At 67.3% G+C, this 114,528-nt stretch carries 102 protein-coding genes and 1 tRNA gene (1 of these 103 only partly in view); 52 read left to right on the forward strand and 51 right to left on the reverse strand.

Annotated features, from left to right (window positions below):
- Window positions 1-76 precede the first annotated feature (76 nt).
- The 4 genes from ACWDTI_RS18145 to ACWDTI_RS18160 form a co-directional block, all read right to left on the reverse strand.
- Window positions 77-901, reverse strand: coding sequence for a hypothetical protein (locus tag ACWDTI_RS18145; protein ID WP_449739504.1), 825 nt, complete (start codon window positions 899-901; stop codon window positions 77-79).
- Window positions 902-1,832: 931 nt separating this feature from the next.
- Entirely contained in the window at window positions 1,833-2,576 is a 744-nt protein-coding gene (locus ACWDTI_RS18150) for a DUF72 domain-containing protein (protein WP_449739505.1), read from the reverse strand.
- A gap of 28 nt (window positions 2,577-2,604) precedes the next feature.
- Window positions 2,605-4,044: a hypothetical protein gene (locus ACWDTI_RS18155; RefSeq protein ID WP_449739506.1), complete on the reverse strand. Its 1,440-nt coding sequence runs from the start codon at window positions 4,042-4,044 to the stop codon at window positions 2,605-2,607.
- A 253-nt stretch (window positions 4,045-4,297) separates the two neighbouring features.
- Window positions 4,298-6,202, reverse strand: a complete 1,905-nt coding sequence (locus ACWDTI_RS18160; RefSeq protein WP_449739507.1) for a hypothetical protein — start codon at window positions 6,200-6,202, stop codon at window positions 4,298-4,300.
- Between the two features lie 309 nt (window positions 6,203-6,511).
- Here ACWDTI_RS18160 and ACWDTI_RS18165 point away from each other — a divergent pair, with 309 nt between their 5' ends.
- Both ACWDTI_RS18165 and ACWDTI_RS18170 read left to right on the forward strand, forming a co-directional pair.
- Window positions 6,512-7,681, forward strand: coding sequence for an alpha-hydroxy-acid oxidizing protein (locus ACWDTI_RS18165; protein WP_449739630.1), 1,170 nt, complete (start codon window positions 6,512-6,514; stop codon window positions 7,679-7,681).
- A gap of 54 nt (window positions 7,682-7,735) precedes the next feature.
- Window positions 7,736-9,355, forward strand: a complete 1,620-nt coding sequence (locus ACWDTI_RS18170; protein WP_449739508.1) for a cation:proton antiporter domain-containing protein — start codon at window positions 7,736-7,738, stop codon at window positions 9,353-9,355.
- 3 nt (window positions 9,356-9,358) lie between these two features.
- Here ACWDTI_RS18170 and ACWDTI_RS18175 read toward each other — a convergent pair whose 3' ends face one another.
- Window positions 9,359-10,390 carry an alpha/beta hydrolase family protein gene (locus tag ACWDTI_RS18175; RefSeq protein WP_449739509.1) on the reverse strand — a complete coding sequence of 344 codons (1,032 nt, stop codon included), beginning with the start codon at window positions 10,388-10,390 and terminating at the stop codon, window positions 9,359-9,361.
- A 52-nt stretch (window positions 10,391-10,442) separates the two neighbouring features.
- Between ACWDTI_RS18175 and ACWDTI_RS18180 the strand changes: the two genes are divergently transcribed.
- Window positions 10,443-11,423, forward strand: coding sequence for an ABC transporter ATP-binding protein (locus ACWDTI_RS18180; protein ID WP_449739510.1), 981 nt, complete (start codon window positions 10,443-10,445; stop codon window positions 11,421-11,423).
- Window positions 11,423-12,151 (forward strand): ABC transporter permease, encoded by a 729-nt coding sequence (locus ACWDTI_RS18185; protein ID WP_449739631.1) that lies wholly within the window; start codon window positions 11,423-11,425, stop codon window positions 12,149-12,151. Before ACWDTI_RS18180 ends, ACWDTI_RS18185 begins: the two co-directional genes overlap by 1 nt.
- Here ACWDTI_RS18185 and ACWDTI_RS18190 read toward each other — a convergent pair.
- Both ACWDTI_RS18190 and ACWDTI_RS18195 read right to left on the reverse strand, forming a co-directional pair.
- Complete coding sequence (locus tag ACWDTI_RS18190) at window positions 12,082-14,838, reverse strand: cation-translocating P-type ATPase (protein WP_449739511.1); 2,757 nt, start codon at window positions 14,836-14,838, stop codon at window positions 12,082-12,084. The genes ACWDTI_RS18185 and ACWDTI_RS18190 overlap by 70 nt on opposite strands.
- 57 nt (window positions 14,839-14,895) lie before the next feature.
- On the reverse strand, window positions 14,896-16,506 hold the full coding sequence (locus ACWDTI_RS18195; protein WP_449739512.1) for a PTS transporter subunit EIIC: 1,611 nt from the start codon (window positions 16,504-16,506) through the stop codon (window positions 14,896-14,898).
- Between the two features lie 120 nt (window positions 16,507-16,626).
- Here ACWDTI_RS18195 and nagB point away from each other — a divergent pair, with 120 nt between their 5' ends.
- Complete coding sequence (nagB, locus tag ACWDTI_RS18200; RefSeq protein WP_449739513.1) at window positions 16,627-17,412, forward strand: glucosamine-6-phosphate deaminase; 786 nt, start codon at window positions 16,627-16,629, stop codon at window positions 17,410-17,412.
- Window positions 17,413-17,416: 4 nt separating this feature from the next.
- Window positions 17,417-18,553, forward strand: a complete 1,137-nt coding sequence (gene nagA / locus ACWDTI_RS18205; RefSeq protein ID WP_449739514.1) for an N-acetylglucosamine-6-phosphate deacetylase — start codon at window positions 17,417-17,419, stop codon at window positions 18,551-18,553.
- Window positions 18,554-18,567: 14 nt separating this feature from the next.
- On the opposite strand, the gene ACWDTI_RS18210 is transcribed toward nagA, so the two are convergent.
- The 3 genes from ACWDTI_RS18210 to ACWDTI_RS18220 are packed head-to-tail and all read right to left on the reverse strand — an operon-like array spanning window position 18,568 to window position 23,710.
- Window positions 18,568-20,004: a wax ester/triacylglycerol synthase domain-containing protein gene (locus ACWDTI_RS18210; protein WP_449739515.1), complete on the reverse strand. Its 1,437-nt coding sequence runs from the start codon at window positions 20,002-20,004 to the stop codon at window positions 18,568-18,570.
- Window positions 20,001-21,485 (reverse strand): HAD-IB family hydrolase, encoded by a 1,485-nt coding sequence (locus ACWDTI_RS18215; RefSeq protein WP_449739516.1) that lies wholly within the window; start codon window positions 21,483-21,485, stop codon window positions 20,001-20,003. Before ACWDTI_RS18215 ends, ACWDTI_RS18210 begins: the two co-directional genes overlap by 4 nt.
- Complete coding sequence (locus ACWDTI_RS18220) at window positions 21,482-23,710, reverse strand: glycerol-3-phosphate 1-O-acyltransferase (protein ID WP_449739632.1); 2,229 nt, start codon at window positions 23,708-23,710, stop codon at window positions 21,482-21,484. Before ACWDTI_RS18220 ends, ACWDTI_RS18215 begins: the two co-directional genes overlap by 4 nt.
- A gap of 106 nt (window positions 23,711-23,816) precedes the next feature.
- On the opposite strand from ACWDTI_RS18220, the gene ACWDTI_RS18225 reads away from it, so the two are divergent.
- Window positions 23,817-25,094: a M20 metallopeptidase family protein gene (locus ACWDTI_RS18225; RefSeq protein WP_449739517.1), complete on the forward strand. Its 1,278-nt coding sequence runs from the start codon at window positions 23,817-23,819 to the stop codon at window positions 25,092-25,094.
- 5 nt (window positions 25,095-25,099) lie between these two features.
- Here the strand turns inward: ACWDTI_RS18225 and ppk2 are convergent, their stop codons facing one another.
- The 7 genes from ppk2 to ACWDTI_RS18260 form a co-directional block, all read right to left on the reverse strand.
- Window positions 25,100-25,948: a polyphosphate kinase 2 gene (gene ppk2, locus ACWDTI_RS18230; protein WP_449739518.1), complete on the reverse strand. Its 849-nt coding sequence runs from the start codon at window positions 25,946-25,948 to the stop codon at window positions 25,100-25,102.
- Window positions 25,949-25,966: 18 nt separating this feature from the next.
- The gene (locus ACWDTI_RS18235) at window positions 25,967-26,641 is read right to left on the reverse strand and encodes a TetR/AcrR family transcriptional regulator (protein WP_449739519.1); all 675 of its coding nucleotides are present in this window, start codon (window positions 26,639-26,641) and stop codon (window positions 25,967-25,969) included.
- A gap of 23 nt (window positions 26,642-26,664) precedes the next feature.
- The gene (locus tag ACWDTI_RS18240; RefSeq protein WP_449739520.1) at window positions 26,665-27,411 is read right to left on the reverse strand and encodes an ABC transporter ATP-binding protein; all 747 of its coding nucleotides are present in this window, start codon (window positions 27,409-27,411) and stop codon (window positions 26,665-26,667) included.
- Between the two features lie 5 nt (window positions 27,412-27,416).
- Window positions 27,417-28,229: an ABC transporter ATP-binding protein gene (locus ACWDTI_RS18245; RefSeq protein ID WP_449739521.1), complete on the reverse strand. Its 813-nt coding sequence runs from the start codon at window positions 28,227-28,229 to the stop codon at window positions 27,417-27,419.
- Window positions 28,222-30,228, reverse strand: a complete 2,007-nt coding sequence (locus ACWDTI_RS18250; RefSeq protein ID WP_449739522.1) for an ABC transporter permease — start codon at window positions 30,226-30,228, stop codon at window positions 28,222-28,224. The genes ACWDTI_RS18245 and ACWDTI_RS18250 overlap by 8 nt, the downstream gene beginning before the upstream one ends.
- A gap of 5 nt (window positions 30,229-30,233) precedes the next feature.
- Window positions 30,234-31,496, reverse strand: coding sequence for an ABC transporter substrate-binding protein (locus tag ACWDTI_RS18255; RefSeq protein WP_449739523.1), 1,263 nt, complete (start codon window positions 31,494-31,496; stop codon window positions 30,234-30,236).
- Between the two features lie 229 nt (window positions 31,497-31,725).
- Window positions 31,726-33,360, reverse strand: a complete 1,635-nt coding sequence (locus ACWDTI_RS18260; protein ID WP_449739524.1) for an FMN-binding glutamate synthase family protein — start codon at window positions 33,358-33,360, stop codon at window positions 31,726-31,728.
- Between the two features lie 122 nt (window positions 33,361-33,482).
- On the opposite strand from ACWDTI_RS18260, the gene ACWDTI_RS18265 reads away from it, so the two are divergent.
- The 6 genes from ACWDTI_RS18265 (at window position 33,483) to ACWDTI_RS18290 (ending at window position 39,821) form a co-directional block, all read left to right on the forward strand.
- Entirely contained in the window at window positions 33,483-33,917 is a 435-nt protein-coding gene (locus ACWDTI_RS18265) for a MarR family winged helix-turn-helix transcriptional regulator (protein WP_449739525.1), read from the forward strand.
- Between the two features lie 38 nt (window positions 33,918-33,955).
- A complete protein-coding gene (locus ACWDTI_RS18270) occupies window positions 33,956-35,629 on the forward strand; it encodes an MFS transporter (protein ID WP_449739633.1) in 1,674 nt (557 codons plus the stop codon).
- A 5-nt stretch (window positions 35,630-35,634) separates the two neighbouring features.
- Window positions 35,635-36,762, forward strand: coding sequence for a DNA adenine methylase (locus tag ACWDTI_RS18275; protein ID WP_449739526.1), 1,128 nt, complete (start codon window positions 35,635-35,637; stop codon window positions 36,760-36,762).
- 166 nt (window positions 36,763-36,928) lie between these two features.
- The gene (locus ACWDTI_RS18280) at window positions 36,929-37,990 is read left to right on the forward strand and encodes an amidohydrolase family protein (RefSeq protein WP_449739527.1); all 1,062 of its coding nucleotides are present in this window, start codon (window positions 36,929-36,931) and stop codon (window positions 37,988-37,990) included.
- 2 nt (window positions 37,991-37,992) lie between these two features.
- On the forward strand, window positions 37,993-38,790 hold the full coding sequence (locus tag ACWDTI_RS18285) for an iron-sulfur cluster assembly protein (protein ID WP_449739634.1): 798 nt from the start codon (window positions 37,993-37,995) through the stop codon (window positions 38,788-38,790).
- Between the two features lie 5 nt (window positions 38,791-38,795).
- Window positions 38,796-39,821 (forward strand): NAD(P)-dependent alcohol dehydrogenase, encoded by a 1,026-nt coding sequence (locus ACWDTI_RS18290; RefSeq protein WP_449739635.1) that lies wholly within the window; start codon window positions 38,796-38,798, stop codon window positions 39,819-39,821.
- Here ACWDTI_RS18290 and ACWDTI_RS18295 read toward each other — a convergent pair.
- Window positions 39,811-41,052, reverse strand: coding sequence for a multidrug effflux MFS transporter (locus ACWDTI_RS18295; protein ID WP_449739528.1), 1,242 nt, complete (start codon window positions 41,050-41,052; stop codon window positions 39,811-39,813). The two genes, ACWDTI_RS18290 and ACWDTI_RS18295, sit on opposite strands and share 11 nt — an antisense overlap.
- Before the next feature lie 25 nt (window positions 41,053-41,077).
- On the opposite strand from ACWDTI_RS18295, the gene ACWDTI_RS18300 reads away from it, so the two are divergent.
- Window positions 41,078-41,503: a MarR family winged helix-turn-helix transcriptional regulator gene (locus ACWDTI_RS18300; RefSeq protein ID WP_449739529.1), complete on the forward strand. Its 426-nt coding sequence runs from the start codon at window positions 41,078-41,080 to the stop codon at window positions 41,501-41,503.
- Between the two features lie 46 nt (window positions 41,504-41,549).
- A complete protein-coding gene (locus tag ACWDTI_RS18305; protein ID WP_449739530.1) occupies window positions 41,550-42,959 on the forward strand; it encodes an amidohydrolase family protein in 1,410 nt (469 codons plus the stop codon).
- 295 nt (window positions 42,960-43,254) lie between these two features.
- Here ACWDTI_RS18305 and ACWDTI_RS18310 read toward each other — a convergent pair whose 3' ends face one another.
- Window positions 43,255-44,355, reverse strand: a complete 1,101-nt coding sequence (locus tag ACWDTI_RS18310) for a carboxylate--amine ligase (RefSeq protein ID WP_449739636.1) — start codon at window positions 44,353-44,355, stop codon at window positions 43,255-43,257.
- A 189-nt stretch (window positions 44,356-44,544) separates the two neighbouring features.
- Between ACWDTI_RS18310 and ACWDTI_RS18315 the strand changes: the two genes are divergently transcribed.
- From ACWDTI_RS18315 to ACWDTI_RS18330, 4 genes are read left to right on the forward strand one after another with little or no spacing between them, the layout of a single operon-like run.
- Window positions 44,545-45,546: an EamA/RhaT family transporter gene (locus ACWDTI_RS18315; protein ID WP_449739531.1), complete on the forward strand. Its 1,002-nt coding sequence runs from the start codon at window positions 44,545-44,547 to the stop codon at window positions 45,544-45,546.
- A 29-nt stretch (window positions 45,547-45,575) separates the two neighbouring features.
- Window positions 45,576-46,457 carry an SCO6745 family protein gene (locus ACWDTI_RS18320; RefSeq protein WP_449739532.1) on the forward strand — a complete coding sequence of 294 codons (882 nt, stop codon included), beginning with the start codon at window positions 45,576-45,578 and terminating at the stop codon, window positions 46,455-46,457.
- Between the two features lie 33 nt (window positions 46,458-46,490).
- Window positions 46,491-46,940: a nuclear transport factor 2 family protein gene (locus ACWDTI_RS18325; protein WP_449739533.1), complete on the forward strand. Its 450-nt coding sequence runs from the start codon at window positions 46,491-46,493 to the stop codon at window positions 46,938-46,940.
- Window positions 46,941-46,946: 6 nt separating this feature from the next.
- Window positions 46,947-47,606 carry a phosphoribosyltransferase gene (locus ACWDTI_RS18330; protein ID WP_449739534.1) on the forward strand — a complete coding sequence of 220 codons (660 nt, stop codon included), beginning with the start codon at window positions 46,947-46,949 and terminating at the stop codon, window positions 47,604-47,606.
- On the opposite strand, the gene ACWDTI_RS18335 is transcribed toward ACWDTI_RS18330, so the two are convergent.
- Complete coding sequence (locus ACWDTI_RS18335; protein ID WP_449739535.1) at window positions 47,581-50,211, reverse strand: LuxR C-terminal-related transcriptional regulator; 2,631 nt, start codon at window positions 50,209-50,211, stop codon at window positions 47,581-47,583. The two genes, ACWDTI_RS18330 and ACWDTI_RS18335, sit on opposite strands and share 26 nt — an antisense overlap.
- 91 nt (window positions 50,212-50,302) lie before the next feature.
- On the opposite strand from ACWDTI_RS18335, the gene ACWDTI_RS18340 reads away from it, so the two are divergent.
- A complete protein-coding gene (locus tag ACWDTI_RS18340) occupies window positions 50,303-50,611 on the forward strand; it encodes a DUF1330 domain-containing protein (protein WP_449739536.1) in 309 nt (102 codons plus the stop codon).
- Here the strand turns inward: ACWDTI_RS18340 and thiG are convergent.
- Genes thiG through ACWDTI_RS18355 form a run of 3 tightly spaced genes read right to left on the reverse strand, consistent with a single transcriptional unit; the run spans window position 50,608 to window position 52,644 of the window.
- Complete coding sequence (gene thiG, locus ACWDTI_RS18345; RefSeq protein WP_449739537.1) at window positions 50,608-51,387, reverse strand: thiazole synthase; 780 nt, start codon at window positions 51,385-51,387, stop codon at window positions 50,608-50,610. The two genes, ACWDTI_RS18340 and thiG, sit on opposite strands and share 4 nt — an antisense overlap.
- Window positions 51,380-51,577, reverse strand: coding sequence for a sulfur carrier protein ThiS (thiS, locus tag ACWDTI_RS18350; protein ID WP_449739637.1), 198 nt, complete (start codon window positions 51,575-51,577; stop codon window positions 51,380-51,382). The genes thiG and thiS overlap by 8 nt, the downstream gene beginning before the upstream one ends.
- Window positions 51,574-52,644 (reverse strand): FAD-dependent oxidoreductase, encoded by a 1,071-nt coding sequence (locus tag ACWDTI_RS18355; RefSeq protein ID WP_449739538.1) that lies wholly within the window; start codon window positions 52,642-52,644, stop codon window positions 51,574-51,576. The genes thiS and ACWDTI_RS18355 overlap by 4 nt, the downstream gene beginning before the upstream one ends.
- Before the next feature lie 129 nt (window positions 52,645-52,773).
- Here ACWDTI_RS18355 and thiE point away from each other — a divergent pair, with 129 nt between their 5' ends.
- Both thiE and ACWDTI_RS18365 read left to right on the forward strand, forming a co-directional pair.
- On the forward strand, window positions 52,774-53,469 hold the full coding sequence (gene thiE, locus ACWDTI_RS18360; RefSeq protein ID WP_449739539.1) for a thiamine phosphate synthase: 696 nt from the start codon (window positions 52,774-52,776) through the stop codon (window positions 53,467-53,469).
- 220 nt (window positions 53,470-53,689) lie between these two features.
- Entirely contained in the window at window positions 53,690-54,061 is a 372-nt protein-coding gene (locus ACWDTI_RS18365; protein WP_449739540.1) for a hypothetical protein, read from the forward strand.
- Between the two features lie 27 nt (window positions 54,062-54,088).
- Here the strand turns inward: ACWDTI_RS18365 and ACWDTI_RS18370 are convergent, their stop codons facing one another.
- Entirely contained in the window at window positions 54,089-54,571 is a 483-nt protein-coding gene (locus tag ACWDTI_RS18370) for an NUDIX hydrolase (protein WP_449739541.1), read from the reverse strand.
- Between the two features lie 255 nt (window positions 54,572-54,826).
- Here ACWDTI_RS18370 and ACWDTI_RS18375 point away from each other — a divergent pair, with 255 nt between their 5' ends.
- Genes ACWDTI_RS18375 through ACWDTI_RS18385 form a run of 3 tightly spaced genes read left to right on the forward strand, consistent with a single transcriptional unit; the run spans window position 54,827 to window position 59,681 of the window.
- Window positions 54,827-56,269 carry a hypothetical protein gene (locus ACWDTI_RS18375; RefSeq protein WP_449739542.1) on the forward strand — a complete coding sequence of 481 codons (1,443 nt, stop codon included), beginning with the start codon at window positions 54,827-54,829 and terminating at the stop codon, window positions 56,267-56,269.
- Window positions 56,266-57,243 (forward strand): glutamate ABC transporter substrate-binding protein, encoded by a 978-nt coding sequence (locus tag ACWDTI_RS18380; RefSeq protein WP_449739543.1) that lies wholly within the window; start codon window positions 56,266-56,268, stop codon window positions 57,241-57,243. The genes ACWDTI_RS18375 and ACWDTI_RS18380 overlap by 4 nt, the downstream gene beginning before the upstream one ends.
- Before the next feature lie 17 nt (window positions 57,244-57,260).
- On the forward strand, window positions 57,261-59,681 hold the full coding sequence (locus ACWDTI_RS18385) for a tetratricopeptide repeat protein (protein ID WP_449739544.1): 2,421 nt from the start codon (window positions 57,261-57,263) through the stop codon (window positions 59,679-59,681).
- Between the two features lie 16 nt (window positions 59,682-59,697).
- Here ACWDTI_RS18385 and ACWDTI_RS18390 read toward each other — a convergent pair whose 3' ends face one another.
- Window positions 59,698-60,462 (reverse strand): IclR family transcriptional regulator, encoded by a 765-nt coding sequence (locus tag ACWDTI_RS18390; protein ID WP_449739545.1) that lies wholly within the window; start codon window positions 60,460-60,462, stop codon window positions 59,698-59,700.
- 187 nt (window positions 60,463-60,649) lie between these two features.
- Between ACWDTI_RS18390 and ACWDTI_RS18395 the strand changes: the two genes are divergently transcribed.
- Genes ACWDTI_RS18395 through ACWDTI_RS18405 form a run of 3 tightly spaced genes read left to right on the forward strand, consistent with a single transcriptional unit; the run spans window position 60,650 to window position 63,245 of the window.
- A complete protein-coding gene (locus ACWDTI_RS18395; protein ID WP_449739546.1) occupies window positions 60,650-61,399 on the forward strand; it encodes a CoA transferase subunit A in 750 nt (249 codons plus the stop codon).
- The gene (locus ACWDTI_RS18400) at window positions 61,396-62,043 is read left to right on the forward strand and encodes a CoA transferase subunit B (RefSeq protein WP_449739547.1); all 648 of its coding nucleotides are present in this window, start codon (window positions 61,396-61,398) and stop codon (window positions 62,041-62,043) included. The genes ACWDTI_RS18395 and ACWDTI_RS18400 overlap by 4 nt, the downstream gene beginning before the upstream one ends.
- A complete protein-coding gene (locus ACWDTI_RS18405) occupies window positions 62,040-63,245 on the forward strand; it encodes an acetyl-CoA C-acetyltransferase (RefSeq protein WP_449739548.1) in 1,206 nt (401 codons plus the stop codon). The genes ACWDTI_RS18400 and ACWDTI_RS18405 overlap by 4 nt, the downstream gene beginning before the upstream one ends.
- A gap of 69 nt (window positions 63,246-63,314) precedes the next feature.
- Here the strand turns inward: ACWDTI_RS18405 and ACWDTI_RS18410 are convergent, their stop codons facing one another.
- The 6 genes from ACWDTI_RS18410 to fgd form a co-directional block, all read right to left on the reverse strand.
- Window positions 63,315-64,523 carry an acetate kinase gene (locus tag ACWDTI_RS18410; protein WP_449739549.1) on the reverse strand — a complete coding sequence of 403 codons (1,209 nt, stop codon included), beginning with the start codon at window positions 64,521-64,523 and terminating at the stop codon, window positions 63,315-63,317.
- Complete coding sequence (gene pta / locus ACWDTI_RS18415) at window positions 64,520-66,616, reverse strand: phosphate acetyltransferase (protein WP_449739550.1); 2,097 nt, start codon at window positions 66,614-66,616, stop codon at window positions 64,520-64,522. Before pta ends, ACWDTI_RS18410 begins: the two co-directional genes overlap by 4 nt.
- 57 nt (window positions 66,617-66,673) lie before the next feature.
- A complete protein-coding gene (locus tag ACWDTI_RS18420; RefSeq protein WP_449739551.1) occupies window positions 66,674-68,272 on the reverse strand; it encodes an FAD-binding oxidoreductase in 1,599 nt (532 codons plus the stop codon).
- Between the two features lie 58 nt (window positions 68,273-68,330).
- A complete protein-coding gene (locus ACWDTI_RS18425; protein ID WP_449739552.1) occupies window positions 68,331-68,879 on the reverse strand; it encodes a TetR/AcrR family transcriptional regulator in 549 nt (182 codons plus the stop codon).
- A gap of 47 nt (window positions 68,880-68,926) precedes the next feature.
- Entirely contained in the window at window positions 68,927-69,556 is a 630-nt protein-coding gene (locus ACWDTI_RS18430) for a hypothetical protein (RefSeq protein WP_449739553.1), read from the reverse strand.
- 98 nt (window positions 69,557-69,654) lie between these two features.
- Complete coding sequence (gene fgd, locus ACWDTI_RS18435) at window positions 69,655-70,671, reverse strand: glucose-6-phosphate dehydrogenase (coenzyme-F420) (protein ID WP_449739554.1); 1,017 nt, start codon at window positions 70,669-70,671, stop codon at window positions 69,655-69,657.
- Between the two features lie 251 nt (window positions 70,672-70,922).
- Here fgd and ACWDTI_RS18440 point away from each other — a divergent pair, with 251 nt between their 5' ends.
- A complete protein-coding gene (locus ACWDTI_RS18440; RefSeq protein WP_449739555.1) occupies window positions 70,923-72,848 on the forward strand; it encodes an ABC transporter ATP-binding protein in 1,926 nt (641 codons plus the stop codon).
- Here ACWDTI_RS18440 and ACWDTI_RS18445 read toward each other — a convergent pair.
- A complete protein-coding gene (locus ACWDTI_RS18445; protein WP_449739556.1) occupies window positions 72,838-73,722 on the reverse strand; it encodes an LLM class flavin-dependent oxidoreductase in 885 nt (294 codons plus the stop codon). The two genes, ACWDTI_RS18440 and ACWDTI_RS18445, sit on opposite strands and share 11 nt — an antisense overlap.
- A 125-nt stretch (window positions 73,723-73,847) precedes the next feature.
- Here ACWDTI_RS18445 and ACWDTI_RS18450 point away from each other — a divergent pair, with 125 nt between their 5' ends.
- On the forward strand, window positions 73,848-74,414 hold the full coding sequence (locus ACWDTI_RS18450) for a TetR/AcrR family transcriptional regulator (RefSeq protein WP_449739557.1): 567 nt from the start codon (window positions 73,848-73,850) through the stop codon (window positions 74,412-74,414).
- On the forward strand, window positions 74,411-74,812 hold the full coding sequence (locus ACWDTI_RS18455; protein ID WP_449739558.1) for a TIGR03668 family PPOX class F420-dependent oxidoreductase: 402 nt from the start codon (window positions 74,411-74,413) through the stop codon (window positions 74,810-74,812). Before ACWDTI_RS18450 ends, ACWDTI_RS18455 begins: the two co-directional genes overlap by 4 nt.
- A 7-nt stretch (window positions 74,813-74,819) precedes the next feature.
- Here ACWDTI_RS18455 and ACWDTI_RS18460 read toward each other — a convergent pair whose 3' ends face one another.
- Window positions 74,820-75,065: a hypothetical protein gene (locus ACWDTI_RS18460; protein WP_449739559.1), complete on the reverse strand. Its 246-nt coding sequence runs from the start codon at window positions 75,063-75,065 to the stop codon at window positions 74,820-74,822.
- A 7-nt stretch (window positions 75,066-75,072) separates the two neighbouring features.
- Window positions 75,073-76,047 (reverse strand): alpha/beta hydrolase, encoded by a 975-nt coding sequence (locus tag ACWDTI_RS18465; protein ID WP_449739638.1) that lies wholly within the window; start codon window positions 76,045-76,047, stop codon window positions 75,073-75,075.
- Window positions 76,048-76,278: 231 nt separating this feature from the next.
- Here ACWDTI_RS18465 and ACWDTI_RS18470 point away from each other — a divergent pair, with 231 nt between their 5' ends.
- Entirely contained in the window at window positions 76,279-80,142 is a 3,864-nt protein-coding gene (locus ACWDTI_RS18470; protein WP_449739560.1) for a Pls/PosA family non-ribosomal peptide synthetase, read from the forward strand.
- 15 nt (window positions 80,143-80,157) lie between these two features.
- On the opposite strand, the gene ACWDTI_RS18475 is transcribed toward ACWDTI_RS18470, so the two are convergent.
- Entirely contained in the window at window positions 80,158-80,586 is a 429-nt protein-coding gene (locus ACWDTI_RS18475) for a DoxX family protein (protein ID WP_449739561.1), read from the reverse strand.
- Window positions 80,587-80,757: 171 nt separating this feature from the next.
- Here ACWDTI_RS18475 and ACWDTI_RS18480 point away from each other — a divergent pair, with 171 nt between their 5' ends.
- Entirely contained in the window at window positions 80,758-82,113 is a 1,356-nt protein-coding gene (locus ACWDTI_RS18480; RefSeq protein ID WP_449739562.1) for a M1 family metallopeptidase, read from the forward strand.
- A 9-nt stretch (window positions 82,114-82,122) separates the two neighbouring features.
- A complete protein-coding gene (locus ACWDTI_RS18485; RefSeq protein ID WP_449739563.1) occupies window positions 82,123-83,364 on the forward strand; it encodes a lipopolysaccharide biosynthesis protein in 1,242 nt (413 codons plus the stop codon).
- Here ACWDTI_RS18485 and ACWDTI_RS18490 read toward each other — a convergent pair.
- A complete protein-coding gene (locus tag ACWDTI_RS18490; RefSeq protein ID WP_449739564.1) occupies window positions 83,307-84,176 on the reverse strand; it encodes a glycosyltransferase family 2 protein in 870 nt (289 codons plus the stop codon). The genes ACWDTI_RS18485 and ACWDTI_RS18490 overlap by 58 nt on opposite strands.
- Window positions 84,177-84,225: 49 nt before the next feature.
- Here ACWDTI_RS18490 and ACWDTI_RS18495 point away from each other — a divergent pair, with 49 nt between their 5' ends.
- From ACWDTI_RS18495 to ACWDTI_RS18520, 6 genes are all read left to right on the forward strand, one after another.
- Window positions 84,226-84,930 carry a glycosyltransferase family 2 protein gene (locus ACWDTI_RS18495; protein ID WP_449739565.1) on the forward strand — a complete coding sequence of 235 codons (705 nt, stop codon included), beginning with the start codon at window positions 84,226-84,228 and terminating at the stop codon, window positions 84,928-84,930.
- A 5-nt stretch (window positions 84,931-84,935) separates the two neighbouring features.
- A complete protein-coding gene (locus ACWDTI_RS18500; protein WP_449739566.1) occupies window positions 84,936-85,280 on the forward strand; it encodes a DUF2304 family protein in 345 nt (114 codons plus the stop codon).
- An 89-nt stretch (window positions 85,281-85,369) separates the two neighbouring features.
- Window positions 85,370-85,909: an EXLDI protein gene (locus ACWDTI_RS18505; RefSeq protein WP_449739567.1), complete on the forward strand. Its 540-nt coding sequence runs from the start codon at window positions 85,370-85,372 to the stop codon at window positions 85,907-85,909.
- 88 nt (window positions 85,910-85,997) lie between these two features.
- Entirely contained in the window at window positions 85,998-86,939 is a 942-nt protein-coding gene (locus ACWDTI_RS18510) for an ATP-binding cassette domain-containing protein (protein WP_449739568.1), read from the forward strand.
- A 14-nt stretch (window positions 86,940-86,953) separates the two neighbouring features.
- Window positions 86,954-87,727 carry an ABC transporter permease gene (locus ACWDTI_RS18515; RefSeq protein ID WP_449739569.1) on the forward strand — a complete coding sequence of 258 codons (774 nt, stop codon included), beginning with the start codon at window positions 86,954-86,956 and terminating at the stop codon, window positions 87,725-87,727.
- A gap of 693 nt (window positions 87,728-88,420) precedes the next feature.
- Window positions 88,421-90,085 (forward strand): DUF222 domain-containing protein, encoded by a 1,665-nt coding sequence (locus tag ACWDTI_RS18520; RefSeq protein ID WP_449739570.1) that lies wholly within the window; start codon window positions 88,421-88,423, stop codon window positions 90,083-90,085.
- Window positions 90,086-90,234: 149 nt separating this feature from the next.
- Here ACWDTI_RS18520 and ACWDTI_RS18525 read toward each other — a convergent pair whose 3' ends face one another.
- Together ACWDTI_RS18525 and rfbA are read right to left on the reverse strand one after the other, a co-directional pair.
- Window positions 90,235-90,855 (reverse strand): dTDP-4-dehydrorhamnose 3,5-epimerase family protein, encoded by a 621-nt coding sequence (locus ACWDTI_RS18525; protein ID WP_449739571.1) that lies wholly within the window; start codon window positions 90,853-90,855, stop codon window positions 90,235-90,237.
- 11 nt (window positions 90,856-90,866) lie between these two features.
- Window positions 90,867-91,742, reverse strand: a complete 876-nt coding sequence (gene rfbA / locus ACWDTI_RS18530) for a glucose-1-phosphate thymidylyltransferase RfbA (RefSeq protein WP_449739572.1) — start codon at window positions 91,740-91,742, stop codon at window positions 90,867-90,869.
- A 63-nt stretch (window positions 91,743-91,805) separates the two neighbouring features.
- Here rfbA and rfbB point away from each other — a divergent pair, with 63 nt between their 5' ends.
- On the forward strand, window positions 91,806-92,810 hold the full coding sequence (gene rfbB, locus ACWDTI_RS18535) for a dTDP-glucose 4,6-dehydratase (protein WP_449739573.1): 1,005 nt from the start codon (window positions 91,806-91,808) through the stop codon (window positions 92,808-92,810).
- 9 nt (window positions 92,811-92,819) lie between these two features.
- On the opposite strand, the gene ACWDTI_RS18540 is transcribed toward rfbB, so the two are convergent.
- Window positions 92,820-93,716: an alpha/beta hydrolase gene (locus tag ACWDTI_RS18540; RefSeq protein ID WP_449739574.1), complete on the reverse strand. Its 897-nt coding sequence runs from the start codon at window positions 93,714-93,716 to the stop codon at window positions 92,820-92,822.
- Between the two features lie 115 nt (window positions 93,717-93,831).
- Here ACWDTI_RS18540 and galE point away from each other — a divergent pair, with 115 nt between their 5' ends.
- Window positions 93,832-94,851, forward strand: coding sequence for a UDP-glucose 4-epimerase GalE (galE, locus tag ACWDTI_RS18545; protein WP_449739575.1), 1,020 nt, complete (start codon window positions 93,832-93,834; stop codon window positions 94,849-94,851).
- Between the two features lie 90 nt (window positions 94,852-94,941).
- Here the strand turns inward: galE and ACWDTI_RS18550 are convergent, their stop codons facing one another.
- Genes ACWDTI_RS18550 through ACWDTI_RS18560 form a run of 3 tightly spaced genes read right to left on the reverse strand, consistent with a single transcriptional unit; the run spans window position 94,942 to window position 98,932 of the window.
- Window positions 94,942-96,978 carry a DUF6541 family protein gene (locus ACWDTI_RS18550; RefSeq protein ID WP_449739576.1) on the reverse strand — a complete coding sequence of 679 codons (2,037 nt, stop codon included), beginning with the start codon at window positions 96,976-96,978 and terminating at the stop codon, window positions 94,942-94,944.
- A gap of 56 nt (window positions 96,979-97,034) precedes the next feature.
- Window positions 97,035-98,282 (reverse strand): MFS transporter, encoded by a 1,248-nt coding sequence (locus ACWDTI_RS18555; RefSeq protein WP_449739577.1) that lies wholly within the window; start codon window positions 98,280-98,282, stop codon window positions 97,035-97,037.
- Window positions 98,279-98,932, reverse strand: coding sequence for a GntR family transcriptional regulator (locus ACWDTI_RS18560; RefSeq protein WP_449739578.1), 654 nt, complete (start codon window positions 98,930-98,932; stop codon window positions 98,279-98,281). The genes ACWDTI_RS18555 and ACWDTI_RS18560 overlap by 4 nt, the downstream gene beginning before the upstream one ends.
- A 267-nt stretch (window positions 98,933-99,199) precedes the next feature.
- Here ACWDTI_RS18560 and ACWDTI_RS18565 point away from each other — a divergent pair, with 267 nt between their 5' ends.
- Both ACWDTI_RS18565 and ACWDTI_RS18570 read left to right on the forward strand, forming a co-directional pair.
- Entirely contained in the window at window positions 99,200-100,432 is a 1,233-nt protein-coding gene (locus ACWDTI_RS18565) for an NAD(P)-dependent malic enzyme (protein WP_449739639.1), read from the forward strand.
- A gap of 128 nt (window positions 100,433-100,560) precedes the next feature.
- Complete coding sequence (locus tag ACWDTI_RS18570; protein WP_449739579.1) at window positions 100,561-101,382, forward strand: hypothetical protein; 822 nt, start codon at window positions 100,561-100,563, stop codon at window positions 101,380-101,382.
- Window positions 101,383-101,453: 71 nt separating this feature from the next.
- Here ACWDTI_RS18570 and ACWDTI_RS18575 read toward each other — a convergent pair whose 3' ends face one another.
- Entirely contained in the window at window positions 101,454-102,122 is a 669-nt protein-coding gene (locus tag ACWDTI_RS18575) for a VOC family protein (RefSeq protein WP_449739580.1), read from the reverse strand.
- 45 nt (window positions 102,123-102,167) lie between these two features.
- Between ACWDTI_RS18575 and ACWDTI_RS18580 the strand changes: the two genes are divergently transcribed.
- From ACWDTI_RS18580 to ACWDTI_RS18600, 5 genes are all read left to right on the forward strand, one after another.
- Window positions 102,168-102,767: a hypothetical protein gene (locus tag ACWDTI_RS18580; protein WP_449739581.1), complete on the forward strand. Its 600-nt coding sequence runs from the start codon at window positions 102,168-102,170 to the stop codon at window positions 102,765-102,767.
- A 7-nt stretch (window positions 102,768-102,774) separates the two neighbouring features.
- Window positions 102,775-103,230 (forward strand): helix-turn-helix domain-containing protein, encoded by a 456-nt coding sequence (locus ACWDTI_RS18585; protein WP_449739582.1) that lies wholly within the window; start codon window positions 102,775-102,777, stop codon window positions 103,228-103,230.
- A 60-nt stretch (window positions 103,231-103,290) separates the two neighbouring features.
- On the forward strand, window positions 103,291-103,722 hold the full coding sequence (locus ACWDTI_RS18590) for a VOC family protein (RefSeq protein WP_449739583.1): 432 nt from the start codon (window positions 103,291-103,293) through the stop codon (window positions 103,720-103,722).
- A 23-nt stretch (window positions 103,723-103,745) separates the two neighbouring features.
- On the forward strand, window positions 103,746-104,615 hold the full coding sequence (locus ACWDTI_RS18595) for an esterase/lipase family protein (protein WP_449739584.1): 870 nt from the start codon (window positions 103,746-103,748) through the stop codon (window positions 104,613-104,615).
- 158 nt (window positions 104,616-104,773) lie between these two features.
- A tRNA-Thr gene (locus ACWDTI_RS18600) sits at window positions 104,774-104,849 on the forward strand.
- Between the two features lie 19 nt (window positions 104,850-104,868).
- On the opposite strand, the gene ACWDTI_RS18605 is transcribed toward ACWDTI_RS18600, so the two are convergent.
- Window positions 104,869-106,032, reverse strand: coding sequence for an Acg family FMN-binding oxidoreductase (locus ACWDTI_RS18605; RefSeq protein WP_449739585.1), 1,164 nt, complete (start codon window positions 106,030-106,032; stop codon window positions 104,869-104,871).
- Window positions 106,033-106,099: 67 nt separating this feature from the next.
- Window positions 106,100-106,741: a TetR/AcrR family transcriptional regulator gene (locus ACWDTI_RS18610; protein ID WP_449739586.1), complete on the reverse strand. Its 642-nt coding sequence runs from the start codon at window positions 106,739-106,741 to the stop codon at window positions 106,100-106,102.
- Between the two features lie 115 nt (window positions 106,742-106,856).
- Between ACWDTI_RS18610 and ACWDTI_RS18615 the strand changes: the two genes are divergently transcribed.
- The gene (locus ACWDTI_RS18615; RefSeq protein ID WP_449739587.1) at window positions 106,857-107,066 is read left to right on the forward strand and encodes a hypothetical protein; all 210 of its coding nucleotides are present in this window, start codon (window positions 106,857-106,859) and stop codon (window positions 107,064-107,066) included.
- A 9-nt stretch (window positions 107,067-107,075) separates the two neighbouring features.
- Window positions 107,076-107,990 carry a LysR family transcriptional regulator gene (locus ACWDTI_RS18620; protein WP_449739588.1) on the forward strand — a complete coding sequence of 305 codons (915 nt, stop codon included), beginning with the start codon at window positions 107,076-107,078 and terminating at the stop codon, window positions 107,988-107,990.
- On the opposite strand, the gene ACWDTI_RS18625 is transcribed toward ACWDTI_RS18620, so the two are convergent.
- Window positions 107,987-108,805, reverse strand: a complete 819-nt coding sequence (locus tag ACWDTI_RS18625; RefSeq protein ID WP_449739589.1) for a mycofactocin-coupled SDR family oxidoreductase — start codon at window positions 108,803-108,805, stop codon at window positions 107,987-107,989. The two genes, ACWDTI_RS18620 and ACWDTI_RS18625, sit on opposite strands and share 4 nt — an antisense overlap.
- A gap of 228 nt (window positions 108,806-109,033) precedes the next feature.
- Here ACWDTI_RS18625 and ACWDTI_RS18630 point away from each other — a divergent pair, with 228 nt between their 5' ends.
- Complete coding sequence (locus ACWDTI_RS18630) at window positions 109,034-110,671, forward strand: acyl-CoA synthetase (RefSeq protein ID WP_449739590.1); 1,638 nt, start codon at window positions 109,034-109,036, stop codon at window positions 110,669-110,671.
- Window positions 110,672-110,683: 12 nt separating this feature from the next.
- Here ACWDTI_RS18630 and ACWDTI_RS18635 read toward each other — a convergent pair whose 3' ends face one another.
- The 5 genes from ACWDTI_RS18635 to ACWDTI_RS18655 form a co-directional block, all read right to left on the reverse strand.
- Window positions 110,684-111,712, reverse strand: coding sequence for an ABC transporter substrate-binding protein (locus tag ACWDTI_RS18635; RefSeq protein WP_449739640.1), 1,029 nt, complete (start codon window positions 111,710-111,712; stop codon window positions 110,684-110,686).
- Window positions 111,713-111,814: 102 nt separating this feature from the next.
- Complete coding sequence (locus ACWDTI_RS18640; RefSeq protein WP_449739591.1) at window positions 111,815-112,612, reverse strand: ABC transporter permease; 798 nt, start codon at window positions 112,610-112,612, stop codon at window positions 111,815-111,817.
- Window positions 112,609-113,382, reverse strand: coding sequence for an ABC transporter permease (locus tag ACWDTI_RS18645; protein WP_449739592.1), 774 nt, complete (start codon window positions 113,380-113,382; stop codon window positions 112,609-112,611). The genes ACWDTI_RS18640 and ACWDTI_RS18645 overlap by 4 nt, the downstream gene beginning before the upstream one ends.
- Window positions 113,375-114,220: an ABC transporter ATP-binding protein gene (locus ACWDTI_RS18650; RefSeq protein WP_449739593.1), complete on the reverse strand. Its 846-nt coding sequence runs from the start codon at window positions 114,218-114,220 to the stop codon at window positions 113,375-113,377. Before ACWDTI_RS18650 ends, ACWDTI_RS18645 begins: the two co-directional genes overlap by 8 nt.
- An 83-nt stretch (window positions 114,221-114,303) precedes the next feature.
- On the reverse strand, window positions 114,304-114,528 hold the 3' portion of the coding sequence (locus tag ACWDTI_RS18655; RefSeq protein ID WP_449739594.1) for a DNA polymerase III subunit delta'. It continues 1,068 nt past the right edge of the window; 225 of the gene's 1,293 nt are visible here — the last part of the coding sequence; the start codon falls outside the window, past its right edge; its stop codon occupies window positions 114,304-114,306.

The raw sequence follows: 114,528 nt of genomic DNA on the forward strand, positions 1-114,528 counted from the left end.
CGGTCATCACTACGCACCCAAACACCGAAAACTACAGACCACAACACAATTCAGGCCCCAACACAATCAGCCCGAATCAGCGCGAAAAATCTAGGTTAGTCTCCTCACCTCGCCGGAACATGGAGATGACCTCGGCCTCGTTGGGGTGGCAGAGAATCAACAGCCGCGAGTTCGCCGAGATACCAAATCCCTTGGAACGCACTGCGTCGCAGGCGTCCAGGAGGTCGCCGGGATCGAGCGCGGTGTTCCCGCTGACGAGGTAATGACTTGTGGTGCTGGTGAATTGCTGGCCCGCGTAGCTGGGAGGCACCATCCCGTCGGTTCCGTTGTACAGCCCGTAGACCGACTGGCCGAACTCGTTCTGTGCCGCAACCGGATTGAACAGCCGCCGCAGGATCGTGCCCGTGGTGAGGCGGTTGTCCGACTCCATCGCGCGGTTGATGACGCTCCGAACCTGTTCTGCGGTGGCGCTTCGCAGAAATTTCCAGCTGAAACGTGTTGCCAGGTCGTAGTCTTCGAAGTCGTAGCCGAGGATCAGCGCATTGGGTTCGGCCCGAATACCTTCTGGCTCACCGAATTCCGACGCGACGCCGAAATGATCGCCGCCGATCGATTGAGGAATCGCATCCCCAGCCCCGATTGTTGGATAGCTGACCAGCCCGGCCAAGGCGCTGCGTTGCTGGTTCCACATCGACATTGCCGATGCGGCCTCGTCCCAAATCGTGCTCAGGTCAACGCCATCCGCGGTTTCGGAGACCAAAACATCTCCGGCGGTGGAGTATCCGCGTGCGTTGTCGCCGCCGAAGGCGAACAATTCGGGGCGGTTGTGATGCCGCGCAGGATGCGAGAACAATGGGCGCGCGTACCAAGGCCGCGAGTAGTGAGGGCGAGTGCTGGACATGTGATTCTCCATTTCGGTTCTGGGACCCCAGCCGGGGCCTCATGGGATGTGTGGACTTGCGAAGATCGCGGTCTCAATCCGCGGTCATCGGTCCTCTGAACCGAACGGCGATATTCACTTAGCCCGGCGAAACGATCGCCAGGAATCGTATTCACTTAGCGACGCGAAACTATCGCGCCGATTCCTCTACCTACCCTTGCTGAGCGATTCTCCCTGGGAATCTCGGCGGTGGGCGCTGCCCGTAATGCCGTGCCTTTCACGCTATGCCTACGGTCCGACGCCGCGCCAGCGCGCCGGGGCTGGTCGGGGCGTCGCCAGCGAATCGCTGCCACCCCGGCACCACCCCGGCGCGCGGGGGTAATCCGGCGATGGTCGGCGGGTGGCCGCTGCTGCGCTGTAGGTGGCAGTCTGAGGCATCTAGCTGCGGAGATTCATTGAGAGCGCGACCGTTCCCGCAGGTAGACCGCACACCTGTTCGGACGCCGAAACACTTTCCCAAGCTGAATACGCGGGTTCGATTCCCGTCATCGGCTCCATAACTACCGCAGGTAGACGCGTGAAATCTGCTGACAACGCCCGCGTTGCGCCGGGCAAGGCAAGACTTTCCTTCTAGGCGGCATCCGGGCCTGTCTGTTATGTTCGGCGCGGAAGTACCACACGAGATAGGAGTAGCTTTATGGTGACCCTCGGTTCTGTCGACATCGAACTCGGCGCTTGGTTGACTTACCTCATGAGCCTCTTGAAGAACGGCAGCTAAATGCCTTGGCGCGGTGCGGCTTTCTTGGGCGACGGCGCCGTGTTTCAGTGAAAGCATTCTCTGACTGCTGAAATCTGATCGGGTTCGTGGCAATGGTCGTTGGAGCAACCATCGGCATCGGCCATTGCCACGAGTCCCAGCCCACCATTCGGCCGAGTCCGACGGCTCCACCAGTCACGTGCGTGGCACAATCCCCAACGACCTCGCTCGCCTGCACATCTGCTGCGCATTCACGACAGCAGCACCTCCCGCATCGTTGTTGAAGTAGACGTACACGTCCTCGCCGTCGTCGAACTCGGATGCCAACCGACGCAGCCAGGTGTCGATGGCGCTCCTGCCGTAGCCCGTCGGCGGTGACGCGGTTCCCTCGTGAAGCCGGACGTAGCCGAAGTCCGCGGTCCGCCACGTCGGCGTCAAGAGCCGACTGCGCCGATCGGCCCAACACAGCGCGGCACCGTGCCGCGACAGCAATTCCTGCACGTCATCGTGCCACCAGGAATGATGACGAGGTTCCACCACCACTCGTACCGATGCCGGGAACTCGCGCAAGGTCATGTCGAGCGCTTCGACGTTCATCTCGAGATTCGGGGGCAACTGGATCAGGATCGGTCCCAGGTGGTCACCGAGGCCGGCCGCGCGAGCCAGAAAACGGGACACCGGTTCCGCCGGATCGGATAGTCGCCGTACATGGGTCAGGTACCGACTCATCTTGACCGACATGGTGAATCCGGCCGGCACCTCGCTTGCCCACTCGGTGAACGTCGACTCTTTCGGCAGCCGATAGAAGGTGCTGTTGACCTCGACGGTCGAGAACGTGTCGGCGTAACAAGACAGCCACCGACGCTGCGGCAGTTTCACCGGGTAGAGCAGCCCACGCCAATCCGCATATTGCCACCCGGATGTCCCGATGTGGAGCATGGACGAATCGTATCCGCGGGGAGCCCGATCAAACCCGAGCCTGCGCCGGCCGAGGAATGAGAGGGACCACGGCCGTCATCCCCCGGCGCCTCGCGGTCCGAATAAGCCCGGGAAGGCTTATCTCCCGCGAATCCACGGGCGCCAGACCGAACGGCAGGTCGAAGCGCGGGATCTCTGCGCTCGGGAGGAGCCGGCCCAATTCGAGGGCACCCCGCGAGAAAGCCGGCAGAGCGAGGTAGTTGGGTCGCCGCGATCCGTTGACCTGTCCGAGCGGCGCGAAGGTGAGCGTCGAACCCAGCCAGTGCACGGCCACCGAAGCCGAGAATCCGTAGCCACTGGTCAGCGCGCGGGTGCTCGACCCATCGGTACTCAATCGCACGAAATCCCTTGTCACCACGGGTGTCCGGCCGGCGAGGATGTCGCTGACCACGGTCCCCAGAACATCCTGCGGCGTGAAGACCGCTGCGATGGGATCGGTCAGCGCGACGTGTAGCGCGCGGTGCGGATGCACCCTCGCGGACACGTCGAGAAGGCCACCCACGCTGAGTGCGGCGCCGACACCCTGCGCGTACGCAAGGCTGATGCCGCCGAAGGCGTCGACCCGTCTGACTCCGGGCACGACGGTCGGGTCCGGAATCGTCACGCCGAGCAGGTCACCGAAGGGGCCGGCCGGGGATGGGTAGTGCGACGGGGAGTTACCGAAGATCGTGGCGCCGATCGGGTCGGTGTTCCACGCGTGCGCGAGGCCGCCGATGGTGAGGGCGTAGGCCTGCCGGCCGGCGCCCGCTCCGGCAGTCGCCAGGCCGCCGGCACTCGAATGCGTGAACGCGTCACCGCCGGCGCTCGCGAGGGCGACGTGATACCCGTCGCCGCTGATCGTGGCTGTGCCATTCGCTTGCGCCGGTCGGCCCAGGGCCGGCATGGCGTCACCGATCCCCAGGATGTTCAACCCGTTGTAGGCGCCCTCGATGAGCGAGTACGCCTCCCCAGCGAGGTGGTAGATGCTCGACGGCACGAGTTCGATCTTCTCCGGCGCGACGATCGCGATACCGGTTCCCGTCGACCGGGTGCCATCGCTGCCGCCATTCGAGCCGCGAGGACCGGCGATCCGGAAACCGTACTCGTCGGCCAGTGGCGCCCCGCCGCCGTTGATGACGGCCGCGAGGACGGTGTTCAGGTCGACGGAGCCCGTAGCCTTGACGGCTTGCTGGACCTCCGCAAGGCTTCGCCGGAACTCTTGGGGGTCCGTGACACTGTGGGCGAGCGTGTCGACGATCGACAGAAACTGACCGGGCTGCGTGGGCACTATCACGGTGATGACGCCCTTGGCGGCGTCCTGCACGTTCTGGATGGTGTGGGTGACAGTATGAAGAGCCTCGTTGATGCCCTTGCCGAGGACTGACGCGGGGTGCGCAGCCACGCTCATGCCGACCGCCGAGAGGTGCCGGGCGCTGGACGGGATGGACATGACGTTCGCTTCCTTGGAAAGCCTTTGCGCAATCAATTATGTCGCATGAGAGTACGACTCAGATACGCGTTCGATGGGCATGCCCATGTCAACCGCAATGCAGAGTGGCGCCGCAGGCTGATCCGCCATGTGAAACGGCCCCGAACGACCATTTCGGTCGTCCGGGGCCGCGATCTTCGGAGCGGTCACGTACTCGGTGCTCGACCCGCCCGAGTCAGATGCCGCACACCGCTCCGCGAAGATCTTTGGACGGTCAGCTGCTGACGCTGGACCCACTCGAACTGGTCGAAGTCAAGCGGGTCGAAGTCGAGCCGGTCGAAGTCGAATCGGCCGAGGTCGAATCAGTCGAAGTCGAGCCGGTCGAAGTCGAATCAGCCGAGGTCGAATCAGTCGACGAGACAGCCTCATTCGACGTCACGGTGCCGGATGTCGAATCGGTGGTCGTCGCGACCGAGGGCGCCGCAGTGACAGTCGCCGCCGGAGCGGTGGCGGTCTCCGGCGCCGATACGACGGGTACCGACCCGGCAGTTCCCGAGGTGTCCGGCTCGTCGGCGCGCACCGAGTCGGTTGCCCCGAAGGCCTCCGGCAACAGCGCGGCACGTGTGGTCACCGTCGGTGCGGGCGCAGGAGTACTCGTGGACCCGGTCTGCGTGGCGGCACCGGTGCCGATCCCCTGCGGATCGATCGACGGCAGTCCGAACGGCAGATCGAAGCTCGGGATCTCGAACGTGGGGAGGAGATGGAACTCGCCCGACGATGAAACCTGTGGCAGTGCCAGGTAGTTCGGCCGCAACTGCCCGTTGACCTCGACCAGTGGCGCGAAGGTGAACGTGGAACCGAGCCAGTGCACCTTGATGGAGTCAGAGAACCCGTAGCCACTGGTCAGCGCGAGAGTGGTCTTTGCATCGGTGCTGAACCGCACGAAGTCCCTGGTCAATGCGGGTGATTTGCCGGCGAGGATGTCGCTGACCACGGTGCCGAGCACGTCCTGCGGATTGAAGATCGCGGCGGTGGGATCGGTGAGCGCGAGCTGCAGCGAGCGATCCGGATACACCGACACCGACGAGTCGAAGACGCCGCCCAGATTGAACGCTGCGCCGACATCCTGCGCGTAGGCGAAGCTGATTCCGCCGACCGCGTCGACCTGCTTCACTCCGGGAAGGACGGTCGGGTCCGGAATCGTGATCCCGATGCCGCCGAGCGATCCGGTCGGGTAGGACGACGGCGAATTGCCAAGGATCGTGGCGCCGACCGGGTCGGTGTTCCAGGCATGTGCCATGCCGCCGATGGATAGGGCGTAGGCCGTTCGGCCATCGCTGGCTCCGGCCGTTGCGAGGCCGTTAGAACTCGAGTGCGCGAAGGCGTTGCCACCGGTCGTCGCGAAGGCGACATGATATGCGTCGCCGCTGATCGTCGCGGTTCCGTCCGCTTGGGCCGGCTGGCGAAGGTCTGGCAGGGGGTCCCGCCCGAGAGCACTGGCTGAAAGGTTCCACCCCTTCTGCAAGATCGTGTAGAAATCACCGATGGTCTTGTAGGAACTCGCGGGAATGACGTCGATTGTCCCCGGAGACACGATGGCGATGCCGGTTCCGGTGGACTGCGTGCCGTCGGCTCCACCATTGGCCCCGCCGGGACCCGCGATCTCAATCCGGAACTCATCGGCGAGTTGAGCTCCGGCTCCGTTGATGACCTGGGTTATGACGTCATTGAGGTCGAACGTGCCGGCGCCATTCATCGCCTTCTGGATCTCGGAGACGCTGTCCCGGAACGCCTGAGCGTCCTGAGCGTTCTGGGCGAATTGGTCGAGGAGCGATAGCGGCGGCTGGGTGGGTGTCGTCGTGGGCACGACGACGATGCCTCCACCCGTAGCGGCGTCGTGAATGCCTTGGCTGACGTTCTGCAGGTGGTTGTTCGCGTCCGCGATCGCAGTGTTGATGTTGTTGAGGCTGTCGGTGATGCTCTGGCCGATGTTGTCGAAGATGCCCGCCTGGGCCGGTTGCGCGGTCAACCCCATGCTGACCGAGGCTGCTGTCAGGATGACGAACGCACCGGAGAGCGCTCGCTTGGACGGCTTGCGGTACTTCCACTTCCGGCGACCCGTTGGCTCGCCGGACTGTGTCAGCGCGACGTCGTTGTCTTCGCTGGATGTAGTGGACATTGAATTCACTCCTCTGAACTTTCTTTAATCGAACACTCCTTAGATCGCACATAAACACAACATAGATACATGAATTCCGGAGATATTTCGTGACATACACCACTCACCTTGCGCGGCACTTCCACAGCGGAAATTCCCGAAAAAGCCACGTCAGAGGCCATAAACAGTGAGATCTGGCGGACGACGAGTAATGACTCAGTAAAGTCTTGGTAATTCATCAGCAATCCGATGACCCCACAGAACGCGGCCTGCCATCATCGCCGATGCCGTAGATTCTCGGTGACCACGATCACATCGGGAGGCCTGGGGATGACACCGGATTACGGAGCGTTTCAACTCGAGATCTACCTGCGCGGCACGCAGGGCCTACTCCCCCGATACCCGGTGGACGCGGAGACCCTGGAGCACAAGGCACAGGAGATGCTGCCGCCCTGGATCTGGTCGTATGTGGCGGGTGGCTGCGGCAATGAGCGGACTCAGCGCGCGAATGTCGACGCGTTCGGCAAGTGGGGGCTCGTACCGCGTATGGGGGTGGGGGCGACCGAGCGCGACATGTCGGTCGAATTGTTCGGGATGACACTGCCGTCACCGGTCTTCATGGCGCCCATCGGGGTGATCGGAATCTGCTCGCAGGACTCGCACGGGGATCTCGCGGTCGCACGGGCCGCCGAACGCACCGGCATCCCGGCGATGCAGTCGACGCTGTCCCAGGACCCGATGGAGGCGACCGGCGCGATCCATCAGGAGACGCCCGGCTTCTTCCAGCTGTACATGCCCAAAGACCGGGACCTCGCGCTGAGCTTCATCCAGCGCGCCGAGAAGTCGGGCTACAAGGGCATCGCGGTCACCCTCGACACCTGGACACCGGGCTGGCGTCCGCGCGATCTCAACAGTTCAAACTTTCCACAGCTGCGCGGCATGTGCATCTCGAACTACTTCAGCGACACCAATTTCGTCGGCAAGCTCGCCAAACCTCCGGAGGAGGACATGTCGGCGGCCATCCTCACGTGGGCGCTGAACTTCGGCCAGCCCGTCACCTGGGACGACCTGGCCTGGATACGCGAAGTCACCGATCTGCCCGTCATGGCGAAGGGGATCTGCCACCCCGACGACGCGCGCCGCGCGATCGACGTCGGCGTCGATGCCATCTACTGCTCGAATCACGGTGGGCGCCAAGCCAATGGCGGCCTGTCGACGTTGCAGCATCTGCCTGATGTGGTCGCCGCGGCCGGTGACACACCGGTCCTGTTCGATTCGGGAGTGCGCAGCGGCAGCGACGTCGTCCTGGCCCTCGCGCTCGGTGCCACCGCGGTCGGCATCGGCCGGTCGTATGCGTATGCGCTGGCGGTCGGCGGGGAGGACGGGCTGGTGCATCACCTCCGGTCGATTCTGGCCGAGGCCGACCTGTTGATGGCGATCAACGGCTACCCGACGATTGCCGACCTGAGGGCCGAGGGGGCCGTGCAGCGCGCGATGTAGGCGAATTGCCGGGATACTGGGGTCCCGCAACCAGCACATCGGCAAGGGGGACGCGTGAGCGTTGTCGCCATCTATCTCGTGGTCACTTTCGGTCTCGGTGGCCTCGCCATGGCGTTGCGCCTTCCTCCGCTGGTCGGGTTCCTCGCGGCGGGGTTCGTCCTGAACGCCATGAACGTCGAAGAACTGCCACAACTGCACACACTGGCCGACCTGGGCGTCACCCTGCTGCTGTTCGCCATCGGACTCAAACTGAATGTGCGCATTCTGCTGCGCCGCGAGGTGTGGCTGACGACGTCGCTGCACATGCTGATCAGCGTCATCCTCGGCAGCGTCGTCATGTGGCTGGCCGCGGTCGCCGGCGTCGCGATGCTCGCGGGGCAGAGCCTGCAGACGATCGTGCTGCTGGCCTTCGCGTTGTCGTTTTCCAGCACCGTGTTCGTGGTCAAGATCCTCGAGGAACGCGGCGAATCGCATTCGCTGTACGGCCGCGTCGCCATCGGCATCCTGGTGATGCAGGACATCGTCGCGGTGGTCTTCCTGACCGCCACCAGCGGACACGCTCCGAGCCCGTGGGCACTGACGCTGGTCGGCCTGTGGCCGCTCACGGTGGTCCTCCGGAAGATCTGGGGCCGGCTCGGCCACGGCGAGATGCAGTCGCTGTTCGGCATCGTCATGGCGCTAGTGCCCGGGTACGCATGGTTCACCGCCGTCGGACTCAAGGGTGACCTCGGGGCGCTGATCGTCGGGGTGCTGCTCGCCTCGCACCCGGCGTCCTCCGAGCTCGCGCGGTCGCTGTTCCACATCAAGGAACTGCTGCTGGTGGCGTTCTTCGTGTCGATCGGCCTGACCGGGTTGCCCGATCTACCCACGATCGGTGTCGCCCTGCTGATGATGGTGCTGCTGCCGCTCAAGGCCGGGTGGTACGTGGCGCTGCTGTCCTTCATGAAGCTGCGCTATCGCACCGCGATTCTGAGCGGCCTGAGTCTGATGAACTTCTCCGAGTTCGGCCTGATCGTGGTGTCGGTCGGGGTCACGGCCGGGATGCTCGACCAGTCCTGGCTGGTGGAGATGTCGATCGCCGTGGCTCTCAGCTTCGTCGTATCCGCACTGGTCAACGGACGCGGTCACCTGATGGTGGAGAAGATCGCCGCACGATTGCCCGCCCAGGACGAGCGCACCCTGCACCCGGAGGAACGCCCCGGCGATGCCGGCGACGCCGAGGTCGTGGTGATCGGGATGGGCCGGGTCGGCTTTGCCGCCTACCGGCGCCTGACCGATCACTATCGGCTGCGGGTGGTCGGTGTCGACTACGACGGGCCCCGAATCGACCGCCTCAAGAAGGAAGGGCTGCGGGTCATCGAGGGCGACGCGACCGACCTCGACTTCTGGCATCAGCTCCGGCGCTCGGACTCCGTTCGGTTCGCCGTGCTGGCCATGCCGCGTCACGGTGCCAACGTGACCGCCCTGGAATGCCTGCGCGAATCCGGCTTCAGCGGCCAGGTCGCCTCGGTCGCCCGCTACAACGACGAGGTGGACTGGGCCAAGGACCACGGTGTCGACATCGCCTTCAACGTCTACGCCGGTGCCGGATTGGAACTGGCCGATCAGGTGGGCAACGGGATGGGCGCGGTCGGACCGATCGACGACGACTCGCCGGAGCAGGCAGGGAGCTGACCCCTACCCGGTACCTCCGTTGCGGTATTTCGCCAGCAACTCCGCTTGCCGTTCGGTGGCCATCTCGTAGATGTAATCGATGATCCGCGGGTAGAAGGGCCGAGTGCTGTCGACGATCGAGACGTGATTCTCGCCCTCGACCTCGACGAGCTTCGCGCTGCCACCGGCCTTGTTCAGCGCCGCCACATACCGCTCGGAGTTGACCGGGGAGACCACTTTGTCGTCGAGCCCATGGATGGCGATCACCGGGACCTCCGGGTCGAGTCGCTCGATCGGACTGACCCGTTGGTAAAGGCCGGGATCGTCGTACGGGGACACACCACCCATGGCCGCGATGATGTTGCGATCACCGTGCTCGGCGGCATACAGCAGGTCCAGCGGCCCGGCGATGGACACGACGCGCAACGGCACCACCGGTTGCCGGTAGCCCTCGGACACCGCATAGTCCGGGATGTTGTTCCGCTCGGCACCGACCAACATCGCGAGTTCGGCGCCGGCACTGTGGCCGACCGCCACCGCCTGCAGCAGATTCAGCTGGGGGTACTTCTTCTTGAGATCGGGCAGCTCGTAGATGGCCGCCAGAACGTCGTCCCAGGTGATCGGCCAGCCACCACCGGAGTGCAGGCGCCGGTATTCGATGTTGTAGACGGCCAGACCGCGCTCGACGAGATCCCGCGCCATCGGCGCCATCGTCTGCGCCCCCAACTGGGCCTCCCAGGCACCACCGTGCACCAGGAACACCAGCGGGAGCGAACCCGCACGGTGCTGCCCGGCCGGCAGGTACAGATCAGCCCAGTTCTGGTCCGGGTCCGCGTCGTCGGTGTCGTACGCGACGCGGTGCACCTCGAAGGCCGAGGAGGACCCAGCCGTCGAGGAGGCGCTCGTCGAGGCCTCGGTCGTCGAGGACGTCGTACCGCTGCCGGCGGCGTCCGGTGATCCGCACGCGGCAAATACCGACGTGAGCAGCGCAACCGTGACGACGACGAGGACTTTCAGCATCGTGGGTCGATTTCGTCGATCCGGTGTGCGACGCATGCCGCGACTCTACCGATGCGACTCGTGCCCGATATGTCGCTACCATGCGGGCGTGATCAGAGTTGAGCACCTGACCAAGGACTACGGGTCGGTCCGGGCCGTCGACGACCTCAGTTTCGACGTCCTGCCCGGGGTCGTCACCGGCTTTCTCGGACCCAACGGCGCCGGCAAGTCGACGACGATGCGGATGATCCTGGGCCTGGACAACCCCACGTCGGGCCGGGCCACGATCGACGGCAAGCCCTACGCCGAGCTGACGAGCCCGCTGCGGTCGGTGGGGGGGTTGCTGGACGCGAAGTGGGTTCACCCCAACCGGTCCGCACGATCGCACCTGCGGTGGTTGGCGGCGTCGAACGGCATCCCCCGCAAGCGCGTCGACGAGGTGATCGATCTTGTCGGGCTGACGGACGCGGCGGGCAAGAAGGCCGGCGGATTCTCGCTGGGCATGTCGCAACGGCTGGGTCTGGCCGCCGCGATCCTCGGCGACCCCGGAATCCTGCTCTTCGACGAACCGGTCAACGGGCTCGACCCCGAGGGGATCGTCTGGATTCGCAACTTCATGCGGCACCTCGCCTCGGAGGGTCGCACCGTATTGGTGTCGAGTCACCTGCTGACGGAGATGTCACTGACCGCCGACAATCTGGTCGTCATCGGACAGGGACGTCTCATCGCCAGCAGCTCCGTCGCGGACTTCACCAATCGTGCTCGTCGTTCCGTACACGTCCGCAGCCCCTATCTTCCACAACTGCACGCCGCACTCCAGGCGGCCGGACTGCACGCGATTCCCGGCTCCCGCGACGGTGTGCAGTTCCTGACCGTCGCGGACGCCACCACCGAACAGGTGGGTGATGTCGCGGGGCACGCGGGTATCACGCTGCACGAGTTGATGGGCGAACACGCCTCTCTCGAGGACGTGTTCATGTCGGTCACCGCCTCGGCGGTGCAGTACCAGAGCGGCGGACCGGGCGGGCCGGCGCCGCACGGACGTCACGAAGTGCCCGCATCCGACAACCCGATTGGAGGCGCGCGATGATGATCGGCGCGATCGACGCGGAACGCATCAAGCTCCTCAGTACGCGGTCACCGTATTGGTCGGTGGGCATCGTCGTGGTCCTCACGCTGGGTGTCGCGGGATTGACGGCATCGCTGTCCTCCGGACCAGCCGATCCCGCCCTGTTCTTGATGGGACTCAACCAGTTCGGCGTCCTGGTCCTGATGATCATGGCGATCCTCGCCGTGACGAACGAGTATCGGTTCGGCACCATCCGGACGTCGTTCCTCGCGGTACCGCGGCGCAGCGATGTGCTCGGCGCCAAGGCGGTGGTCTACGGCGGGCTCAGTGCCGCGCTCACCCTGATCCTGGTCATCGCCTCGATGCTGCTGGTCGGGGCACTGTCCGACAGCGGGGTGGATTGGGGCAGCTCCGACATGCTGCGCCAGATCTGGGGGTCCCCGCTGTTCGTGATCGGCTGTGTACTGTTCGGCATCGGTCTGGGCGCGCTGGTGCGTCAGACGGCTGCCGGAATCGTCGTCATGCTGCTCTGGATCCTCGTGGCCGAGAGCATCCTCGGGGTCCTGCCCCGTGTCGGCGACAAGATCGCGCCGTTCCTGCCGTTCGCCAACGGAGCCCGTTTCCTCGGCGGCCCCGACGGTTCGGTGGGCTACCACTGGAACATCTACGGGTCGCTGATCTACTTCCTCGTCATCGCGGTCGCGGTGTTCGTCGCCGGGATCGTCGTCACGAAACGCCGCGACGCCTGATCGCGCTGGCGCCTCAGCTGGATCGCCTTGTCGATCCCCACGAACGCCGGGGTGATCAACGACAGGCCCAACACCACCAGCCACTGGGCACCGGTCAGTGAGACGGTGTCGAGCAGGCGCTGCAGCATGCCGAGTTCGACGGCGGCCCAGGTGAGAGCCCAGCCGGCGATGAGCCAGCCGAAGTACGGGAACATCGGTTGCGACCACGGCACCTGGCGCTCGCGTCGCATCACGACACCGAGGTTCACCCCGGTCAGCGCGACGACCGCGAATGCCATCGTCATCGACACCGAACCACCGGACGAAGAGGGCTCGTCGGGTCCCCATTCGAGGAGGGACAACGCCGAGACGGCGACCAGGAAGCCACTGATCACCCACCGGACGACCTGCGGCCCCGCCACGATCCGCGTGCCCGGTTTGCGGGGCGGCATCTGCATGACGCCCGGGTCGGGGACGTCGACGATGAGGCCGACGACGACCGTGACGATGACGAAGAGCTTGCAGAACAGCAACTGCATCGGCAGCATCGCCACGCCGCCGTTGATGTTGAAGATGGTCGCGAACACCATCAGCTGCAGGACCGACGACAGCACCGTCAGCTGGAGTCGGATGTAGGTCGAGATGCGGCGGTAGATGTCGCGGCCGAGTTCCACCGCGCGCACCAGCGTCGCGAAGTTGTCGTCGGTGAGGATCATCTTGGCGGCCTGTTTGGAAACCTCCGAGCCGCTGCCCATCGCCACACCGACGTCGGCCTGCTTGAGCGCGGCGGCGTCGTTGACCGCGTCACCGGTCATGGCGACGACGTCACCCTCTTCCTGCATCAGCCGGGCCAGACGCAGCTTGTCCTCGGGCGCGACGCGCCCGAAGACGTGCAATTGGGGGAGCTGACCCTTCACCTCGTCGTCGCTCAGCCGCTGTAGCTCGGTGCCGGTGATCACGCCTGGCCCCAGGCCGAGCTGATCGGCGATGGCCCGGGCGGTGATGGTGTGGTCACCGGTGATCATCCGGACGTCGATGCCGGCACCCAGGGCCGTGTGTACCGCGTCGGTGGCCTCGGTGCGCAGCGGATCGATGATGCCGACGAGCCCGACGAACACCAGATCGCGGACGGCCGCCATCGGATCGGCGACCGCCGCGGACATCGCGTTGTCATCGAGGCTCTTGGCCGCGAATGCCAGGACGCGCAAACCCTTTTCGGACAGTTTCCGGTTGGCGTCGAGGATCTGCCGGCGCATCTCGTCGACCGGCACGACCGCGCCGTGGCGCAGCGCGCTACCGCACCGGTCGAGGACGACGTCCGGCCCGCCCTTGACGACCGCCAGGTGCGGCTGGTCGATGACCGGGCCGGCCAAGGTCGGCGGGCGATCGTGGAAGGTCGCCATGAACTTGTAGTCGGAGTCGAACGGAACCTCGGTGACGCGGGGGATCGTGCTGCGGGTGGTCTCGGCGTCGACACCCATCTTGGCCGCCAGCACCACCAGGGCCGCCTCGGTGGGATCACCGATCACCGAACCGTCGTCGCCGACGGTGGCGTCCGAGCACAGCGAGAGACCCAGTGCGAGCGGGGTGAAGTCCGGCAGCGGCCCCGCGGCGCCGAGGATCGCGCCCGTCTTCGAGTAGCCCGAACCGTCGACCCGGTACCACTGGTCGCCGACGTAGAGCGAGACCACGGTCATCGCGTTCATGGTCAGGGTGCCGGTCTTGTCGGAGTTGATCACGGTGGTGCCGCCGAGCGTCTCGACGTCGGCCAGCGATTTGACCACCGCCTTCTGCTCGGCGAGATGCTGTGCGCCCGACGACAACATGGTCTGCACGAAGGTCGGCAGGCCAGTCGGGATCGATGCGATTGCCGTCGAGATACACAGCAGCGCAAGGGTTTCACCGTTCTGGCCGCGGATGAAGCCGACGACGCCGATGATCACCACCGCTCCCCAGGCGAGGAATCCGAACACCTTGGTCAGCCCGTCGAGTTCGATCTGCAGCGGAGACTTGGTCCGCTTGGTGGCGGTGACCATGTCGGCGATCCGGCCCATCTGGGTGGCCGCCCCGGTGGAGGTGACCACGAAAATCGCTGAGCCGCGGGTGACCTGGGTGTTCTGGAACACCATGTTGGTGCGATCGCCCAGCGCGACATCGGCGTCGCCGGCGATGACCCCCGGGTCCTTGGCCACCGGCGCGCTCTCGCCGGTCAGCGCCGCCTCCTGCACCTCCAGCGTCGCCGACGTAATGAGCCGACCGTCGGCCGGGACGAGGTCACCCGCCTCGACGAGGACGATGTCGCCGGGCACGAGATCGGCGGCCGGTACCTCGGCCACCTGCCCGCCTCGACGCACCCGCGCGTGCGGAACCTGCAGACTGGACAGGGCGTCGACACTGGCCTGCGCCTTCATCTCCTGCCTGGTGCCCATCACCACGTTGAACATGACGAGGACGCCCACCACGATCCCCGTCGCGATCTGCCCGATCGCCAGCGCGGCGACCGCGACGATGAGCAACATGATGTTCATCGGATTCGCCAACTGGCCGCGGGACACCGCCCAGATGCTCGGCGGCGGCTCCGACGTCAACTCGTTGGGTCCGTAGGTTTTCAGCCGCACAGCGGCATCGACGCTCGCCAGACCGACGTTCGGATCGACGTCGGCGTCGGCGGCCACGTCGACGGCACTGCGGAGAAACGGTTCGCTCACGAGCACATCATTCCTCAAACGCGCACGGCGCGCGTGCGATATCTCCACGCGCCGGCGCTACAGGACATCCTTGATCTCCTCCTTGAGCGCATCGGATTGCATGCCGAACACGGCTTGGACGTTGTTGCCGACCTCGATGACGCCCGCCGCACCCAGTTGTTTGAGACGTGCCTGGTCGACCAGCTTCGGGTCGGCCACCTCCATCCGCAGGCGGGTGATGCAGGCGTCCACGTTGACCAGGTTGTCCCGACCGCCGAATGCCGCGATCAGTTGTTCGGCCCGACTGTCGGCCTGCGTGGCTGTCGACGTCGCGGCAGTGGCGGTGGCGGTGGCGGTCCCGGTGGCGCCGCCCGACGACACCGCGACACGTGCTCCGTCGTCGGACGCGTTCTCGCGTTCCTCTTCCTCGAACTCGTCCTCCGGTTCCCGTCCCGGCGTGCGCAGATTCCACCAGGTGATGACGAACCGGAACAGCAGGTAGTAGATGACCGCGGTCACCAGGCCCATGATGATCAGCAGCGGGATGTTCTTCGCCGCCGGCGCCGTGCCGTAGAGCAGCAAGTCCATCAGGCCGGCGGAGAACGAGAACCCCAGATGGATGTCGAGAATGTAGGCGACGGCCAACGACAGTCCGGTCAGCAACGCATGGATCACGTAGAGCGGGAACGCCACGAACATGAAGGAGAACTCGAGCGGCTCGGTGACACCGGTGAGGAACGCGGTGAGGCCCGCGGCACCGAGGATGCCGATGGCGACCTTCTTCTGTTTCGGTGTCGCACACTGGATCATCGCCAGCGCCGCGGCCGGCAGGCCGAACATCAACACGGGATAGAAACCGGCGGTCAGCCGTCCGGCATCCGGGTCCCCGGCCGCGAATCGGGGCAGTTCGCCGGTGACGATCGTGCCGTCGGGCTTCTGGAAATCGCCGTATATGAACCAGACGTAGGAGTTCAGGATGTGGTGCAGCCCGACCGGAATCAACATGCGGTTGGAGAAGCCGTAGACGAACGCGCCGATGGCACCGGATCCGCCGATGAAGCTGCCGAGATGGTTCAGCCCGGTGTTGAAGATCGGATAGAAATAACTCAGGCCGAACGCGATGAACAACGAGGCCAGCGACACCGCGATCGGGACGAAGCGGCGACCGCCGAAGAATCCGAGATACGACGGCAATTTGATGGTGTGGTACCGATCGAACAGGAACGCCGTGACCAGACCGATGACGATGCCGGCCAGCACGCTGTAGTTGATCTGGACCTGCTCACCGTTGTTGTCGAGTTGTCCCGCGAGCACCACCGGTGACATGGACTTGAATACCGCCGTCGCCACCACGTAACCGACGACGGCCGCCAAAGCGGTTGAGCCGTCGGCCTTCTTGGCGAACCCGATGGCCACGCCGACCGCGAAGAGCAGTGCCAGGTTGTCGAAGACCGCACCACCCGCCGCACTCATCGCGTGGAAGAACGGGCCGATCACCGGTGCGTCGATGCGTCCGAGGAGATCGTCCTGGCCGAGACGCAGCAGGATGCCGGCCGCGGGCAGCACCGCGATCGGCAGCATGAGGCTCTTGCCCAGCCGCTGTAGTTGCGCGAAACCCGGAATTCGGAATCCGCCGCCGCCGGCGGATTCCTTGGTGGCCGGATTCGGTGTTGCCGCATTATCCGTCATGCCCACCGGAGAGTACTCCGCATCGGTGCCGGGTATGACCGAAACCGATACGGCAGAAACGACTGTCGCCGCACAGCCGGTGGTCTAGTTTCGGTCTTGGAGACAACCGAGGAGACGCTGATGGAAGTCGTCATTCTGCCCGGCGAGGCGGAGATCGGACGAGCCGCCGGCGACACGATCGCCGCGTTGCTCTCCGCGAAACCCACTGCGGTCCTTGGCCTTGCGACCGGATCGTCGCCCATCGCGATCTACGACGACCTGATCGCACGCCACCGTGCCGGCGCTCTATCGTTCGCCGAGGCCCGCGCTTTCACGCTCGACGAATATGTCGGCCTGCCAGAAGGACACCCGGAGCGATACCGAACCGTGATCGATTCGGTATTCGCCGGGCAGGTCGACTTCGCCCCCGGTGCCGTCTCCGGGCCCGACGGTCTGGCGGACGACATCCCGGCGGCGTGCGCGGCCTACGAGGACGCCATCCGCGCTGCCGGATACGTCGACCTCCAGATCCTCGGCATCGGCACCGACGGACATATCGCGTTCAACGAGCCCGGTTCGTCGCTGGCGTCGCGTACCCGCATCAAGACGCTGACCGCACAGACCCGCAAGGACAATGCGCGCTTCTTCGGCGACGACATCGAAGCGGTGCCCCACCATTGCCTCACACAGGGATTGGGCACCATCATGCAAGCCCGTCACATCGTGTTGGTGGCGACCGGCCGACAGAAGGCCGAAGCCATCCACCACCTCGTGGAGGGCGCGGTCAGTGCACTGTGGCCCGCGACGATCCTGCAACACCACCCGCACACCACGGTTCTCCTCGACGAGGCCGCCGCGCGCCGTCTGCAGCTCGTCGACTATTACCGCGAGACCTACCTGAGCAAACCGGACTGGCAGGGGCTGTAAAGCCGTGCTGCTGTGTGCAGACACCGTGGTCACGGGGCGAGAAGTGTTGCGGCCCGGGTGGATCGACATCGACGGCGGTCTGGTGACCGCTATCGGATCCGGCCCCGCACCGCGACGACCGGATCGCGACCTGGGCCGCGTCATCGTGGTCCCCGGATTCGTCGACACCCATTGCCATGGCGGCGGAGGCGGCAGTTTCTCGGTCGCCACCAGGGACGACACGACGACGGTCATCGGCACGCATCGCGCGCACGGCACCACCACGATGATCGCCTCGCTCGTCACCGCCGCACCCGAGGAGTTGCTGCGCGAGGTCGCGACATTGCGCGACCAGGTCCACGAAGGCCTGATCGCCGGCATTCACCTCGAAGGACCCTGGCTGGCCGAATCACGGTGCGGAGCACATGATCCCGCGCTTCTGCGAGATCCCGATCCCGACGAACTACGACGATTGCTGGACACCGCCGACGGCACCATCTCCATGGTGACGCTCGCCCCCGAACGCGCCGGCGCCATCCCCGCGATCGAGATGCTGCAAGAGCGGAATGTCGTTGCCGCGGTTGGCCATACCGATGCAACCTATCAGCAGGCACGGGCCGCGATCGCCGCCGGGGCGACGGTCGCCACCCATCTGTTCAATGCGATGCGCCCCATTCACCACCGCGAACCCGGGCCGATCATCGCACTCATGGAGGATTCGCGGGTCACCGTCGAGATGATCACCGACGGTGTCCACGTGGACGCCGCGCTCTACCGCCATGCCTCGCAAAGCGTTGGACCGGAACGTCTCTCGTTGATCACCGACGCCATGTCGGCGACCGGGATGGCCGACGGCTCCTATCGGCTCGGGCCGCTCGAGGTGGCGGTGGTCGGCGGTGTCGCGCACGTCGCGGGTACGGACACGATCGCCGGGAGCACCGCAACGATGGACCATGTGTTCCGGTTCGCCGTCACCCACAGCGATCTGCCGCGGGAAGCGGCCCTGGTGCAGGCGGTGCGGCAGTCGTCGATCAATCCCGCTGCCGCCCTGGGGATCAGCGGGATCGGCCTGATCCCCGGCGGATCGGCCGACGCCGTCGTCCTCGACCAGGATCTCGCGGTCGTCGAGGTGATCAGCACCCGGGCCATCCCCGCCATCTGACTCCGTTCAAGTGGCTACACGAGCCGCGTCAACCTCCCCGGCACCACATCGGGGCCGGCGTCGCGAGCCAACTCCAGCACCTCGTTGAACCCTTCCACGAGGCATTCGGCGAACAGCTCCGGTTCGGTGATGGACGCGCCGTCGTGATTGATGCCGATGCAGGCGATCCCGCTGTGGGTGATCAGGGTGGCCATCACCGCGCACCCGGGCAGCGGGCCGAACGGGAACATCCGCTCGACCTTCGCGCCGGCCACGAAGGTCTCCCACGGAATCCCGGGCACATTGCTCGCCTGCAGGTCGTTCTGGCTTGTGGCGCCACTGAATTGGGCGATCACCTGACCGGGCAGCCACGCGAGGACCGGACCGAGGGTGTTGAAGATGTCGACCGCCGGTTCGATGCGCGCGGCCCGGACCTGTTCCCGCACCGTGAGCACCCGCTCGAACGGGTCGGCGATCCCGATCGGACCGGCCAACCGCCCCACCGCAATTCGGTTGCCGCCCACCGGGTCTTCGGGTTTGCGGACCGAGATCGGAATGCACACCGGCATCGTCTCGATCTCGCAGCCGAGTTTCTCGTGATACAAACGGAACCCGCCGATCAGCCCGCCCAGATAGACGTCGTTGATCGATGCCCGGGCGGCTGTCGCGGCCGCCTTGAGATCGGCGAACGGGACCTCGAAGGCACTGAAACGCCATGAGAGGCTGCGCTCCTTGAGCAACGGCGAGCCGGGCGGGCTCACCAGCCCGGCCACCCGCGGCACCGAGCGGCCGTAGCGCAGGACCTGACTCAACGCGTGGCGGGGGCGGGTGAGCGACCAGGCCGCCCGGGCGGCGACGTCGATCTGATGCGGGGTGCCGCGCACCTGATCGACGACCTGCCGGCGCAACGTGTCAAGTGCCGAGATACTGTCCGGCGCCGGATGCGGCGGCTGCGGCTTGTCCGGCATCGGGTCCCGGGTGCGCGAATGCAGTGCGGCCAGCACCATGATGCCGGCCAGGCCGTCGGTGAGGGCGTGGTGGGATTTGAGGAAGTAGGCGGCCTTCCCGCCCGGCAACCCCTCGATCAGGGTGCCCTCCCATGGGGGCCGTTCGGGGTCGAGGGCCGTCATCGCGAGTTGCTCGCAGGTCGTCAGGAGTTCGCGCATCGAGCCGTCGCCACCGAGCCGGATCCGCCGGACGTGGTAGTGCAGGTCGAAGTCGGGGTCGATGGCCCAACTCGGCGTGCCGGTGCCCAACGGCGAGTCGATGACCCGCTGCTGGAAGCGCGGCGCCATCCGGCTGGCCCACTCGTGCGCGGCCATCAGCCGGTCCCAATCCGGTACGCGGTCATAGATTTCCAGCACACTGATGGTGCTGCGGAGTCGCCGATTGAAGCCGCCCCGCCACATGATGGTGTCGACGGCACTCATGTACGGCTCGTTGGCCATGTCCAGCGGCTGGTCGTTGCTCATATCCAGGCCTCCGTCGATCGCGTCATCCGTCCGTCCTCGAACGACTCCACCGGCCAATCGGCCAGGGCGGTGATGAACATCTGCCGCACCTCCTCGGCATGCCGACCCATGGAGTCGGCCTCCCACCCCGACGTGTCCACCGGTGGCAGCACCTTCACCTCGACGGTGCCGGGCTTGATCAATTGACTTCCCCGCCACATCAATTCACCGGTGTTACGCAACACCACGGGGACGATGGGCACCCCGGCCTGCGCCGCGATATGGAACGGCCCCTTCTTGAACGGCGCGACGCGCGGCGTCGGAGAGCGGGTCCCCTCCGGCGCCACCACCAACGACATCTTGTCGTCGCGGAGTTTCTCCACCGCCGGCGCCAGCTGCTCGATCGCCTTGCCCGCGTTGGCGCGATCGATGAAGACCAGGCCCGCGGCGTCGAGGATCTGGCCGAGCACGGGAACCCGTTTGATCTCCTTCTTGGCCACCCCGGTGGCGTCGCGGTGGACCAGGCGGAGCATCACCGGCATATCGAGTTTCGACTGGTGGTTGAACACGAATACGCACGGACGGTGCGCGGTCAGATTCACCGCGCCGTCGATCACGACGACGTCGACACCGGCCAGCGTCAATCCGAGTTCATTGCCGAACGGAAGGGCCTTGTCTACCAACAGTTTCGAATCTCGAGTCAACAGGCCACCGGCGAACCCGGCTGCGGCGGAACCGATGAAGGACCCGTAGAAGGCGCCGGTACGCAGGGCCATGCCGAGTCGGTTGTGCGAGGGATTGCGGAGGTCGATGATCGGCCAGCCGCGCGCTTCGGCCTCGGCCCGCATGATGCGACCAGGTGATATCGCGGCCGGATGGCCGACCGATTCCAGGTACGGGATGTCCTCGTCGCCGTCGCTGTAGCCGAACGATGCGTCGAGGTCCACCTCGTGTTCGCGTGCGAGCTTCCGCACCGCGGCCGCCTTACCGGGCCCCCACAGCGGGCGGCCGATCACGGTGCCGGTGACGATTCCGTCGATCACCTCGACGTCGGTCGCCAGCGCGTGGTCGGCCTCGATCTCCCGGGCGATCGGCTCGATCTGGAATCTCGTTGCCGACGAGGCGATCACGATACGATGACCCATCTCCCGATGGGCCCGGATGATCTGCCACATCTGCGGCCGCAACTTGGCCGCCGTCTCGTACCGGAAGAGGTGATCACCGAACTCGAGGAGTTCGGCGTACGGTTTGCCGGCGAACACCGGCTTCGTCGCCTCGAGAACCTCCGCATAATCCTGTTCGGACACCACGCCGCGTAGTCCGATGAGCACATCGTCGGCGAGCTCGCCGAGGCTGAACTCCATACTGCGCAAACGAGATCGGACGATGGCGCTGGCCGAGAAGCCATCGATGAGGGTGCCGTCGTAGTCGAAGAACGCGCCGATCTTCTTGCCGGTGGGTGCCGAGCGGATCTCGCGCAGCCTGTCGGTGAAGGCGCTCATGCCGTCTCTCCCGCATGCTCGGCCTCGATTGCGGCTATGCGTGCCAACCGTTCTCGCATCGTGCGGACCTCGTCGAGCCAGGCGCGCCGCCGCTCGGCCCGGACCGTGCTCCCGCCCGGACCGACCAGACCTCGATTCTCGGCGAGCTGATACGCGGCGTCGTAGAGATCTCTGGACACCGAATCCTTCGACCGGACGAAACCCTGCAACACCAACTGCCGACCGAGCCCGAGACAGTCGGTGAGAATCGCATCCTTGTCCCGGAAGTCGTCACCGAGGCTCACCAGACGCTCGGCGACGACGAGTTGCGCATCGAAGAACGACTGCAACGTCCGGCGCGCGAACAACTCGTCGGCGTGACTGCTCATCACATTCTCGAGCCACTCGGGTTCATGGTTGTCGAGATCGCGCCAGTCCGGTGCGAACAGATCCATCTCGGCACCGAGGTCGTGCAGGTATTCGTCCTTGGCGGGAAAGAAGAACTCGAACTTCAGCAGATCCCGAATGCGCAGGGCTTCCTGCTGGGCCGCGGCCAGCAAGCCGTCGTCGCCGCCGGTCACTTCGCCCTCGACGATCGCGATCAGCCCGAGTTCGACGATCGCACGGTCGACGAAGTGGTGCAGCGCGCCGTTGCGGTAGTACGCGGCGATCACATGATTGCCCGGTGCGATCGACCACACCGGGTCGGGCCCGCCGTCGAATTTGGACAGCACGCCGGCCTTGGTGAGCACCCGCAGGGTCCTGCGCAGCCCGGCACCGCGGCACAGGGCCGGGTCCGGTCCGGGGAGGTTGCGCCGTTCGATGTAGGCCAGCAGCGGTGCGAGAATCGCCTCGATCTCGGGTGCCGTGTAGGCGCGGTCGGAGGCGCCGAGCAGGGCGAAACCGGCCAGCGAGGTGGCCGAGATGGGGGTCGCCGCGTTGATCGCGTCCATCACCTTGAACGCGACCTTGTCCAGGCTCGAACGCCCCTCCCCCGCTTCGGCCATGGCCTGCCGCAGCGAGAACGGCTCGCCGAACCGAACCCGCGCCTCACCCATGTAGGTGCGCTGCGCCCGTGCGTATTTCAGCAACCATCCGACGCCCTCGGGTTTCTTGGTGCCGCCGGCGGACTCCGCGGCCATGGCGCCGATCTCGTGGAGCTGGTCGTAGACGATCGCGGTGGGGACCACCATGACGTCGGCCTCGTCGAGTTGTCGGACCGCGTCGACGACGTAGGCGAGCAGCCCCAGCATCGGCTTGCGGAGCTTGCCTGTGCGGCTCCGCCCGCCCTCGATGTACCACTCGAGGTTGAACCGCTTCTCGACGATGAACGAGAGATAGGACCGCATGGCGAACTTGTAGACCGGATCCGAGCCGAACTTGCGGCGGATGAAGATCATGCCCGCCCGTCGGGCGATCGGGCCCACCGGCCAGAACGACAGGTTGTTGCCGCCGAGAACCAGGTTCGGCGGGAAGTCATGGTCGCGAAGAACCTCGGCCAGCACCAGCGGATCGACGTAGGACCGGTGCGACGGCAGGAAGACCAGGCTGCACGACTTGTTCAGCTCCTTGAGTCGGCCCAGGGTGTCGAAATCGACCGACACCGACCACGTGTGTTCGTGGAGGTTGCCGAACACGGTCGAGAAGATGTCGTCCATCAAGCGGCTCTGCGTGGCCACGAACGTCGACAGCTTGTCGGTGGCCTCGGTCACCACGTCTGCCACCGGGCGTCCGAGATCGGCGGCGAGCTTGGCCGCGTTCGTCTGGAACCGCGCCGACGAACTGATCTGTTTGGCGACGAGCCGGGGAACCTTGTAGCGATCGCCGACGACCTGCCGTTCGGCCCGCTCCGACGACAGCGCCGCCTGCACGGCGACGAACGACGCGAACGGCTCGCCCTCGGCGGTCACCTGTTCGTGGCGGACCCGCAGTTCGGCGACCGTCGCCGGGTCGCCCGCCACGACTCGTGCGCGGTCGGGATGCCGCTTGCGCAACGACGGCTGCCGGAACGCCGGTGGCCGGCGCGGATTGGACAGGACCAGCACGTCGGCCACCGAGACGCGGTGCTCACCCTTGCGTTTCGGTGGCAACCACACCACGCGCGCCGGGATCAGCAGCGTGTCCTGATGAAGGTGGTCGGGCACGACGTCGTCGACCGGCACCACCGGCGCGTCCGGGTGAGCCTCGGCCGCCCATTCCGTGACCGCCTGTAACTCAGACGCCGTCCGCACCTCTGCCAGCACCATCGCGTCACCCACGCCGCACCACCTCTCCTGTCCGCAGGCCCATTGTCGCGCGGTGCGGCGACGAAAATGATCGGTTCGGCGATCCGGGCAGAATACGATCGGCTGCATGAGCGCAGGCGTGGAGAACACCCGATCGGCCATCGACGAGGCCGTCGACCGCATCCATCCGGACCAGATCGCCTGGCGCCACCACCTGCACGCCAACCCGGAGCTCTCCAATCGCGAAGTGAACACCGAGGCGTTCATCGTCGAACGACTGGCCGAGGCCGGGGTCGACGAGATCCATCAGGGCATCGCCGGTCACGGTGTGGTCGCCGTATTGCGCGGGGGCCACGACGGCGAACGCATCGCCGGTCTGCGCGCCGACACCGATGCGCTGCCGGTGGCCGAGGACTCCGGGGTGGAGTTCGCCTCGACCGTCGTCGACGAGACCTACCCGGGCGGACCGTTCCCGGTATCCCATGCGTGCGGGCACGACTGCCACACCTCGACCGTGCTCGCCGCGGCCCACGTCCTGGGATCGGTCCGCGACCGTCTGCCCGGGTCGGTGATGTTCATCTTCCAGCCCGCGGAGGAGGGACCGCCGGTGGACGAGAGCGGCGGCGCCCAGGCGATGGTCGACTCCGGGATCTTCGCGTCGGCGAGACCGTCGATGGTGTTCGGGATGCACGTCATTCCGCTTCCCAAGGGCATCGTCGGCGTACACGTCGGCAACGCGTTCGCGGCGTCATGCCTGATCAAGGTCACCGTCGAGGGCAAGCAGGTCCACGGCTCCACCCCCTGGTACGGGGTCGACCCGTATCCGGTTGCAGCACAGATCATTTCCGGAAGCGCCCAGATCTATCGGCAGGTGCCCGCGACGAATGCGATCACCGTGTCGTTCGGTCATCTCGAGGATGTCGGCCGGTTCAACGTCATCGGCTCGACCGTGACGATGTGGGGCACGATCCGCTGCCTGGACACCGGCGACATGTCGGTGGTGCAGGATCACCTGCGCCGGCTCGTCGAGCACTCGGCGGCCTCGTTCGGTGCAACCGCCACGGTCGAGTATCTGCAGGACGTGCCGCCGGTGACCAACACCGTCGAGTGGGTGGAGAAGATCCGGCCGACGATCGAGCGGGTCGTCGGACCCGAGCGGGTCATCGACGCACCGGCCGCCCTCGGCTACGACGACATGTCGGTGTTCGTCCGCGACTTCGGCGGCGCCTACTTCACATACGGCGTCCAGGACACCTTGGTGGCAGGCGACACCATGCTGCCGGCAGAGGGCGGCCGGGGCATGGCGATGAACCACAACCCGGGCTTCTACGCCGACGACGACTCGCTGCGCGATTACCTGCGCATCTTCGCCCATGTCGCCCACGATCATCTGATGGGCGACTGAGTCCCTCAGTACCGCGACGGAATCCGGGTCACCGGTAGCTCGGTGCCCACGTGCTCATCGCTGACCTTCCGCTTCGGCAGTTCGATGTCGGGCGCGGACAGCGGCTCGTACGGCACCTGATCGAGCAGGTGCCTGATGATGTTGAGTCGCCCGCGTTTCTTGTCGTCGGTGTTGGCGACGTACCAGGGGGCCCATCCGGAGTCGGTGTAGCGGAACATGTCGTCGCGGGCCGCCGTGTAGTCGTCCCAGTGGGTGTAGGACTCCACATCCATCGGGGAGAGCTTCCAGTACTTGCGCGGGTCGGTGAGTCGGCTCTCGAGGCGGGCGGTCTGTTGTCCCTCGCTGACCTCGAGCCAGTACTTGATGAGGATGATCCCCGAGCGGACCATGGCGCGCTCCATGTCGGGTGCGTCGCTGAGGAATTGCTTCGTCTGTTCCTCGGTGCAGAATCCCATGACGCGCTCGACGCCGGCACGGTTGTACCAACTGCGGTCGAAGATGACCACCTCGCCGGCCGCCGGGAAGTGCGGGACGAACCGCTGCACGTACATCTGCGACTTCTGACGCTCGGTCGGCGTCGGCAGCGCGATGACGCGGAACACCCGGGGACTCACCCGTTCGGTGATCGCCTTGATCACGCCGCCCTTACCCGCCGTGTCCCGGCCCTCGAACACCACGCAGATCTTCGCGCCGGACGATTTCACCCACTCCTGCAGGGCGACTAGTTCGGCGTGCAAGGTCTTGAGCTCTTTGAGGTACTCCTTGTTCTTCATCAAAGGCTGTGGTGCCGAGTCGGTTTCGACGGCCGCCGGCCGAACGGTCTTGCCGTGTGACTTCTTGGATTTCTTACCCACAGACCGACTCTACGACAGTCACGGCTTCGTGAGGGACGCATCGATGGCCAGGAGTTGCTCGGGCCGCACATCTCGCAACACCGCGAGCGTCGCCGTCATCGCGAGGTCGCAGGCGGCGTCGATGTCGGCCCCGTCCACGATCAGCGCGCGGTAGGCGATGTCCAGACTCATGCCGATCAGCAACGAGGCGAGCGTGTCCGCACTGGCCGCGATCTCCACGCCGCGGGCCGCGTAGTTCTCCCGCAGGCGCGCCGCGACCCGGGGTTCGAGGGTGGCATAGAGTCGTCGACCCGGGTCCTCGGCCTCCTGTCGGTGGGCCAGCAGTACCCGTAACCCTTCCGGATTTCGGCGGGCGTACTCGAACGTCGCTTCCACCGAGTGCCGGGCCCGGGCTCCGAAGGGCATGTCGAGCCCTTCGTCGTAGGCGGCGAACATCCAGGCGGTGAACTCGTCGAGTTCTCGTACCACCACCTTGTCGAACAGTTCGTCCCGAGAGCCGAAGTGCGCGTACAGCGTGACGCGGGTGGTGCCGGCGGCCTCGGCGATCATGTCCATCGTGACGCGTTCGGCACCCTGCTCGGCGATGACCGCCCGTGCGGCGTCGAGGAGTTCGGCATCGGTCGGCCGGTTGCGTGTGCTCAGTTTGCGCTTGCGCCGGTCTCGACGATCGCCTTCTCCGGTGTGGGCCACCACGCTGTCTCCTCCGGTGTCGCGTCTCAGCCGGCGCCGTGGGCTGCGCTCAACCGGCCGAAGTATGCGTCCTCGACGGTATCCCGCCGATCCCGCAGTTCGCGCGCCGAACCGGTCAGCGCCACCCGACCGTGGTGCAACACGATGGCCGAGTCGGCGATACCGAGCGCGAGGTCGATGTGCTGCTCCACCAGGACCACCGCCATCTGCTGGTCGTCGGCGATGGATCGCAGCCGCGGCAACAGGTCCTGGACCGCGATCGGCGAGAGCCCCAGACTGAGTTCGTCGATCAGGAGCACCGACGGCCGGGTGAGCAGTGCCTTGGCCAGCGCCAGCATCTGCTGTTCGCCACCCGACAGGTTGCCGCAGCGCCGTCCGCGGAGGTCGGCCAGCCGGGGAAAGTGCTCGTAGACGGTGTCGATGCTGCCGCCGCCCTTGCGCTTGGCCAGGCGCAGGTTGTCGGCGACCGACAGTCGGTGGAACACGCCGCGGTTGTCGGGTACCAGGGTGATGCCGCGACGCGCGTTGCGTTCGACGTGACCGTCGATCGGCTGGCCGAGCGCGGTGATCGTCCCCGACATGAGCGGTATCGCGCCGACCGCGGCCAGCAGGGTCGTGGTCTTGCCCGCGCCGTTCGGGCCGAGGAGCGCGAGGATCTCGCCCGCACCGACGGCCGCCGAGAAGTTGCGGACGGCGGGCACCCCGCCGTACCCGACGGTGATCTCGTCGATCGACAACACGGGATCGGCGGTGTTGGTGGTGGTCTCACCCATGGGGGTCACTCTCCGCCCGGTTCGGTGGTGGTCGCCGGGGTACCGGTCGTCAGATCGGCCTGCACCTCGGCACTGCCGAGGTAGGCGGCGACCACTGCGGGATCGTTTTGGATCTCCTCCGGCGACCCGGCGGCGATCACCCGGCCGAAGTCCAGCACGTAGAGGCGGTCGCAGACATCGAGCACCAGAGACATGTCGTGGTCGATCAGCAGGATGCCGATCCCGTCGGCGGCGATGCGACGCAGTTCCCCGCCGAACTCCTTGCTCTCGTGCGTGTCGAGTCCGGCCGCGGGCTCGTCGAGTAGCACCATCCGTGTGCCGCCGACCAGCGCTCGGGCGACGCCGGCGAGTTTCTGCTGCCCGAGGCTCAGTTCGCCGGGACGCCGATCGGCGACCGCGGTCAGCCCGACCTTCTCCAGGGCGTCCTCCACCACGCCGGCCGGCGGCGGCGACCCGGTGAACACGTCGAAGAACAGCGCGCGCAATCCGACGCGCTGCACGGCCACCGCGAGGTTCTGTGCAATCGTCAAGTCGGCGAACAGCTCTCCGGCCTGCCAGGTCCGGGCCATGCCGGCGTTGCGACGACGGTGCGGACTCTTGCGCTCGATCCGATCACCGTCGAGCAGCACGTGACCCGACGACTTGGTGAAGCCGGTGACGGCATCCACGAAGGTCGTCTTGCCGGCGCCGTTGGGCCCGATGAGCCCGACGATCTCGCCCGGCTCGACGGTGATGTCGATATCCGCGTTGGCGGTGACACCGCCGTACCGTACCGAGAGCCCGTGGGTCTCGAGGAGCGGCGTGGGATTCTCAGGCATGCGCACCGGCCTCCGAGTTCGATTGCACAGCAACCTGTTCCGATTCCTCTGCGGTGCCGTCGGGCCGTCGGGATCGCACCTTGTCGACGAGGTCGGACACCGCGCCGGTCAGCCCCACCGGGTTCAGCACGGCCATCAGCAGCAGCCCGCCGGCCGCGATCAGGTCGTAGTATTCGCCGAGATTCAGGGTCTGGTTGAGGAACACATACCCGACGCCGAGCGGCCCGATGACGCCCGCGACGAAAGCGCCGGCGACCGAGGTGATCCCGCCGACATAGGTCATCGCCAGCAGAGTGAGACCGATCATCACCGTGAACGAACCGGCAGAGAGCTGGCCGCGGCTGTAGCCGATCAGGCAGCCGCCGACCCCGGCGAGGAACGCCGACAACGCGAATCCGAGCAGCTTCGTCGACGCCACGTTGATGCCGACCGAGGCGGCGGCACGCTCGTTGGAGCGGACCGCGAGAAACGACCGGCCGGTGGAGCCCGACATGAAGCGCATCACCGCGAGCGTGGCGACCGCGACCACCACCAGCACCATGAGCGCGAACCGGATGGTCACCAGGTTGGTGCCGTCGCGCACACCGAGATCCAGCCCGAACAATGTCGGGTCCACGATCATGTTGCCCTCGAATGCGGTGATCTCCGGGTTGTTGAAGACGAAACTCTGGATCGCCACCGCGGCCGCCAGGGTGACCACCGCAAGCTGCGCGCCCCGAATCCGCAACGCCGGCACCCCGACCAGGATGCCGAGGAAGGTCGCGATCAGCGACGCGATGAAGATGCTGAACGGGAACGGCACATGCCAGTTGACCGTCAGCTTGGACAGGGCGAACCCCGCGGTACCGGCAAATGCCATGGCCGCCAACGAGATCTGCCCGAGATAGCCGGTCAGCAACACCAGGGACAGCGCGATCAGCGAGAGGATGACGGAGGTCACGACGCCGAATCGCCATGTGCCCGAGGTGAACAGGATCACGGCCGTCACCGCGGCGATCACCAGCGCGATCGGTATCACCCGCATCCGTGGGATGTGGACCGCAGGCATCTTCACCTCGCCGAGCGAGCCCCGCGACGGTATGCGGCCACCGAATGCGAACAGGGCGATCACCACGATGAGGAACGGCAGCGCGTCACCCAGGCCGGCCTGCGCCCACTCCGGCCACCAGTCCTTGGTGGTGAGCCAGGTGATCACCGCCTGGAACGACCCGAGCACCAGACCTGCGGCACAGGCGATGCCGAAGGAGGACAGGCGCCCGACGAGCGCCACCGCGAGCGCCGGGATCACATAGAAGGTGTAGCTGGTGACGTTGAGCCCGATGGTGAACGCCGCCAGGATGACGATCAGACCGGTGGCCGCTCCGGTCATCGCCCAGATGATCGCGGCGAGGCGGTCGGGCGAATAGCCGGTGAGTCGGGCGGCGAGTTCATCTTCCGAACCGGCGCGGGTCGCCACGCCCAGGGTCGTCAGCCGGAAGTAGGCCCAGAACATGACCGCGATGAGGATGGCGGTGGCCGCGAGGATCAGGTCGGAAATGTTGATGACCGCGCCGGCCAACCCGATCGTGCCGTCCGGGAGGATCGGCAGGGCGAGGAGATTCTCTGTGTCGAAGCGCAATTGGACGAGCGCCTGGACGAAGAGCATCAACCCCACCGACGCGACCACCTGTGCGAGCACCGGTGCCCGGCGCAGTGGCCGGAAGACGAGCAGGTGCGCCGCGAGTGACCAGATCACCGCGTACACCACACCGATGCCGATGGCCGCGACCATCGGCGTCGGGTGGTCCTGGCTGCCGAGCGGGATCGAACCGACCGGCAGCACCAGGCTGCCGTCGGTGCGAAGGGCGGCAACGACATACACCGCCCACAGACCGATCGCACCCTGCGCGAAGTTGATGATCCCGGTCGCCGCGTGTACCGCGACAAGCGACGACGCCAGGACCGCATACACCGCACCGGTCGACAGACCCAGGAAGACGAACTGCAGAAACTGACCCATTGCGGTTATGCAGCACCCGGAATGGCCTTGAGCACTTCAGGACTCGGCGTGATGAACCCACCGCCCACCGGCTTGGTGGTCTTGTCGGAGGTCACCTCGAACAACAGCATCTCGGTGGTGCAGTTCGGGGTGGTGGGCTTGCCGCACGTGAGCTTCGGACCGAGGAAGCTCTGGAATCCGTTGAGCCCCTTGAGAGCGGTGAGCACGTTGGGACCGGTGAAGTCGGTGACCTTGGCCTGGTTGAGCCCGTTCACCATGTCGGTGAGGATGGAGAATGCGCCGTAGGCGTAGAACCCACCGGTGCCACCCTGCTGGTCGATGTACTTCTGCGCGATCGCCAGGTTGCTCTTGGCCGGCTCCGGAGCCGAATCCTTCGCGGGCGGTTGCCATCCCGGCGAATAGGTTTCCGCGCCGACGGCCTGGGCGCCCAGTGTGTCGATGAACTCGGTGCAGGCCGCCATGAACATCGTGCCCTTGTAGCCCACCGACCGCAGGGACTGCGCCAGCTTGGTGCAGGTGTTGTCGTTGGGGGAGGTCATCAGACCGGCCGCATCCGGGTTGCCCTCGGCGAGCGTCGTCGCCAGCGCGGTGAAGTTCGGTCCCGTCGGCGGATAGTAGACGCTCTTGACGGTGATCCCCAGTTGCTTGCCGAGCGGGGCAAGCAGGCCGTCGAACACCTGATGTGCTTGTGGCAGATCGGCATTGGCGAGTGTCAGGGACGTCTTGCCCTGCTGCTTGAGCGTCTGCATGAATCCGACGAGGAAGGCCGCGGGCGGCGGGCCGAAGTAGACCCGGTTGTCGGCGGAGGCGCCGGTCGCCGTGTTGAACGGGATCTGCCCGATGAGCGGGATCTTCGCCGACGTCAGGATCGGCACTGCGGCCAGCGATTCCGAGTCGTAACCGTCGACCGCGGCGACGACTCCGGCCTGCACGAACTGGTTCGCGCAGGCGATGGTGGATTCCGGCGCGGTCTGGTCGATGCCGCAGTCGACGACCTCGATCGGCCGCCCGTTGAGACCGCCGAGCTGGTTGTTGATGTAGTCGACGGCAGCCTTCTGCCCGGTGGCGACACCGGCCTGCGTGGCGGGTCCCTTGGACGGGTCGAAGAGTCCGATCTTGACCGGGTCGCCGGTCGCCTTGACGCCGCTCTCGTCTGCGGCGCTCGATCCACCGCTGGAGCTGCTGTTGTCGCTGCTACACGCGGCAACGGTAAACGCACAGGTCGCGGCAATGGCCACCGCAACGATCCGGCCGGTTCTTCTTCGCATTCGCACTTTTCGCCTTCCTGGCGTCCGGTGGGCACGACAGATCAGCCCACCAGGGCATGTGGTCACGTCACGGGGGTACTGCCACGAACGCCGGGTGGCGAACGTCGAGCGCAAATCCGACATGTGACCTGCGCCACCCGAAAACTAGCCGAAGCCTTACAGGCGTGTCAAGCTGTTGTTAGACGGCCAAATCAATTGCGCGCGAACGACGCACGAGACCTGAGGTGGGTCAGATGTCCAATTCCGGCTGCACCAGTCGGCGGTACCGCGCTCCGCCGTCACCGGCCGGCGCGAACGAGTCCGGATCGGCGAGCGCCCAGTCTGCCCGCCACGATTCCGGCGGGACGGCCAGCAACTCTCCCGGTGTCAGCCACTCGAAGAGTTCGGCGTACGAACTCTGCTCGGTGGGCGAGACGCGCTTGCGCAACTGATGCGGCGACAGTTGCGCCGGGTCCGATATCCCCATCGATCCCATCAGACGCATCGCCTGCGCGACGGTGGCGTGCTGATATCGGTAGACGCGTTCGGCCTTGTCCACCACGTCGATGGCGCGGGCACGCCGCGGATCCTGTGTCGCCACGCCGACCGGACACTTGTTGGTGTGACAGCGCTGCGACTGGATGCAACCGACCGCCATCATCATGGCGCGGGCCGCATTCGTGTAGTCCGCACCCTGGATCAGGCGTTTGACGATGTCGTTGCCGGAGGCCACTTTTCCGCTCGCCCCGATCCGAATCCGATCGCGCAGACCAACGCCGACCAGGGCGTTGTGCATGGTCATCAGCCCGTCGGTGAGCGGAAGTCCGACGTGATCCTCGTATTCGAGTGGGGCCGCAGCGGTTCCGCCCTCCGCGCCGTCGACGATGATGAAATCCGGAGTGCTCTGCTCCTCGACCATGGCCTTGCACATCGCGAGCACATCCACACGCGAGCCGACGCACAGTTTGAAGCCAACCGGCTTGCCCTGGGACAGTTCTCGCAGTCGGGCGACGAACCCGATCAGCTCGCGGGGCGTGGAGAACGCCGAGTGGGCCGGCGGGCTGACACACTTCCGGCCGACGGGGATGCCCCGGTACCGGGCGATCTCCTCACTGACCTTGGCGGCCGGCAGAACGCCACCGATACCGGGTTTCGCACCTTGACTGAGCTTCACCAGGATGCCTTTGACGCGCTCGTCGGCCGCTTTCTCGGTGAACTGATCGGGATCGAAATGTCCGTCGTCGGTACGGGTTCCGAAGTAGGCCGATCCGATCTCCCAGATCACGTCCGCGCCGCGCTGGTGGTAGGGCGTCAGACCGCCTTCGCCGGTTTCATGGGCGAATCCACCCTTGCGGGCGCCGTCGTTCAAGGCCTTGACGGCGTTTGCCGACAGCGCCCCGAAGCTCATCGAGGACACGTTCAACAACGCCATGTCGTACGGCTGGGTGCAGTCCGGGCCGCCGACCCGAACCCGGAAGGGCTCGTCGGGTGGATCGAGCGGCGCGGCGGAGTGCACCAGGTACTCGTAGCCGGGCCGGTCGATGTCGCGCTCGGTGCCGAACGCGAGTTCCGCGGCGGTACCGGTCGCCCGCTCGTAGATCAGGGATCGCACGTCGCGGTCGTACGGACGCCCGTCGAAGTTGCGCTCGATGAAGTACTGCTGGATCTCGGGCCGGATGCCCTCGAACAGGAAGCGCATGTGGCCGAGCACCGGGTAGTTGCGCAGGATCGAATGGCGGCGCTGGACGAGGTCGTACACCCCGACCCCGGCCAGCAGCGTCACGATCACCGCAGCGACGATCCATCCCCATGGACCGATCACCGCGAGCACGATCGCGATCACCGCAAGGGCGACAAGAGCAACTACACCGGTGAATCGAAACACGTGTACCTCCCTGCGCGCCCGGGTCCCCTCCGTGCGACGGCTACCGAGAGCGTGCCACATTCGGTGGCCCCCGGTGACAAAAGCACTTTATCAACTAAGACTTATCAGTGTAGATTGATGACATGGCTGATCCGGATGTCCTCGACGTCGCGTCCCACCTGCGTGTCACCATCGGATCGTTGGTGCGCCGACTCCGCCAGCACCGGGGGCAAGACGATCCCAGCGTTCCGGAAACCTCGGTGCTCGCCCGCCTCGACCGCTGCGGCCCGACGACGTCCGCGGAATTGGCCCGGCGGGAACAGGTCACCCCGCAGTCGATGGGCGTCACCATCGCCGGACTGCTCGAACGCGGCTACCTCGATCGTGCCCCCGATCCCAGCGACGGCCGGCGGGTGCTGGTCAGTCTGAGCGAGGCCGGCTCCGCGGCACTGTCCGATCGGCGCAACCATCGGACGCGGGCCATCGCCGACGCGATGTCGGAGACGTTGACCGACGACGAGATCGCCGCGGTCGCCACGGCGCTGCCCCTGCTCGACCGATTGGCGAACGCGCTGTGACCGCAGCGCAGACCGACGCCGTCGACGCCGCTCCCCGCATCCCGACCCGGCCCGACCGCTACCGCTGGGTCGCCCTGTCCAACACCACCGCGGCCGTCTTCATGTCGGCGCTCGACGGCTCGATCGTGATCATCTCGCTGCCGGCGATCTTCCGCGGCATCGGCCTCGATCCCCTCGCACCGGAGAACATCGGCTACCTCTTGTGGATGATCATGGGCTACCGCCTCGTCCAGGCGGTCGCGGTCACCACGCTCGGCCGACTCGGCGACATGTTCGGTCGCGTCCGCATCTACAACGCCGGGTTCGTGGTGTTCACCGTCGCGTCGATCCTGTTGTCCTTCGATCCTTTCCACGCCTCGGCGGCGGCGGTCTGGCTGATCGGGTGGCGGGTACTGCAGGCACTCGGCGGCTCGATGCTCACGGGCAACTCCGCGGCCATCCTCACCGACGCGTTCCCGGCCGACCGTCGCGGATTCGCGTTGGGGCTCAACCAGGTTGCCGCGCTCGCGGGCCAGCTCACCGGCCTGGTGCTGGGCGGCTTGCTCGCCGCCTGGGACTGGCGTGCGGTGTTCTGGGTGAACGTGCCGATCGGCCTGTTCTTCACCGTCTGGGCCTATCGCAAGCTGCGCGACAACGGAGAACGCCACCCCGGCCGCATCGACTGGTGGGGCAACGGCAGTTTCGCGATCGGCCTCTCGGCGATCCTCATCGCCATCACCATCGGCCTGCAGCCCTACGGCGGGCACACCATGGGGTGGACCAACCCGAAGGTGATCGTGCTGCTCGCGGCCGGCGTCGGCCTGCTGATCGCATTCGTGTTCATCGAGCGCCATGTCGCCGAGCCGATGATCGAGTTGGGGCTCTTCCGGATTCGCGCCTTCACCGCGGGCAACATCGCCGCCCTCTGCGCGTCGCTGGCGCAGGGCGGACTTCAGTTCATCCTGATCATCTGGCTGCAGGGCATCTGGCTGCCGTTGCACGGCTACGACTACGCCGACACCCCGCTCTGGGCGGGCATCTTCCTGCTGCCGCTGACCCTCGGGTTCTTCGTCTCCGGGCCGCTGACCGGAGCGATGTCGGACCGGTTCGGCGCCCGCGGTTTCGCGACGATGGGCATGGTGTTGTTCGGCTCGAGCTTCGTCGGACTGCTGTTCCTGCCGATCACCTTCCCGTACTGGGCGTTTGCTCTGCTGATCGCACTGAACGGGGTCGGCACGGGCATGTTCGCCGCACCGAACACCTCGTCGATCATGAGCAGCGTCCCAGCCCGCTACCGCGGCGTGGCGTCCGGCATGCGTGCGACCTTCCAGAATTCGGGCACCGCACTGTCGATCGGGGTGTTCTTCTCGCTGATGATCGTCGGACTCTCGACGCATCTGCCGTCGGCCATGTCGGCAGGCCTTCAGGGACAGGGTGTTCCGGCGTCGGTCGCGGCCGACGTCGCCAACCTGCCGCCGGTCGCGTCACTGTTCTCCGCCATCCTCGGCGTCAATCCGATCGAGCATCTGCTCGCCGGCACCGGCGTGCTCCCGACGCTCACCGGTACCCAGCAGGCGGCGCTCACCGGGCACAGTTTCTTCCCCCAGCTGCTGTCCGGACCGTTCCACGACGGACTCGTGGTGGTGTTCACCGTGTCGATCGCGCTATCGGTGTGTGCCGCGGTGGCGTCGGCGTTGCGGGGACCGCGGCGCGCGGACTTGGCAGCACAATAGGGGACGTGCCCGCCGAGGAGAGATCCACCACCGTCGTCGACGAGGACCCCGCCTACCTCGCCGATCAGCTCCTCACCTACCTCGGCAACAAGCGCTCGCTCCGGCGTCTGATCGACCGCGCGGCCGCGCAGGTCGCCGATCGGCTCGGCCGCAAGATGACCGTGCTCGACGCATTCTCGGGCAGCGGCGCCGTGTCGCGGCTGTTGAAGGCGAGGTCGTCGACGGTCATCGCCAACGATCTCGAATCGTATGCCCGCGTGATGAGCCAGTGTCACCTCGCCAACCGCCGCGACGTCGATCTCGGTGAGATCTCCCGTCTGATAACCGATTTCACCTCGATGGTGGATACCGGATACCACGTCGACGGCTTCATCGAGGAGCTCTACGCCCCCGACGACGACGCCGACATCCGGCCCGGCGAACGGGTCTTCTACACCCGCGACAACGCCCGGCGACTCGATGCGTTCGCGACGCTGATCGGTGGGCTCGACGACCACCTCAAGCCGTTCCTGTTGGCGCCGTTGCTGTCCGCGGCATCGGTGCATGCCAACACCGCCGGCGTGTTCAAGGGTTTCTACAAGGACCGGGCGACCGGCGTCGGCCGGTTCGGCGGCTCCGGAGAGGACGCCCTGGTGCGCATCCTCGGGGCCATCGCGCCGTCGGTGCCCGTGCTCAGCCGCCACGACGCGGAGACGGTCGTGCTGCAGATGGACGCCAACGAACTCCCCGACCGCATCGGGCACGTCGATCTCGCCTACCTCGACCCGCCCTACAACCAGCACCCGTACGGGTCGAACTACTTCATGCTCAACCTGATCGCCGACTACCGGCGTCCCGCGCAGACGAGCGCCGTGTCCGGGATCCCCGTCGACTGGAATCGGTCCGGGTACAACGTGCGCCGGGAATCTCCGCAGCTGATGCGCCGACTCGTCGACGACCTCGATGCGTCGTTCCTGCTGGTGTCGTTCAACGACGAGGGTTTCATCTCACCCCAGGAGATGACCGAGATCCTGACCGCGGTCGGTACCGTGACCGAATTCCGGGAGCGCTACAACACCTTTCGTGGCAGCCGTAATCTCCGGGGACGCGCCACGCACGTCACCGAGCATCTCTTCCTGGTCGAGAAGCACTGACCACCCACCGATCCATGCCGGAATCCTCGGCATTCGCACACCTCGTCCCACCTGCGCCGATCGATGTCTCACATTGAGACGTTGCCCGGCTCAACCGCGCCGCCGACGCTCCTAGTCTCACTCGTAGACGGTGTGACAGCCACCACACCGCGAGAGAGGATGCGTGATGTACACCAAGGACGGGAACAGCTATTTCATCGTCGACGCCCATATCGCGCTGTGGGACGGCCGGCCGGAGAACCAGCGCAACATCCACGGCAAACAGTTCATCGACTGCTTCTACGACTATCACAAGAATCTGTCACCGGAGTCGGAGGTGTGGAGCTACGAGGATTACCTGTACCAGGGCGGCGACCGCCTGATGAAGGACCTGTTCACCGATGGTTACGTCGACCATGCGATCTTCCAGCCGGCCTATCTCGGGGAGTTCTACTACAAGGGCTTCGGGCAGACCGAGGAGGCCTCCGAACTCGCGAAGAAGCATCCCGACAAGCTCACCTACAACCACTGCTTCGACCCGCGCAACGGTGAGGTCGGCCTCGACCAGCTCCGTATCGACGCCGAGAAGTACCAGTTGCAGGGCGTCAAGCTCTACACCGCCGAGTGGCACGGCGAGTCCCGCGGCTACAAGCTGACCGATCCGTGGGCCTACCGCTATCTCGAGGCGTGCCGGGATCTGGGCATCAAGAACATCCACATCCACAAGGGCCCGACCATCCGGCCGCTCGACCGGGATGCGTTCGACGTGGCCGACGTCGATCACGTGGCGACCGACTTCACCGACCTCAACTTCATCGTCGAACACTGCGGCCTGCCCCGGCTGGAGGACTTCTGCTGGATCGCCACCCAGGAACCGAACGTGTACGCGGGGCTGGCCGTCGCGATCCCGTTCATCCACAGCCGGCCCCGGTACTTCGCACAGATCATGGGCGAACTGCTCTACTGGGTCGGCGAGGACCGCATCTTCTTCGCCTCCGACTACGCGTTGTGGACGCCCCGATGGCTGATCGAGAGCTTCGTCGACTTCAACATCCCCGAGGACATGACCGAGTACCCGCAGATCACCCTCGAGCAGAAGAAGAAGATCCTCGGTCTCAACGCCGCCAAGATGTACGGCATCGACGTGCCGGCCGAGTTGCGGCTGGCCGACGCAGACGAAACCGCCACCGGCCCCCGTGGCGCCGACGAGGCCGCGGCCGGCGCACCCGATAATCTCGTGGGGGCGTGAGCATGGGCTTGCGCGAGGAGGTGATGACGGCGCTGTCGGCCGTCATCGACCCCGAACTCGACGAACCGATCACCGATCTCGGCTTTGTCCGGGAGGTCTCGGTCGACGACCACGACGTCGAAGTGCACCTGCGGCTCCCCACGTCGTTCTGCTCCCCGAACTTCGCGTATCTGATGGCCTCGGACGCGAAAGACGTACTGACCGGACTGGATTCGACGGAGCACGTGGTGGTCGAGCTCGACGACCACCACGACTCGGAGCTCATCAACGCCGGACTGGCCGCCGACGCCGGGTATCGCGGAACGTTCAAGCACGAAGCCCACGAGTCGCTCGACGAACTGCGAAACACGTTCATCCGCAAGGCACACACCGCCGCGATGGAACGCTGCCTCACCGGACTCCTGCGTGCCGATCCCAGCCGGCCCGTCGAGGGACTCGGCACGGTCACGATCGCGGATCTGCCCGACGACGAACACCGAGCCGCCTTGCTGCGCCGGCGCACGGCACTCGAATTGTCCACGGCGCCAGAGGCAATCGTCATGGTCGACGCCGACGGCGCCACCTACACACCCGAACAGGTGCCGATGGCGTTGCGGCGCGCACGTTCCACCCGGATCTCGATCGACGGCAACGCACACTTCTGCCGAGGTCTGCTGCGCACGCGCTATCCGGGCTCGGCGGACGATCAGGCGCCGCGCAGTCTCGGTAGCGAGCCGGCCGACGCATCCTACGATCCGACCTTTATTCCGTTGTCCACCCTCACCGTTCGACCCACTTCGCCCGAAGGAGCACTGCTGTGAGCACCATGCGCGCCGTACAGGTTGTCGGCTACCACCAGAACCTGGAGATGTCGGAGGTGGAAAAGCCCACGCCGACAGGACCATTCGATGTCATCGTGAAGATCGGCGGGGCCGGCGTGTGCCGCACCGATCTGCACATCCTGGAAGGCCAGTGGGCCGAGAAGTCACAGGTGCAACTGCCGTACACGATCGGCCACGAGAACGCCGGCTGGGTCGAGGCGGTGGGCCCCGACGTCACCAACGTCTCCGAGGGCGACAAGGTGATCGTCCATCCGCTCATCACCTGTGGGCTGTGCCGCGCATGCCGCTCCGGCGACGACGTGCACTGCATGCAGAACGCCTTTCCCGGCATCGACACCAACGGCGGCTACGCCGAATACCTCAAGACCTCGGCCCGCAGCGTGGTGAAGATCGACGACTCGCTCGAACCGTCGGACGTCGCCGCGCTCGCCGACGCGGGACTGACCGCCTACCATGCCGCGGCCAAGGCCGCGAAACGTCTGACCCCGCGCGACAAGTGCGTGATCATCGGCGCAGGCGGCCTGGGGCACATCGGGATTCAGGTGCTCAAGGCGCTCAGCCCGGCCGAGATCGTCGTCGTCGACCGCAATGCCGATGCAGTGAAACTGGCGCTGTCGATCGGCGCCGATCACGGTGTGGTGGCCGACGGCTCCCAGATCGAGCAGGTGCAAGAGCTCACCGGCGGCAACGGCGCCGAGGCCGTCGTCGACTTCGTCGGCGAGGGCGGCGCCACCAGTGAGGGCGTCGCGATGCTGCGCCGCGCCGGCGACTACTACGTTGTCGGCTACGGCGAGAACATCAACGTGCCGACGATCGACATCATCTCGACGGAGATCAATTTCATCGGCAACCTCGTCGGCTCCTACAACGACCTGTGCGACTTGATGGCACTCGCCGCCCGCGGCTCCGTGCACCTGCACACGCAGAAGTACACGCTCGACGACTTCCAGTCCGCGATCACCGACCTCGACAACGGGAACGTGCGCGGGCGGGCGATCCTCACGCCGTAGCGGTCCGGGCACCGCGCCCGGCAAACACGAACGCCAGCACCGCGATCACGGCGCAGGCGAGCATCACCACGGCCAGCGGTCCGGCGGTGTCCTCACCACGGATACTCACCAGCGGGGACACCACGGCCGCCAGGCCGAACTGGAGCGCACCCAACACCGCCGACGCGCTGCCCGCGGCCCTCGGGACCGCCTGCAACGCAAGCGCCGTCGCGTTGCCGAACACCAGACCGAGGCTGCCGACCGCCACGAAGATGGGTACCGCCAACCACCCGTCAGGCACCCCGGCGACCACCAGGAGACCGAAAACCGCTGTCGCCGCGGCGACCAGAGTGATGCCCGCGGCAACCAGCGTCCGCACCGCGTGGGTGGCCGTCAACCGCGCCGCCAGGCCACTGACGGCCATGAGCGCGAGCGCGTTCGCCCCGAACGCGAGGCCGTAACCGACGGCGCCGAACCCGATCATGTCCTGATACAGGAACGGCGATGCCGAGATGTAGGCCATCATCACCGCAAACGCGAAGGCGAACGTCAACGAGTAACCGACGAAGGCCCGCGACCGGAGCGCAGACAGCGGCGACTCCTCGTCCGCATGCCGCGCACGCACTGCCGCCCGCTGCTCGGCCGGCAGGGTCTCCCGCACCACCACGACGATCGACACCAGCATCACGATCGACAGGGCCAGAACCACGCCGAGAATGCCGCGCCAGCCGATCGGTCCAACGAGGAAACCGCCGAACAGCGGCGCGATCACCGGCGCGACCCCGCCGACGATCATCATCAGGCTGAACGCGCGGGCGGCGGCCCTCCCCCGCGCGAGGTCGGAGATGATCGCCCGACCGATCACCATGCCGGCCGCACCACCGAGCCCCTGCAGGAATCGTGCGACCACCAGCACCGAGATGCTCGGCGCCCACACCGCCACCGCACTCGCCACCACGCACAGCACGGCCCCGAAGAGCAGCGGACGCAGCCGGCCGAAACGATCCGACACCGGCCCGAACACCAGCTGTCCGGTCATCACCCCCACGAGGAAGGCGGTCAGGGTCAGTTGGACGGCCGTGGCCGACGCGGACAGTTCGTCGGTCATCTGCGGGAAGGCCGGCAGATACATGTCGGTCGCGAACGGAGCCACGGCCGACAGCAGAGCGAGGACCAGCAACAACGCACCACTGACCGGCGATGCGCCGGCATCGCGTCGCGAGGTGGTGCGCGGTAGGTCCTCGATTTTCATAGTTAGTTATGGAATCATAACTTTTATGAGTTCGCAATCGACGTCGCTCGGCGCTCTCGCCGACCTGATCCTGCGGATCGCCCGCAGCGTCGAACCCCATCGGTTCGGCCTGGCCCCGCTGACCGACACCGAAGCGGCGGTACTGCACTGGATCGACGCCAATCCGGGGACCTCCCCGAGCGCCACCGCGAGCGCGACGGCACTCCAGAAGAGCAACGTCAGCGTCGCGTTGAAGACCCTGGAGGCGCAGGGACTGATCGACCGCACCCGCGACGAGCAGGACGCCCGGCAGGTACGGCTGGCCACGACCCCGCTGGCTCGGCGCAACATCGACCACCTGTACCGGGAATGGTCGACGATCCTGTCCGAGGCGCTCGACGGCGATCTCACCGGAGTCGACGAGACCCTGCGCACACTGTCCCGGGTCGAGCACGGACTGCGGCGACGGTAGCGGCGCTCACCCGGCCGACCACTCCAACCTGTGCTTTCGTGGTCGGATGAGCACGACGCATCTGGGTCAGATCTTCCACGTCGCGGGCAGCCCATCGGTCACCGGGGCCGACGAGGCGCTCGTCTGGCTGCCCGACGGCGCACTGGTGCTCGACGACGACGGCACCATCGTCTACTGCGGCCCGCGCGATGCACGTCCCAGCCTGGGCGCCCCCGGCGAGACGGTGCACGATCACGGCACCGGCTATCTGATCCCCGGCTTCGTGGACACCCACATCCACTTTCCGCAGACCTACTCGGTGGACGCCTACGGTGGCGGACAACTGCTGGAATGGCTGGACAACTGCATCTTTCCGGCCGAGGCACGACTGGCCGACCCGGAGTTCGCCGCGCAGATCGCCCGCGACTTCACCGCACGACGCATCGCCGTCGGCACCACCGCCGCCATGGTGTTCGGTTCGGCGTTTCCGCACGCCCAAGACTCGCTGTTCACCGAAACCCGCCGCGCCGGACTGCGATTGGTGAGCGGACGAGGAATCCAGACGGTCGGCGGGCCGTCGGCGGCACCGTTGATCACCTCCGAACAGCACGCCGTCGAGCTCACCGCCGACGAGATCAACCGTTGGCATGGAACGGATTCCGACGATCTCGATACCGCACTCACCTATGCGGCGATCGTGCCGCGCTTCTCGCTCTCGGTCACCGTCGAGACCTTGGCCGCACTCGGCGACCTGTACGGCGAGGTGGCCGACAAGGGTGTGTACGTCCACACCCATGTCAACGAGAACAATCGGCCGGGCACCGGTGAGATCGATCTGGTCAAGCGCGGTTTCGGCGTCGAGAGCTATCTGCACACCTACGACGGACGGTTCCTGCCCGGCGGAAAGGTCGGCGGCAAGGGACTATTGGGCCGTCGGACGATCCTGGCACACGCGGTGCACTGCACCGACGACGAACTCGCGCGCATGGCCGACACCGGCACGTCGATCGCGCATTGCCCGGTGTCCCAACTCTTCCTGGGATCGGGCACCATGCCGTGGCGGCGCACCATCGCGGCCGGGGTCACGGTCGCGGCGGGCACCGACGTCGGCGCCGGGGACGAGTGGCTGATCTCCCGGGTGCTCTCCGACGCGTTCAAGGTGCACCTGAGCGAACCCGGTGACGCGAGTGTCGCGGTGCATCCCGCCGAGTTGCTGTTCACCGGCACGCTCGCCGGCGCCCGGGCGCTCGACCAGGAACACCGATTCGGCAACTTCGACATCGGCAAGGAAGCGGATTTCCTTGTCATCCAACCGGATCGGTGGCCGCCGCTCGAGCAGGGACTGACCGCCGGAATCCGCGCCGACGACGACCGCACCGCCCGCGACCAGACCCTGTTCACCCTGCTGATGAGCCTGCGCGAACCCGCGATCACCGAGGTGTACGTGCGGGGCCGGCGGGTGCTGGCGCCGGCCTGAGGACGAAATCGCAGTGAGCGCCATCCGCCGCCACCGCTCCGCCCAAGTGAGCATCCTGCGCGCTCACGCGACAATTATTGACGCGTGATCGCGCAGCGTGCGCGGTTGGGCGACGCATAACCCCAAGGCGCGGCGCACCCCCCGCTGATCGAGTAAGGCCCCGAGCTTGCTCGGCGCACCCCCGCCGATCGAGTAAGGCCCCGAGCTTGCTCGGCGCACCCCCGCTGATCGAGTAAGGCCCCGAGCTTGCTCGGCGCCGCATCGAGATCCACTGCCGCACAAGCGGGATCGGAGCTCACTCGCTGATGCGCAGGCCATCCCATTCGTGGTCGTGCATGAACCCCTCGGCGAGTCCGACACGGTACTTCAGGCAGCTGCGCAGCACCCCGAGGTAGGCCACCGGCAGGAGGATCGCCGGGCGCTGGTCGCCGGGGCAGGTGATCACGTCGTCGGAGGCGCGGAAGTCGGCGAAGAACTGGCGCAGGCTGTGGTCACCGCGGGACGCCTTGCGCCACCCGTAGAGCAGCATGCCCAGGCCGATCATCCGGTTGGTGTCCGGGTCGGGGGTGATCAGTTCGCTGTTCTCCCCAAAGAACGCGCGATCGATGCCGTCCTCGATGCCGAACATCATGATGCCGCTGGTGGCACGGGGATTGCACTCGATGCTGACCAGCCCACGATCGGGATCCTCGATGAAGTCGACGCCGATCTGGCCGGTGAAGTTCATCTCCCGCACGAACGACGACACCCGGTCGAAGATCCCCGGGTGATCCACCGACGTGAAGTTCAGGCACGAACTGCCGTCGATCGCGTAGTCGACCGGGTAGGTGGCGTGGGCGTAGACGGTGCCCTCGCGCACGATCGAGTAGGTGCAGTACTTGTCGCCCGCCGCCCATTCCTGCGCGATCCACGGGTTGGTGGGATCGAAGTCGAGCCAGTCGAGCGGGTCACCGGGATGAGCCTTGTGGACCTTCTGGGACCCGCGCGAGTAGCACTGTTTGAGCGCGAACGGCTTGTCGAAGTCGAGCGTGGCCACGTCCTCCCGGGTGCGCAACTGCGCGAACTTCAGGTGCGGCCGACCGAGTTCGACGAGCAGTTCGGAGAACTCGTATTTGTTGTGCAGCCGGTTCTCGAGTTCGAAGTCCGACAGAAACAGTTCACATCCGGGCGGAAAGATGTCGACCATCATGGACAGAATGTCGGTTTCCTCGTGAATCGGGATCACCATGTCGATGTTTTCGTCGGCGGCGATGCGCGCGAGGGCGTGGCAGTACGCGCGCGGCTGGAACTTCGGTGGCGGCACGAGATGAAACGAGTCATGTGCATGCGACAGCCTGGTCACACCGATCGGAATGCTGTCGGCGATGACCACATGGTGTCCGGCGGCCGACATCATGCGGGCCAACTCGAGGGTCAGGAACGACCGTCCGAAGGTGATCAGGATGCGTCTGCGTTGCGAACTCGCCACGTGTCGGAGTCTAAGAGCGGTTCATTAGGGTGCCTAATCGGCGCGCAAAAGGAATAGCGACGCGAACCGAGTCGTTGGACAATTCCGATATATGTCGCGAGGGGTGGAGGTGAGCTGATGTTCGTTATCGGAGTGATCGCAGCATGCCTCGCCGCCGTCGCATACGGCATGTCCACCGTGCTGCGCGCCCTCGGTGCGCGGCGGGTTGCCACCGAAGCCCGCGAGACCGGCGACGAGGCCCGGGCCACCAATGCTGCCGGCGGGCCATCGCTGCACTCGACGGTGTCGACGCTGCTCGATCCGGCGTTCATCATGGGCACGACGATGGTCGTCGTCGGCTTCGCCGGCGGCGCGGTCGCCGCGCGGTTCCTGCCGCTGTTCCTCTCGCAGACGATCGTCTCGGCCAATCTGGTCGTCACCGCGCTGCTCGGCACGATCATGCTCAACATCGCGCTGCACACCCGCGACTGGATCGCGATCTGGCTCGTCGTGCTCTCGCTGTGCCTGCTGGGGATCTCCTCGGCCCCACACACCGGCACCGGCGGAAGTCCCGCGTTCCACTGGGAGCTGTTCATCGCGACGCTCGGCCTGTGCGCGATCGCGCTAGGCGGCGTCTACCGCCTGGGCCGCCACGCCGCCATCGTCGGCGGTGCCGCGGCCGGTCTGCTGTTCGGCATGATCGCCATCTCGGTGCGCGTCCTCGACGGCGTGCAACCCACCTTCGAGCCGCTGACCGTGCTCTCCGACCCCGCCGCCTGGACCATCGCGGTCGCCGGTGCCGTCGGATTCTTCGTCCAGACCGTCGCCCTGCAGGTGGGTGCGGTCAACGGCGTGACCGCCGTGCTGGTCGTCGGCGAGACCGCCGGGCCCAGCGTGGTCGGCGTCATGTTCCTCGGCGACATGGCCAAACCCGGACTGGGTTGGCTGGCCGTCGTCGGCTTCATCGGCGCGGTCGTCGGTGCGGTGCTGGTCGCGTTCTACGGTTCCGGCGACCCCGACCACTTCGGGGAGGCACCCCCGCAGAAGGGCGGCTGGCGTCGGGGCCGGATGGACGAACCCGCCACCGACAGCGGCGAGATCCCGATCGACACCTGGGATCGCGAGTACCGAAAGGGTTGACGCGGGGGCGGTCGGGTAAGTGTTGACCCATGACCTCGATCACCGACGCCACCGGCCGGCTAACCGCCCGCAAGGCCTACGACACACTCGAGCCCTTCCATGTTCTCGCCTATTTCAACCCCGGCCTGCGTGAGGCGCAGGCCGACACCGGACTCGACGCGCACGCGTTCTATGTCGGCGCACGGGCCGCACCGATGGGCGACGCTCACGCCGCCGTCGTCGCCTCCGCGTTCTACAACTTCACGCCCGAACTGATCGCCACGGCGTGGACCGCCGCCCGTGAGGTCGGTCTCGACCGGGTCGCCGCGCGTCGCGTGCAGATGCTCGACGACCAGTTGCGAACCATCTTGGGAGACCGGGCGGACGACCCCGAGATCGGTGACCTCGCCACGCGCTACGCCGAACTCGCGGCAACGCTGCCGCTGGGCGGACGCCCGCTGGCGGCGGGATGGGCGGCCGCCACCCCGCCCGAGCAACCAACCGTTGCGCTCTGGCATGCGATCGCCGTCCTGCGCGAGTGGCGCGGCGACAATCACATCGCCGCCCTGGTCAACCACGGTCTGGCCGGGCTCGACGCGGTCACCTTCCATGAGGCCGAACTGACCGATCCGACGATCCGCCGCCGTCTCCTCGGCCGCAAGTTCGTGCAGATCACCCGTGGCTGGTCCGACGACGATTGGGACAGCTCGATCGCGCGACTGGTCGATCGCGGAGTTGCGGTACGCACCGACACCGGACACCAACTCACCGACGCCGGCCTCGACCTGTATCGGACGATCGAGGACGACACCGACGCGATGTCCGCACCGGCCTGGTCGGGCGATGACATCGACGACCTGCTGACCCGCACGCGGCCGTATGTCAAGGCCGTGATCGCCGCCGGAGTGCTACCGGGTACGCGCAAGAAGTGACGCGAGGCCGCCAAACGGAGTAGGTGTTGACCCATGGATGACCTCGAGGCGATCAAGGCCCTCAAGTACCGGTATCTCCGTGCGCTCGACACCAAGGACTGGGACGAGTTCACCGACACCCTGACGCCCGATGTCACCGGCGACTACGGAAAGAGCCTGGCATTCACCAATCGTGACGAGCTCGTCGAGTTCATGCGGTCGTCGGTGGGGCCGTCCGTCATCACCGAACACCGGGTCACGCACCCGGAGATCGACATCGACGGCGACACCGCGACCGGACGGTGGTACCTGCAGGACCGGGTCATCGTCCCCGAGTTCTCGTTCCTGCTGTTCGGATCGGCGTTCTATGCCGATCGGTACCGGCGTACCGACGACGGCTGGCGGATCTGCGCCACCGGTTACGACCGCACGTACGAGGCGTCGCTCAACCTGACCGACCTGCCGAGCTTCAAGCTCGACGTCGGACCGGCAATCCACCTGTAACCCACCATGTTTCGTTACGGGCAGTCCTTCACCGACCGGCGCGAGGCGGGACGGGCGCTGGCCGAGCAGATGGTCGCCGCGCGCGCCGGGACACCGGACGGCGACACCGTCGTCCTCGGTCTCGCCCGCGGAGGTGTGCCGGTGGCCCGCGAGGTGGCCCACGCGCTCGGGGCCGAACTCGATGTGCTCGTGGTGCGCAAGCTGGGCGCACCCGGGCAACCGGAGTTCGCCATGGGCGCCATCGCCGCCGGCGAGGTCGTCATCAACGACGACATGCCGCGCCGGCTCGGCGTGTCACCGGAGCGGCTACAACAGATCGTCGACGCCGAAGACCGCATCCGAACCGAACGGGAGGAGCGGTATCGGTCTGGACGCGAACCACTTTCGCTGCACGGGCGAACCGTGATCCTCGTCGACGACGGGCTCGCGACCGGTGCCACCATGGCGGTCGCGGTGCGCGCCGCCCGCGCCGCCGGGGCGGCCGCGGTGATCGTCGCGATACCCACCGCACCGACCGACACCCTCGAGCGATTCCGTGCGGACCCGGACGTGGACGACGTGGTCTGCGTGGCCACGCCACAACCGTTCCGTGCGGTCGGGTTGTCCTACGACGACTTTCGCCAGGTCGACGACGGCGAGGTCATCCGGTGCCTCCGTCGTCCGTGACGCCCCGGGTGTCCTTGAGGAGCAGCGCCGCTATCTCCGAACGATCGGTCAGGTTCAGTTTGACGCAGGTGCGGTAGATGTGACCCTCCACGGTGCGTACCGACACCGTGAGACGTTCGGCGATCTCCTTGTTCTGCAATCCGGCGGCAACCAGATTCGCGATCTCCCGCTCCCGCGACGTCAACGGCAGCGGCTGTGCCGCCTCGGCGAGCGCGGGTGTGCGCAGGCCTCCGCAGGTGGCGGCCAATCGTGCCGCGACCGCCGCCGAGGCGACCGTCGCCGACCGCGAGCCGTTCGCCTCGTGCAGCACGCTCGCCTGAGCGGCTGCGTCGGCGGCCGAGAGCCGAACCCCGAGCTTCTCGAATTCGCTTGCGCAGACATCGAGTTCGACGGCGTCGCGCGCCTCGAGGGCGGCGGCGTGGGCGGCGTAGAGACCCACCAGCGGGCCGTCGATCACCTCGGCGAGTTCGGCCAGCCGTGCCGCCGGGGCCGCATCGCCGAAGCGCACCACCGAATGCAGCGCCTCCGCCTCCTGGGCGAACTGTCCGGACTCGCGTGCCTCGTCGGCGGCGGCATTGGCGGTGGCCACCGCCAACGACACCGTGCCCGCGGCGGCCTGCTGCCATGCCTTGGCGACGGTGAGCATCGGGCCGAAGACCGCGACGTGCTTGCCGAAGCGGCGCTGCGCCTTGCGGAGCACCTTCTCGGCCTCGTCGGCGCGGCCGAGCGCGCTGAGCGCCTGAATCCGGTAGATGAACGCCGGGAAGTTCCATGATTCGGCGACCCGGCCGCTGTCGAGGGTGGCGAGGGTCTGCTCGGTTCGACGGGCCACCGCCGCGGCGTCACCCCGGGCGAGTTCGACGGCCGCGACCATGATGCCGGCCAGTGCCCAGCCGAGATACTTTCCGGCACTGGAGAATTTCACGTAGCGGTCGGCAGCGGCGGCCGCGTCGTCGAGGTGTGCGGTCAGCGTCAGGGCGAGGATCGGCCCGAAGCCCGCGGGGAAACGCAGGAGCCCGTCGGTCACCGCCTCGGCCTCGCGTGCCCGCTCGGCGAGGACCGCCACCTCGTCACCCCGACCGGCCAGTGCGCGGGAGAGACAGCCGCCGAACACCGCCCACTCCACCGCCCAGGGGGTCGCGGTCGGCGATTCGAGCACCTCGTCGGCGTCGGCCATCGCTTCGTTCACCCGGTTCTCGAAAAGCGCTGACGTCGAGGCGATCCCCTTCACGATCGGGGCCAGGTTGGGGTCGGTGACCTTCTCCTGCAGCACCGCCAGCAGTTGATCGGCGCGGTCGGCGTCGCCGAGTGCCCAGAACAGGGTGGAGAACCGGGACAGTCCCCATCGGATCAGTTCGATCTGATTGAGGTCGTCAGCATCGAAACGGGCCAGGATGCGTTCGGACTCATCGGCATTGCCCTGCCACATCAGCGAACGCGCAAGGAGTTCGGCCGGGTCGAGCCCGCCGCCTTCGCTCACGGCGGCCCGGGCGAAGCGCTCGGCCATCGGCGCGTGGCCCAGCAGCAGCGCATCGCGGGCTGCCGCGCTCATCAGCGCGGTGTCCACCGAGACGTCACTCTCCAGCGAGAGGTCGGCGAGCCGGATGCGTTCGGCCGGGCTGCTCGCCTCGCGCTCGCGCAGCGACTTGACCAGCTTGCCGCGCAGCCGCCGTGACGACGCGAGCCCGAGACGGTGCCGGATCACCTCACCGAACAACGGATGGTTGTAGCGGACGTTGAGCTGGCGGCCGTCCCGGACGATGCGGACAAGTCCGGCGATCTCGGCCTCCTCGACGGCTTCCTCGCCCGCCAGATCCGCCAGCACGTCGATGTCGAGGGGCTCGCACAACGCCAGGTACTTGAGGACGGTGAGCACCGAATCGTCGAGCTGCTCGATCCGGCTCTCCAGCAGGGACGCCAGCTCGGAGGTGATCGCCGCGCGGCCACGCAACTGCCACACACCGTTCACCTGGCGCAACGTGTTCGCCTGTCGCGCGCCCTCGACGAGATGGCGAAGGAACAGCGCATTGCCGCCGGAGGCCTCCCACATGAGGTCGGCGGACAGACCCTCGAGCTGACCGCCGAGAACCGACTCAATCAGTTCGACCGATTGATGTTTGGTGAATGGCGACAACATGATTCGGGTGAGGTGGTTGTCCTTCCACAGCGAGGTCACCGCGTCCGGGACGGACTCGCCGCTGCGAACGGTGGCGACGATGTGGACCGCGCGGTCGATCGCGAGTTGATGCAGCAATGTCGCGGACAGCTCGTCGAGCAGGTGGGCGTCGTCGACGCCGATGACCACGTTGCCGTCGGCGAGCAGCGATTCACGTGCCGCCGCGAGATAGGTGACCGGGTCGCTGGACGTCGACGGACCGACGAGATGCGCGAACACCCCGAGCGGGATGCTGCGGGCGGATTCGGTTCCGGCCACCCACCGCACCCCGCCGTCGAGCGTCGCCGTCACGTGTCGTGCCAGGGTTGTCTTGCCGACCCCCGAATCTCCGGTCAGCACAACGCCGCAACCGTTGGTCTCGCCCCGCAGGGCGGCCTGGATGATGCGGTACTCCTTCTCGCGCTCGACCAAAGGCCAGTTCGAGGACATACCTGCAGATTTTAGTCCGAGTGTGCGGGTCACGGCACCGTGGGCGAGGTTAACGATCGTAAATGGGCCGGACCATCCCTAGTGTCGCAGTATGTCGATCATCTTCACCGTCCTGCTGTGGTCCGTCGACGGGCGCGACGACGATCTGCACACCTACGAGGACGACGTCCTGCCGATGGTGGCCGAGCACCGTGGCCGGGTCCGCACACGGTTGCGCGCTCTGACACCCGACGACCGGACGCCGCACGAGACCCAGGTCATCGAGTTCCCCGACGATGCGGCTTTCGACGCGTACATGGCCGATCCGCGACGGATCGCGATGGCCGATCGTCGGGAGAAGTGCATCGCCCGGACCTCTATGTGGCGCGTGGAGCCGTTCGGAACCAGCCAGCGAAGCTAACGCGCCGGCGACGAGGCCTGCGCCCAGAACCGTTTCGGGATGCGGCCCGCCCCGGCCGCGAGCCGGCCCGCGACCACCGCGTGGCGCATCGCGGCCGCCATCTGTTCGGGGTCCTCGGCGCGGGTCACGGCGGATGCGAGAAGCACGGCGTCGCAGCCCAATTCCATCGCCCGCGCGGCATCGCTGGCGGTACCGATGCCGGCGTCGAGCACCACCGGCACCTGGGCGGCGGCGACGATCATCTCGATGTTGTGCGGGTTGGCGATGCCGAGTCCGGTGCCGATCGGCGACCCGAGCGGCATGACCGCGGCCACGCCGAGATCCTGCAGGCGTGCGGCGAGCACCGGATCGTCGTTGGTGTAGGCCAGAACCGCGAATCCGTCGTCGACCAACACACGCGCCGCATCCAGCAATTCGATCGGGTCCGGCAGCAACGTGCGGTCGTCGGCCACCACTTCCAGCTTGACCCAATGGGTTTCGACGGCCTCCCGGGCAAGTTGCGCGGTCAGGACCGCTTCGGCGGTGGTGTGACAGCCGGCGGTGTTGGGCAGGATCGCGATGTCCAGGCGCCGCAGCAGATCGATCATCCCGGTGCGGGAATCGGGGCTGACCCGCCGGAGCGCGACGGTCGTGAGCTCGGTCCCGGAGGCAACCAGCGCCCGCTCGAGCACCGCCAGATTCGCCGCACCTCCGGTACCCATGATCAAGCGCGACGTCAGCTGCCGGTCCGCGATGCGCAGCGGGTCGTCGGTACGTGCCGCCAGGGTGCTATCCACCTTGCACCGCCGTCACGATCTCGATCTGAGAGTTGTTGCGCAGCAACGTACTCCACCGACCCTTGGGCACCACCTCGCCGTCGACGGCGACCGCCACGCCACGCTCGGGCAGGCCCAGCCGGGCGACCAGAGCGGCCACCGACTCCTCCGGCGGGACGTCGGTGGGGTCCCCGTTGACGATGACGGTCAGCATGAGCTTCCTCCTCGGGTGCCGGCATCGACTGCTGCCGGAGGCCGGACGCCGAGCAACTCCAGGACACGGTCGGCGGTGTACGGCGCCAACAGGATTCCGTTGCGGCCGTGTCCGGCGGCGACCAGTACGCGTTCGTCGACTCGCCGGATCACCGGCAGCCCGTCGGCGCTGACCGGGCGCAGGCCGGCGCCGGCCTCGGTCAGCTCGTAGGTGCGCAGCCCGGGCATCAGCTCGGTGGCATCGGCCAGCAGGTCGGCGACCCCGCCGGCCTCGGGCTGCACCGAGGTCTCCTCGAACGGCTCGTATTGTGTTGCCCCGACCACGATTCCGTCCGCACGGGGGACCAGGTAGACCGCGCGTCCGTGCATCCGGGCACGGATCACCCGACGCGGGGGTGGCACCGACCAGCTGGTGGCCCGCAAGCGCAGCACCTCCCCTTTCTCGGCATGCAGGGCGATCTCCGGGATCAGGGCGCGGGTACCCAGTCCGGCCGCGACCAGGATCTGATCGCCGTCCAGCTCGGCGAGGTTCTCGACGCGGGAGTCCACGAGGACACCGCCGGCCGCGACCACCGCGGTCCGCAGGCTCGTCAGCAGGAGCCGATTGTCCACGGCGCCTTCGCCTGCGGCCAGGAATCCGCCGTGCAGCCGGGAGGTCAGTGCCGGTTCGAGCCGTCGGATCTCGGCCGGTGACACCGGGTGCAGGTCGTCGTGAGCGCGGGGCGCTCGCGCCCACACGAAGTCGGCGAGCGTACGGAGGTGCTCGGTGTCGGCGGCGGTGGCGGAGACGAACAGCGAATCGCCGGCGGCCATGATCGCCGGATCGCCGAGGCGCGCCACGAGATCCGGCCAGCGGAGCACGGATGCGGCCGACGCGGCGAAGAGATCGTCCTCGCCGGGGTGGCCTTCGCCGAGCGAACCGAGCATCCCGGCGGCCACCGAGGCCGCTCGCCCGCCGACACCGGCATCGACGACGCGCACCGCGAGGCCGGCATCGGCGGCGGCGAGCGCACAGGTCAGACCGATGACGCCGCCGCCGACGATGGTGAGGGTGAAAGTTCCCATGGCAGATCATCCTTCCTTCGCCGGCATGACCCGGAGCAGGTTCGACGGTCAGCGGAGGATCGGTCCGCACTCTCAGCCCGGCGTACCCCGGACTCCCGTGTGTGTGGGCCCCAGCCTACCGTCGACACCGTGACCGATCCGTTCCGCCCTCTCCTGGCCGAGCTCGCTTCGTCGCGGCTGTACCTGTGTACCGACGCACGACGCGAACGCGGGGATCTGCTCGAGTTCGTGGCCGCGGCCATCGCCGGTGGCGTGGACATCGTGCAGCTCCGGGACAAGGGATCGGCCGGCGAAGCCGAGTTCGGCGCCCTCGAAGCCGCCGAGGAACTCGCGATCCTCCGCGATCTACGGACCGTGACGCGCGAGGCCGGTGCGCTGCTGTCGGTGAATGATCGCGCCGATATCGCGGCGCTCGCCGACGCGGACGTGTTGCACGTCGGTCAGGGTGATCTTCCCCCGGGGCTCGCGCGGCGCATCGTCGGGCCCGAGGTGGTGATCGGGCTGTCCACCCACGACGAGGCGCAGGCGTTTGCCGCCATCGCCGACCCGGACGTCGACTACTTCTGCGTCGGACCGTGCTGGTCGACACCGACCAAACCCGGACGGGCCGCGGCCGGGCTCGACCTCGTGCGCTCGGCGAGCGCGGCGCGTACCGGCAAGCCGTGGTTCGCGATCGGCGGGATCGACGCCGACCGGTTGCCGCAGGTCACCTCAGCCGGCGCCGAGCGGATCGTGGTGGTCCGGGCGATCACGGCCGCCGACGATCCGCGTGCCGCGGCGGCGCGGCTCCGAAAAGAATTGTCAGCGCGGGCGCCGGCGGTCTAGTGTGATCGCCATCATTAAGTGCATGCCGAGCATTCTCGTATCCCGCCGCAGCGGGGTCTGATCTGACCGACCCCCCGCTGCGGGGTCGTCGTGCTCGCCTCTCGTCGGTCACCCATCTTCGAGAAGAACTGACACTTTCGCGATGCAATTCCTTCACCTTTCTCAGCAATCCTTTCCTTACGACACTCTTCCCCGAGGACTGCGTGAGGAGGCATCGGGCATGAGCCGGCAAGGATTCAACGACGAATACACGCCGCGCGGCACCATCCGACTGGGTTCGTGGACCGTGGAACCGGCCCGTCAGGACATGGTCACCTGCCATGCCACGATCGCCTTCGCGGATCGGATCATGTCGCTGCAGGCCCAGTCCACCGGGCCGATCGGCGCGATGACCTCGATGCTCCACGACATCGGCGCGCCGGTGCAGATCGTCCGGCTTCATCAGCGCGAGGTCGACGGCACGATCACGACGTACCTGCTGTGCGAGAACGACGACCGGCAATGCTGGGCGTGCGGCACCGGCCATACCGGCGACGAGGCGAACGTCAATGCCCTGATCGCCGGGGCCAATCGGTTGCTCGCCCGGGCCTGAGTGGCCGCAGAGCTCAGGTCGTGGAGCTCAGCTCTGCAGGTCGAGCGACGCGATCCGGTCGCGCAAACCCGCCCAGGAGCGGTAGAACGCGGGGTGCAGCGGCAGGGTCGTCACGTCGTCTTCGGGCACCCACCGGAGTTCGGCGGACTCGAAGTTGGCGACGGTGCGGACCGGCTCGTCGACCTCGGCGATCACCGTCGTATAGGTCCAGCCGCTCGGCGCCTGATGCGTCACCAGCGCAGCGAGCACACGGAGGTTGTCACCGGTGATCCCGGCTTCTTCGGCGGCCTCGCGCACCGCGGTGTCGATCGCGCTCTCGTGGGAATCGCGCGCCCCACCCGGCAGTCCCCACGTCCCGCCCTGGTGCGACCAGACCGCACGATGTTGCAGGAGCACCGCGAACCCGCCGTCGGGTACCGGCGTACGGAGCAAGAGTCCCGCGGCACCGTGACGCCCCCAATAGCGTGAACCGTCCGGGTCGGTCACCCAGCCATCGCCGTCTCCGCGCACCCTGCCTCCCGTCGTCGAGAACCACCGTATGTGAGCACCGCGACAGTGGCCAGCTTTCGCGTCGGAGTTCACTCGGGCGATGGACCTCCGCCGAACGCGAGTAACACGGGTGCGCCATGTCAAGCCGCGGCGGACCGCTCGGCGTTAGGGTTGGGAAAGGGTGAAACATTGTGAGCCGCCAGGTGCGACAGACAGGTAGGAGATCGTGAACGCGACGCCGGTGGACACCGGCAACGTTGTCGGGAGGGGTCCGACATGACCGGCGATGTGTCGTCGATGCGAAGCGCGCTCAACCGTGCGACCCAGTCGTTCCGTCCTGCCCCGACCCCACCGATCCGCCAGGTTCTCGCGGATCGGTGCGATCTCGTGTCCACCGCACGGCAGCGCGCGCAGTCCCCCCTCACGACGCTGCGGCACTACGCGGTGACCAGCCCGGGCAAACTGATCCTGATCCTGGTGAGTCTCGCGGTCGCGTGTGCGGCCACCGGCCTGTACGCGTCCAGCACGCTCGAACGCCGCACCGCAACACTGCGCGACATGATCGAACGCACCGAACCGCTCGCCGAGGCGGCGCAGGTGCTCTACAGTTCCCTGTCCATCGCCGACGCGGCCGCCAACTCGGCGTTCATCTCCGGGGGGCTCGAGTCGCCGGACCTGCGGACACGCTATTCCGACGCGCTGGCGACCGCGTCGTCGTCGCTGATCATCGCGGCCGGCACCTCGCAGGACCCGGGCAGCGCGGACAGCGCCGCGGCCGAGAACGAGATCAACAGGGACCTGAAGACGCTGGCCACCAGCATCCCGGTGTACGCCGGCCTCGTGGAGGTCGCCCGCACCAACAACCGTCTGGGCAACCCCGTCGGCTCGTCGTATCTCGGCCAGGCGTCGGCACTCATGCAGCACACGATGCTGCCCGCGGCACAGCAACTCTACGAACGGCGGTCGGCCGCGATCGCCGACCCGCAGAGCGCGCTGACCGTACCGCCGTGGGGCGTCTACACGGCGTTGATCGTGGTGATCATCGGGCTGGCGGTCACCACCCGTTACCTGGCCCGACGGACCCGACGACGATTCAACGTCGGGGTGGTCGCGGCGTTGGTCGCGGTGGTGATCGGGACGATCTGGCTGCTGGCGTCGGGGCTGACGTCGGTGGCGGCGACCAACAACGCCCGCGTCGACGGCGCCGACCCGCTGCGCGAGCTGACCTCCGCGCGCATTCTCACGCAACAGGCGCGGTCGGCGGAGACGCTGTCGCTGGTGCGGCGAGCCGACCAGGGCGACCTGGAACAGACCTTCGCCGACGCGACGAACAAGATCAGCGACACACTGGCCCGGATCAAACGTGAACGCGGGTCGTCGAGTCCGGTGACCGACGCGCAGCTCTACAACGCGACCTACGTCCTCAACCAGTGGAAGCAGGTCGACGCTCAGGTCCGGGAACAGATGGCGAAGGGCAGCTTCACCAACGCCCGGTTGCTGACGCTCGGCGACTCGTCGAACACCACCGCGCAGGCGTTCGGCGACCTGGACCGTGCCCTCACCGACAGCATCACCACCACCCGCAAGTCCTTCCGTGACGACATCAACACGGCCCAGCGGGTCCTCGGCTACACCGGAACCGGCATCCTGCTGCTCACGGTGTTCGGGGCGGTCGCGGTGGTGCTGGGCCTGATGCCGCGCATCCGGGAGTACCGATGAACGGTCCGTGGCGGTTGTTGTTGCTGGCGATTGTGGTCATCACGACCTGCGCGGGGTGCGTTCGTTTCTCCGCACCACCCTCGCCACCACCGGTCGCGTTCGCCGTACAACCCACGCCGCCCGGGGCCGAGACCAACGTGGCACGCGAACCGGCGCCGACGTCGGAGACCTGCAACGCCACCGAAAGCCTGCGGCCCGGACCGATGCCGACGCCGGGGCAGATGCCACAGCGCTCCACGATGGCGAACATCCTCGGCCATGGCCGGCTGATCGTCGGCCTGGACACCGGCAGCAACCCGTTCAGTTTCCGCGACCCGATCACCGGCGACATCCGCGGGTTCGACGTCGACGTGGCGCAGGCCATCGCCCAAGCCCTCTTCGGACAGCCCGGCAATATCGAATACCGGGTCCTCAGCAGCGCCGAACGTGTCGACGCGCTGAAAAGCCACGCCGTCGACGTGGTGGTCAAGACGATGAGCATCACCTGCGAGCGCCTGGAGGACGTCGCCTTCTCGTCACCGTATTATGTTGCCTCCCAACGGATTCTCTCCACACGCGGGTCCGGCATCAATGCGCCCGACGATCTCGCGGGCAAACGTGTGTGCGCGGCACGCGGAGCGACCTCGATCGGCCGCATCCAGTCGATCGAGCCGCGTGCCAGACTGGTCACCACAACCACCTGGGCAGACTGCCTCGTCATGATGCAGCAGGCGCAGGTCGACGCGGTGAGCACCGACGACGGAATCCTCGCCGGGTTGGCCGAACAGGATCCGTGGGTCCAGGTGGTCGGCCCGGGACTCGGCGATGAGTATTACGGGGTCGGCATCCCCAAGGGAGAGGACGACATGGTGCGCTTTGTCAACGGTGTCTTGACCCAGCTGCGGGTCAGCGGCCGCTGGCAGCAGATGTACGACCGCTGGTTGTCGGTACTCGGACCCGGCTCCGGCCCGCCACTGCCCACCTACCGTGATTGACGCGGCGATGACCTGTCATGACTGAACCCGAAAGCGGCGTCGAGGTGGGGACCCAGGCCGTCGACCGCGACGAGCTGTGCGGTGACGCCGGCCCGGCCGAACCCGGCGTCGGCACCCAAGCCGTCGAACGCGACGAACTCGATCTGCGGACGCAGGCGGCGTTGCCGCCGGACCCCCGGGATGCGCCCACCGATCGGGTGTCCGGGCGATCGGGGCCGACGCTGCCGACGAGCACCGTGATGTCGTTCGGTCAGACCCGGCGCCTGATCCCCCGGGGCATGACAACCGTCCCCGACCGCCGCATCGGTGGTGGCCTCGTCGAATTGCCGAAGGTCACCGACATCGAACCGGCGGACGCGGTCCTGAGCCACCCGATCATCGCCGAGCGCAAACGCACCTGCTGGCGTTGCGGGAAACCGGTGGGCCGCACGATCGGACCGGGCAAGGGTGATCTGACCGGGATCTGCCCGCATTGCGGTGCACGGTATTCGTTCGTGCCGGGCCTGGCCCGCGGCACGCTGGTGGCCGAGCAGTACGAGATCATGGGCGCGATCGCGCACGGCGGACTCGGCTGGATCTACCTCGCCATCGACCGCAACGTGTCCGATCGCCCGGTGGTCCTCAAGGGCCTGCTCAATTCGTCGGATGCCGAAGCACAGGCCGTGGCCGTCGCCGAACGGCAGTTCCTCGCGTCGGTGAACCATCCGGGCATCGTCAAGATCTACAACTTCGTCGAACACGTCAGCGAGTTCGGCGACCGCTTCGGATACATCGTGATGGAGTACGTCGGCGGCCAGACGCTCAAACAGATGACCGACGGCGAGTCCCGTCTGCTGCCCGTCGAGCACGCGATGGCTTACATGTTGGAAGTGCTTCCGGCCGTGGGATATCTGCATTCGGTCGGCCTCGTCTACAACGACGTCAAACCGGACAACATCATGGTGAGCAGCGACGAGGTCAAACTCATCGACCTCGGCGCGGTCTCCCCCATCAACGGTTACGGCCACCTGTACGGCACTCCTGGTTTCCAGGCGCCGGAGATCGTCAAGACGGGACCGCAGGTGGCCACCGACATCTACAGCATCGGCCGGACACTGGCGGCACTCACCATCGAGCTGCCCAAGGCCGAGGGCCGCTACCTCGACGGCCTGCCCGATCCCGACGACACCCCGGTGTTCGCCGAGAATCCGTCGTATTACCTTCTGCTGCAACGCGCCACTGCACCCGACCCGGCGGACCGGTTCGCGTCCACCGACGAGATGATGACGCAGGTGCTCAACGTGCTGCGGGAGATCGTCGCGGTGCACACCGGTGTTCCGCGTCCGTCGCTGTCGACGGTGTTCACCCCGCAGCGCTCCACGTTCGGCACCGACCTCATGCTCGCCCCGGTCGACGGGTTCTTCGATCCGGAACAGGCCGCGTTCTACGATCCGGGCGACATCGCCAGGGCGCTGCCGCTGCCGCTGGTGAATCCGCTCGACCCGGCCGCGAGTCTGCTCACGTCCGCGGCGCTCTCCGACCCGCGTCAGACCCTGGACTCCATTCAGGCCGCACGCGCAGAAGGGTTCTCGTCGCTGCTGGGCACACCCATCGACGAGGCCCATCCGTCGCTGGAGATCGACCTCGCCGAGGCACGCGCCAATCTCGAACTCGACGACGTCGACACCGCTCTCGCACTGCTGCGTGATGTCACCGTGCACCATGGGGATTCGTGGCGGGTGCACTGGTACATGGCGATCTGCGCCCTGATGAACGGGGAGCCCGAACTCGCCTACGAGCGATTCAGCGATGTGCTGCAAGCGATGCCGGGCGAGGTGGCCCCCAAGCTGGCGGTGGCCGGCACCGCGGAGCTGATCGGGAAGTGGCTGTCGGAGGAGAAACCGCCTGTCCCCGAACATGCTTCACGCATCGACGAACTCTACGACATCGCCACCCACCACTACCACGACCTGTGGCTGACCGACCACGGCATCGTGACCGCCGCGTTCGGGCTGGCCCGGCTGTACATGGCGGCCGGCGATGTGGACGCGGCGATCGAACCGCTGGACGAGGTACCCCCGACGAGCCGCCACTACAACACCGCTCGCGCCACCGCGGTGCTGGCGCTGGTCAGCGGGCGGCCGCCGGAGGAGGTGACCCGGGAGCAGGTTGTCGAGGCCGCGCGGCGGATCGAATCCATCCCCGAGATCGAACCGCGCAAGCCGCGACTGCTGCTGATCGTGCTCGGCACCGCGCTGGGATGGGTGCACGCCAATCCGGACCATGACCTGACCGTCACACCGACCACGCTGCTGGGTTTCCCGTTCACCGAGCAGGGTTTGCGGGCGGGTACCGAGAAGTCGTTGCGCGCGTTGGCCCGTCAGACCCGCACCAACCGCGATCACCGTTTCATGCTGATCGATCTCGCGAATTACGTTCGGCCGGATACGTTGTTCTGACGCTTCTCGCCCCACATCACCGGCGCATCTGCCGGGTGAGTCGGTGCGCGTGGCTGAGCAGCGTGTCCCCCAGTCCCGCGCGGCGTTCCGGCCGGAAGCGACTCTCCACGCCGGTGATCGAGAGCGCCCAGGCGGGCTCGCCGCGGCCGTCGAACACCGCCGCTCCCATCCCCCAGCTGCCCTCCACCAGCAGGCCCGGATTCACCGCGTAGCCGGAAAGCCTGGTGGCGGCGATGCGTTCGGAGATCGCGGTCGCCGAGTGCCGCTCGCCCCACCGCGGTGTGAGGTCCGTCCGCGCCAGGTATTCCGCGACGTGACGGTCGTCGAGGTTGGCGAGGATGACGAGTCCGGCCGATGCGACCCCGAGAGGGAATCGGATGCCGACGTGCAGGACGTGCGAGCGGAGCGGGAAATGCCCTTCCTCGGCGGCGAGACACACGGTCTCGTCGCCGCGGCGCGCGGACAGAAACGCGCTCTCCCCGGTGTCGCGGGCCAGGTCCCGGAGGATCGGCTGGGCCACGCCGGTCACGTCGTACCGTTCCCCGGCCAGCGCGCCGAGCAGATACAACTCGGGTCCGAGTGACCAGGCACCGGTGCGCGCATCGCGGTCGACGAGCCCTTCGGCGGCCAGCGCGGTGAGCAGACGATGTGCGGTCGGCCGCGCCAGATGGGTGGCACGGGCCAGATCCGAGGTCGAGGCACCCGCGGATTCCACCGCGCCGATGGCCCGGAGAAGCGCGCTCGCGCGGCCGATGACATTGGGTCCGGGTGGTGTCGCCATACCCGTAGCCTACGTTCATTCAGTGAACGCATCTCCGGATTGGCTTTCGGCAGGCGACCAATCGATGCCGAGAAATCGCCATCGGCTTGCGTAGCCGCAGCTAGACGGCGCCTACTGGACAAGACGCCGGGCGTTCATTGAACGGACAGTTCCGGCACCAGTAGTGATGGGAGAGTGGGAAGTACTCATGTCGAGCAAGGTGGTCGATTCGCCGTCGACGGCGATCGCGGACATCACGGATGGCAGTTCACTGACGGTCGGCGGTTTCGGCCTGTGCGGGATCCCGACCGAACTGATCAGGGCACTCAACGAGCGCGGCGTCCGCGACCTCGAGGTGTTCTCCAACAATTGCGGAGTGGACGACTGGGGGCTCGGCATCCTGCTGGCGGCCGGCCAGATCCGCCGGGTGACCGCGTCCTACGTCGGCGAGAACAAGGAGTTCGCGCGGCAATACCTGGCCGGCGAGCTCGAGGTGGAGCTGACTCCACAGGGCACCCTCGCGGAGCGGATGCGGGCCGGCGGCTGCGGCATCCCCGCGTTCTACACCCCGGCCGGCGTCGGCACCCCGGTGTCCGAGGGCGGATTGCCGTGGCGGTATGCCGCGGACGGGTCGGTCGCGGTGGCGTCGCCGCCGAAGGAGACCCGCGAGTTCGGCGGCAAGACCTACGTACTCGAGGAGTCGATCGTCGCGGACTTCGCTCTCGTGCACGCCGAGGTCGGTGACACCGACGGCAATCTGGTGTTCAACAAGACGGCCATGAACTTCAACCCGTTGGCCGCCATGGCCGGCAAGATCACCGTCGCGCAGGTCGAGCGCCTCGTCGAACCCGGCGAGATCGATCCGGAGCACGTCCACCTGCCGGGCGTCTTCGTCAATCGTGTGGTGCCCGTCGGTGCGGTGGACAAGCGAATCGAGAAGAGGACGGTGTCGGCATGAGCTGGTCACGTGAGCAGATGGCGGCCCGGGCCGCCGCGGAGTTGGTCGACGGCGAGTACGTCAACCTGGGGATCGGGCTCCCCACGCTGATCCCGAACTATCTGCCGGCCGGCGTGCGGGTCATCCTGCACTCGGAGAACGGCATCTTGGGCACCGGCCCGTATCCCACCGACGACCGGGTCGATGCCGATCTGATCAACGCCGGCAAGGAGACCGTCACCGTCAATCCCGGTGCCGCATTCTTCGATTCGGCCCTCTCGTTCGGGATGATCCGCGGCACCCACATCGACACCGCCGTCCTCGGCGGCATGCAGGTGTCGCGCACCGGAGATCTGGCGAACTGGATGGTGCCGGGCAAGATGGTCAAGGGCATGGGCGGTGCGATGGACCTGGTCCACGGCGCACGCCGGGTGATCGTCGCGATGGAACACACCGACCGCGACGGCGGACCCAAGATCGTGGACACCTGCAGCCTGCCGCTGACGGGTCAGGCCGTGGTGCACCGCATCATCACCAACCTCGCCGTCATCGACATCACCGACGACGGTCCGGTCCTGCGTGAACTCGCTCCCGACGTCACCCTCGACGAGGTGCGCGCGGCCACCGGCACCGAACTGGCCGTCGATCTGGTGGCTGCCGGATGAGCGCCGAACGGACATCGGTCATCGTCGGCGGAGCCCGCACGCCGATCGGACGCCTGTTGGGCGGGCTGAAGGACCTGTCGGGGTCGGATCTGGGTGCGGTGGCCATCAAGGGTGCGCTGGAGCGCTCCGGCGTCGATCCGGCGCAGGTCGAGTACGTGATCATGGGGCAGGTGCTGACCGCCGGCGCCGGTCAGATGCCGGCCCGGCAGGCCGCCGTCGCCGCCGGCATCGGGTGGCATGTCCCCGCACTCTCGATCAACAAGGTCTGCCTGTCCGGCATCGACGCCATCGCGCTCGCCGACCAGCTCATCCGCGCCGGCGAGTTCGAGGTCGTGGTCGCCGGTGGCCAGGAGTCGATGTCGCAGGCGCCGCATCTCCTCGAGCGCAGCCGCACGGGATACAAGTACGGTGACGTGACGCTGCGCGATCACATGGCGTTCGACGGCCTGCACGACATCTTCACCGATCAGCCGATGGGCGCCCTCACCGAGCAGCGCAACGCCGACGACGACCAGCAGATCACCCGCGCCGACCAGGACGCGTTCGCCGCCGCATCGCACCAGAACGCCGCTCGCGCATGGAAGAACGGCATCTTCGAGGACGAGGTCGTCCCGGTCACGATCCCGCAGCGACGTGGGGAACCGATCGTGGTCAGCACCGACGAAGGGGTCCGTGGCGACACCACCGCCGACTCGCTGGGCCGCCTGCGGCCGGCGTTCGCCCCCGACGGCACCATCACCGCCGGGACCGCGTCCCAGATCTCCGACGGCGCCGCGGCGGTGGTCGTGATGAGCAAGGCGAAGGCACAGGAGCTGGGGCTGAGCTGGATCGCCGAGATCGGTGCGCACGGCGTTGTCGCCGGACCGGATTCGACGCTCCAGGCGCAGCCCGCCAATGCAATCGCGCGGGCGTGCGAGCGCGAGGGCATCGATCCGACCGACCTCGACGTGATCGAGATCAACGAGGCGTTCGCGGCAGTGGGTATCGCGTCCACCCGGCAGCTCGGAATCGACCCGGGCGCGGTCAACGTCAACGGCGGAGCCATCGCGATCGGGCACCCGCTCGGCATGTCGGGTGCGCGCATCGTGCTGCACCTGGCGCTCGAATTGCGTCGCCGCGGTGGCGGTGTGGGTGCCGCGGCCCTGTGCGGCGGCAGCGGGCAGGGCGATGCGCTGATCATTCGCAGCACAGCGCCGGACTGACCAGATACCGATGCAGTGCCAGCGGTCCACCGCGACAACTGTTGTCGCGGTGGACCGCTCACACCGCAGTCATACTCGTTGCGCGACGACCTCCGCCGCCTGCCGCGCGATGGCCAGTTCCTCGTTGGTCGGCACGACGAGCACCTCGATGACGCTGCGGTCCGCAGAGATACGGCGAGGTTCCTTGCTGCGCAACGCATTCCGCTCGGAATCCAGGATGATGCCGTACATCTCCAGACCGGCGAGCGCATCGGCCCGCACCGCGGCCGCGTTCTCGCCGACCCCGGCGGTGAAGGTGATCACGTCGACCCGGCCCAATGCGATCATGTAGGCGCCGATGTAGTGCCGCAGCCGGTGGATGTACACGTCGTACGCTTCGCGTGCGCGCTCGTCGCCGGCGGCCATCTTCTCGGTGATGGCCCGGAAGTCGTTCTCGCCGCACAGACCCTTGAGGCCGGACTGCTTGTTCAGCAACGTGTCGATCTGATCGACCCCGAGATGAGCGACCCGGTTGAGGTGCATCACGATTCCGGGGTCGATGTCGCCGCTGCGGGTTCCCATGACGAGCCCCTCGAGCGGGGTCATCCCCATCGAGGTGTCGATCGGCTGCCCGTCGGCGATCGCCGACGCCGACGCACCGTTACCCAGGTGCAGCACGATCTGGTGCAGCTGATCGTAGGGCCGTTCCAGGAATGCGGCCACCTGACCCGAGACGTACTCGTGGCTCGTGCCATGGAATCCGTAGCGGCGGATGGCATGTAGACCTGCGACACCGCGATCGATCGCATAGGTGGCCGCCGACTCGGGCAGGGTGTGGAAGAACGCGGTGTCGAACACGCCGACCGACGGAACCTCGGGCAGGAGTTCACGGGCCGCGTCGATTCCGATCAGGTTGGCCGGATTGTGCAGCGGCGCAAGCGAAGAGATGCGGGAGATCTCGCTGATCACCTCGTCGGTGATCAGGGTGGGGTGGAAGAAGGTGCGACCGCCGTGCACCACCCGGTGCCCGACCGCGGACAGACCGGCGTTCGCGAGGTCGATGCCACTCTCGGCGAACAGCCCCGTGATGAATTCGATCGCGGCCAGGTGATTGGGCATCGCACGCTTCTCGACGGCCTCCGTGTCGCCCTGTGCGTGCGTGATCGACGAGTCGTGGTCACCTATCCGTTCGGCGATCCCCTCGGCGAACACCTCTTCGGTCTCCGGGTGCACCAGTTGGTATTTCAGCGACGACGACCCGGCATTGAGTACCAGCACCGCCCCGGCGACCGTACTCACTCGGTCACCTCCGCGCCGTTCTGCGCCTGAATCGCGGTGATCGCCACCGTGTTGACGATGTCGGAGACCAGCGCGCCGCGCGACAGATCGTTGATGGGTTTGTTGAGCCCTTGCAGCACCGGGCCGATGGCGATGGCATTTGCGCTGCGCTGCACCGCTTTGTACGTGTTGTTGCCGGTGTTGAGATCGGGGAAGATCAGCACGGTGGCCTGCCCGGCCACCGGCGAGTCCGGCATCTTCGTCTCGGCGACACTGGGTTCCACCGCCGCGTCGTACTGGATCGGGCCTTCCACGAGTATCTCGGGAGCGCGTTGCCGCACGAACTCGGTCGCCTGCCGCACCTTGTCGACGTCGGCGCCCGTGCCGGATTCGCCGGTCGAGTAGGAGAGCATCGCGACCCGGGGGTCGATCCCGAACTGGGCTGCGGTGTGCGCCGACGAGATCGCGATGTCGGCCAGTTGTTCGGCGGTCGGGTCGGGAACCACCGCGCAGTCGCCGTAGGTGAGCACCCGATCGGTCAGGCACATGAAGAACACGCTCGACACCGTCGACACACCGGGTTTCGTCTTGATGATCTCGAACGCCGGACGGATGGTGTGCGCGGTGGTGTGCACCGAGCCGGACACCATGCCGTCGGCGAGGCCGGTGTGCACCATCATGGTGCCGAAATACGAGACGTCGTGCATCATCTCGGTGGCGCGGTCGAGCGTCATCCCCTTGTGTTTGCGCAGTTCGGTGTAGAGCTCGGCGAACTCCGCCGTCTGCTCGGCCGACGTCGGGTCGATGACCTCGGCGCCGGACAGGTCGATGCCGAGTTCCTGTGCCCGCTTGTGCACCACGTCCGCGACTCCGAGCAGGGTCAGTCGGGCGACGCCACGGCGCAGCAGCCGACCGGAGGCCCGCAGGATGCGATCCTCTTCACCTTCGGGCAGCACAATGTGTTTCGATGCCGTCCGCGCACGTGAGATGAGGTTGTACTCGAACATCTGCGGCGTGACGACCGACGGCGAGTGCACGTCGAGGATCTTCAGGATCGCGGCCGAGTCGACATGCTCTTCCATAAGCGTAAGTGCCGCATCGATCTTGCGCGCCGAGCCCACCGCCACCCGGCCCCGGGTGTGTGCCGCGGTGCGTGCCGTCTCATAGGTGCCCTGCGTGCAGGCGATGATCGGCAGGCTCGGCTTGAGCCCGCTGACGAGTGCCTCGATCATCGGGTGGGGATGCAGGCCGCCATTGAGAATGATGCCGGACAGGCGCGGAAACCCCTGGGCCACATTGGCATTGACGAGTGCCAAGAGGACATCCGAGCGATCCGCGGGGGTGATGACGACGGTTCCGTCACTGAGACGTTCCAGGATGTGCTCGGCGGTCATCCCGCCGACCATCACCCGCAGCGCCTCACGATCGAGCAATTCCTCTTCGCCGCTGTACAACTCGGCATCCAGCGCGGTCATCAACTCGCCGATCGTCGGCGCCACCAGCACCGGATCCTCGGGGAGGCACCACGTCGGGATGCCGATGCTGCCCACCTCGGCACCGATCATCGTGAGGTGATCGGGGTCACAGCGGTTGACGACGATCGCGGCGGTCGTGGAGTGCGCGGCGGAGATCTCGTTCACGGCGAGTTCGGCCAGGGCCCGAAGATCCATCGGCGTGCGGTCGGTGGCCTTGAGCGCCAGGATGATCGGCGCCGACAGGTTGGCGGCGATCCGCGCGTTGTAGCTGAGTTCGGATGGCGAACCGACGTCGGTGTAGTCCGAGCCGATCACCAGGACGGTGTCGCACCGCGACTCCACCGCGTGGAACCGGGCGACGATCTCGCCGATCGCGCCGTCGGGGTCCTCGTGGACCTGCTCGTAGGTGACGCCGATGCAGTCGTCGTAGCCGATGTCCACGGAGTCGTGCTCGATGAGCAATTCCATGATGTAGTCGCGTTCCCCGGCGGCCGCGCGGGAGATCGGGCGGAATACCCCGATCCGTCCGCCGGTGGCCGACAGGAGGGCAAGGAGTCCGAGTGCGATGGTGGATTTTCCGGTGTCCCCCTCCGCGGAGGCGACGTAGATGGCGTTCGACGAAACGGTGTCTGCACCCATGGGCATGAGCCTAACGGCGATACGTTGGGGCCACGTGGCAACCGACCGGTGTCACGCTCAGAGCAGCACACCCGGATTGCAGATGCCGGCCGGATCGAGGGTTCGCTTGACCGCACGCAGACTCTCGAGGGCGAGGTCGCCGATCTCGACGTGGTAGGCGGAACGGTGGTCGCGGCCGACCGCGTGATGGTGGGTGATGCTCGCGCCCGCGGCACCGATGGCGTCGTTGGCGGCCGTTTTCGCCGCGGCCCACTGAGCGCGCGGGTCGTCGGTCTGCGGGCAGACCACGGTGAAATACAACGACGCCCCGGCCGCGTAGACGTGACTGACGTGGCACATCACCAGCGGCGGCGTGCCCTGCGCGGTCAACGTGGCGGTGAGGGCGTCGGTCACCGCCTGCTTGAGGTCGGTCAGCCGCGACCAGTAGGTGACCGTCTCCAGCGTCTCCACGAGCACACCGGCCTCCAGCAGCGGATCCCGCAGGTAGGGGGCACGGAACCGGCCGGCGCGCCACGCCTCGCCGGGTTCGGTGCCGGCCGCCCGGCCGCCGAGACGTTCGAGGGTGGCGGTGGTCGTGGCGCGGCGGCGCCCCACGTCGTCGGCGTCGCCCTCATGCCCGACGATGACCATGCAGCCACCGGCGTCGGCTCCGATCTTCGACGGATCGGCCAGGTTGATCGCGGTCTCCGTCTCGTCGGACAGCCGCAGCACCGTCGGCATCGGGCCGTCCTGGGCCAGCGAACGCAGAGCCGTGGCGCCGGCGTCGAAATCGTCGAAACGCCAGCCTTCGAAGACCCTCTGCGTCGGTGCGGGGCGGATGCGCACGGTGACGGCGGTGATGATGCCGAACGCGCCCTCCGACCCGAGAACGAGTTGGCGGAGGTCGGGTCCCGCCGCCGATCTCGGCGCGGTGCCGAGTTCGATGGTGCCCCGCGGCGTGGCGAGCACGAGTCCCTCGACCATCTCGTCGAACCGCCCGTACCCGGCCGACGACTGGCCTGCCGAGCGGGTCGCGGCATACCCGCCGAGACCCGCACCCTCGTACGACTGCGGAAAATGGCCCAGCGTATAGCCCTTCGAGCGCAGCAACGCCTCGGCGGCCACGCCCCTCAGCCCGGCCTGCAGGGTCGCGGTGCGGGAGATCTCGTCGATCTCCACGAGCTGGTCGAGCCGCCGGGTGTCGACGCTGACGACGCCGTCGAAACCGGAACGGTCCGGCGTGAGTCCACCGACCACCGATGTGCCGCCGGTGAACGGCACCACCGCCACACGGTGCGACGAACAGATCTCGAGGACCCGCAGCACCTCGTCGTGGGAGCCGGGGGTGAGGACGAGATCGGGCGCATCGGTGGCGTCACCGGCCCGCAGCGCGAGCAGATCCGGGGTGGAGTAGCCGCGGGTGTGCGCGATGCGGTCGTCGTGGGTGTCCGAGACGTGTACCGCGCCGAGCGCATCGGCCAGCGCGTTCCGTACCGCATCCGGCACCGCGGAGGCGGCCAGCGCGATGTCGGCGGGATCGACCGCGGGGCGGGCCGCGGCGTCGGGTCCGGCCAGGGCGCGGGCCGCCTCGGGCAATTCGGTCACGGCGTCCGGGTCACCCCAGAGCGGTCGCCTCATACCCACCACCGGCAGGTCGGTCTCGTCAGCGCGGTCCATCCCCACTCCTTTACACATTCACCGCAACTGTAACGCGGCGGTGCGAGGGCCGGCCGCGCTACCGCACGATGGCGCGGACGACGAGGTCGGCGATCTCGTCGTCGGTGAGCGCGGAATCGGGCACGAGCATGAGTGAGTAGACGGTCCGCACGAGGAACTCGGCGGCACCCTCCGGGCTGGGCACGAGCCGCTCGGCGGTGGCGGGGTCGAGGTCTGGGAGGGTCTGCTCGACGATCTGCTGGATGAACGTCGGACCGGTGGCGTCCTTGGTGACGACCAGCGCCCGGACGATCTCCTCGGGTTCGTTGCGCAGCACGTACTGCAATGCCTCGTGCTCACGGATGTAGGGCAGCACGTGCAGGATCTGGGCACGGACCTTGCCCGCCGGGTCGGGCGCGGTGTCGGCCCATTCGCGCAGTCTGACCCGCATGGTGGCGACTTCGCGCTCGACGATCGCGGCCACGAGCGCGTCACGGCCACCGAACATCCGGTACGCGGTGGCGCGGGCGACGCCGGCCTGTCGCGCCACAGAGGTCAGACTCAGCGCTCGGGCACCGAACCGCGACACCACCGCCACCCCGACGTCCACCATCCGTTCACGATCCATGACGGTCTACGGTAGTCGGGCATACCCCGGGGTGTGTCGTCCAGATCTCAGCAGCGCGGCACGGTGGTGGTGGGGTCCGTGGTGGGCCTCGCGGGCCGCGGCCACCGGCAGGGGTTCGGCGTCCGGTTCGGTCTCGCCGATGGCATCTGCGTCAGGGCCGGTGGCATCTGCGTGACGGTCGGCGGCTTCGGCGGAGGACGCCAGGTCGACGTCGGTTTCGGCGGCGTCCACCGCGGCGCTGTCGGAGCGACCGGTGCGGGCGCAGCGTAGCCGGGCACCGACAGTGTCAGCACCACGGACCGTCGGACGGCGTCGCCGACGGGGACGGTGCTGCGGCAATCGACGGTGTACCGCTGCACGCCGGGAGCCGCCGTCGTCGACAGGGAACCGCGCTCCCCCGCCCCCATCGTCGTGGTACTCAACGGCCGGTCGGCGAGCGGCCACAGCAGGTTGCAGACCACCGGGACGGGCGCGGTGGCGGTGTTGCGCAGGGATATCTGCAGGGAGCGGCCGTCCAGGACGTACACGCAGTCGGGTGCGGGCCCGGAGCCCGCGAACGAACCGCACGGCAGCGGCAGCGGCGCGGCCGCCGTGGGCGAATCGGCGACGGCCGCGGTGACCGCGCCACCGGCGGCGATCACTGTCGCCGCCGCCATGAACAGTGTGAGCTTGCGCATTCGGGTACTCCTCGAGCGCGAGTGCGGTGTGGTGGGTGACCGACCCTGCACCCAGGCTAACCGTTGTCCGAGGAGCCCGACGCCCGAGCGCGACGGAGCTAGACGGACAGCGCGCGCAGGCGCGGCGCGAGGTCTTTCTCGAAGTTCTCCAGGAACCGGCGCTGATCATGGCCGGGGGCGTGGAACACCAGATGGTTGAGGCCGCAGTCGGTGTAGAACTTGACCTTCTCGACCGCCTCGTCGGGGTCGGAGGCGACGATCCAGCGCTTGGCGACCTGCTCGATGGGCAGTTCGTCGGCCAGGCGCTCCATCTCGGTGGAGCTGTTGACGCTGTGCTTCTGCTCGGCGGTCAACGAGAGCGGCGCCCAGAACCTCGTGTTCTCCAGCGCGAGTTCGGGATCCGGATCGTAGGAGATCTTGATCTCGATCATCCGGTCGATCGACTCGAAGTCGCGGCCGGCCTTCTCGGCACCTTCCTTGACCGCCGGGATCAGCTTCTCCTCGTACAGGTCGGCACCCTTTCCCGAGGTGCAGATGAAGCCGTCGCCGGCGCGGCCGGCATACCGCGCGACGACCGGGCCGCCGGCGGCCACGTACACCGGGATCGGCTGCTCCGGCACGTCGTACATGTAGGCGTCCTGCGTGTGGTAGTACTCGCCGTCGAAGTTCACCTCGTCGCCGGTCCACAGTTCCCGCATCAGCGCGATGGCCTCGCGCAGACGTGCGAACCGTTCCTTGAACTCCGGCCACTCGCCGGTGAATCCGGTCGCGTACTCGTTGAGGGCTTCACCGGTGCCCACGCCGAGCATGATGCGTCCGGGGTACAGACAGCCCATCGACGCGAAGGCCTGCGCGATGACGGCCGGGTTGTAGCGGAAGGTCGGCGTCATGACCGAGGTGCCGATCTGCACCCGCTTGGTGCGCTCGCCGACCGCGGCCATCCAGGCGATCGAGAACGGGGCATGGCCACCGTTGTGTCGCCACGGCTGGAAGTGATCGCTGACCGCGACCGAATCCATCCCGTGCTCCTCGGCGGCCACCGCGATCTCGACGAGTTCACGCGGATCGAACTGCTCCGCCGACGCCTTGAAACCGAGTTTGAGTTGCTGTGCCATGCCGCCTCATTCCTGCCCGCGCGGGCCGTCCGGCGCGGACCTCCACCGATGATCGTTTCTCCGTCCAACGTACTCAGCGTGCGCCGGAGCGTGATGACGGGGATCTAATGCGGGGCATGGGTGTGACGACCCGGACGCCGGCATGAACGGCGCCGACCACCGCGTCGTGTCCGAGAATCTCCGTGGTCGCGCGGATGGCCGGGTTGCCCGCGCGTAGACCTCAAGCTCACTTGAAGTTCTACCCTGGGCCCATGAGCATGGAATCGGTGGCCTGGGACGCCATGTACAAGACCATGACGGCCCCGGACGTGCAGAAACTGCGCGGGGAACGTCGCTCCACGCTGCGGCGGATCGGCGGCTTCGCCCGCCCGCATCGGCGGCGGATCGCCGCGTTCCTCGCGTTGTCGGTGCTGACCGCGGTACTGACCGTGGTGACCCCACTCCTCGCCGGACGGGTCGTCAACCTGATCACCGGAAGCGGGGCGGCTCCGGTCACCGCCGACGGGCCCGGCGGCGCGATCGTCGGGTTGGCGGTGCTGATCGCGGTGATCGCGGTCGTCGAGGCCGCGGCGTCGATCCTGACCCGCTGGTTCTCCGCGAACATCGGCGAGGGCCTGATCCTCGATCTGCGGCGCGCGGTGTTCGACCACGTGCAGACGATGCCCGTCGCCTTCTTCACCCGCACGCGCACCGGCGCCCTGGTGAGTCGGCTCAACAACGACGTGATCGGAGCGCAGCGGGCGTTCAGCGACACGCTGTCCGGCGTGGTGTCCAACGTGGTCACGCTGGCCCTGACCCTCGGGGTGATGATCGCTATCAGTTGGCAGGTCACCCTTTTCGCGCTGGTGCTGTTGCCGATCTTCGTCATCCCGGCCCGGCGGATGGGCGGCCGGATGGCCGCGTTGTCCCGTGAGGCGGCCGAGTACAACGCCCGGATGTCGACGCAGATGACCGAACGGTTCTCCGCCCCCGGCGCCACGCTGGTCAAGCTGTTCGGCCGCCCGGACACCGAATCCGCGGAGTTCGCCGACCGCGCGGATCGGGTGCGCGACATCGGGGTTCGACGGGCGATGGTGCAGAGCTGGTTCATGACCGCGCTGACGCTGGTGTCCGCGCTCGCGCTCGCCCTCGTGTACGGACTCGGTGGATGGCTGGCCGTGCACCAGCATCTGTCCGCGGGCGCGGTGGTGTCGCTGGCATTGCTGCTCACCCGCATGTACGCGCCGTTGACGGCGCTCGCCAACGCGCGCATCGAGGTCATGAGTGCCCTGGTCAGCTTCGAGCGGGTGTTCGAGGTGCTCGACCTAGCACCGCTGATCGTCGACAAGCCCGATGCGCGGGACGTTCCGGACGGCCCGGTGTCGGTGACCTTCGAGGACGTGTCCTTCGCCTATCCCTCGGCCGACAAGGTCTCCCTGGCCTCACTGGAAGAGGTTGCGCAACTGGACAGTCGGGGCGGAGCGACGGTGCTGCACCATGTCGATCTCGACGCGCCGGCCGGAAAGATGATCGCACTGGTGGGCAGTTCCGGCGCTGGCAAGTCCACGATCGCGAGCCTGGCGACGCGTCTCTACGATGTCGACGCGGGGGCAATTCGCTTGAACGGCACAGATGTTCGGGATCTGCGCAGCGCATCGGTCCACCGGACCATCGGTCTCGTCACCCAGGACGGGCACCTGTTCCACGACACCGTCCGGGCCAACCTGATGATCGCGAACCCGTCGGCGACCGACGAACAGGTGTGGGCCGCGTTGCGGCGGGCCAGACTCGACGACCTGATCGCGTCCCTGCCCGACGGCCTCGACACCGTCGTCGGCGAACGCGGCTATCGCCTCTCCGGCGGTGAGCGGCAACGACTGACGATCGCCCGCCTGCTCCTCGCCCATCCCGCGGTGGTCATCCTCGACGAGGCGACCGCGCATCTCGACTCGACGTCGGAAGCGGCTGTGCAGGAAGCACTGTCCGAGGCACTGGCGGATCGGACGTCGATCGTGATCGCGCATCGGTTGTCCACGATTCGCGCCGCCGACGAGATCGTGGTGCTCGAGGAGGGGCGGGTCGTCGAGCGTGGCGATCACCCAACCCTGTTGGCGCGCAACGGACGTTACGCGGAGCTCTATCGCACGCAGTTCGCCGATGAGGCCAAGAGCCCCGACGGGTGCGAACTCACCGCGTGACCGCGAGCCTGCCGATCACCTCGTCGGCGACCCAGCGGGCCATGCCGGGCCGGTAGGGAGCGGGCAGACCGAGCACGATGTGCGGGAACCCGGCGTCGCGCGCGGCGGCGATGGCATCGCGCGTCTGCTCGGGACGCTCGATGGACACCGGCAGGTAGATGGATCGGGCGATGCCGGCGGGGTCGCGTCCGATGTCCTCGCAGAGGGCGTCGAGTTCACGGCTGCGCCGGACGGCCACGGCGAGGTCGTCCCCGGGTGTGTTCCACACGTCGGCGTGCCGGGCGACCACGCGCAGCGTCGGCGTGGAGCGGCCGCCGACGACGATCGGCGGATGTGGCCGTTGGACGGGTTTCGGATTCCCGATGGCGCCGACGAGGTGATGGTGGCGGCCGTCGAAATCGAACGGCTCGTCATCGGTCCAGAGGCGGCGGATGATCGTCAACGCCTCGTCGAGGCTGCCGACGGCATCCGACATGCCGGCGTACGGCAGTCCGTGTGCCTCGTATTCGCGACGCGCGAACGGCACACTCAGCCGCGACCCGGCGCCGATCCCGAAATCCATCCGCCCGCCGGCCACGATGTCGACGGTGGTGGCGATCTTGGCGAGCACCGCCGGTGGCCGGAATCTGTTGCTGGTGACCAGGATTCCGAGGCGCAGCCGTGAGGTCTGCGCGGCGAGTGCACTCAGCAGGGTCCACCCCTCGAAGATGGGGCCGTGCAGGTCTCCGGCGATCGGCAACAGGTGATCGAACAGCCAGGCGTGATCGATCTCGGGGATCGCGTCGGCCTCGACCCAGAGCCGGCGGACGGCGTCGTAGTCGGTCTGCATCGGAGCGGTCGCGATTCCGAACGTGGGGGCGGGTTGCTGGGCCATGGGATGAATCCTTCGGTCACGGCGCGTGGGAGGAACGGATCTGGCAGCATGAAGAATCGGAACCTTGCTCCGATTACGATACGGATCAATGTTCCGCTTAGCAAGAGGACGCGGGAGGAGTGGGATTGACGACGACGAAGCGCGCCGATGCGCGCCGCAACGAGCAGCGCCTTCTCGACGCCGCCGCGGCCGTCTTCGTCCGCTCGGGTGTCGACGCGCCGGTCCGCGACGTCGCGGCCGAGGCGGGGGTCGGGGTGGGCACGATCTACCGCCACTTCCCCACCCGGGCCGACCTGGTGCTGGCGGTCTATCGGCACCAGATCGAGGCCTGCGCCGAGGCCGGGCCGGCCCTGTTGGCGAGCAGTCCGACCCCGTATGCCGCGCTCGTCGACTGGGTGGACCGGTTCCTCGATTTCCTGGTCACCAAACATGGTCTCGCCGCGGCACTTCGGTCCGACCACGCTCGCTTCGACGCGCTGCACGCCTACTTCCTCGACCGGCTGGTGCCGGTCTGTGCGGAATTGCTCGACGCGGCAGCCGACGCCGGTGAGGTGGTCGCCGACGTGCAGGCGCTGGAGTTGATGCGGGCGATCGGCAATCTCTGCGCCGGCGCGCGCGGCGACGGCGACTACGACGAGCGGCGCATGGTCTCGGTGTTGCTCGCCGGCCTCCGCCGGAGCTATCCGTCATGATGCGGGAGCGATTCACGCAGGCGCGGGTCGCGCGGCTGGCGACCGTGGGCGCGGACGGGCAACCGCATCTGGTCCCGATGGTGTTCGCCGTCGAGGACGACACGCTCTACACCTGCGTGGACCACAAGCCGAAACGCACCCGCGCGCTGCGTCGTCTGGCGAACATCGCGGTGAACCCCGCGGTGTCGGTGCTGGTGGACCACTACTCCGACGACTGGGACGAACTGTGGTGGGTGCGGGTCGACGGTGTCGCGGAGGTCGTCGACGCCGCCGACGAGATCGGGGCGCACGGCATCGACGTGCTGGCGGCAAAGTACGGCCAGTACCGGGATCGGCGCCCGGACGGTCCGGTCATCGTCGTGCGCGAACTGGCGTGGCACGAGTGGGCGGCACGTTAGATCAGTGTCAGGAACCGGGGGAATCGTCGTCGGTCGGACCCCCCGGCGTGGGGAACTTGCGGCGACGGAACTGCAGGAACACCAGCGCGATGTTCACGATGATGATCGCGATGCCGATCGCCACCCACACCCACCGGCCCTCGTTCCACCAGTTCACGGTGAGCAGCGCGACGCAGATCATCAGGATGATCGAGCCGACGATGGTCATCCCGCGCGAGAAGCTCTGTGCTCCGCGCTGGAAGTCGTTGTTCATCACCATGTCAGCCGGCCCGCTTGTCCTTACGAACGTCGGCGTCCTTCGCGTCCCGAATCGCCTGCGTCACGAACTCCGCGGTGACCTCGATCGAATGGACCGTCTCGGGATGACGGCTCACCATCACCGGAAACGCGTGCACCTGCCAGGCGTAACTGTGTGCGACGGCGTCGACGCCGGCCTCGTCGAGGAGCTCCACGAGGTCGATCGCATCGGGCTCGAGCATCTCGCCCTCGGCCGTGATCAGGGCGGTCGGCGGGAAGTCGGGCCCGGCGAGTGCGGTGATGCGGCGGACGCCGGTGAACGGGACCGGTCCGCGCTCGAACAGCGGCGTGAGCGTGGCCATCTTGCGTCGCGGGATGTAGGCGTCCGAACGGCTCGACCGATCCGGGTGGGTCCCCACGTCGAGATCGAGCAGCGGAGAGAACCCGAGGACCGCGACGGGTCGCGGGAGACCCTCGCGAGCGGCGGCCTCCACGACCTTGCCGGCCAGGAACCCGCCCGCGGAGTCGCCGGCCACGATCACGCGCCGATACCCGCGCTCCTCGATCAGTTCCCGGTAGGCGGCGACCGCGTCCACCACCGACGCGCCGACGCCCGACTTGGGGAGCTGTCGATAGTCGAGGGAGAACACGGGCAGTTCGCAGGCGCGGGACAGCCGGCTGGCGATCGACCGATGCGAGCCCAGACCGCAGACCACGAACGCTCCCCCGTGCAGGTAGAGAACCGCGGTCTCGGAATCGCGCCGCGACGGGCCCGACGGCATGATCAGTTCGACGGGCCGATCGGCCAGTGTCATCGGTTCGCGCACCACCCCGGACGGCTTCGGGCCGACGGCCATCATCCGGTCGATGAGGAACAGACCGGCCATTCCCGACCGGGTCAGCGGCCACAGCGCGAGCGTCGGGCGCAGCAGGAATCGTGAGCCGATCCACATCGGATACGACAGGAGACTGGGCTTGCGATGATGCACGATGGGCATGCTCATTCCTCCCTGATCACACAATCGTCGTCACAGGCATGCTGAGATACGTCAGTGCGAAAACTACACCGGATTGCGACGCCGATGTCTTCGATCACCGGGGTTTCGCGCCCGACGTCACCACTGCGGCACGCGGGGACACCCACCACCTGTTGTTCACCCGTGTCAACCGCGCTTGTCGTTCCCGTCGGCTATATTCTGCGTTCCGTGCCGAAACGATGGTGGTGACGCGTGCCCATACCGTCCCAATTCCTGTTGTCGCCGCAGGCCAGCGCGCCGCGAACGCTCTGCGACATCCTTGACGAGACGGTCGCCAACCATCCCGATGCGCCCGCGATCGACGACGGAGACCTGACCGTCTCCTATTCGCAGCTGTCCGGCCTGGTGCGGCGTGGAGCGGACCGTCTCGTCGCGGCCGGCGTCGGGCGTGGCGGGCGTGTCGGCATCCGGATGCCGTCCGGGTCGCGGGATCTGTATGTGGCCATCCTGTCCACGCTCTACGCGGGCGCCGCCTATGTGCCGGTCGACGCCGACGATCCCGACGAGCGCGCCGAACTCGTCTTCGGTGAGGCGCAGGTCGACGTGATCGTCGAGGCCGGCGGCATCCGACCGGTCCGCGCCGAGGGCGCAGCGCCCCCGCCGACCGGCCGGCCCACCGTCGACGACGACGCCTGGATCATCTTCACGTCGGGTTCCACCGGCACGCCGAAAGGTGTGGCGGTCAGCCATCGCAACGCCGCGGCATTCGTCGATGCCGAGGCCCGCATGTTCCTGCTCGACGACCCCTTGGGACCGAGCGACCGGGTGCTGGCCGGATTGTCGGTGGCCTTCGACGCGTCCTGCGAGGAGATGTGGCTGGCGTGGCGCAGCGGCGCGTGTCTGGTGCCGGCACCGCGCTCGTTGGTGCGCAGCGGCATGGACCTCGGGCCGTGGCTGGTGCAGCGCGACATCAACGTCGTGTCGACCGTCCCGACGCTGGCGTCGCTGTGGCCGCCGGAGGCTCTGGAAGCGGTGCGGCTGTTGATCTTCGGCGGAGAGGCATGCCCACCGGAACTCGCCGAGCGGCTGGCCGTCGACGGCCGCGAGGTGTGGAACACCTACGGTCCCACCGAGGCCACCGTCGTCGCATGCGCGGCGATGATGGACGGCACGGGTCCCGTCCGGATCGGGCTGCCGCTCCCCGGTTGGGATCTCGCCGTCGTCGGCGCGGACGGAACGCCGGTGGCCGAGGGCGAGGTCGGTGAACTCGTCATCGGCGGGGTCGGCCTGGCGCGCTACCTCGACCCGGCCAAGGACGCCGAAAAGTACGCTCCCATGCCCACTCTCGGGTGGGAACGGGCGTACCGCAGCGGCGATCTGGTGCGGCTCGACCCGGCCGGCCTGCTGTTCCAGGGCCGCGCCGACGACCAGGTGAAGGTCGGTGGCCGGCGGATCGAGCTGGGCGAGATCGACAATGCGCTGCAACAACTCCCGGGTGTCGGCGGTGCGGCCGCCGCGGTCCGCAAGACCGCGGCGGGCAACAGCCTGCTCGTCGGGTATCTGGTGTCGACGAACCCGGACTTCGATGTGGCCGCCGCGCACGCGCATCTGAGCGAGCAGTTGCCCGCGCCGATGGTCCCGCGCCTGGCGCTCGTCGACGAACTCCCCACCCGCACCTCCGGGAAGGTCGACCGCAACGCCCTGCCGTGGCCCCTTCCGGGTGTCGAGAACACCGCCGACACCAGCGACCTCACCGAGACCGAGGCGTGGGTGGCAGAGCAGTGGACCAGCGTGCTCGGCGTGACGATCTCGACCCCGAAGGCCGACTTCTTCGCCGAGGGCGGCGGATCGCTGGCCGCCGCGCAACTCGTGACCGCACTGCGGGCCCGCTACCCCGAGATCACCGTCGCCGACCTGTACGACCATCCACGCCTCGGCTCGCTCGCCGAGATGCTCGACGAGCACAAGCCCACCGTCAAGGCCGTCCCTCGCACGGTCGCACCGACACCACGCAGCACCGGACTCGCGCAGCTGGCCGCGTCGGTGCCGCTGAGCACGCTGACCGGACTGCAGTGGGCGACGTGGCTGGGCGTGGCCAACAACGTGGCGGCGTGGATCGTCGACGCCTCCGGCCGGGACGTGCCGTGGCTCGTGCCGGTGAACTGGTGGATCCTGCTCGTCGCCTTCCTCGTGTTCATCACACCCGCCGGCCGCATGGTGATCGCCGCGATCGGCGCCCGGATGTTGCTCGCCGGCCTGAGGCCCGGAACCTATCCGCGGGGCGGCCGCACGCACCTGCGGCTCTGGGTGGCCGAGCGGCTGCTCGATGCGAGCGGCGCGGTCAACCTCGCGGGGGCACCGTGGATGATCTACCTGGCGCGGGCCCTGGGCGCCGACATCGGCAAGGGCGTCGACCTGCACACGATTCCGCCGGTGACCGGCATGCTCACCGTCGGGGAGGGCGCGTCGATCGAACCCGAGGTCGATCTCGCCGGCTGGTGGATCGACGGCGACATCGTGCACATCGGGGAGATCGTGATCAAGCGTGGCGCGACCATCGGCGCCCGCTCGACACTGCTGCCGGGCGCGGTGGTCGGACGCGACGCCGAGGTGGCACCCGGATCGGCGGTCATCGGCCGGGTGAAGTCCCGCCAGGACTGGGCGGGCTCACCCGCCATCAAGGCCGGCAAGGCCGATCACCCGTGGCCCGATCACCGACCACCCCGCGCCGCCTGGTGGGTGCCGATCTACGGCATCTCGTCGCTGCTGCTCGCGGCGATCCCGCTGATCGCGCTCGCCGTGGGACTGACGGTGATGGGTTCGTGGGCCATCCACGCCGACCACCTGCGGAGTGTCGCGCTGCGCTGCCTGGCGCTGCTGCCAGTGGCCACGATCGCGAGTCTGTTCGTCTTCGCCGCGATCACCGCGATCCTGGTGCGGTTGCTGGGCATCGGGCTGGAGAAGGGCTACCACCCGGTGCGGTCTCGCGTCGGATGGCAGGTCTGGATGACCGAGCGCCTCCTCGACTCCGCCCGCACGTACCTGTTCCCGCTCTACGCCAGCCTGCTGACGCCGGTGTGGTTCCGCATCCTCGGGGTGACGGTGGGCTCCGGGACCGAGATCTCCACCGCCCTGGTGCTGCCGAAGTTCACCAGCATCGGCGACGGCGCGTTCCTCGCCGACGACACGATGGTCGCGTCGTACGAACTCGGCGGCGGGTGGATGCACATCGACGAGGCCAAGATCGGCAAACGCTCGTTCCTGGGCAACTCCGGAATGACCGCACCGGGCCGCAAAGTACCGAAGAACAGCCTGGTCGCGGTGCTGTCGGCCACCCCCGACAGGGCGAAATCGGGCTCGAGCTGGCTGGGCAGCCCGCCGGTGCGGTTGCGCCGGACCGCGGCCCGGACCGACACGTCGCGCACCTTCGATCCCCCGACGAAGCTGAAGGTCGCGCGGGCGATCGTCGAGACGCTCCGGATCATCCCGGTGATGGTGTCCTTCGGCCTCGGTCTGTTCATGCTGATCGGCCTGCAGTACATCGCGGTGCACGGCGAGTACTGGATCGCCGGGCTGGTCAGCGGGCTGCTGCTCCTGGTGGCGGGCGCGATGGCGTGCTGCATTGCGGCCGCCGCGAAGTGGCTCGTGGTCGGCCGGATCACCGTCTCCGAGCATCCGCTGTGGAGCTCGTTCGTCTGGCGCAACGAACTCTCCGACGCCTTCGTCGAGACCGTCGCGGCACCGTGGTTCGCCAACGCGGCCGCCGGCACGCCGATCCTCAACGTGTGGCTGCGCATGCTGGGCGCCGACATCGGCAAGGGCGTCTGGTGCGAGACCTATTGGCTGCCCGAGGCCGACCTCGTCACACTCGGCGACGGCGCGACCGTGCAACGCGGCTGTGTCGTGCAGACCCATCTCTTCCACGACCGGGTGATGGCCATGGACCACGTCACGCTGGAGGCGGGCGCCACGCTGGGACCGCACTGCGTGGCGTTGCCCGCGTCCGGTCTGGGCGAGTCGGCGACCGTCGGCCCGGCCTCACTGGTGATGCGCGGCGACGTGGTGCCCGCTCACACCCGCTGGCAGGGCAATCCGATCGCGCCCTGGGCGGGGTGACCCCCCGGTCCTTCCTCAGTCGACGACGACATCGCCCCGGCGCCGGCGCCGGAAGATGTAGTTGTCGGCCGCGGTCCGGCCTGCCTGGGCGAAGCCGACCGCGAGCAGACCGGCGATGAGCGCGAGGGGCAGTTCGTAGCCGCCGTCGCTGCTCCAGAACCCGTGATCCCAGTGGGCGTAGATGATCGCGCCGACCATGTCGATGATCAGCAGGACCGCGACCACCGGGAGGAACAGCCCGAGGATCAGGAGGATGCCGCCGACGAACTCCACCCACGTCGCATAGCGCGCCGCGATCTCCGGGGCGGGCACGCCCATGCCGTCGAACATCTTCTCCACGTTGCTGATTCCGTTGGTGTGCAGCTTCTGCCAGCCGTGCATGATGAAGATGTAGCCGAGAATCAATCGCGCCACGAAGAACGCCGGGCTTCGCAATCCGAACATCGTCTGCCTTTCGTTTGTCGTCGAGCTTTAAGCGGACCAGAGTCCGGTTACCTGCCTCATGCTGCCACATGCATGCCGCCGGGTGCTCGACGAGTCCGGCAGGTAACCTAAGTGTCCGCGACGGCGTGCAGCCGACGCGGGACATACGCGCCGCGAGAAGTGGGAGGATTTGTGCCGGGTAAGTCGGGCAAAGGTCCACGACAGCCCCTCCTCGGCACCCCCGCGGATGCGCTCGATCCGTACCTGCCGGACAACGGCAATCTCGGGTACCGCATCTCCCGCTACGACCTGAACCTCGAGTACAAGGTGTCGGCGAACCGTCTCGAGGGCACCGCCACATTGACCGCCACGTCGTTCATCCACCTGCAGCGCTTCAGCCTGGATCTGGGGTCGTCGTTGGCGGTGTCGAAGGTGACGGTCAACGAGCGCCGGGCACGCTACGCACACCGCAACCGCAAGCTGACCATCACGCCGGATGCGCCCGTGCCGCCCGGCGGCGCGTTCACCATCGCGATCCGCTACGCCGGGACACCCCGGCCGATCCGCGGCCCCTGGGGTGAGGTGGGCTGGGAGGAACTCTCCAACGGCGCGCTGTGTGCCAACCAACCCAACGGTGCCGGCTCGTGGTTCCCGTGCGACGACCATCCCGCCGCGAAGGCCACCTACCGGATCTCGATCACCACGGACACGCCGTACTACGCGCTGGCCAACGGGGTGCTCGAGTCCAAGCGGACCCGCGCCGCGCAAACCACCTGGGTGTACCAGATGGTGGAGCCGATGCCGACCTACCTGGCGTCGATCCAGATCGGGCAGTACAAGAAGAAGTCGTTGGCCACCAGACCTTTTCGCGTCGACGCGGTGCTGCCGGCACGCCTGTCGGAGAACTTCGACGTCGACTTCGGCCGACAGCTGGAGATGATCGAGGCGTTCACCGAGATGTTCGGCCCCTACCCGTTCCACACCTACACGGTGGTGGTCACCGATGATCCGCTCGACATCCCGATCGAAGCCCAGAGCTTCTCCACCTTCGGCGCCAACCACTGCAATGGCACCCGTCACTCCGAACGCCTGATCGCACACGAGCTCGCGCATCAGTGGTTCGGCAACTCGGTGACGCTGTCACGCTGGCGCGACATCTGGCTGCACGAAGGTTTCGCGTGCTACGCCGAGTGGCTGTGGAGTCAACGCTCGGGCGGCCCGAGCGCGACCGAATGGGCACGGCACTACTACGAGAAACTGGCCGCACACCCGGTACGGGTGCCGCTCACCGACCCGGGGCCCAGACGCATGTTCGACGACTGGGTCTACAAGCGCGGCGCGCTGACCCTGCACGCCCTGCGCCTCACGATCGGCGACGGCAACTTCTTCGCGCTGCTGCGACGCTGGACCGACAAGTACCGCTACGGATCGGTCACCACCGAGGACTTCATCGCACTCGCGGCGAACTTCTCGTCGATGTCGCTGGGCCCGCTGTGGGAGGAATGGCTGTTCACGCCGTCCCTGCCGCGGTTCCCCGGGCCGTCCTAGAGCCCCCCGATGCAGAGTGGGGCGATCGGCCGGGTGACGATCGCGACGATCATCGCCGCCGCATCGGGCTACCTCGTTTTGCTGTTGGCGGCCCGCGATCTCGGGGCCGCCGGTTACGGCGTGTTCGCGGTGTTCTGGGCCGCCTACGGCATGGTGACCGGCACACAGAACGGTCAGTTGCAGGAGACGACCCGCGCGGTGCGGGCGGTCGCCGACGGCGCCGGCCCGGCCGATCACCTAGTCCGTCCGTGGCGGGTCAACGTCGCGGTCGGGCTGTCCCTCGGTGTCGTCGTGGCCGCGTCGTCCCCGCTGTGGAGCGCCCGGGTGTTCACCGACGATCGATGGCTGTCGGTGATCCTGCTCTCGGTCGGTGTCGTGTCCTTCGCGATGTACGCACATCTGGCCGGCGCGCTGTCGGGGTCGGTGTCCTGGGGCGCTTTCGCGACACTGCTGTCGGTCGACGCGCTGATCCGCCTGGTCGGCGCGCTGGGCGCGGTGGTGTTCGACGGCGGGCTGATCGCATTCCTGGTGATCACCGTCGTCGGATCGGTGTCCTGGATGATCCTGCTCGCGTCGTCGCCGACGGCCCGGCATGCGGTGCGCCTGCCCGGCGACGTGCCGACCCGGCGCTTCACGGTCAACACCGTCACCGCGATGGCGGCGGCCGCCGCGAGCGCGGTCCTGGTCATGGGTTTCCCGGTGCTGATCAACGTGACGGGCCCAGACGAGGCCGATACCGCGACGGTCGGTGCGGTGGTGCTTGCGGTCACCTTGACCCGTGCCCCACTCCTGGTGCCGCTGAACAGCTTTCAGGGAGTGCTGATCACCCGGTTCGTGGACGGGCGGGACCGGCCTGCGGCGGCCTTGGCCGCACCGCTGGCGGTGGTCACCGTCATCGGCCTGGTGGGTGCGGCGGCCGCGTGGGCGATCGGTCCGTGGCTCCTGAGCACGGTGTTCGGCGCCGACTTCCGGTTGTCCGGGCTCGGCCTGGCCTGGTTCACCCTCGGCGCGACGACCCTCGCGCTGCTGACCGTGACCGGCGCGGCGGCCATCGCGGTCGGCGCGCACCGCTGGTACGCGGCGGGTTGGTGGGTCGCGACGCTCGCGTCGATCGGACTGCTGCTACTTCCACTCGGCGTGGCCGACCGGGTGGCGATCGCGTTGATCGGCGGTCCGCTGGTCGGGATGGCCGTTCACGGATGCGGCCTGTTCCTGCGGAGTCGGCCCACGGCGGCGACCGCCCGGGTCTGAGCGTGGTTGAGCCGCGACGTCGCGTGGAGCCGTGCGGCGCGGGCGGCGCGCGGCCAGCCACGAGCGGCGCATCGTCGGGCCTCGGCGGCGAAGAAGGCGTTCTCCTCGGCGAACCGTCGCCCGTCGACGGCCTGGACCGAACTGACCGACGCCTCGTGGCGGCGGTATCGGAAGACGACCGTCGGGTCGCGCACGAGGCAACCGCCCGCGGCGGCCAGGTCGACGAGCAGGGCGAGGTCCAGGACGATCTCGAGGCCGGGCCGGAAACCGACCTCGCGGACCGCGTCGGTGCGCCAGAGCAGCGACGGGAAGTAGGTCCAGTTGCCGTGATAGAGGCTGGTCGCCATCGCCTCGGCGGTCAGGATCGCGGGCGATTCGACGCTCGCCTTGGGGGTCAGCAGCGCCTTGATGCGGTCGCCCATCGGGGTGACGATCCGGTCGTGGTCGTCGATGACCTCGACGCCGGGTGCGATCACCGATGCCCGCGGGTGGTCGCGGGCCAGACCTCGCACGGTGGCGAGGTAGTCGGGCAGCATCAAGTCGTCGCAGCCCATGACGACGAAGTGGTCGGCCTCGACGAGTTCGACGCAGCGCCGGAAGTTGCCGTTGACGCCGAGATTGGTCTGATTCCGCTGGTAATGCACGCGCGGGTCGGTCAGCGACTCGAGCCACTCGCGCGGTTCGGGATCCGGATAGCAGTCGTCGATCACCACCAGCCGCAGGTCGCCGTCGCGCTGGTCGAGCACGCTGGTCACCGCCTGCCGGAACTGTGCGACGTCGCCGTAGAACGGCAGCATCACGTCGATCGGCACGCGACCAGGGTAGGGCATCCGCAGTGCGGGCTCGGATAGGGTTACCGGCATGACCTCCGGCGCCACCAGCAACGACGATGTCTGGCTGGTGATCCCCGTCTACAACGAGGCGACGGTGATCCGCGAGGTCGCGGCCACCGCGAAGAAGACCTTCCCCAACATCGTCTGCGTCGACGACGGCAGCCGCGACGACTCGGCCGCCGAGGTCCGCGCGGCGGGCGTGCACCTGGTGCAGCACCCAGTGAATCTCGGTCAGGGTGCCGCGATCCAGACCGGCGTCGAGTACGCCCGGGCCCAGCCCGGCGCGAAGTTCTTCGTCACCTTCGACGCCGACGGCCAGCACCGGGTGGAGGATGTGGTGGCGATGGTCGAGCGATTGCGCACCGAGCCCGTCGACATCATCATCGGCACCCGGTTCGCCGAGGGGCGCAGCGAGTCCGTACCACTGGTGCGCCGGATGGCGTTGCGCACCATCGTGTTCCTGAGTCCCCGGACCCGCCGGCTGGGACTCACCGACGCGCACAACGGGTTACGCGCGTTCAACAAGACCGTCGCCGATCAGCTCGACCTGCTGATGAACGGCATGGGGCACGCGTCGGAGTTCGTCGCGCTCATCGACCATCACCATTGGCGGGTCGCCGAACAACCGGTCACCATCCTGTACACGGAGTACTCCCGCGCCAAGGGGCAGTCGCTGATCAACGGGGTGAACATCGTCGCCGACGGCCTGTTGCACACACGGATGAGGAGGTGAGCTCGATGATCTGGTTCCAGATCCTGGCGGTTCTCGGCATCCTTGTCCTTGTCGGGTTTTTTGTCGCCAACCGCGGTACCGCGCGGTCGTCGGCCGGAGTGAAGATCCTGTTCGTGGTCTTCGTCGTGTTCGGCGTCTACGCGATGCTCCGGCAGAACGACGTGACCTGGGTCGCCAACAAGGTAGGCATCCAGCGCGGACTCGACCTGGTGCTCTTCCTGCTGGTCATCGCGTTCGCGTTCACGACGGTTTCGACGTACCTCCGCTTCCGTGAGCTGGACATCCGCTACGCGCGGCTCGCGCGGGCGATCGCGTTGCAGAACGCGAAGGATCAGCACACCGACTCCTGAGCCTTCTTCCGGTCCCTGAACGGCGCGCGACGCAGGAGCGAGCGTGCCGAGGGGTTGCTTATACGTATACGTCTGCATATAGTGGGGATGTGCCCAACAAGACCATCTACGTCTCCGACGACGACATCGCTCTGCTGAACCGTGCCCAAGAGGTATCCGGCGGAAACCTGTCCGGGGCGATCATCGAGGCGCTGCGCGCGTACATACGCAGCGCCGATCACCGCGATGCCGGATTCGAAGAGGTCGTCCTGCGCGACGGGCCGAACGGCATTCGGCGGAAACGGTTCTTCGGCCGCCAGCTCGCCACCGACATCGTCTACGACGACAGCACCGGGAACGCCACCGAGCGGCGGGTGTACGAGGGACCGACCGGAAAGCTGGTCCTCGGCACCCACTACGTCGATTGGTCTCGCTACCCCGAGTACCCGACGCGGACCGGCAACTGGCTGAAAGACCTCACCGGCATCCACAGCGTCCGCAGTCTTTTCACCGCAGAGATGCCCGAGTGGGGTGACTACTCAGTGGAGATCGTGGACTCCATGGATGCCCTCAAAGACCTTGTGCCCGAGCAGTTCTATGAACGGACCGCCGCTGCACGAGCACCCGACGTCGAAGATCTCGACGTGTAGACCCTCGACTCGACCGAAGTCCGGCGCCACCCGACGGGATGAGCGTCTACCCAGACATGCATATATGCGCATGTCTTTATGCGAAGGAATGCCCATGACCGCACCCAATCCGGCGATCAGCGTCGCCGGCCTCCGAAAGTCCTACGGCGCCAACACCGTGCTCGACAGCATCGACATCGTCGTCCCGGCGGGCACGGTGTATGCGCTGCTCGGCCCGAACGGGGCCGGCAAGACAACCGTCGTCAAGATTCTGTCCACCCTTGCGACGGCCGACGACGGCGATATCACGGTCGCCGGATTCGACCCACGCACACAACGGGATTCGGTCTGTGCCGCCATCGGGGTGACCGCGCAGTTCACCGCGCTCGACACGCAACTCACCGGCCGCGAGAACCTCACGCTGGTTGCCCGGCTGCTGCATCTGCCCAGAGACGAGATCCGCACGCGCGTCGACGACCTGTTGCGCGAGTTCGAGCTGGTCGACGCCGCCGATCGCCGCGTCGGCGAGTACTCCGGAGGCATGATGCGACGGTTGGATCTCGCGATGACACTGGTCGCCCGCCCGTCGATTATCTTTCTCGACGAACCGACGACCGGTCTTGATCCGCGATCACGGCATGCGGTGTGGGACGCCGTGCGCGATCTGGTCACCGACGGCACCACGGTGTTCCTCACCACCCAATATCTCGACGAGGCAGACCATCTCGCCGATCATATCGCGGTCCTCGATGCCGGACGCATCGTCGCCGAGGGCACCGCCGAGGAACTCAAGCGGACGGTCCCCGGCGCCCACGTCCGGATCGAGTTCGCGACCCAGGACGAGTTCGACCGCGCCCGAGACGTTTTCACCACCGCGACGGTCGACCCTGACGGGTTCGCACTGTCTCTCCCGAGCGACGGGCGGATCGACGCACTCCGCGACATCCTCGCCTCACTCGACACCACCGGCATCACCGCGACCGGATTGTCGGTCCACACACCCGATCTCGACGACGTCTTCCTCGCCCTCACCCGCCGCGCCGCGGCCTGACCCGGGAGTCACCCATGACCACGCTCGCCTCCACCATCACCGATTCGTCGACCATGGTGCACCGCAACCTCCTTCGGCTGCAACGCTATCCGTCGATGATCTTCTCGATCATCATCATGCCCGTGGTGGTGCTCGCGATGATGAACTACTTCTTCGGCGGCGCACTGGGATCAGCACTGTCCAATGGGTCCTACATCGACTACCTCACCCCCGGGCTGATGCTGTTCATCCCCGCCTTTCTCACGGTGTCGGTGGCCGTTGCGGTGAATCAGGACGTCACAACGGGATTCATCAACCGACTCCGGTCGATGGCCACGCCACCGACGGCGATCCTCGCCGGACACGTGGTGAGCGCGTTGATCCAAGGCGTGGTGGGGCTGACCGTCCTGCTCGCCGCCGCGTTCGCCATGGGCTTCCGTCCCACCGCCGATCTGCCCGGTTGGCTTGCCACTCTGGGGCTTCTGCTGTTCATGATGGTCGGCATGATCTGGGTCGCCGTCGCGATGGGCGTGGTGGCCCGCAGCGCGGAGAGCGCCAGCAACATGCCGCTGCCGTTCCTGCTCCTCCCCTACCTCGGGAGCGGATTGGTCCCGACCGACAGCATGCCCACCGGCGTTCGGCAGTTCGCCGAGTATCAGCCCTTCTCGCCCATCGCCGACACCGTGCGCGGACTCCTGCAGGGTGGCGACGTCAGCGCCTGGCCGTGGGCGGTCGGCTGGTGTGTGGTGTTCGCCGTCGGGGGATATGTGTTGGCCATCAGGGCGTTTCGGCGTTCGACGGCGGGGTGACGCTGGGCGCCGCTGGCCCCGGGGAGCCCTCCCTATGATGTCGAGCAGCGCCCCTCCGCTGGTCGGGCTAGCTTCGCTCGTCTGCCCGCGGACCCCCCCGATGCTCGACAAAGCCTCCCCTCCGCTGGTCTCAGCGAGCCTCACTCCGCTACGCGCGCAAGCCCCTCCGGTGGTCGAGCAAGCCTCCCCTCCGCTGGTCGAGTAGGGCGAGCCGCCAGGCGACGCCGTATCGAGACCTCGCAACCTGCCCGCTGGTCGAGTAGCGACGACCGAGCGCAGCGAGGCCGACGCGTATCGAGACCACCGCAACCTGCCCGTTGGTCGAGTAGGCGAGCCGTCAGGTGCTGGCGGTAGGGAGACTACTTTCGCTGTCAGACAGCTGATCTCGGGAGCTGTCCCCGCTGGTCGAGTAGCGACGACCGAGCGCAGCGAGGCCGACGCGTATCGAGACCCCGCGCGCCCGCCCCGCTGGTCGAGTAGCGACGACCGAGCGCAGCGAGGCCGACGCGTATCGAGACCCCGCGCGCCCGCCCCGCTGGTCGAGTAGCGACGTCCGAGTGGCGCCGCGCGTATCGAGACCATCGCCTCACGCGAAGTAACTTGTCAGACCCTTGTTATAGGTTGTTGTCAGCAGGAAAAGAGAACGAAGGGCCGCACCACCGAGCTGTCGGGTGGTGCACGAGTCAGAGATGAATGTGGTTGTCCTGCAGTCATGCCCGCATCTCTGAAAGGCTCGTCGTGTCCGCGTCTGCCGGTTCACCCACCACACCCTCGGTGTGGCATGAGCTGCCGGCACCCTTCGCCGGGGACATCGCACTCGACACCGTCGACCAAGCACCGACCAACACCCTGCTCACCGGCATGCGCGAGTTGCACCGCGGACAGTCCCACCTCGCCTACCGCGAATACCGCTACACGGCCACCCTCTACGACCGATACGTCGCCGCCCGCGAAGACACCGACGGATACGTCGTGGACGGGTTCGCCGACGCCGCCACCCGCATCGCCCACGTACTCACCATCACCCGCTACCGCGCCGAACGACTCCTCACCGACGCGATCGCCCTACGCGACCGACTCCCCGAGGTCTTCGAGTGCCTCGGCGACGGCGTGATCAGCCCCGCCCAGGCCCGCCAGATCATTCTCGACACCGACCTGATCGACGGCCAGTCCTATAGCCCGCGGGTCGATGCCGAGATCGCCCAACGCCTGCGCGCCGGCACCTATTCGACGCAGCGGTTGCGGGACATGGTGGACCGGATCATCTTCCGCCACGATCCCGATGCGGTGCGGGAGCGTCGTAAGGACGCCCTGGACAAGCGTGGGGTGTGGGTGGACAACCGTGGCGACGGCACCGCCGAACTTGCCGCGGTGATGTCGGCGGAGAACGCCCGCATCGCCTACGCGAACATCGAGGCGGTCGCCGACCGGGTGTGCGAGCACGACGGCCGCACCAAGAACCAGCGCCTCTCCGACGCCGAGTTCGCGTTACTGAGTGCCAGCGAGTTCGCGTGTGAATGCGGCCGCGACGACTGCCCGGTCACCACACCCACCCTCGACCTCACCACCGACACCGACACCGCTCCCGACGCCGACACCGAGGGCGAACCCGGTCCGACGGCCTCGACGGCGCTGGTGCCGGTGGCTCCGCGGGTCGTCATCCACGTCGTCTGCGACGAAGCCACCATGGCCGGCCGGGCGAACAACCCGGGCTTCATGGACGGACACGGCGTCATCGACGACGCCCACGTCCGCGAACTCGCCGCCCGCCCGGACGCCCGCATCTCGTATCTGGTGCCGCCGGGCACCCCGATGGACCCCGACGGCACGTTCACCCTGCCCGGGTCGATCCCCTCGGACCCCTACCGGCCCAGCACCGCACTCGACGAATACATCCGCATCCGTCACGGCTACTGCACCGAACCCGGCTGCGGCACCAGCGCCTGGCAGTGCGACGGCGACCACGTCGCCGAATACGACCACCACGATCCGACCGCCGGTGGGCAAACCACCTCCGAGAACATCAACCCGAAATGCCGGCCCTGGCACTTGCTGAAAACGTTCGGCCAGTGGCTCGACGACATGTCGCGCGACGACGACGGCCGCCTGCACACCGAAACCATCACCCCCGAAGGACTCGTCATCCCTGGCGAGGCCGAAACCCTCGAAGACCTCTTCCCCGGACTCCGCCGTATCCGATTCACCGCCCGACCCCAAGCCCCACCACACGATGCGCCCCCACCGACACCCCGGCCGACCCGCACCCGGACTCGGACGGCGAACAAACACGCCCGCCGACGCGCAGAACGCAACCGCAACCACAAACGCCACCACGACGGCCCGCCACCACCGTTCTGAATCCGACTGCAGCGGAGGACCTTCGAGATGCCCACGGTTCCTGAGCCAGCGAGCTTGTGAGCGCATCGAAGGGCAGCCAGCGCCTCGCAGGCTCCTCAGGCACCGGGCGGTGACACGGGCTCGTTCGGCATGGGCTCCCAGAGACCAGGTCAGCTTTCGGCGAGATCCCGAAGGTACTCCGTCACATCGTCGTAGACGGGCAGCAGACCGGCGTCACGCGCCGCGAACAGGCCTGGGGCGGCGGTATCCTTCTCGGAGAGTTCGTAGTTCAGAACACTGCCGTCCCGTGCGCTGGTCGGCCAATCGATGCCGAGGTCCGGGTCGAGCGGATTGATGCCGTGTTCGGCCGACGGGTTGTAGCCCGTGGAGCACAGGTAGGTGGCCGTGGAACCATCTGCGAGAGAACAGAATGCGTGTCCAAGGCCCTCGGAGAGGTACACCGCGCGGCGGTCGACGTCGTCGAGCAACACGGTGTCGTGCACACCGAATGTCGGTGAGCCGACACGGATGTCGACGATGACGTCGAGGATCGCACCCACCGGACACGTCACGTACTTGGCCTGTCCCGGCGGGACGTCGGCGAAGTGCACACCGCGGAGAACACCCGCCGCGGAGACGGACAGGTTGACCTGCGCGAGATCGAGGCGGTGGCCGATCGCCTCGGCGAGCAGGTCACCCTTGAACACCTCGGCGAACAACCCACGCGAATCACCGTGCTGCACCGGGGTGATCTCCCAGGCACCGTCGATGGCCAACGGACGCAACTTCATTCGTGTACCTTTCAGGCGTAGCGGCCGCGGGCCAGCAGTTCGAGGAGATAATCGCCGTATCCGGACTTCCGCAGTTTCTCGGCGCGGGAACGCAATTCGTCGTCGTCGATGAATCCGCGCCGCCACGCGATCTCCTCGGGTACGGCGATCTTGAGACCCTGCCGTTGCTCGACGGTCCGCACGAAGTTACCCGCGTCGAGCAGCGAATCGAAGGTGCCGGTGTCGAGCCACGCGGTCCCGCGGGGCAACACCTTCACCTGCAGTTTGCCGCGGTCGAGGTAATGGGCGTTGACGTCGGTGATCTCGTATTCCCCACGCGCACTGGGCTTGAGGTTGCGGGCGATCTCGACGACCTCGTTGTCGTAGAAGTACAGGCCGGGAACCGCAAAGTTGGAGGTGGGATGGGCGGGTTTCTCCTCCAACGACACCGCGGTGCCGTTCTCATCGAAGTCGACCACGCCGTAAGCGGTCGGGTTGGCGACCCAGTAGGCGAAGATCGCACCACCGTCGACGTCCTCGAAGCCCTGCAACTGACTGCCGAGCCCCGGCCCGTAGAAGATGTTGTCACCCAACACCAGGGCCACCGAGTCGTCGCCGATGTGGTCGGCACCGAGGATGAACGCCTGCGCCAGCCCATCGGGCGAGGACTGGGTCACATACGACAGGTTGATGCCGAACTGCTCCCCGTTCCCGAGCAACCCCTGAAACGCCGCACTGTCGTGTGGCGTCGTGATGACCAGGATGTCGCGGATACCGGCGAGCATCAGCGTGGACAGGGGGTAGTAGATCATCGGCTTGTCGTAGACGGGCACCAATTGCTTGCTGACGCCTTGGGTGATGGGGTGCAGCCGGGTCCCTGTTCCACCGGCCAGGATGATGCCGCGCATGGGTGACAGCGTATCGGTGTCGCCGCACCCCGGTAAGGTGTGCCACGACGAAAGGGGTGTCACATGCGGGTTCTGGTCACCGGGGGAGCCGGGTTCATCGGCGCCAACTTCGTCTTGCGCACCCTGACCCAGCGGTCCGACGCCGAGATCACCGTGCTCGACAAGCTCACCTACGCCGCAAACCCGGCCACCCTGACCCCGGTGCTCGACGCCATCACATTCGTCAAGGGCGACGTCGCCGACACCAGCCTCGTGGATCAGCTCGTCGGCGACACCGACCTGGTGGTGCACTTCGCCGCCGAGTCCCACAACGACAACTCGCTGTCCGACCCGTCGGCGTTCATCCACACCAACCTGATCGGCACCTACAGCCTGCTCGAGGCCGTGCGCCGCCACGACGTGCGCTACCACCACATCAGCACCGACGAGGTCTACGGCGACCTCGACCTCGACGATCCGACGCGGTTCACCGAGGCCACCGCCTACAACCCGTCGAGCCCCTACTCCTCCACCAAGGCGGGCAGCGACCTACTGGTCCGCGCGTGGGTGCGCTCCTTCGGCGTGCAGGCGACCATCTCCAACTGCTCCAACAACTACGGGCCCTACCAGCACGTCGAGAAATTCATCCCCCGGCAGATCACCAACGCCCTCTCAGGCATCCGACCCCGCCTCTACGGCGACGGCCGCAACGTCCGCGACTGGATCCACGTCGACGACCACAACGACGCCGTCTGGACCATCATCGACAACGGCGAGATCGGCGAGACCTACCTCATCGGCGCCGACGGCGAGGTCGACAACCGCACCGTCGTCGAATCGATCCTCGAACTCCTCGGCCAACCCGCCGACGCCTTCGACTTCGTCACCGACCGCCCCGGCCACGACCGCCGCTACGCCATCGACTCCACCCGGTTGCGCACCGAATTGGGTTGGCAGCCAAACTATCTCGACTTCCGATCAGGGCTGTCCGCGACCATCGACTGGTACCGCGACCACACCGACTGGTGGCAGGCCGCCAAAGACGGAGTCGAACAGAAATACGCCGCCACCGAAAAGGTCATCGGCTGAGCGCGGCCGTCAGAACCCGGCCAGCGGCACGGTGCGGTCCAGGAAATCCACCTGGTCGGCGACGACCTCCTCGAACGCATCACCGACGTAGATGTCGAAGTGACCCTCGGGGTAACGGATCAGCTGCGTGGTCGGCCCGTCGTGGGCGTAGCGCACGGTCGGTCGCGGCGGAGCGACGCTGTCCTTGTCGCACACGCAGACGAGCACCGGGCAGGTGATCCGCGCCAGCGCCCGGCCCGGACGGTACAGCGGGATGCCGAGTCCGGCCCGCGCGGCGACGGCGTTGGTGAACTCGTACCCGTCGGGAACGAGCGGCAGATAGCCGCTCACCGCGTCGGGTGCCGTCATGAGGGCGGCCTCGTGTGGGTTCCCGGCGAGCGCAACCATCCGCGGCTTACGGCCGACGAGCGACCCGGCGAGGTCGGCGATCCCGCGAGCGGTCACCTTCATCGCCGACCTGGGGTCCAACGCGAGCGTCGAGGCGATGCCGCTGGTGAACGGACATTGCGCGATGACCGCCGCGACACGTCCGTCCCGCGCCGCCGCGACCATGACATGCCCGCCGCCGAACGACGATCCCCACAGCACGACACGATCGGTGTCGACGTTCTCGATGGTGCGGGCGAAGCGGATCGCGGCCGCCCAGTCGTCGAGTTGGCGGCGGATGGACAGCAACTGACGTGGTTGGCCATCACTGTCGCCGAAGTGGCGGTAATCGAACACCAGGCAGGCGTACCCGGCATCACAGAATCGCTCGGCGAACGCGTCGAGACGCATCTCCTTGACCCCGCCCAGCCCGTGCGCCATCACGACGATCGGCGGCGGGGCGAGGTCGTCGTCCGGCAGGTACAACCAGCCCCGACACCAATCCCTACCCGACCTGAACTGCACGTCCCGTCGTGCCACCGATCACCTTCCCGCTCGCCTCGATCACCCTTCGGCACAGTATCCGGCATGCCGTGCGACCGACAACACAGCGATCGTCCGGCGAATCACCAGGAACGCCGCATACGGTGGTGACATGCGCGTACTTGTCAGCGGCGGAGCCGGCTACATCGGTTCCCACACGGTCATCCGTCTCGTCGAGGCCGGCCACGACGTCGTGGTGGTCGACGATTTCAGCAACTCCAAGCCGGCGGTCATCGGACGGCTGGAGGGCATCACCGGCGTACGTGTCCCGGTGCACGCCTTCGATCTGACCGACGTCGACAAGATCGAGCACCTGTTCGCGCACGAGACGATCGACGCGGTGATCCATTTCGCCGGGTTCAAGGCGGTCGGCGAGTCGGTGAGCAAGCCGCTGGACTACTACCAGAACAACCTGGACAGCACCTTCTCGCTGATGCGGGCGATGAACCGGCATGATGTTCGCAACCTCGTGTTCTCGTCGTCGGCGACGGTCTACGGCGCCGAACCGCGTCTGCCGATGACCGAGGATCTGCCCACCTCGGCGACCAACCCCTACGGCTGGACGAAGGTGATGATCGAGCAGATCCTCACCGACATCGCGGCGAGCGACGACCGTTGGCGGATCGCCGCCCTGCGGTACTTCAACCCGGTGGGCGCCCATCCGAGCGGCGAGATCGGCGAAGATCCGTCCGGCATCCCGAACAACCTCATGCCGTTCGTCGCGCAGGTCGCGGTCGGCCGCCGGGAGCGGCTCTCGGTGTTCGGCGACGATTACGACACCCCCGACGGCACGGGGGTCCGGGATTACATCCACGTCGACGACCTCGCCGCCGGGCACGTCGCGGCACTCGACCGGATAGCGAAACATTCGGACCCGATGTCGACGTGGAACCTCGGTACCGGACAGGGTGTTTCGGTGCTCGAAGTCATCCAGGCGTTCGAACGGGCCAGTGGCCGGCCCATCCCGTATCAGATCGCGCCCCGCCGGGCAGGTGACATCGCCGCGTCGTATGCCGATCCGACCCGCGCCAACCGCGAATTGCACTGGTACGCAACCAAGACCATCGACGACATGTGCGAAGACACGTGGCGCTGGCAGTCGGGTAACCCGAACGGCTATCCGGACGCCTGACGATCGGTACACAGATGCAGTGTGAGCGGAAGCTCGCGACAACTATTGTCGCCGAGTCACTCTCACGCTGCAGTTGTGTTTCGAAGCCCGTCAGCCCGGCGGATACACCGACCCGTTGACCCGGTACACGGTCACATTGCCCTGCTGGAACTCTCGGGTCAGTCCGGGTGCACCGTGTTCCCGCAGGGCGAGGAACGGGTCACCCTGCACACCGTTCTTCGGGTCGGGCACCCCGTTCTGGAACGGCCAGTAACTCGGCGGGCTGTCGATCACCCAGTGCACGTCCATGTCTCGCACGATGTCGTCGATGTAGGCGTCCGAGCCGATCTGCGACACCCCCCAGAACAGGTCGCGCTGACGCTGGGAGAAGTCGTTGGCCCGGTAGAACGGGAACATCGGGGTGAGGCCGGTGACGGGGTAGATCCAGCCGGTGCCCTGGTCGAGATTGTTGAGGATCAGAGCATCGTGGGCGCCGGGTTGCCGTGCCAGCCAGTGATAGGCGGCGAGGTCGTCGGGCCCGATGAACTTGCCGCCGCGCTCCTTTGAGGCGAGTTGCGCGTTGGCCGGATACTTCCACACCCCCGCAGCGGCGATCACCACCAGTAACACCGCGAATGCCGCGGGCACCACCCAGCCGACGCCGCGAGGCGAGTCCGAGGACGCACGGCGCGAGAACAGTTGCGCCACAGCGAGGGCGATCGCTCCGAGCGCGATTCCGGCTGCCGCCGCGGAGAACATCGCGACGACGAAGGTCAGCCGGTGCGGCGAGTTGTAGAAGTAGCCCCCGATCGCCCCGAGCGGATACGACAGTGCACCCAGCGCGACAACCGAATTCGCGGTCACCAAGACGAAGACGAGCCAGGTGACGACGCCCGCCCAGCACCGCATCCACAGCAGCACTCCGAGTCCGATCACGGTGAGCACGATCAGAATCCAGATCGGAAAGTGCTCGTCGAGCGGCACAGTGCCGTTGAACGCGGCCTGCGCCAGTCCGTCGAGCACACCGACCGTCTCCTCGCGGAAGTCGAAGAACGGCAACGTGTTGGTGTCGGACACCCTGATGGTGCCGTAGATGACCGGCGCGATCAGGATCAGGGTCAGCACACCGGTCACCACGAGGGTGCCCAGATCGCGGAGGCGACCATAGGCCGGGCGCCACAGGCCTTCGGTCAGCCACCACACCGCGATGATCACGCCCGCCAGGATGAGGCCCGAAGGATGGGTCGCCGTGACCCCGGATAGCGCGAGCGCGGCGGGGACGACGCGACGGCGGTCGCGGACGGCGGTGACGATCAGGATCGCCGCGACCGGCGCGATCGACACGCCGACGGCGTTGGGCACCGACGTCAGCTCGATCTCGACGTAGGGCAGCGACGGGAACAGCGCCGCCACGGCGGCCGCCGGTGCGGCGAGCAGCGCCGAGCGCCGGGTGTCGAAGCGGTGGCGGGCCATCCAGTACGCCAGGCTCGCGACGCCGAACGGCACCGTGACAGCAAGCACCGCGGGTGAATAGGCGTTGTAGATCTCCACCGGCTCGGCGCCCGTGATCGAGATGACGAGCGCGCCGAGCGCATGCCAGGTGTTCGGGTAGTAGTTGAAGCCGTGGGTGTCGTAGTTCATCAACTCACCCATGCGCAGCGCGGAGCCGATGCCCGTCTCCTGAATCCAGCGCAGGGAACTGGCGTGCCACAACGAATCCCACACCTGCGGGATGTTGTTCAGGCCGGCGAACGCGGTTTTCACCAGCGGCCGGATGCAGGTGATCACGATGATCACCCCGCCCAGCGCAGCGCCCGCGACCAGCCAGACGACGCCCCGACGATCCAACGGCGGATCGTCGTCGTCGCGCTCCGGCGTGAGAACGCGCAGCCGCCGGGTCTTCAGCAGCGCCGAATATCCCCACGCGACGAGCAGGCTGATCGCCACCGCGATCGCGGCGGTCAGCACATTCCAGCCGATGCCGATCGCGCTGTAGGTGACGGTGAACCAGCTGACGATCGCCAGGGTGATCGGCGGGCCGGCGGCGATGGCCACCGGCCACGGCAGCGTCGTCAGACGCCCGACCAGTGCACCGGGAACGATCAGCACCAGTGCCGTGACCAGGCTGATCCACGCCCCCAGCAGCATTGCCCGCAACCTCCGTGTTCGAGAAGAATCACGACGAGGTTACCGTCGACTCGGCCTCAGGCGGCGACGGCAGTCCGCTCGCGCCGGTCCGCCCGATGTCCCGCGACGACGATCAACAGGCATCCCACAGCGGCCACCACCCCGAATCCGAACATCATCGAGTAGGTGACCGAGGTGTAGGTCTCCGAGATCCACGCCAGGATCGCCGGCACGGCAAAGCCCAGGTAGGTGACGCCGTAGAACACCGCCGTCAGGCCGGCCAGGTTGTGCGGTCCCGCCAGACGCTGCACCTCGAGCAGACCGGCCATCATGGCCATGCCGTAGCCGCAGCCGAGGACGACGGCCGCGATCAGCGCCATCCACACGGTCAGCACATGAGCGGCCAGCGCGGCCAGAGCCATCCCGGCGGCGACGACGATCAGCGCCGAGACCACCCCGCGCATGCCGTTCGGGTTGTCGATGCGGCGACCGAAGGTCTGGATGGCGAAACCGGCCGCGAGTCCGAGGACACAGCACAGCGAGGCGAAGGCGATCGGGGCGCCCGCGGTCCGGGTCGACATGATCGCCGGGATCACGGCGTACGCCGAGGCGGCGGCACCGAACACCCACGGCGCCAGCGGGAGCACCACCAGCAGGAAACGACGATGCGTGACGCCCGGGATGGCGAGGTCATCGATCAGCCGTCCGGGCGTGGCCTGCCGATCGCGCGTTTCCGGACTGCGGACCAACCAGGCGAGCGCGACCACCGCAAGCAGGATGTTGACGGCGTACGGCAGGACGGTCGGCCACGGGCCCCACTGCGCGAGGACCCCGGCCACACCGGCGCCGATGCCGAATCCGGCGGTGAGGCTCATCGCGGCGCGGCGCGCTCCCGCGGCGCGCCCTCCGCCATCGCGCGCCGAGATCTCGGCGATCCAACTACCACCGACCGCCATCGACAGCCCCAGCGCGACACCGCTGCACACCCGGCCGGCGCTGAGCACCGCCAGGGAGTGCGGACCAAGCGCGAGCAGCAGTGAGCCGGCCGCGGCGAAGACCGGTGCGGGCAGCATCAGCGGACGGCGACCGAGCCGATCCGACAGCGGCCCGCCGATCAACAGCGCCGGCACGATGCCGAGCACATAGGTGAACAGCAGTCCGTCCACCGCGACCGCCGAGAGGCCGCCGTCATGCCGGTACATCACCAGCAGCGGCGTGAACTCGTTGCCGCCCCACGCGGCCGCGAACACCGCCAGCGCGACGGGAACCCAGCGCCGTTGCGTCGTGGGCGCGCCCGAAGGCGCCTCGGTCGTCGTGAGCGTCATGATCTCTGTCCTCCTCGCAGGTCGTGAACCCCGGCCAGATGGGCGGCAAGGGCGGTCGCGAAAGCGTCCGCGTCGGCGCTCTCGATCGTGGCGATCAGGTCGCGATGGTCATCGAGAATGCGGCTGGTCACCGACCGGTCGCGGTGCACGCTGGCGGTGGTCATCCGTCGATGACGTTCGCCGAGGCTGCGGAAGAAGTCGGCGAGCAGCGGGTTGTCGCCCGCCACCACGATGAGCTGGTGGAACTCGGCGTCCAGCCGGGAGAACTCGGCGGTGTCCGCGGGGTCGGCGGCCCGGTGGTCGGCGAGGTTGTCGGCGAGGCGCTGCACCAGCCCACTACGGGTTGCCTCGTGCGCGATCACGGCACGCACCGCATGTCCCTCGAACAGCAGGCGGGCGTCGACGACGTCGGCGGCCTCCCCGTCGGCGATCGGCACCACCAGCGCGCCCCGCTTGGGATACAGCCGCATCCAGCCCTCGGCCTCGAGGCGCAGGAAGGCCTCTCGCACCGGGGTCCGGCTGACCTCGCAACGCCCCGCGACCTCGCCCTCGCTGATCAGTTCTCCGCCGGCGATGGTGTTGGTCAGGATCTGTTCCTTGACCTCGCGATAAACGCGTTCGGCGGCGGGCACCGAAGTTTCATACGACATAGATACAAGTTGTACCCCAGGACTTTGGTCCCGCACAACCTGTGACCGCCCACACCGAGAGGAGGGTCACCTTGATCGGCTCACAACAGCGGTGGGACACTTGACGGGCTCCGCGCCGGGCGATCCCGATCGGCGCGGCGCCGTGGTCATGGCCGGCCGGGACAACCCCCGACGGCCGCGACGACCCGAACCACAAGTTCACCGGGAGCGCCCCGCCGCCGTGGCGCGAGTCGAGGCCCGCCGACGATCGCGGGCCATCCAGGAGGAATTACCGTGGCCAACACGGCTGACAACGCCCCTATCGATCACAGCAGCGGACCGTTCAAGGAACCAACCATCGACGAGATGCCCATCACCGACGAAGAGATCTTCATGGCGCACGCCGGTGGCAAGCTCTCCGTCGAGCTCCGCTCACCCATCGACACCCAGCGCGACCTCTCGATCGCCTACACACCGGGCGTCGCGCAGGTCTCCCGCGCGATCGACGCCGACGCCGAGCTGGTGAACAAGTACACCTGGACCGACCGCCTCGTCGCGGTCGTGAGCGACGGCTCGGCCGTCCTCGGTCTCGGCGACATCGGCCCGCGCGCCTCGTTGCCCGTGATGGAGGGCAAGTCGGCGCTGTTCCGCACGTTCGCCGGACTGAACTCGATCCCGATCGTGCTCGACACCAAGGACCCCGACGAGATCGTCGAGACGCTGATCCGGCTGCGCCCGAGCTTCGGTGCGGTCAACCTCGAGGACATCTCCGCACCGCGCTGCTTCGAGATCGAGCGGCGTGTCATCGAGGCGCTCGACTGCCCGGTCATGCACGACGACCAGCACGGCACCGCGATCGTCGTACTCGCCGCACTCAAGGGCGCGATGAAGCTGCAAGATCGCGACATCCGTGACCTCAAGGTGGTCATCTCCGGTGCGGGTGCGGCCGGCGTCGCGTGCGCGAACATCCTGCGGGCCGCCGACGTCGCCGACGTCGTCGTGCTGGACTCGAAGGGCATCGTCAGCTTCCACCGCGAGGACCTGAACGAGGTCAAGCAGGAACTCGCCGAGCACACCAACCCGCGCAGCCTGCACGGCGGTGCCGAGGAGGCCCTCGAGGGCGCCGACGTGTTCCTCGGTGTCTCGGCGGGGAAGATTGGCGAGTCGCTCATCGCGTCGATGGCCGACAACGCGATCGTGTTCGCGCTCTCCAATCCCGATCCGGAGATCCATCCGACCGTGGCCGCCAAGCATGCGGCCATCGTCGCGACCGGGCGCAGCGACTTCCCCAATCAGATCAACAATGTGCTCGCATTCCCCGGAGTGTTCGCCGGCGCGCTCGACGCGGGCGCCCGTCGCATCACCGAGCGCATGAAACTGGCTGCGGCAGAAGCGATTCACTCGGTTGTCGCCGACGATCTGCGGATCGATCAGATCGTCCCGAGCCCGCTCGATCCACGCGTCGCACCTGCCGTCGCCGCCGCGGTGGCCGAGACCGCGAAGGCCGAGGGCGTGGCCTGAGCCATCGGTCGTTGACCAAGTTCGGCCCCGTCAGGGCCTTTCGAGGGGCATATCCCCTCGGACGGTCCTGACGGGGCCGATTTTGGTCACTGCGGAGCCGACTCCGTCCGGGCCGCGTCTGATTATGTGTGGACCCACGCGTTTACAGCCGCGCCGAGCTGCTCCGTGACGGCGCCGACGACGCCTATCTGCGGCGCGCAGTACGTCGGGGCGCATTGACGAAGCCTCGGCCGGGTTACTTCGCGAGGCCCGATGCCGATCCCAACGTCCTGACGGCCGTGGGGCGCGGCGGTGCGCTGAGTTGTATCTCCGAGTTGCGGCGGCGGGGATTCTGGACTCCTCCCGGATACGACTCGTTGCACGTTCGGGCGTCCCGCCATCACCGGGACAAGCGTCAGGACTTCTGCGCTCTGCCCGGTCGTCCCCTGCCGGTCACCACCGCAGTCGATGACATTCCGACTGCGTTGGTGTGCGCGGCCGGCTGCCTGTCCGAGGAGGATTGGATCGCCGTCTGCGATTCGGTGGCCAATTCGACGCGGACCAGCATCCCCGACCTCGCAGCACAGCTCCCCCAGACCTCCCGCAGAATCGAGCGCTTGCTGGACAAATGCGACGCCCGATCTCAATCGGGGACCGAGTCGATAGTCCGTGTCCGGCTCCGCGCCAGAGGTTTTCACGTCGAGGTGCAACCGGAGATCTCGGGCGTGGGCCACGCGGATCTACGTCTCGGACGGTTGCTGATCGAGTGCGACAGCGAACTGCATCACACCAGTCGCGCGAACTATCGGAACGATCGTCGCCGCGACCGCAAGTCCTTGCTGCGCCACGACCGGCCGACGCTGCGCCTGACGTACGACGATGTGCTGTATGGCTGGGACGATGTTCTGGACGACATCGTCTGGTTCACCGACCGGGATCGTCATCGAATCCGTAGACGCCCTGGCGAGTGACCGAGATCGGCACCGACAAGCCCCTCCGAGGGGCATATCCCCTCGGAAGACGCCCACGGGGCTGATTTCAGTTACTCGCGCTCCTGCCACGTGCACAGGCAGATCTCGTTGCCCTCCTGATCGGCGAGCACCCAGAACGACGGCGCGTATTCGTCGGTGAGGAGTTGCCCGTCGGCGTCGAGGGCGGCGGCGATCCGGTCCTGCACGACATCGTGGGGCACCCAGAGGTCGACGTGTATGCGGCTGCGTTGCGGGCGCGGCTCGTCCATCTGCTGGAACCACACACCCGGCAGGATGCCGGCCGGGTCGGACAGGTCCACCGAGGTCTCCTCCGGCTCGTCACGGTAGCCGAGCACGGCCTTCCAGAACGGTCGGATGGCGGCGACGTCGAGGGCATCGATGGCGAGTTCGAAACGCGCCGGCGGCGCCGGCAACGGGGCGAGTTCCAGGTCGGTCGCGATTGCGGCGATGGCATTCGCGAGGGCGACATCCGCCTCGGTGAGTCGATGCGCGCTGTGCGTGGTCACTGCGAGATGCACTGAGCCATAACGGAGATCGACATCCGGATGGTGTCCGGCGGCCTCGGCGGCATCGATGATCTTGGCGACGAACTCACCCCCGCGCACCATGTTCCCGGTCTTGAAGGCCGCGTAGAGCGTATCGGCGAGGACCCGCCACGGATCGGAGAGAACCTCGGTGGCCGCAGCGGCACTGACTGGTGTTCCGGTGGATCCCGTCATGTCTCGACCCTACGTGCGCGGCCCCATCCTGGGTAGGCTGCAGAGGTGCTTCTTCCCGCGCGGGTGGCCCGCGGCGTGGCGGACGGCGGCGTGGACCTGGCCTTCCGCCGGTGGAAGACCGCGCGGGTCAAGGTCGCATCGCGGTTCCTGACCAGTGCCGGGCTCATCGAGGTGACCTCCCTCGAGCAGATCACCGTCGACGACATCTCCGACGACGACGCCCGCCGCGCCGGGTTCGACACGGCGGCACAGGCGATCGGCAAACTCCGCGACAACGACGACCCGGTCTTCCGGGTCGGCCTGCGCTGGGCCGGTCCCGATCCGCGGATTGCCTTGCGGGAGGACGACACCGTGTCCGACGACGACCTCGCCGGGATCGTCGCGAAGTTGGAGCGGCTCGACGCACGGTCGTCGCACGGACCGTGGACGCGTGCGGTGCTCGGCGTCATCGCCCGTCGGCCGGCGGTCGTCTCCACCGAGCTCGCCGCCGAATTAGGCAGGGAACGACCCGATTTCAAGCTCGACGTCCGGAAGCTGAAGGCGCTCGGCCTGACCCACAGCCTCGACGTCGGGTACGAGTTGTCACCGCGTGGGCGGGTCGTGCTGGCGGCGCTCGACGCGCGGACGCCTGCCGACGGCGGATAATCGAGCCATGTCCAGTCCGCCGCCCGCACGACATCTGCTGCGCGCCAAGGATCTCGTCGACGCTCGGTTTGCCGAGCCGCTGACCGTCGACGACATGGCCGCAGCCGCGGGTCTGTCCCGCGCTCACTTCTCACGTGCGTTTGCCGCGACCTTCGGCGAGTCGCCTCATTCGTATCTGCAGACGCGTCGACTCGAGCGGGCCGCGTCGATGCTGCGCAACACCGACCGGTCGGTGGCCGACATCTGCATGGCGGTGGGATTGTCGAGCGTCGGATCGTTCACCACGAGTTTCACCAAGGCCTTCGGCAAGACACCGACGGGTTACCGCGCGTCGTTCCCGCCCGCCCATGTCTACGCGCGGGTGCCGGCGTGCGTGCTGCGGGTGTACCACCGGCCGGCGCCGACGACCCGCGTCGACAAGACAGCACACGGGAAGAAGACCACGGCGTCCGACGACTCGTAGCGTTGATCTCACCAACCACCACATCGAAATCTCGATGTACGAAAGAACAAGGTGATCAACATGATTCAGATCGCATGCGCCCAATTGTGGGTCCACGACCAGGATGCCGCCCTGGATTTCTGGACGACGAAGGTCGGCATGGAGGTCCGCTCCGACGTCACGATGGCGGAGATGGGTGACTTCCGCTGGCTCACCGTCGGACCTCCGGGGCAGGAGGACGTGTCGATCGTCCTGATGGCGATCCCGGGCCCGCCGATGATCGACGCCGCCACCCAGGAGGAGATCCGGTCGATCATGGCCAAGGGCTTTGCCGGCACGGTGTTCCTGACCACCGACGACTGCCAACGGTCCTACGAGGAGTTGGCCGCGCGGGGTGTCGAGTTCACCGAGACGCCCGAGCAACGTCCGTACGGGATCGACGCCGGCTTCCGCGACCCGTCGGGCAACAGCATCCGGCTGACCCAGTTGCAGGACAATTTCGCCGAGCTCTGAAGCACGACGGCCCGGCGTGCAGAATGGCGTTCATGCACCGCATGCGTCGACTCGGCATCGCCGGCGGACTGATATCGCTCGTCGCGACCCTGACCACCACCCCGGGCGGGGTCGCGTCGGCGGCACCTTTACCGGCGACCACCGATCCGCAGCAGGCCATCGTCGACAACTACCTCAAGCCGGCAACGACGTCACCCCCGGGCGCCAACCGCTTCGACTGCCGCGACAAGCAGGGCCGCGACCCGGTGATCCTGTTGCACGGCACCGCGATGAACCAGGCCGCCAACCTCGCCTACCTGTCGCCGATGCTCGCCAACGCCGGCTACTGCGTCTTCAGCATCACCTACGGGCAGACCAGCTGGAGCGGCAGCGTCGGCGGCCTCGGCAACAAGGACCGCTCGGCCCGGCAGGTCGGCGCGTTGATGGACCGGGTGCTCGCGGCGACCGGCGCCACCAAGGTGGACTTCGTCGGCCATTCACAGGGCGGGGCCATCGCGCAGCTTGTGTCGCAGCTGCCGGGCAAGGCGGCGCACATCGACACCATCGTCGGGCTGTCGGCGCCGAACCGCGGGTACTCGCGGACGAGCACGATCACCGACCGGCTGCCCGCGTCCCGCGAACCCGGCGAGAACGACTGGGGACCGCGGCACGCGGGGATCCGGTACGTGAATCTGGCGACCACGCACGACCAGATCGTCACGCCGTGGCAGAACTCACTGATGGCACCGGGCCCGAACGTCGCCAATCTCCCCGTGCAGAACGTGTGCCCGAAGTCGCTGATCGGACATGTGGGGATGGCCTACTCCCCGATGGTCGGTGCGCTGGTGCGCAACGCCCTCGATCCGGCGCATCCGGTTGCCGTGCCGTGCGTCGACGACGACTATCCGGCGTGACCCCGGCCGCCCACCCGGTTGGTTCCCAGGCCCCCACCTCGTTCCCGGACTGCACCCTGGGAGCGAGGTGGCAGCCTGGGCGTTTGCGCGGTGATCGGTCCGGTTTGGAGGGTGAGCAAGGTGGTCGCTAGACTCGTGGGCGCTGTCTTGCACAGCACGCCGCCCTAGCTCAGTCGGTAGAGCAATTCACTCGTAATGAATAGGTCAGGGGTTCGATTCCCCTGGGCGGCTCCACGAGAATGCCGGGCACCTCTCACGACGCGCGGGTCACGTCCGAGAGCGCTCGTCGTGGCGAGAGCCCCGCAGAGTGCTGCGGGTACCCGATCCGCAGTGACACCAACGCCCGACTCTGCGGTATCCCGATGATGGCGCTCCACCGAGAACCGAAACGGTCCGGGTGACCCTGCGCGGCGTCGCGGGCGATACGCTCGGTGATCTGGTTCATGTGCTGCATCGCCAAGCCCTGCGCGGTCGCGGCGAGATGCACATGCTGGATCAGACGGCCGGCGGCCAGACGGGATTCCGGGTCACCCACATCAGGCACGCGGACGATGCCATAGGCGGCCGCGGTGGCCGTGTGGACCTCGCGGGTGGTTTTCAGCCAGAACTCGTCACCGCTGGTGCGGGACTGTGCGGGAAGGATTTTCGCGGCAGCGAGCATGGCGGAACCCATGCCCTGCGCGTCGAGTGTCAGTCCGTCCCGGTGCGCGTCGATATCGCCGCGGTTGTTCCGGAACCAGGCAAACGACTCCTCCGACATCGGCGTGTCGTCGATGATGGCCTGTGTCGCTTCGACATACAGCGCACCGAGCGCACGTCTGCGGTCGGGATCGGTGATCCAGACGATTTCCGGATCGACCGTCCCGAATGTGCCGGCCGGATGATTCGCCAGTGCGGCGAGGATTTCCGCGCTAACGGGACGTGAGGCGTAGGGACCGCGGTTGGAGTGTCGACGCCCGACAGCGGGCGCGAGATCCTCGGTCGGCGCCGAAACTGCTGGGCGTACACCGATATGCGCGACGTGACCGGGAGATCCATCGGGGATCGGCGTGACCTCGGCGGCCAGTCCGCGAGCGCGCGCGGCAACCACCATGTTCTCGATCGCGCAGCCGAATCCGACCATCCGTTCGCGTCCGTCGGAGTCCATGATCGGCATGACGCGAGTCGGGTCGGCATACAGGTCGATACCGTCGGCACCGATTGCGAAGATCCAGGGCTGGGTGTTGTGCGGGTTGGCCGCCAGCACACCGGCCGCGACGACACCCCGCAGTCCCGGTTGCGACTGCCATGAGGACCAGAGGTCGTAGGGAGTGCCCTCGCCGGAGTCGAAGACGCCATTGCTCGCCGCGCGCACACTGACCGCACCACCTCCGACCACCACGACGGCGATCGCGCCGACGCCGATGCCTTTCAGCACGGCGCGACGAGAATACAGTCGCTCATCGGGCGGTTCTCCCCGCGCCGGTCTGGAGCCATGTCGGTGGTCATGATGTGAGTCCTCGGGGTGGTAATCCGACCACGGCTCGTCCGCGATCGGTGAGCAGGGGTTCGATCACGACGATGTAGGTGCGTCGGGGATCGAAATGGTCGCTGCCGACGACGTCGGCGAACGGGACCGCCGTCTCGGCGATCAGCCACAGATGCGCGATGACGTCGCGGAGCGTGACCGGTGGTTGCGGATGTCGTGCGAGGCCTGCGCGGATGACGGTCGCCGCGAGCTCCTCCAACAGGTCGATCCGCCGACCCATGTTCTCCCGATACAGGTGCTCGAGAACCGGGTCGAACCGCAGCAGGGTGAACAGCTCGCGGGCGAGGAACGTGAAGCTTCCGGTGATCGAGGCCTGCCGGCCGCCCGACTGCCACAGCACACGCAGGATGTCCGCCGCATCCCAGGTCACGTCGACAGGCGGCTCCGACGCCGCACTCCACCGTTCGTATAGCGCGCGGATGATGTCCGCCTTGTCGGGGAACCAGTAGTAGAGGTTGCCGGGACTGATGTCGGCCTCGCGGGCGATCCGGGCGGTACTGACCGCTGCGGTGCCCTCGGCATCGAACAAGCGCCGCGCGGTTTCGAGGATCTGCTCGCGACGCACGGCGACCCGTTGCGGCGCCCGACGTTCGGTCATATTTGAATTATCGCTCTATTAGAGCGTTGATTCTAGATATGGCGGGAGTGATTCCGGGAACACCGTGCTCCCTATAGTGGAAAGCAACCATCGACGACGCGGCGAGGAGCACACGATGTCGGACTTCATCAACAAGATCAAAGAAGAGGCGAAGGCCGTGTCCGCCGCGATCGACCAGGAGCTGACCGTCCTCGAGGGTGTCGACGGCTACGACCCGCTCCGCAACGACGACGACACTGCCGACACCGACGCGACGGACGAGATCGAGGCGACCCAGCCGGCATCCGACGACACCGAGGGCGGCGGCACTCCCACCAACGCCTGACCGCGGCAGGTGGTACAACAACGCCTGCCCGATCTGACCGCCCTGGACGTGGTCGTGACGGTGGCTCGGCTGGGCAGCATGGGTGCGGCCGCGCGCGACCTCGGCATCAGCCAGCAGGCGGTGAGTTCACGGGTCCGCGGCGTCGAGCGGGAACTCGGTGTGGAGATCTTCGTCCGGTCGGCCGGCGGCGTCGACGTGACGCCGAACGGCATGGCGGTGCTCGAGTGGGCGAACGCTCTCGTCGAGCGGGGCGCCCAGTTCATGGCGGGCGTGGATGCGCTTGTCGGCGCACACCATTCGACGCTGGTGGTCGCGGCGTCGAAAACCGTTGCGGAATACCTGGTTCCGATGTGGATCACCACCCTCGCCCATCGCAGCAAGGTGAAGATCTCGGTGCGGCCGATGAACTCGTCGGAGGTCATCGCCGCGGTACGGGCCGGTGAGGCGGATCTCGGATTCATCGAAAGTCCCGGCGTCGTCGGCGATCTCGACAGCGCGGTGGTGGCGCGCGATGAACTGGTGGTGGTCGTCTCGCCCGGTCACCCGTGGGCCACCCGCGCCACCATCACCGTCACCGAACTGGCCTCGACAGCGCTGATCCAGCGCGAACCCGGTTCGGGCACGCGCGTGACCTACGAAGCCGCCCTCCAGGATTCGGGAGAGACACCCGCCGAACCGTCGATCGAGCTGCGTTCGGTCACCGCCATCCGCGCCTCGGTGCTGAATTCTTCGGACGCCGCAGTGCTTTCGCGACTGTCGGTCGACGACGACATCACCGCCGGCCGACTTGTCCGCGTCGACGTCGAGGGTCTGCGCATGCTGCGGCCGCTGCGGGCGGTGTGGTCGCCGAACATCACGCTGCGCGGCCCCGCCCGCGACCTCCTCGAGGTCGCGCTGCAGGCCGGACGACCGAAACAGCCTTAGCGAGCGTTGAATCCGGCGTCGACGGGCAAGGTGACGCCGGTGATGTAGCGGGCGTCGTCGGAGACCAGGAACGCGATCGCGTTGGAGATGTCGACGGGTTCCACCCACTGCACCGGCATCAGGTTCTTGACCGCGTCGAGTTCGACGTCGGGTCCGAGCGCGGAGAACACCTGCTCCATCACCGGATTCTGGATCATCGGGGTTGCCACGCCGGTCGGGTGCACCGTGTTCACGCGAATGTTCATCGGCGACAACCAGTTCGCCCACGACCGCATCATGCCGACCAGCCCGTGCTTGGCGGCGGTGTAGGCGACGCTCGACCCGCCCGCGCCGCCGGTGCCCTTGAGTCCCTGGGTGGAACTGGTGATGACGATCGATCCGGCCTGCTTGTCGATCAGGCTCTGCACGCCGGCCATCACGGTGTGGAAGACGCCGGTGAGGTTGACGTCGATGACGTCCTTCCATCGGTCCACGTATTCGCCGTCGAGTCCCACCGGAGCGATACCGGCATTGGCCAGGATGATGTCGAGCGTCCCGAGCTCGGCCTCCCCCTCCGCGACCACCGCACGGAGCGCGTCGAGGTCCCGCACGTCGGCCTGCCGCGCCACGATCCGCCGATCCAACGCCTCGACCTGCCGCACGGTCTCGGCCAGGTCCTCCGGGGTGGCCATCGCGTACTCGACCGACGAGATCTGCGCGCAGATGTCGACCGCGACGATGTCGGCGCCCTCCGACGCCAGCTTCACCGCGTGACTACGCCCCTGCCCGCGCGCGGCTCCCGTGATGAATGCGACCTTGCCGTCGAGCTTGCCCATGCCGACCTCCTCGTCCGATGCGATGCCCCGGCCCGCTCCGCAGAGTAGGCGAGCCGCCAAGACCCGGAACGGGAATTGGGAGACATGCCCAGAGGGGTGTCACCGGCGACTGCGAGGTGAAATCCCGCCCACCGGACCGTGGGCCATATTCTGAACACAACGCGTGTCAGTTCATGGTCTACAGTGGCGCCTGACACACCGCGCGACCACAACGGAGGCCAGCCGACAATGCCAACAATCCGCGACCGCATCGACGGACTGTCCGACACCATCGGAGCGGTCCGCGTGCTGCACCGCGCCGGCGCTCTCGACTTCACCAAGCCGCAACAGGTGGTGACGGCGTCCAAACGCGCGAAGACCGTCGGCCCGCCGGCCGCGATCATCCAGCACGGTGCCGAGGAGCATCCCGATGCCCCCGCGCTCACCGACGAGCTCGGCACCCTCACCTTCGGTGAGCTCGATCAGGCGGTGAATGCGCTGGCCAACGAGCTGCTGGGACTCGGTCTGACACCCGGCAGCGTCATCGGCATGCTGGCCCGCGACCATCGCGGACTGGTGACCGTGCTCGCCGCAGCCGGACGCGCCGGGGTGCGGCTCGTCATGATGAACACGGGCTTCGGCAAGACCCAGTTCGCCGAGGTGGCCGAACGCGAGAAGGTCCAGGTCATGCTCTACGACGAGGAGTTCACCGACGTCCTCGCCGACCTGCCCACCGACATGCCGCGCTACCTCACCTTCACCGACGGCGACCGGCCGGTGCCCGACGGCGTCCGCACCGTCGAGGACGTGGTGAAGACGGGCGACACCACGGCCCCGCCGACCCCGAAGGAGTTCGCCGGTCTGGTGATCCTGACCAGCGGGACGACCGGACTGCCCAAGGGCGCCCAACGGGCCAAGTTCTCGCCGTTCACCAGCGCCCTGCTGCTCGACCGCATCCCGATCCCGAAGGACGGGACGATGGTCATCGTCTCGCCCATCTTCCACTCCACCGGCTTCGCGGTGTGGGGCGTCGGCACGGCGCTGGGCAACCGCTCCGTCGTGATGCGCCGCTTCAACGCGGAGAAGACACTCGCGGCGCTCGCGGAGAACCGCGCCGAGACGTTGGTGGCGGTGCCCACGATGCTGCATCGGATCCTCGCGCTCGGCCCGGAGGTCATCGGGCGATACGACCTGTCCGCGCTGAAGATCATCGTCATCGCCGGCTCGGCCCTCTCGCCCACGCTGTCCGAGCGCGTGCAGGACACCTTCGGTGACGTCCTCTACAACATGTACGGGTCCACCGAGGTCGCGATCGCGTCGATCGCCCAGCCGCACGAACTGCGCCTGGCGCCGGGAACGGTCGGGCGCGCACCGGTCAGCAGCCGCCTCGCGCTCTTCGATGAGAACGACCAGCGCATCACCGGCAACAACATTCGTGGCCGCCTGTTCGTGCGCAACGGTTCACCGTTCGAGGGCTACACCGACGGGCGCAACAAGCAGATCATCGACGGCTACATGTCGACCGGCGACATGGCCCGGTTCGACGAGAACGGTCTGCTGTTCATCGACGGCCGCGACGACGACATGATCGTGTCGGGCGGTGAGAATGTGTACCCGCTCGAGGTGGAGAATCTCCTCGCCGAACATCCCGATGTCGCCGACGTGGCGGTGATCGGCGTCGACGACGAGGAGTTCGGCACCCGCCTGCGGGCATTCATCGTGCCGGCGCCGGACACCGATCCGCAGCCCGACGACATCCGCAGCCATGTCCGCTCGAATCTCGCGCGCTACAAGGTGCCCCGAGATGTCGTGCTCGTGGAGGAACTCCCCCGCAACCCGACCGGCAAACTGGTGCGGCCCAAGCTGCCGACCGGGCCGCTGACCTGAGAGCAGTCCAGGTCAGATGGGGCGCTTGAGGTCCGGGTTCTCCTGGTAGACCTCCTTGATCAACGACAGGTCGAAGATCTGCTCGGGCTTCAGGGTGTACCCGGCCTTCTCCAACGCCACCATGTTCTCCGCGATGAGAGCGTCGGTCATCGTCAGGATGCCGTTGGCCTTCGTGTCCGCGGACACGATCAGCGCATTCTGCGCGGTGGCCTCCTTGGTCTGTTCGGCCTCGTCGAGTTTGAGGTCCTTGCCGTACTTGGTGACCGCCAGGTTCGCCGATCCGGCCGGGTCGGCGATGGCGTCGTACCAGCCCGCGATGTCGGCCTTGAGGAATGCCTTGAGCTTGTCGCGCTCGTTGTCGATGGTCTCCTGCCGGACCACCAGCGTCTCGGCCACCAGCGGCAGGTTGAAGTCCGCGAAGAGGAAGTTGGTGTTGGGAAAACCGGAGGCGGCCAACGTGATCGGCTCGTTGGTGACATAGCTGACCCAGCCGTCGACGTCGCCGGTGGTCAGCGGCGTCGGGTCGTACTGGACGGTGATCTTCTGGACGTCGGCCTCGGTCATGTTGTTGGCGGTCAGCAGCGCCTTGAAGACGTTCTCGTTGGACGCCTGCACCCCGATCTTCTTGCCCTTCATCTCCTCTGGGCTGGTGATCGGTTTCGTCGCCGACGACACGATGCAGAACGGGTTCTTCTGATACGTCGCCGCAACGGTTTTCAGCTGCGCACCCTGCAGGATGACCGGTGCGGTGAGCTGCGGTGCGGTCATGCCGATCCACACCTTGTTCGAGGTCAGGCCCGTCTCCACGCCGGTGCCGGCGCCGCCGCCGGTGATCAACTCCGGTGTCCCGACACCGGCCTGGTCGTAGTAGCCCTTCTCCAATGCCCAGTATTCACCGGCGAATTCGATGTTCTTCTGCCACGACAGCTGCACCTTGGGGTTGGTCGACGACGCACCCGACGAGGACGAGTCGCCACCGCTGCTACATGCGGCCACGACGCCGCTCAGGCCCAGCGCACCCGCGGCACCACCGGCCATCATCGAATACCGGAGGAAAGACCGACGATCAAAAGTGCTGTTACCCAATGATTTTCCCACCCTGTTCACCCTTTCATCGAACCTTCTCGATCACTACCCGAACACTCATCTCGGGGTCATACCCATCTGCGCCAGAACCACCGATTCGACGACGCCCACGATCGCGTACAGCAGAATCGACGCGACGGTGATGACCAGCACCGACGCCCACAGCTCGTTGTAGGCCGCCGCGGGCAGCGCCTGCTGCAGGGTCGCGCCCAAACCCTTGTTGGTGCCCAGCCATTCGGCGACGGTCGCGCCGACCAGCGCACCCGGCACCGACACCTTGGCCGCGCTGAACAACGACGGCACCGCCGACGGGAGCGCCGCCTGCCGCAGCGACGTCACCCGCGTGCCGCCGTAGACGGTGATGACGTCGTTGATCTGCCGTGGCGCAGCGGCCAATCCGGTCATGATCATCACGAGCGCCGGGAAGAACACCACGATGCCGCCCATCACGGCGACCACGCCGATGCCGCGCCCGACGACGAGGGTGATCAGCGGGGTCATCGCGACCAGCGGCACCGAGCGCAGCAGCATGGCGATCGGCATGAAGGTCTGTGCCGCCGGCCGCGACATCACGAACACCGCGGCCACCACGATCGCCGCGACCATGCCCGTCACGAACCCGATTGCCGCGTCCACCAATGTGATCCGCAGGTTGCCTAGGATCTCCGCCCGGTTGGCCGCGGCATCCGGAGCGGTGAACAGGTAGGCGAACACATCGGCCGGGGTCTTCCCGATGATCGGTCCGATGTCGGGGAAGGCCAGCAGGAACAGCCACCAGACCACCAGGATCAAGAGGAACGAAACCAGCAGCGAACCCAGGAACTTCGCGATGTTCCAGGTCGCGCCGGCGGTCACGCGAACACCTCGGAGCCCGCGGCCCAGCGGGTGGCGAACTGCGCGATCACCGCGACGACCGCATAGCCGATGCCGGCGATCGCCCCGCTGATCAGCGCGATGGCCCACACCTGCGGGATGTCGCCGCGCTGCTGCGCGACGATCATCGCCGGCCCCGCGCCCTTGTCGGGCATGGCCAGGAACTCGCCGAGCACCGCGCCGAGCACCGCTGCGGGCGCGGCGATCTTGATGGCGGCCAACGTGTTCGGCAGCGCCGACACCGACCGCACCCGCCACAACTGGGCGATGCGGCCGCCGCCGTACACCCGCACCAGGTCGAGGCTGCCCTGATGCGGTGACCGCAGTCCGGTGAGCGTGCCGATCATGGTGGTGAAGAACACCGAGATCGCGGCGAGGAACACGATCATCGTCTGCACCTGGGTGAACGCCACCTGGATGATCGGCGCCACGGCGATGATCGGGGTGCAGTAGGAGATGATCGCGAGTTGGGTGGCCAGCCCCTCGATCGGCGGGATCACCACGACCAGGATCGCCAGCACGATGGCCAGGGCGTTGCCCCACAGGAAGCCGCGCAGGGCGAGTTCGACTGTGGTGGAGAAGTTCTCGACATAGAACGACGCCCCGGTGTCGGCGATCGTGGAAAGCACCGCGCCCGGCGTGGGGATGGTGCCGCCGAACCATCGGAGCGCGCCGGCGATCCACCACACCGCGATCACTCCGACGATGCCGGCCAGCCCGGCCACCCATCGACTGCCGGCGAGATCAGGCACTCGGCACCCCGGCCCCGGCGACGTCGTCGACAGATGCTCCGGAAGCCCTGCCGCCGAACAGGAGTCCGGAGAGATGATCGTGGATGGCGTGGAACTCGGGGGTGCGCAGCATCTCCGGCACACGCGGGCGTGGCAGGTCGATCGGCAGCATCTCGATCACGCGGCCCGGCCGGGGACTCATCACCGCGACGATGTCGGAGAGGAACACCGCCTCGGCGATGCCGTGGGTGACCATCAGTGTCGTCGCGGGCTTCTCGGTCCAGATCCGCAGCAGCTCGATGTTCAGCCGCTGACGCGTCATGTCGTCGAGCGCGCCGAACGGTTCGTCGAGCAACAGTGCGGTGGGTTTGACGACGAGCGCCCGCGCGATCGACACCCGCTGGCGCATGCCGCCGGACAGCGTCGCCGGCTTGGACTTCTCGAATCCGGTGAGTCCGACCAGGTCGATGAGGTCGGCGACGAGCCCGTCGTCGGCGGGTAGATGCCCTACCTGCAACGGCAGACGGATGTTCGACTCCACCGAGCGCCACGGCAGCAGCGCCGAGTCCTGGAACGCGATGCCGAGTTCGTGGTTGCGCTGCAGCTCGGCGGGCGATTGACCGTTCATCAGTGCGGATCCGGATGTCGGCTGTTCGAGTCCGGCGAGAATGCGCAGGACGGTGGACTTGCCGCAGCCGGACGGTCCGAGCAGCGAGAGGAACGAGCCTTCGGGCGTGGCGATCGTGACGTCGTCGAGCGCGGTCACCGCCTGCCGGCCGCGCGCCGAACGCGTCGTGAAGGTCTTGGTGAGATTCGTGATGTCGATGCCGGTGCCCGGCGGCCGCTCCGCTGCACTCATGATCGCCGACGTTAGGACCCGGCTGTTGCTGCCTGATTAAGGACTCGTAACCCTCGGCGACGAACCTGCAATCGCCGGATCGGTCAGATACCCGCCGGTTCGCCCCGCATCACGAGCCCGATCGTCGCAACCATCGAATCGACCGCGAACTTCGGTTTCACGTTCATGTCCAGCGCGGTGCGGCATTCGAGTACCGCTTCCACGCAACGCAGCAACTGCTCCGACGACGCGAACCCGGCCATCGGTGCGACGAGGTCACCGGCCTTGTCGGGATGCATCGCGGTGACCTGCGCGCCGACCGAGACGAC

The sequence above is a fragment of the Gordonia sp. NPDC003424 genome (assembly GCF_053588655.1).

Excerpts from the sequence above, each read along its gene's own strand:
- ACWDTI_RS18145 (WP_449739504.1), bottom strand. The coding sequence starts at position 901 with ATGTCCAGCACTCGCCCTCACTACTCGCGGCCTTGGTACGCGCGCCCA.
- ACWDTI_RS18150 (WP_449739505.1), bottom strand. The coding sequence starts at position 2,576 with ATGCTCCACATCGGGACATCCGGGTGGCAATATGCGGATTGGCGTGGG.
- ACWDTI_RS18155 (WP_449739506.1), bottom strand. The coding sequence starts at position 4,044 with ATGTCCATCCCGTCCAGCGCCCGGCACCTCTCGGCGGTCGGCATGAGC.
- ACWDTI_RS18160 (WP_449739507.1), bottom strand. The coding sequence starts at position 6,202 with ATGTCCACTACATCCAGCGAAGACAACGACGTCGCGCTGACACAGTCC.
- ACWDTI_RS18165 (WP_449739630.1), top strand. The coding sequence starts at position 6,512 with ATGACACCGGATTACGGAGCGTTTCAACTCGAGATCTACCTGCGCGGC.
- ACWDTI_RS18175 (WP_449739509.1), bottom strand. The coding sequence starts at position 10,390 with ATGCGTCGCACACCGGATCGACGAAATCGACCCACGATGCTGAAAGTC.
- ACWDTI_RS18185 (WP_449739631.1), top strand. The coding sequence starts at position 11,423 with ATGATCGGCGCGATCGACGCGGAACGCATCAAGCTCCTCAGTACGCGG.
- ACWDTI_RS18195 (WP_449739512.1), bottom strand. The coding sequence starts at position 16,506 with ATGACGGATAATGCGGCAACACCGAATCCGGCCACCAAGGAATCCGCC.
- nagB (WP_449739513.1), top strand. The coding sequence starts at position 16,627 with ATGGAAGTCGTCATTCTGCCCGGCGAGGCGGAGATCGGACGAGCCGCC.
- ACWDTI_RS18210 (WP_449739515.1), bottom strand. The coding sequence starts at position 20,004 with ATGAGCAACGACCAGCCGCTGGACATGGCCAACGAGCCGTACATGAGT.
- ACWDTI_RS18215 (WP_449739516.1), bottom strand. The coding sequence starts at position 21,485 with ATGAGCGCCTTCACCGACAGGCTGCGCGAGATCCGCTCGGCACCCACC.
- ACWDTI_RS18220 (WP_449739632.1), bottom strand. The coding sequence starts at position 23,710 with ATGGTGCTGGCAGAGGTGCGGACGGCGTCTGAGTTACAGGCGGTCACG.
- ACWDTI_RS18225 (WP_449739517.1), top strand. The coding sequence starts at position 23,817 with ATGAGCGCAGGCGTGGAGAACACCCGATCGGCCATCGACGAGGCCGTC.
- ACWDTI_RS18240 (WP_449739520.1), bottom strand. The coding sequence starts at position 27,411 with ATGGGTGAGACCACCACCAACACCGCCGATCCCGTGTTGTCGATCGAC.
- ACWDTI_RS18245 (WP_449739521.1), bottom strand. The coding sequence starts at position 28,229 with ATGCCTGAGAATCCCACGCCGCTCCTCGAGACCCACGGGCTCTCGGTA.
- ACWDTI_RS18250 (WP_449739522.1), bottom strand. The coding sequence starts at position 30,228 with ATGGGTCAGTTTCTGCAGTTCGTCTTCCTGGGTCTGTCGACCGGTGCG.
- ACWDTI_RS18255 (WP_449739523.1), bottom strand. The coding sequence starts at position 31,496 with ATGCGAAGAAGAACCGGCCGGATCGTTGCGGTGGCCATTGCCGCGACC.
- ACWDTI_RS18265 (WP_449739525.1), top strand. The coding sequence starts at position 33,483 with ATGGCTGATCCGGATGTCCTCGACGTCGCGTCCCACCTGCGTGTCACC.
- ACWDTI_RS18280 (WP_449739527.1), top strand. The coding sequence starts at position 36,929 with ATGTACACCAAGGACGGGAACAGCTATTTCATCGTCGACGCCCATATC.
- ACWDTI_RS18285 (WP_449739634.1), top strand. The coding sequence starts at position 37,993 with ATGGGCTTGCGCGAGGAGGTGATGACGGCGCTGTCGGCCGTCATCGAC.
- ACWDTI_RS18290 (WP_449739635.1), top strand. The coding sequence starts at position 38,796 with ATGCGCGCCGTACAGGTTGTCGGCTACCACCAGAACCTGGAGATGTCG.
- ACWDTI_RS18295 (WP_449739528.1), bottom strand. The coding sequence starts at position 41,052 with ATGAAAATCGAGGACCTACCGCGCACCACCTCGCGACGCGATGCCGGC.
- ACWDTI_RS18300 (WP_449739529.1), top strand. The coding sequence starts at position 41,078 with ATGAGTTCGCAATCGACGTCGCTCGGCGCTCTCGCCGACCTGATCCTG.
- ACWDTI_RS18305 (WP_449739530.1), top strand. The coding sequence starts at position 41,550 with ATGAGCACGACGCATCTGGGTCAGATCTTCCACGTCGCGGGCAGCCCA.
- ACWDTI_RS18310 (WP_449739636.1), bottom strand. The coding sequence starts at position 44,355 with ATGATGTCGGCCGCCGGACACCATGTGGTCATCGCCGACAGCATTCCG.
- ACWDTI_RS18315 (WP_449739531.1), top strand. The coding sequence starts at position 44,545 with ATGTTCGTTATCGGAGTGATCGCAGCATGCCTCGCCGCCGTCGCATAC.
- ACWDTI_RS18320 (WP_449739532.1), top strand. The coding sequence starts at position 45,576 with ATGACCTCGATCACCGACGCCACCGGCCGGCTAACCGCCCGCAAGGCC.
- ACWDTI_RS18325 (WP_449739533.1), top strand. The coding sequence starts at position 46,491 with ATGGATGACCTCGAGGCGATCAAGGCCCTCAAGTACCGGTATCTCCGT.
- ACWDTI_RS18330 (WP_449739534.1), top strand. The coding sequence starts at position 46,947 with ATGTTTCGTTACGGGCAGTCCTTCACCGACCGGCGCGAGGCGGGACGG.
- ACWDTI_RS18335 (WP_449739535.1), bottom strand. The coding sequence starts at position 50,211 with ATGTCCTCGAACTGGCCTTTGGTCGAGCGCGAGAAGGAGTACCGCATC.
- ACWDTI_RS18340 (WP_449739536.1), top strand. The coding sequence starts at position 50,303 with ATGTCGATCATCTTCACCGTCCTGCTGTGGTCCGTCGACGGGCGCGAC.
- ACWDTI_RS18355 (WP_449739538.1), bottom strand. The coding sequence starts at position 52,644 with ATGGGAACTTTCACCCTCACCATCGTCGGCGGCGGCGTCATCGGTCTG.
- ACWDTI_RS18365 (WP_449739540.1), top strand. The coding sequence starts at position 53,690 with ATGAGCCGGCAAGGATTCAACGACGAATACACGCCGCGCGGCACCATC.
- ACWDTI_RS18375 (WP_449739542.1), top strand. The coding sequence starts at position 54,827 with ATGACCGGCGATGTGTCGTCGATGCGAAGCGCGCTCAACCGTGCGACC.
- ACWDTI_RS18380 (WP_449739543.1), top strand. The coding sequence starts at position 56,266 with ATGAACGGTCCGTGGCGGTTGTTGTTGCTGGCGATTGTGGTCATCACG.
- ACWDTI_RS18385 (WP_449739544.1), top strand. The coding sequence starts at position 57,261 with ATGACTGAACCCGAAAGCGGCGTCGAGGTGGGGACCCAGGCCGTCGAC.
- ACWDTI_RS18390 (WP_449739545.1), bottom strand. The coding sequence starts at position 60,462 with ATGGCGACACCACCCGGACCCAATGTCATCGGCCGCGCGAGCGCGCTT.
- ACWDTI_RS18395 (WP_449739546.1), top strand. The coding sequence starts at position 60,650 with ATGTCGAGCAAGGTGGTCGATTCGCCGTCGACGGCGATCGCGGACATC.
- ACWDTI_RS18400 (WP_449739547.1), top strand. The coding sequence starts at position 61,396 with ATGAGCTGGTCACGTGAGCAGATGGCGGCCCGGGCCGCCGCGGAGTTG.
- ACWDTI_RS18405 (WP_449739548.1), top strand. The coding sequence starts at position 62,040 with ATGAGCGCCGAACGGACATCGGTCATCGTCGGCGGAGCCCGCACGCCG.
- pta (WP_449739550.1), bottom strand. The coding sequence starts at position 66,616 with ATGGGTGCAGACACCGTTTCGTCGAACGCCATCTACGTCGCCTCCGCG.
- ACWDTI_RS18420 (WP_449739551.1), bottom strand. The coding sequence starts at position 68,272 with ATGGACCGCGCTGACGAGACCGACCTGCCGGTGGTGGGTATGAGGCGA.
- ACWDTI_RS18425 (WP_449739552.1), bottom strand. The coding sequence starts at position 68,879 with ATGGATCGTGAACGGATGGTGGACGTCGGGGTGGCGGTGGTGTCGCGG.
- ACWDTI_RS18430 (WP_449739553.1), bottom strand. The coding sequence starts at position 69,556 with ATGCGCAAGCTCACACTGTTCATGGCGGCGGCGACAGTGATCGCCGCC.
- fgd (WP_449739554.1), bottom strand. The coding sequence starts at position 70,671 with ATGGCACAGCAACTCAAACTCGGTTTCAAGGCGTCGGCGGAGCAGTTC.
- ACWDTI_RS18440 (WP_449739555.1), top strand. The coding sequence starts at position 70,923 with ATGAGCATGGAATCGGTGGCCTGGGACGCCATGTACAAGACCATGACG.
- ACWDTI_RS18445 (WP_449739556.1), bottom strand. The coding sequence starts at position 73,722 with ATGGCCCAGCAACCCGCCCCCACGTTCGGAATCGCGACCGCTCCGATG.
- ACWDTI_RS18455 (WP_449739558.1), top strand. The coding sequence starts at position 74,411 with ATGATGCGGGAGCGATTCACGCAGGCGCGGGTCGCGCGGCTGGCGACC.
- ACWDTI_RS18460 (WP_449739559.1), bottom strand. The coding sequence starts at position 75,065 with ATGAACAACGACTTCCAGCGCGGAGCACAGAGCTTCTCGCGCGGGATG.
- ACWDTI_RS18465 (WP_449739638.1), bottom strand. The coding sequence starts at position 76,047 with ATGCCCATCGTGCATCATCGCAAGCCCAGTCTCCTGTCGTATCCGATG.
- ACWDTI_RS18475 (WP_449739561.1), bottom strand. The coding sequence starts at position 80,586 with ATGTTCGGATTGCGAAGCCCGGCGTTCTTCGTGGCGCGATTGATTCTC.
- ACWDTI_RS18485 (WP_449739563.1), top strand. The coding sequence starts at position 82,123 with ATGCAGAGTGGGGCGATCGGCCGGGTGACGATCGCGACGATCATCGCC.
- ACWDTI_RS18495 (WP_449739565.1), top strand. The coding sequence starts at position 84,226 with ATGACCTCCGGCGCCACCAGCAACGACGATGTCTGGCTGGTGATCCCC.
- ACWDTI_RS18500 (WP_449739566.1), top strand. The coding sequence starts at position 84,936 with ATGATCTGGTTCCAGATCCTGGCGGTTCTCGGCATCCTTGTCCTTGTC.
- ACWDTI_RS18510 (WP_449739568.1), top strand. The coding sequence starts at position 85,998 with ATGCCCATGACCGCACCCAATCCGGCGATCAGCGTCGCCGGCCTCCGA.
- ACWDTI_RS18515 (WP_449739569.1), top strand. The coding sequence starts at position 86,954 with ATGACCACGCTCGCCTCCACCATCACCGATTCGTCGACCATGGTGCAC.
- ACWDTI_RS18520 (WP_449739570.1), top strand. The coding sequence starts at position 88,421 with ATGTGGTTGTCCTGCAGTCATGCCCGCATCTCTGAAAGGCTCGTCGTG.
- ACWDTI_RS18525 (WP_449739571.1), bottom strand. The coding sequence starts at position 90,855 with ATGAAGTTGCGTCCGTTGGCCATCGACGGTGCCTGGGAGATCACCCCG.
- rfbA (WP_449739572.1), bottom strand. The coding sequence starts at position 91,742 with ATGCGCGGCATCATCCTGGCCGGTGGAACAGGGACCCGGCTGCACCCC.
- rfbB (WP_449739573.1), top strand. The coding sequence starts at position 91,806 with ATGCGGGTTCTGGTCACCGGGGGAGCCGGGTTCATCGGCGCCAACTTC.
- galE (WP_449739575.1), top strand. The coding sequence starts at position 93,832 with ATGCGCGTACTTGTCAGCGGCGGAGCCGGCTACATCGGTTCCCACACG.
- ACWDTI_RS18550 (WP_449739576.1), bottom strand. The coding sequence starts at position 96,978 with ATGCTGCTGGGGGCGTGGATCAGCCTGGTCACGGCACTGGTGCTGATC.
- ACWDTI_RS18555 (WP_449739577.1), bottom strand. The coding sequence starts at position 98,282 with ATGACGCTCACGACGACCGAGGCGCCTTCGGGCGCGCCCACGACGCAA.
- ACWDTI_RS18560 (WP_449739578.1), bottom strand. The coding sequence starts at position 98,932 with ATGTCGTATGAAACTTCGGTGCCCGCCGCCGAACGCGTTTATCGCGAG.
- ACWDTI_RS18575 (WP_449739580.1), bottom strand. The coding sequence starts at position 102,122 with ATGACGGGATCCACCGGAACACCAGTCAGTGCCGCTGCGGCCACCGAG.
- ACWDTI_RS18585 (WP_449739582.1), top strand. The coding sequence starts at position 102,775 with ATGTCCAGTCCGCCGCCCGCACGACATCTGCTGCGCGCCAAGGATCTC.
- ACWDTI_RS18590 (WP_449739583.1), top strand. The coding sequence starts at position 103,291 with ATGATTCAGATCGCATGCGCCCAATTGTGGGTCCACGACCAGGATGCC.
- ACWDTI_RS18595 (WP_449739584.1), top strand. The coding sequence starts at position 103,746 with ATGGCGTTCATGCACCGCATGCGTCGACTCGGCATCGCCGGCGGACTG.
- ACWDTI_RS18610 (WP_449739586.1), bottom strand. The coding sequence starts at position 106,741 with ATGACCGAACGTCGGGCGCCGCAACGGGTCGCCGTGCGTCGCGAGCAG.
- ACWDTI_RS18615 (WP_449739587.1), top strand. The coding sequence starts at position 106,857 with ATGTCGGACTTCATCAACAAGATCAAAGAAGAGGCGAAGGCCGTGTCC.
- ACWDTI_RS18625 (WP_449739589.1), bottom strand. The coding sequence starts at position 108,805 with ATGGGCAAGCTCGACGGCAAGGTCGCATTCATCACGGGAGCCGCGCGC.
- ACWDTI_RS18630 (WP_449739590.1), top strand. The coding sequence starts at position 109,034 with ATGCCAACAATCCGCGACCGCATCGACGGACTGTCCGACACCATCGGA.
- ACWDTI_RS18635 (WP_449739640.1), bottom strand. The coding sequence starts at position 111,712 with ATGATGGCCGGTGGTGCCGCGGGTGCGCTGGGCCTGAGCGGCGTCGTG.
- ACWDTI_RS18650 (WP_449739593.1), bottom strand. The coding sequence starts at position 114,220 with ATGAGTGCAGCGGAGCGGCCGCCGGGCACCGGCATCGACATCACGAAT.